The sequence below is a fragment of the Alcanivorax sp. 24 genome (assembly GCF_004360225.1).
GTDB classification, from domain to species: Bacteria; Pseudomonadota; Gammaproteobacteria; order Pseudomonadales; family Alcanivoracaceae; genus Alloalcanivorax; species Alloalcanivorax xiamenensis.
On the sequence record NZ_SNUA01000009.1, the window covers coordinates 57,672 to 171,462 of the forward strand.

Here is a 113,791-nt window from a genome sequence, read left to right on the forward strand (position 1 = left end):
CCTACGGCAACCCCGTGCCCGCCTACTGGATCGCGTTGCAATGGGCCTCCACCGGTTTCCTGTGGAGCCAGTGGCTGATCCAGGATCTGGCCAACATCTACGCCTACCTGCCGCGGGAGCTGGATGGTCAGCAGTTCTTTTTATCACTCCTGGTGCTGCTGGTTCTGCACGCCTGGATCTTCAAAACCGCCGGCGGCGCCATCCAGCGCATCGTCACCACCAAGACCGGCACCGTGGATATCCGGGCCGCCACCATCATCGATTTCATCTACGCCATCATTCTGTTCGTATTCAAGGAGATGAGCAGCATTCCCATGTCCACCACCTGGGTGTTCCTGGGGCTGCTGGCCGGACGGGAATTCGCCATCTCCATGCACATGTTCACCCCCTCGACGCGGGAAACCGCGCGCGTGGTGATGTCGGATGCGATGAAAGCGATGCTGGGTCTGGCGGTGAGTCTGCTGTTGGCGTTCGGTTTGCCGCCGCTGTTCCGGATGCTCGGTGGCTAGGGCTCGCCGACAACGGGATTCAGCGCGCCTCGCCAACCCGGGCGCTCAACGCCTTGATCAGAAGCGCCGGGTCGAATCCGGGCCCGGTCGCCGCCTTGGGCACGATGTAGTACAAGCGCGGCATCGGATAGATCAGAATATAGCGGTCGTTATGGCGCCATTTCCGTATCTTGTCCCAGCTGACCATGGCGGTGCCGCTCTCCGCCTCGAAGCGGATCCCGGCGTCCATCAGGGCCATCGTGGTGGGTTCCTGAATCGCTTTGTAGCTCCGATAATGGCGCCGTGAAAGCCAGGGCGCGACCAATAACCGCAGCAGCAGGAAAGTCACACCGCCACCGATCAGGCCGCCCATCGCCCCGGCCCGCACCACCGGCGGCCCAAACAGCGCCAGCACCACCAGAACCGCCAGTACCAATGCGTAGACCACCTTCGCCCTGGGCGTCGGCCGGGCAAACAATCCGGCGGCACGGACATAATCGTCTTCGCTTATGGTGTACCGCGCTTCCATGGCGGCGCCTCCCTCACATTGATGAACACAGAGTGTACCGGATTCACGATGCGAATCCGCACCCGGCGCGGTGAAATCGCGACGCGATCGTCACCATCAGGGCATTGGCTTTTCTCATCAATGCCATAAACAAAATCTTTTCTTTTGTTTAGGAATAATTCCGTCACAATAGCGTCCTTCCTTACCTCATTCCCGGCCGCCGGCTTCTCCGGCGGCTTTTTGTTTTTTCCGCACGGCGGCAAGGAGCGTCCATGTCCACCCAAACCGGCAAGGCCGCCATGGCCAGGCACCCCCGCATCGCCGAGCTGGCCCTGGCGCTGGGCGGCTTTGGCATCGGCACCGGGGAATTCGTCATCATGGGCCTGCTCAGCCGGATCGCCCTGGATCTGCAGGTGGACCCGCAGGACGTGGGCTATGCCATCAGCAGCTATGCCCTGGGCGTGGTGGTGGGTGCGCCGATCATTTCCACTCTGGCGGCCCGGGTGCCACGGCGGGCCCTACTGATCATTCTGATGCTGGTGTTCGCGCTGGGGAATCTCGCCAGTGCCCTGGCGCCGGGATTCTGGTCCTTCATCGCGCTCCGTTTCATCGCCGGCCTGCCCCATGGCGCCTATTTCGGCGTCGCCGCCCTGGTGGCGGCATCGGCGGTGCCGTTCCATCAACGGGCACGGGCGGTGGCCCGGGTGATGACCGGCCTGACCGTGGCAATCCTGTTGGGCGCGCCCCTGGGCACCTGGGCCGGGAATCAGTTCGGTTGGCCAGTGGCGTTCGCCGGGGTCGGCGCCATTGCCCTGCTCACCGCTCTGATGGTGAGGCTGTTCGTGCCGGCGCAACCGGTGGACCCGCACGCCAGTCCGCTACGTGAGCTGTCCGCGCTGCTCAAACATCGGGTGTTGTTCACCCTGGGCATCGCCAGCATCGGTTTCGGCGGCATGTTCGCGGTGTTCAGTTATGTGATGCCGACCCTCACCGAGCAAGCCGGCATGGACGAATCTCTGGGTCCGCTGGTGTTGGCGATCTTCGGTATCGGCACCATTCTCGGCACCCTGGCCGGCGCCCGGGCCGCCGATGGCAACCTGATGAAATCCATCCCCGGCATTCTGATCTGGTGCGCGGTGATTCAGGGGTTGTTCTTCGTGGCCGCCAATTCAATGTGGTGGGGGCTGCTGTTCGTGGGTCTGGTGGGCACCAGCATGGCGCTCGGGCCGGCATTGCAGACGCGGCTGATGGATGTGGCCGGAGACGGCCAGACCATGGCCGCGTCCCTCAACCACGCCGCCTTCAACCTGGCCAACGCCCTCGGCGCCTGGCTGGCCGGCGTCGCCACCCGTGGCGACCTGCCCTGGTCCACCACCGGACTGGTGGGCACCGCTCTGGCTCTGGGCGGCCTGCTGGTGTTCTGCGCCGGCCAGGCGGTGGAGCGGGCCACCGACCATTAACCGCCCGACCGCTTCACACAGACCGAACCACGAAGCCGCTGTGGGAAGCTTGCTTGCAAGCGAATGGTCAACGGCCCGGAGGCATTCGCGGCCAAGGCCGCTTCCCACAGCGGCTTCGTAGCCCAATCCGTGGGAAGCCCGTTGCCTTGGCAGTAGCCGTGTTGCGTGCAAGCCGGCTCTTCAACGGCGGTGGCCCATGGATGGCGCTTGACGTCACCAGCTCCGGTTCACCGCACCCCGGCGGAGAGCGTCTCCGGCTGCACCAGTTGGCCGGTGACCGGGAAGCGAATACGCACCTGCAAGCCGCCTTCCGGGTGATTGTCCAGCGCCATCTGGCCATGGTGCATGTCGACGATGCGCTTGACGATGGCCAGGCCCAGGCCGCTGCCGCTGAGCGTGCGTGCCTTCTCGCCACGAGAGAACGGCTGCAACAGCATGGGGATGTCTTCCTCGCGCACCCCTCGACCATGATCGCGGACGATCAGCAACACTGCGTTGTCATCCATTATGGTGTGGATCTCCACCGGCGCGGCACCGTATTTGAGCGCGTTGGTGATCAGATTGGTGAGCATGCGCTTGGCGGTGAGCCGCTTGAGCATCAGGCGCGGCACCTCGGCCAGAGTGATACGGAGCTGCTCCGCCGGGTATTTGCCGCACACTTCCTCGATCAACGCGTTGAGGCTTTCATAGGAAGGCTGCTCGTCGGCGCCGTCGCGAATGAAAGCGATGAACTGCTCGAGAATCGCGTCCATGTCCTCAATGTCGGCGATGATGCCCTGGGACAGCTCTTCGTCGTCGAGGAACTCGGCGGACAGACGCAGCCGGGTCAGCGGCGTGCGCAAATCATGGGACACCCCCGCCAGCAGCAAAGCCCGGTCCCGCTGCGCCTGTTGCAGATCCCGGGTCATGCGGTTGAAGGCGCGGTTCACCGCCTGGATCTCGGTGGGACCGATGGTATCGTCCAGCACCGGCACCGCTTCCCCCCGGCCGACTTTGAGGGCGACCCGGGCCAGCCGGCGCAGCGGCCGGTTCAGGCTACGGGCAATCAGCAAGCCACCGATCACCGCCAGCAGCGGCACGGTGACCCCCCAACCCAGCAACAGATAGCGGTCATAGTCGCGGAAGAACACCATCGGCACGCGCAGCCAGGCGCCTTCGAACGACGGTGCGTTGACCCACAACACTGGTTGGCGGGCGTCTTCCAGCCGAACCGTCACCGGCTCGTCCAGCAACCCCGCCAGTTCGTCACCGAACTGATTCACCACCGGCCGCGTGAGCAACAGGCTGTCCGGCTCTCGCAAACTCGGTGGCGTTCCCACGCCAATACCGGTGGTGGCTCCCAGGCGCTCTTCCAGAAAGTCGCTGTCGGCGCCCTCCTCGAAGATCAGTTCCGCTTGCAGGGCGGTAAGACGGGCGTACTCACGAATACCCGGAAGATAGGCGTTACGGGCAAAAAACCACAGGGTGATGGCCTGGCTCAGGCCGATTACCAGCCCGACGATCAGGGCCGCGCGGAAAAAGGCGGTGCGGGGGTAAAGTTTGGGCATAGGGTCTCATTCCAATCACAGCTCGCGAGCCGCTCCCACGGCCGCTTCGTAGTGCCCATTGTGGGAACGGGAACAGACCGCTAACACGCAAGACTCCATTGGCTGCTAAAGCAGCTTCCCACAGCGGCCTGGTAGCGCTCTCCGTGGGAAGCGAACCGGGCGCCCAAGCCGCGAAAATTGATCCGCCAGCCGTGATTCACGAGCCGCCCATACCGGCCTGAATTCATATCTCCAAGGGCTCGTAAACCGGATTTGAGTTTAGCGCGCCGACGTGATGCGTGTAAGCGAATGATGTCAGTCCGGCACGAACACATAACCCACGCCCCATACGGTCTGGATGTAGCGGGGCTTGGAGGGATCCTCCTCCAGCAGGCGGCGCAGCCGCGACACCTGCACATCAATGGAACGCTCCATGGCGGACCATTCCCGCCCCCGGGCCAGGCTCATCAACTTATCCCGGGTCAGCGGCTCCCGCTGATGCTGGATCAGCGCTTTGAGCACGGCGAACTCACCGGTGGTCAACGCCTGCGGCTCACCATCACGGCTCAGCGTGCGGCTGGACAGGTCCAGCGTCCAGGGCCCGAAGTCCACACTGCCTTCCGCTTTGCTTGGCGCCCCCGGTACTTCGCGTACGTGACGGCGCAGTACCGCGCGGATACGCGCGCTCAGCTCCTTCGGATTGAATGGCTTGGGCAGGTAATCGTCGGCGCCGGCATCCAGCCCTTCGATGCGCTCGGCGTCATCCCCCTTGGCCGTGAGCATGATGATCGGCAGGTCGTTCTCACTCTCGCGCAGGCGCCGGCAGATCGACAGGCCGTCCTCGCCAGGCAGCATCAGGTCCAGAACCATCAGCGAATAGATCTCCCGGGACAGGGCCCGGTCCATCTGCTCGGCGTCCGCCACCGCTTTCACCGCGTAGCCCTGCTCCTCGAGGAACCGTTGCAGCAGGCCGCGCAGGCGGGCGTCGTCGTCCACCACCAGAATCTTGTCCACTTGTTCGCTCATGAGGCTTCCCGAATCGTTTTGACTGCCGAATGACCCGTCTCATACCCGTCACTGTGACGGCGGGCAAGTTTTACGATGATTAAGATTGTATATAAAGATTACTGTCGACACCCGATGTGCCGATCCGCGGCCTGCCCGGAAACGGCACCCGGCTGACGTTTTTCATCAGCTTACCTTTGTCGGACGGACTGCTATCATTTTCACGACGTGCTGTTTTTAGGGGGGATAACACGCATGGCCAAGATACTGGTGGTGGACGATTCACCCACCCAGCTCACCAACCTGGCGAGGATCGTCGAGGGACAGGGGCATCAGGTGATCACCGCCGTGAACGGCGTGGAAGGCATAGAACGGGCGCGCAGCGAACGGCCGGACCTGATTCTGATGGATGTGGTGATGCCGGAACTGAATGGTTTCCAGGCCACCCGCAAGATCACCCGGGATGCGGATCTGGGAGGCATTCCCGTGATCCTGGTGACCACCAAGGACCAGGAGACCGACAAGGTCTGGGGGGAACGCCAGGGCGCCTCCGGCTACATCGTCAAGCCTCCCAGGGAAGCGGAGCTACTGGCGGAAATCGACCGGGTATTGCGCTGATCTTCGGCGATAACCACAGCCATCCGGGCAAGTCAATCTATGAACGACCGGAGTCATTCCCTATGATTCCGGTCGTTTCTTATATACGTGCCGGAAACGCCGGCGTGATGCGGATCAGCGTGCAATCCAGGAATACCCATGCAGAGCATCGAACAGATCATCGCCCAGGAACTCAACGCCCAGCCGCAACAGGTGACCGCCGCCGTGGCCCTGCTGGACGAAGGGGCCACCGTGCCGTTTATCGCCCGCTACCGGAAAGAAGCCACCGGCGGACTGGATGATACCCAGCTGCGGAACCTGGAAGAGCGGCTGCGCTACCTGCGCGAGCTGGAGGAGCGCCGCGAGGCAATCCTCAAGAGCATCGACGAGCAGGAGAAGCTGACTCCGGAATTGGAGAAGGCGATCCGCGAGGCGGACACCAAGACCCGGCTCGAGGATCTGTATCTGCCGTACAAGCCCAAGCGCCGCACCCGCGCTCAGATGGCCCGCGAGGCCGGCCTGGAGCCGTTGGCGGATGCTCTGCTGAACGATCCTGGCCTGGACCCGGAGGGCGAAGCCGCCGGTTATCTCAACGAAGAGCACAAGATCGCTTCCGCCAAGGATGCCCTGGATGGCGCCAAGCAGATCCTGATGGAACGCTTCGCCGAAAACGCCGAACTGCTCACCCGCATGCGCACCTTCCTTTGGGAACGGGCCCAGATCCAGTCCCGGGTGGCGGAGGGCAAGGAAGAGGAAGGCGCCAAGTTCCGTGACTACTTCGAACACCAGGAAGCCCTCAAGAGCATTCCCAGCCACCGTGCTCTGGCGCTGTTTCGCGGCCGTAACGAAGGCGTGCTGCATGTCGCCATGGTGCTGCCGGAAGAATTGGAAAGCGCCGAACCCCATCCCTGCGTGGCCATGGTTCGTGAAGTGGCCGGCTGGCGTGATCAGGGCCGTGCCGCCGATAACTGGCTCGGCGAGGTAATGCGCTGGACCTGGAAAATCAAACTCAACACCCATCTGGAAACCGAACTGCTCGGCCGCGTGCGCGAACTGGCCGAGGAAGAGGCCATCCAGGTGTTCGCCCGCAACCTCAAGAGCCTGCTGATGGCCTCGCCGGCGGGTCCGAAAGCCACCATGGGCCTGGACCCGGGATTGCGTACCGGAGTCAAGGTGGTGGTGGTGGACGCCACCGGCAAACTGCTGGAACACACCACGGTTTTCCCGCACCAGCCCAAAAACCAATGGGCGCAGTCCCTGGCGGCGTTGACCAAACTGAGCGTCAAGCATCAGGTGGATCTGGTGGCGATCGGCAATGGCACCGCCAGCCGTGAAACCGACAAGCTGGCCGGCGAGCTGGTCAAGGCACTCAAGGACAAGCAACCGATCCAGAAGATCATGGTGTCCGAGGCCGGCGCTTCGGTGTACTCCGCTTCCGAACTGGCGGCGCGGGAATTCCCGGAACTGGATGTGTCCTTCCGTGGCGCCGTGTCCATCGCCCGCCGTCTGCAGGACCCGCTGGCGGAGCTGGTCAAGATCGACCCGAAATCCATCGGCGTCGGCCAGTACCAGCATGATGTCAGCCAGGTGAAACTGTCACGCTCCCTGGACGCGGTGGTGGAAGACTGCGTGAACGCCGTCGGCGTGGACGTGAACACCGCCAGCGCGCCGTTGCTGGCGCGCATCGCCGGCCTCAACAGCACCATAGCCGGCAACATCGTCAGCTTCCGCGAGAAGAACGGTGCCTTCAACAATCGTGATGCTCTTAAGCAGGTGCCACGTCTGGGGGAAAAGACCTTCGAGCAGGCCGCCGGCTTCCTGCGGGTGATGAACGGCGAGAACCCGCTGGACGGTTCCGCCGTGCACCCGGAGGCTTATCCGGTGGTGGAGCGGATCGCCAAACAGCACGACCGCCCGATCAAGGACCTGATCGGCGACATCCCGTTCCTGAAGAGCGTCAAACCGGTCGAGTTCACCGACGAGCATTTCGGTCTGCCCACCGTCACCGACATCCTCGGCGAGTTGGAAAAGCCGGGCCGCGACCCGCGTCCGGAATTCAAGGCGGCGGAGTTCAAGGAAGGGGTGGAAACCCTGGCCGATCTGAAGCCGGGCATGATTCTGGAAGGCGCGGTGACCAACGTCACCAACTTTGGTGCCTTCGTCGACATCGGCGTGCATCAGGATGGTCTGGTGCACGTGTCGGCGCTGGCCGATAAATTCGTCGAGGATCCTCACGATGTGGTCAACCCCGGCGATATCGTCAAGGTGAAGGTGCTGGAAGTGGATCAGGCGCGCAAGCGCATCAGCCTGACCATGCGTATGGACGATCGCCATCAGGAGCGTCAGGCTGGTCAAAGTCCGGGCGCACCGGCGGGCAAAGGCCGGCGTGGCGGCGGGGGCCAACGTCAGCGTGGCGGCGGCAACAAACCGGCGGCGGCACCGCAAGGCGCGCTGGGCGCGGCTTTCGCCAAAGCACTGGAGCAACAGAAGAAGCGCGGCTAGTCTTCAGTGAGTCAGCCCGCGGGCGGTGTGCCGGCCAGACCGGCGGCACACCGCCGGTAACAAAACATCAACACGGGCGGCGGCCCGATACCGCCTGATCGCCGCCCAGATCATCGCCCCAAGAATGGGACAGCCCCATGACCGACCTGCTCAGTCAACGCATTCAGGCCCTTCTGGACTCCGACGCCGCCAGCACCCTGGCGGGCATTCGAAGGGGCATCGAGAAAGAGAGCCTGCGCATCAGCACCGATGGCAACCTGGCGCAAACCAACCATCCCGAAGCGCTCGGCTCGGCCCTGACTCACCCTTACATCACCACGGACTATTCCGAAGCGTTGCTGGAGTTCATCACGCCCGCCAGCAGCGACCTGCACAGCCCGCTGGAATTCCTCGATCAATTGCACCGCTACACTTACCGCCACATCGGCGATGAGCTGTTGTGGGTCAATTCCATGCCCTGCCGGGTGACGGAGGACAGCGAGGTGCCGGTGGCCCACTACGGCAGTTCCAACGTGGGCCGCATGAAGCATATTTACCGGATCGGCCTGGGCCATCGCTACGGCCGCAAGATGCAAACCATCGCCGGCATTCACTACAACTTCTCCTTCCCGGAATCGTTCTGGCAGTTGCACCAGGCCCAGGAAGGCAGTGACGAGCCGCTGCAGGATTTCATTTCCCGGCGTTACTTTGACCTGACCCGTAATTTCCAGCGTTACTCCTGGTTGCTGGTGTACCTGTTCGGCGCTTCGCCGGCATTGTGCGCGTCGTTCCTGGCCGGCCGCGAGCACCATCTGCTGGAGCGCTTCGACCACAGCCTCTACCGCCCCCATGCCACCAGCCTGCGGATGAGTGATCTGGGCTACCAGAACAACGCTCAGTCCTCCCTGGCGATCAGCTACAACAATCTCGATGAATACGTGGAGACGCTGACCCACGCCATCAAAACACCGGAACCGGCCTACGACGCCATCGGCGTACTGAATGCCAAAGGCGACTATCAACAACTCAACGCCAACATCCTGCAAATCGAAAACGAGTACTACTCCTCGATCCGGCCCAAACGGACCATCAACAAAGGCGAGCGCCCCACCCTGGCGCTCAAGCGGCGCGGCGTCGAGTACATCGAGATCCGCGCTCTGGATCTCAACCCGTTCGAACCGGTGGGCATCAACCAGCAGGAAATCCGCTTCCTCGACCTGTTCGCCACCTATTGCCTGTTGCGCACCTCTCCGCAATTGGAAAGCTGCGATCTCAACGCCAGCAAGGACAATCTGCGTCAGGTGGTCTACAACGGCCGGGATACCTCCGTGGCTCTGAATAACTGGGGTGAGAGCGTGACCCTGAAACAGTGGGCGCTGGAGAAGCTGGACCAGATGGTGCCGATCGCCGAGTTGTTCGACCGCTGTCACGGTGGCAACAACTATTGCGACGCCTTGCAGCGTCAGCGTTTGAAGGTGGAAGAACCGGACGCCACGCCATCCGGGCAGATCATGGACAAGCTGGAAAGCCGCGACCAGACCTTCTTCCAGTTCGCTATGAACCAGGCCCTGGCCCACAGGGACCACTTCCGCTCCCGGCCGCTGGACGCCGACCGCGAGGCGCAACTGGCCACGCTGGCCCGGCACAGCCTGACCGAACAAGCCGCCTGGGAGACCGCCGACGACATGGATTTCGAAAGCTATCTGGCCACCTATTTCAAGGACTGACGGCGGCGCGGGAACCATTGTGTCCGCCCCGCACTCCATACCATCATGTCCCTGAAGTTGAGGGGGGATCGCGATCCGTGGACAGTATTCGCTACCTAGGCAGCTTCCCACAGGGAGGGGCTACAGAGCCGCTGTGGGAGCGAGCTTGCTCGCGAATCAGCCTGCCAGCGATTCGAAAAAATAAACCAGGCCCAGCCTGAGCCAGAAAGGAATCAAATCGATGTGGTCCAAACTGCCTTCGCCCCGGGCCCTCAACGGGCTCGCCCTGCTGGCCTGTGTTATCGCCATGGCCAGCGCCCTGTATTTACAGCACGTGGATGGCCTGGAGCCCTGCCCGCTGTGTATCTTCCAGCGCGTCGCCGTGTTCGCGGCAATGGCCATTCTGCTGGTGGCGTTCCTGCACGGCCCGCGAAGTATCGGTGTGCGTATCTATGCCGTGCTCACGGCTCTCGCCGCCCTGGTGGGGGGCGGCATCGCCATCCGCCATCTGTGGCTGCAAAGCCTGCCGCCGGATCAAGTGCCCGGTTGCGGTCCCGGTCTGGACTATATGCTCGACGTGTTTCCGCTCCATGATGTTCTGGCGCAGGTGCTCTCCGGCTCCGGCGAATGCGCCGAGATCAGCTGGACCTTTCTTGGCCTGAGCATCCCCGGCTGGTCGCTGGTGGTGTTTACCGGACTGTTGCTGTTCGCCCTGGTACAATTGTTCCGTCCGTTACGCGCCTGACCGGTTCCCGCCGGCGGCCCTTTTCGCTGGCCGCCGGCTTCATGCCTCCGGGCCAGGCGCCGCGACGCTGCAGGGAGGCACTCGACGCGGGCCTTTCAGGCCTGATTCAGGTCATTCCCGCCGATCCCTCCGTTTCACACCCCAGGTTCGCAGCGCCGTGATTCCGGGCTTTGTCCAGAGGTAGGGACTTCCGGGAGATCCTGATGATTGATGGCCTGCTGATTCTGTTGTTGTTTCAATTTCTTGGCGAGGTGCTGATCCACCTCACCGGCCTGCCACTGCCGGCACCCGTGGTGGGTATGGTCTTGCTGTTGTTCGCGCTGATGCTGGGCGTGCCGGGGATGGGTAAGGTCTCCGAGGCCGCCGGTGCGTTGATCCGCCATATCACCTTGCTGATCTTCCCTCTCGGTGTCGGCATCGTGCTGCAATGGCACCGCTACCAGGACAATGCCCTGGCCCTGGCGGTGTCGGTGGTGTTCGGCACCCTGATCGCCCTGCTGCTGGTGACGTTGCTGTTGAAGGTTCTGCTGCGCCGTTCTTCTCACGGCGGTGGAGGAGACTCGCGCCATGGCTGAACTTCCTCCCTCTTCCCTGTCCGGTGAGCTATTACACACTCCTCTGCTAGGTGAGCTCCTGCACACCCCCCTGTTCGGATTGTTGCTGACACTGGCCAGCTACCGTTTCGCCCAGTGGGCCTACGCCAAATCCAACAGCATGGCGCTGTTTCACCCGTTCATCGTTGCCGCCATTCCGGTGATCATCGTGCTGCCGCTGGTCGGCGTGCCTTACGAGGAATACCGTGACCAGACCGCGCTGATTTCCTTCCTGCTCGGTCCCGCCACCGTGGCCCTGGCCTGGCCACTGTATCGCCAGCTGCACACCGTGCGCAGCGTCTGGCGGCCATTGCTGATCACGGTGGTGATTGGCGCGGCGCTGGCTTCCGGGCTGGCGGTGGGCCTGGCCTGGTGGCTGGGCGCGCCGGAAACCGTGGTCGGCTCCCTGGCCCCCAAATCCATCACCACGCCCATCGCCATCGAGGTAGCGAGAGTCACCAATGGCGATGTTTCCCTGGCCGCCGGCGCGGTGGCGATCACCGGCATCGTCGGCGCCCTGGCCGCCGGCCCGGTGTTCCGGCTGCTGCGGGTGGAGGACGACCGCGTCCGCGGCTTCGCCCTCGGGCTGGTGGCCCACGCCATCGGCACCGCCCGCGCCTTCGAGTTCAGTGAAAAGGCCGGGGCCTTCGGCGGCCTGGCGCTGGGCCTGACCGGCCTGCTAACCGCCCTGGCCCTGCCCTGGATCTGGCCGTGGGTGTCTTCATTGATGGGCTGAGTATCGCGGCCCTCTTCTGTATGAAGAGGGCCACTGCTGTCCCACCATTCGCAGGCAGACTCACACGCAACACGCCGGCACGCCAAATCCGGGCTCGGAAAAACGTTATGCCGCGACACTTATAAGAACGCGAGAAGGTTATGAAGAAATCATCTTTTACGGCAACCCACTGATACCCCGCGCTTTTTCCCCTTCACCCGGATCCTGTCCCATTCTCACCCATTGCCAGCCGCTATTCGCCGGTTCTAGTCTCGACTTCCCCAAGGAAAAAAATCTGTCAGCCATGCCCGAATAAAGGAGAGCGAACAATGGCAAGTTCCAGTTCCACAGCATTGGCCCAATGGCAGCAAATTGAGGCACTGGTACAGGCCTGGCTGGAGGAGCGGCGGCAATTGATCGTGCTCCTTTGCCAGGTACAGGGCGTCGACCACACGCCGTCACGGGAAGAACCGGATCCCCCCATCCATCAACGCATCCAGGACCTCTGTCAGGTTCTGATGGACTATCTCAGCGCGGGTTATTTCGAGGTCTATAACGCCCTGGTGCGAGCGGCGCGCCATTACGGCAGCGGGCCACCACAGTGGGCGGAACAATTGATTCAGAGGCTGGATGCCTCCACCGAGGAAGCACTGGCGTTCAATGAGGATTACGACAATCCGACCCACTGCATGACGCGGCTGACCGAGTTACCGGAACGGGTGGCGCGCTTGATGGTGGCGCTGGAGGAGCGGTTCGCCCTGGAAGATCAACTGATAGTGAGCCTTTACCAGCAGCCAGTGGCGCGAGCCGGGCAAGGGTAGCTGGCGGTTTCCGGCCGACCCATCAGGGCCGGCCGGAATGGCGGTGTTATTCGCCTTGGTCCGCCGCGGGCTCTTCCGCGGCCTGGTCATCGGCATCATCGCCCTGACCCTGGATACCCAGCAGTTCCACTTCGAAGATCAGCACTTCGTTAGGACCGATGTCACCACCGGCGCCCTGCTTGCCGTAGCCCAGTTCCGCCGGCAGATAGAGCTTCCACTTATCACCGACTTTCATCATTGGCAGCGCTTCCTGCCAACCCGGGATAATGTGGGCCAGACCGAAAGTAGCCGGCTGGTCCCGCTCGATGGAGCTGTCGAACACCTCACCATCGGTGGTGCTGCCTTCATAATGGACAGTAACGGTATCTTCCACGGTGGGAGACGGCGCGCCTTCCTCGCCGGACTTCAGCACTTCGTACTGCAGGCCGCTGTCGGTGGTGGTAACACCATCACGCTTGCCGTTTTCGGCCAGGAATTCCTCGCCTTTCTTCAGGTTATCCTCGGCTTCCTGTTCCAGTTTGGCCTGGCGTTTTTCCACCAGACGCATCTGGAAGTCCTGGATCAGCTGGTTCAGATCCTCATCCCCAAGGCGGGAATCCGTGCCAGTGTGACCGTCGCGGATACCGGCAATCATCGCTTCGGTATCCAGTCCCTCCATGGCACTCATCTGCTCGGCGCTGCGATAACCCAGTGCGTAGGACGCTTTCTGGTCGTCCGTTTTGATCTCCACCTTGGCGGCATCCTCACCGCCGTCCTGTTGACCGCAAGCCGCCACCAGGACGGTACCGGCCAGCACGATTCCCAACTTTTTCATTCTGCCTCCATTGGCCTGTGGTTATTTCCCGCTCGCCCGCCGAAGTAACGGCCGCGCCCCAGCACCCGGCGGCGGAATCTGGCCATACTGCCAGTTTCCCGCCCCCTCGCGCCAGCGCTAAACCGTGAACGCCGACAAGGGTCGGGGATCGCCATGGTCCAACGGAACCGAAAACACCCCGACCAACAGGAGAAACAAAGATGTAACGTCTGAAGCTGACCGGCATTTCCCCCAAGAGTTCCAGTCAGCCTTCATTCTGCCCGTGGCAAAACGGCTGTCAAAACCCTGGCGCGGAAAACCGTGTCAATGTCGTGCAATAACAAGCATTTGGAGGGAAATAACGAGGTTTGGCGGCGCGTAAGCACAAATCGGCCAGGGATTAGAGGCTTACACGCCGATTCGCTGCCAAGACAGCCCACAGAGGAGCGGCTTCGCGGTCCATCGCTGTGGGAAGCGGCCTTGGCCGCGAATACTCCCCAGGGCAGTTGCCCATTCGCTTGCAAGCAAGCTTCCCACAGTGGCTTCGTAGTCAGGTTGTAAGGAATAGGGTCAACCAGCGTCAGCCCGGCTGGTAATACGCCTCGTGCTCGGAGCGAATCATGTGCTTTTGCACTTTGCCGGTTCCAGTGCGTGGAAATTCTTCCGTGAACAGCACCGCCTTGGGCACCTTGAAGCCCGCCAGCCGCTCCCGGCAATGCTCCAGCACCCGCTCTTCGTCCGCCCGCGCACCAGGTTTGAGAATCACCACCGCGGTGATCGCTTCCCCCCAGTGTTCATGGGGTAGCCCCACCACCGCCGCTTCCGCCACGGTTTCATGCTCCATCAGGCAGCGCTCCACCTCGATCGATGCCACGTTTTCACCGCCGGTCTTGATCACATCCTTCTTGCGGTCGGTGAACCAGATGGCGCCGTCCTCATCCATCCAGGCAATGTCGCCGCTGTGAAACCAGCCATGCTGAAAACTCTCGCGGGTCTTGTCCGGCTGGTTCAGATAGCCGTTCATGGTCTGCGGGCCGCGATAGACGATTTCCCCCGGCTCGCCACGGGGCAACAGGCGGCCGTGATCGTCCATGATCGCCACCCGCGTCATGGCGGTGGCGGTGCCCCAGGTGGCGGCCTTGCTCCACTGATGCTCCGGACGTTGCATGCAGGTGGCCGGAGTGAACTCCGTCTGGCCGGAACCGAGCACCACATCGGCATTGGGAAACAGTTCGTGCAGAGCACGCAGCCGTTCATCCGGCATCGGCGCCATGGCATAGACCGCCCGGGTCACCGACGTCAGATCGTGGTTGCCGTGCGCCGCGACGTCCAGCAACTGGCCGTACATCATCGGCAGAAACATGATCACATTGGCCTGGTGCTTTTCGATCAGAGCCAGCATGTTTTCCGGTGTATCGAACCCCGGCGCCAGAATCACCCGAGCGCCCACGGTGAACATGGGCACGGTCATGGAATTGAGCATGGCGCAATGAAACAGCGGCAGCACCACTAGCGCCCGGGTATTGTGATCGGCCTGATGGGCAAGCGCCCCGGACAGCCCGGCCATGGTCACCGCCAGATGACTGGTGAGCACGCCCTTGGGCAAAGCAGTGGTGCCGCTGGTGTAGAGCAGTTGCACCGCGTCACGATCAAACACCGGCACTTGCAGTTCGGCATCGTCCCCTTGTTCCAGCAAGGCATCGAACGAACCGGCGTCCCTGGGCAGAGCCTCCGGCGCCCGCGCCCCGGTCCAATACACCCCCTGAAGCTCCGACAACGATGGCACCAGTTCCTTCGCCGCCGCCAACAACTGATCCTGCACGATCAGCACCTTCGCCGCGGAATCCTGGAAACAATAGGCGATTTCCGAGGGGCGCAGCCCCAGATTGGCCGGTGCGCAGATCAACCCGGCCTTGGCGCAGGCCAGATAAGTAATGAGGATTTCCAGGCAGTTGCCGGCCATCACTCCGACCACGTCCTGATGCTTCAAACCGAGGCCCAGCAAAGCGCTGCCCAGGCGATTCGCGCGCCGATCCAGTTCACCGTAAGTAAGACTTTGCTCGCCACAAACCAGCGCCACTCTGTCCGGAAACAGATCCGCGGCCCGGGTGCTCATGTCACCGACACAGACCCGGTCCACCATATGCCGGCCGAAAGCGTCCTCGTCGAGATTCACTGTCATGGTGCGGCTCTCCTGTTGTTGTGCTTATGGGAATATGGATAGGATCGCTAGCGCCCGGGCCAATCCGGCGCACGCTTCTCATTGAACGCGGCCAGGCCTTCCTTGGCGTCCTCGGTCAGCGCAAGAGTGGCAATCTGCGTTTCGGTGTAGGCGATGGCCTGATCGAAGGACATCGCTTCGATAGCCCGCAACGCATACTTGCCCCGGCGAATCGCGGTGGGGGATTTGTCCACCAGGCGGTCAATCAACCATTCGACCTTGGCGTCCAGTTCCGCCGCCGGCGCCAGATGATTGACCAGCCCCGCCTGCAACGCTTCGTCGGCGGTGAAGGGCTCACCGGTGAAGCACCACTCTCGCAGCACCCGTTGCGGCACCAGACGCTGCAGCAGACTCAACACCTGCATCGGGAAAACCCCGACCTTCACTTCCGGCAATCCGAAGCGCACCGTGTCCACCGCCACCGCCATGTCGGTCATGCACAGCAACCCCATGCCACCGGCCATGCAGACTCCGTTCACCCGGGCAATGCTCGGTACCGTGCTGTTACTGGCGAGGCGCATCAGATCGGCGTAGTCGGCATTGGGCTTGGCGTAATCGAAGACGAAACCCTCTCCGGGACGCAGATCGGCGCCCGCGCAAAAGGCTTTGTCACCGCTGCCGGTGAGCACGATCACACGCACTTGCGGATCCGCCTGGGCCTGCTCATAACCCTGACGAATACCGTCGATCACCGCCTGATTGATGGCGTTGCGTTTCTCCGGCCGGTTCACCGTGATCCACAGCGCCCGGCCACGTTGTTCCAGTAATACCGCTTGCTCCGTACTCATTCCGGTTTGCTCTCCTCACTGGCATCCACTTCGATTTCCACCAGTACCCGACCGGCGGTCACCTGATCTCCTTCCGCGGCGCTGATCACCGAGACCACACCGCCGACGCCGGCCCGGTGCACGTGCTCCATCTTCATCGCTTCCAGCGTCAGCACCGCTTCGCCGGCTTCCACCCGCTGGCCTTCGTGTACCGCCACCGACACCAGGCGACCGTTCATCGACGCCCGCACCCGGCCATCGCCACCATCAACGGCGCCCCGGGCAGCGGCGGCGTAGGTACAGTCCGTTACCGCGTAGCCTTCGCCGTCATGGAGGAAGTACAACACGTCTCCACGACGCTCCAGCGCTACCGTCTCCACCACGCCGTCGCGTTCCAGCCGCACTCCTTCAGCGGTGAAACCGAGCAGCCCGAATGCCGTGACGACGTCGTCGATGACCACCTGCAAACGATCCGACTGCAAACGGGTCAGGGTAGCGGCGCCGTCTTCATCACGCAGTTGATAGCGGACGATAAGCGGCAATCGGGAAGACAAAACAGCCCGGGTGTTGCCGGCCCCGCTATCAGTGAGATACAACAAAGCGGCGGCCAGCGCCCGCAGTTGCTGTCCGTGCTCCTCGTCCTCGCGCAACAAGTCGCCCTGGCGCTGCTCCACGAACGCGGTGGTGGCCTCACCAGCGGCGAACACCGGATCGCGCAGGCAACGCGCCAGAAAGCCCTGGTTGGTTTCCACCCCCAGCGCCACCAGTTCTTCCAGCCCCGTGGCCAGACGGCGGCGGGCCTCGTCCCGGTTCTCGCCCCAGGCAATCAACTTGGCCACCATCGAGTCATAGAACGGCGGCACCTCGGCGCCATCCTGCAACGCACTGTCCACCCGCAGGGTTCGCGGCGCGCGCCAGCGCACCAGGGTGCCGCTCTGCGGCATGAAGCCCTGGCGCGGACTTTCCGCGCAGAGACGCACTTCGATGGCATGTCCGCGGAAGCGGATGTCATCCTGTTCCGGGGCCAGAGGTTCCCCGGCGGCCACTCGCAATTGCAGAGCCACCAGATCCACACCGGTGATCGCCTCGGTGACCGGGTGTTCCACCTGCAGGCGCGTGTTCATCTCCATGAAGTAGAACCGTCCCTCGCTATCCAACAGGAACTCCAAGGTACCGGCGCCTTCATAGCCGATGGCCCGCACCGCTTTCACGGCGGTCTCACCCATCTGCTCACGCAGAGCCTGATCCACGGCCGGAGAGGGCGCTTCTTCCACCACCTTCTGGTGACGGCGCTGTACCGAACAATCCCGCTCACCGAAATGCAGCGCCTTGCCGTAACGGTCCGCCATCACCTGAATCTCCACGTGACGCGGTTCGACGATGGCTTTCTCCAGAATCACTTCCGGATCACCAAAAGCGCTTTGCGCCTCCGAACGGGCGCTGGCCAACGCCTCCAGGAAGGTGTCAGTGCTTTCCACCAGACGCATGCCGCGCCCGCCGCCACCAGCGGTAGCTTTGATCATCACCGGGTAACCGATCTCATCCGCCTCCCGGTGCAGCCGTTGCTCGCTTTGATCCTGGCCTTGATAGCCGGGCACGCAAGGCACGCCGGCCTGCTCCATCAGCAGCTTGGCACGGGCCTTGTGGCCCATGGCCTCGATGGCCTCGGCGGAGGGGCCGATGAACACCAGTCCGGCGTCGGCGCACGCTCTCGCCAGCGCCGGATTCTCCGCCAGAAAGCCATAGCCCGGGTGCACCGCGTCGGCTCCGGCACGTTTGGCCGCGTCGATGATGTTGTCGATATTCAGATAGGACTGCGCCGGCAATGCCTCGCCGATACAAACCGCCTGATCCGCCTCCAGGGCGTGGCGGGCATCGCGGTCGGCGCTGGAATAAACCGCCACCGTGCGGTAACCCAGTTCCCGGGCGCTGCGCTGAATGCGCAGGGCAATTTCGCCACGATTGGCGATCAGTATCTTGCTGAAAGGGGTCGCTTTACTCATATCGTTACCGCTCGAATCAGGGACGGGCCACGGAGAACTGCATCGGCTGGGTTTGCCGCAGCTCCGCCTCGCGGCAGATGGATAGCACATAGGCGATCACGCCGCGGGTATCGCGCGGGTCGATGACACCATCGTCCAGCAGGCGGCCGCTGGTGGCGAATACGTCCATTTGCTTTTCAAAGGTCTCGATAATGCGCCCCTCCAGATCCTCCAGGGCGGCGCGATCCACTTCCTGGCCACGGCGTTTGGCCGCCGATTCGGTGACGATACTCATGGTGCGGGCGGCCTGTTCACCGCCCATTACCGCGGTCTTGGCGTTGGGCCAGGAGAAACAGAAACGCGGATGAAAGCCCCGGCCGCACATGCCGTAATTGCCGGCGCCAAAGGACGCGCCGCAGTACAAAGTGATCTGCGGCACGGTGGCGTTGGTCACCGCCTGAATCATCTTGGAACCGTGTTTAATGATGCCGGCCTGTTCATAGTCCTTGCCGACGATGAAGCCGGTGGTGTTGTTCAGATACAGGATCGGCGTGCGCGACTGGCAACAGGCCTGAATGAAATGGGTAGCCTTGGTCGCCCCGGCGGGATCGATCGGCCCGTTATTGGTGATGATGCCCAACGCCATGCCTTCGATGCGCGCCTGCCCGCAAACGGTGGCGGAGCCATAGTTGGCGCCGAACTCGAGGAAGTCGGAGTCGTCGACGATGCGCGCGATCACTTCCTTCATGTCCACCGGTCTTTTGTGATCCATGGGCATGATGCCGAGCAGCTCCTCGCGATCGTACCGGGGCGGCGGTGCCGTTTCGGCGGCGGCCGCCGGGATATCCCGGTTCCAATCCAGCTTGCCCATGATGTCACGTACCAGACGCAGGGCATCGCGATCATCCTCGGCGAGATAATCACCCAGGCCCGACAAGGTGGTGTGCATCTCGGCGCCGCCCAGTTCCTCATCGGTGGCTTCTTCACCGGTGGCCGCTTTCAGCAGAGGCGGACCGGCCAGGAAGGCCTTGGAGCGGCCGCGCACCATGATGATGTAATCCGACAGCCCGGTCTGGTAGGCGCCGCCGGCGGTGGAGGAACCGTGCGTAACGGTGACCACCGGCAGACCGGCGGCGGACAGACGCGCCAGGTTACGGAACGAGGAGCCACCCAGAATGAACTCCTCGACCCGGTACTTGAGCAGGTTGGCGCCGGCGCTTTCCACCAGTTGCACGTAGGGCAGCTTGTTTTCCAGTGCCAACTCCTGCACCCGCAGTACCTTGTCCAGCCCCATGGGCTGGGCGGCACCGGCGTCGATGCCGGAATCGGTGGCGAGGATCATGCAGCGCACGCCGCGGACATAACCAATGCCCGCGATATTGCCGCCGCCGGGGATGGTTTTCTCCGGATCCGCGTTGTCCATGCCATAACCGGCCAGGGTAGCCAGCTCCAGAAAAGGGGCGCCGGGGTCCAGCACCAGCGCCACACGCTCACGCGGCAGCAATTGGCCGCGCTTTTCAAAGCGCCCCTTGGCGGCGGCGGACTTGTCCCGGGTCCGTTGCTCCACCGAGCGCAAACGCGTCAGCAGCGCCTCCATACCGGCCCGGTTTTCCCGGAAAGTGGCGTCCGCGGAGGACACTTGGGTTTCGAGTACTGCCATGAAAAGGGCTTCCCAGTCTGTCGGCACCGGGGCTCACCGGCGCCTTGGTGTTAAAACAGTTCTGGTAGCCTACGCAGTGGCAAAGCGGCGGGTCTTGCGAAAAATAGCTATGGGGGGAAGGAAAGTTGATCGTGGATAGTTGACAGCGAAAAGAAAAAACGAAAAGAAAAAACTGGGGAACCTTAACTGCTGTGGGAAGCTTGCTTGCAAGCGAATAGGATTCGTTCAAGGGTATGCAATATTCGCTTGCAAGCAAGCTTCCCACAGTGGCCAAAGATCAGGAGGTTTGCTCTTTGCGCAATCAACTATCCACTGTCAATTGTCAACTCTCTAATTGACTTACCACCCTCATGGCGTGAGTCAGTTGTCTCAGTTGCTCCGGCTCGATGATGAACGGGGGCATGATGTAAAGCAGTTTGCCGAACGGCCTGATCCAGACGCCCAGTTCGACCAGTTGTTTCTGCACCTGGCCCACGTCGCAAGGCTGCTTGAGTTCCACCACGCCGATGGCGCCGAGCACGCGCACATCCGCTACCTTGTCGGATTCCAGGCAGGGTGTCAGTTCAGTCCGTAGCTGCATTTCGATGGCCTGCACCCGCTGCTGCCAGGGGCTTTCCAGCAGCAGGTCGATACTGGCGTTGGCCACCGCGCAGGCGAGCGGGTTGCCCATGAAAGTGGGCCCATGCATCAGGACGCCGGCCTGGCCGTCGCAAATGCCGGCGGCCACGCGATCATTGCAGAGCGTGGCGGCGAGGGTCATGTAACCCCCGGTGATGGCCTTGCCGAGGCAGAGGATATCCGGCACCACATCGGCGTGTTCCAGGGCGAACAGTTTGCCGCTGCGGCCGAAGCCGGTGGCGATCTCGTCGAAAATCAACAGCACGCCGTGCTGGTCGCACAGACGGCGGCAGCCTTTCAGGAATTCCGGGTGGTACAGCCGCATGCCACCGGCCCCCTGCACCACCGGCTCCAGTATCAGCGCGGCGATCTCGTCCGCGTGTTGCTCCAATTGCGCGCGCACGGAGTCCAGAGCACTATCGTCCCAAACGCCGTCGAACCGCACCGAGGGCGCCTCGGCGAAGTAGTGGCGCGGCAGAATACCGCTGAACAGATCATGCATGCCGTTGACCGGATCGCACACCGCCATGGCGCCAAAGGTGTCACCGTGATAGCCGTTGCGCAGCGCCAGCAATCGGTGTTTGCCGGTCTTGCCCTGGCTCATCCAGTACTGCAGCGCCATCTTGATCGCCACTTCCACCGACACCGAACCGCTGTCCGCCAGGAATACCTTGGTCAGTTCAGCAGGGGTCAGGGCCACCAGCCGCTTGCCCAGCTCCACCGCCGGTTCATGGGTGATGCCGCCGAACATCACGTGAGCCATGCGCTCGGCCTGGTCGCGCAGGGCCTGATTCAGGCGTGGGTGGTTATAGCCATGGATGGCCGCCCACCAGGACGACATGCCATCCACCAGCCGGCGCCCGTCTTCCAGCTCCAGGTGGACGCCCTCGGCGGCGCGCACCGGGTACACCGGCAGGGGCCGGGAGGTGGAGGTGTAGGGGTGCCAGAGATGGTCGCGGTCGAAATCGAGGTCGATGGAGGCCATGGGACTACCTGTTTAAGAGGACGGCTGTTACGGGGACAGCGGTTTATGGGGAAAGCCCGAGCACCATGCCAAGACCGGCGCCAATGCTCAAGCGTCGTCGTCCACCGGCTTCCAATCCAGGGTTTCCTGATCCAGTAGCCAGGCGTGCCAGCGGCCGTCGCTGTCCTGCACCCGGTAGTGATAGTCCCCGTCCCGGGTGACCGTGCGCTCGGAGATCTGATTCTTCAGACAGCTGTCCAGCGTCAGCGTGCGCCAGTCCAGCAACCGCCATTGCGTATCCAACCGCAGTCGCACCAGACCGCTCTCATCACCGGCGCCGCACATGCCCAACGCATAGGGACGGGATGGATGCTGGTAACCCAGCAGCACCACCAGACCCTGCCCATCCTCGCGCCATTCCAGGACCTCGTTACCCGCCGCCGGCATATCGAACGCGGTCAGGTCCAGTTCTCTCTCCCGCTCACCGTCTTGCAGATGCAGGAACGAGTAGCGCCGGTAGACCGACAAATCAGGGTTGTACAGACGCAAGGCGGCAGTGCCCTCCTCATCGCGCCAGCTCCCCGTACCTTCGTGATTGATCTCGAACCGTTCGGTCCAGCCGGTCAGCGCGCGGTAGTAGGCAATACTGTCCCAGAAGCGGCTGCCTTCGTAGGCGAAGTCCAGCAGCTCCCGCCCCGGCGTCGGGTTGTCAAAGCGATAAAGCGCCCAGCCATCGGTGTCACGCAGTCCCACCAGGGGCACCCAGGCACGGGAATCGCCACGACGGTAAGCTCCGCTGAGGGAATAAATATCGCGGTGGCCGGGGGAAAACTCATGCACGCGCAGCATCAGGGTCAGCGGCATATCGCCCAACTCCCCACGGTAAAGCCGCTCCCGGGTATCCCATTCCCGCACCTGTATCCGTGGCTGCGCCACCGACACCGCCGTCAGCAACAACATCAGCAGGGCGATGACGCTTCGTCCTCGGGTATTCACTTTTCGCGCTCCGCCGGCAATCCGATCGATGAGAAAAGAAACGTATTTTAAACGGGTCGGAACGCTGGCGGGGACGCTTTGTCGGACATTAAGGTGAACTTTTGTGAATGACGGGATATCGGGATCAACCGTCCGGGATTCCCTCCGCCTCTTTCCTCAGCAATGCCTTCTGAATCTTCCCCGCCGGTGTCAACGGCAGGCTGTCACGAAAAACCAGGCGACGGGGAATTTTATAATCCGCCAACGCCCGGCAATGCGCCAGCACCGCGGCCTCGTCCAGATCGGTGCCGGGGCGCGAGACGATGTAGTAGCAACCGATTTCACCAAGCACCGCGTCAGGCACACCGATACCGGCCACCATCATCACCTGCTCCAGACGGGCAATGTGATTCTCCACCTCGGCGGGATAGACATTGAAGCCGCCCTGAATAAACATGTCCTTCTTGCGGCCACGCAAGGTAATCATGCCCTTGTCATCGCGCTCACCGAGATCGCCGGTGTGCAGCCAACCTTCCTCATCGAAGGCACCGCCGCTATCGGCGGCGCCAATGTATCCCGGCACCACGCCCACGCCACGAAACAACAGCTCACCGACCTCGCCGACGGGCAGGTCGGCGCCCGTTTCGTCCACCACCCGCAAGCCGGCATCGGCCAACGGCTGGCCGATACAGCGTTTCAAGCTATCGTCATCGCATTTCCAAGGCGTCATGACGATGGCTCCGGACGTCTCCGACAAGCCGTACAGATTCATCAGCGTGGCCCTCGGCACCACCTCCTGCAAGCGTGCCAGCAGGGTATCGTCCACATTGCTGCCCCCTGTGATGACCATCCGCACCCGCGACAGGTCCACCTGCTCCAGCGCCGGGTTCATCAACAGCAACGTCAGCATGGTGGGGACACCCTGCAGCAAGGTAGGGGGATGTTCGGCCATCATCGCCAACACCTGATCCGCTTTGAAATCCGCCACCAGCTCACAGGTCGCCCCACCAAGCAGGCTGGTCAGAATGCCGCAGGTGATCCCTCCCACATGATTGAACGGCAGCGCCAGTTGGGTGTGATCCTCCGGGGAGATGCGGGTATGCGCTGCCTGGGCAGCGGCGGAAGCGAGCATGCTGGCATGGGTCAGCGCCGTACCTTTGGGGCGGCCCGTGGTGCCGGAGGTATAGATCACCATGGCGAGGTCGTCGGCGCTCAATTCCGGATCCAGGGCCGCCGGCTCCGCTCGCAGCAGTTGCTGAAAGCGCTCTCCATCCAGATCCACCACCTGCTCCAGGGCCGGAGTCTCCGGTGCGAGCCGATCGAACAGGGCGAGAAAATCGCACTTGTCATGATCCGCCACGGTGAATACCGCTCTTATGCCGCTGTCCTTGACCATATAGCGCAGCTCCGCATCGCGGTAACGCACCGACAATCCCACCACCGCCACCCCCAAACGGGCACAGGCGAAAAACAACCACAACCAATCCACACGATTGGGGGCGATCACCCCAATACGATCACCACGACGCAGGCCCAATTCCCGCAGGCCGCCAGCCAGACTGGCGCTGATGGTTTGTGCGTCGTCGAAAGAATAGCGAACGCCGTTATCGATCCATCCGGTCCGTTGGGCGTACTCTTGAGCAACCAGGTCGAGCTGGTCGGGAATACGTCTGACGCTCATGATCAGGTCTCCATGGTGGTGTTCATGGGCCGGCGTTGACCAAGGCGTCCGGCGCGCCGACCCGGCTCTGCAGCAGGATTGCCAGTTTGCGTGACCCGACCAGGATGTCCTTGGGGGTCAGACCATAGAACTGCCGGATGGAATGGCTGAAGTGGGTGGAATCCGGATAGCCCACGTCCAGGGCGATATCGGTGAGGGTATCGCGGCGATTAACGTGATAGAGCAGGCTGCGGGCACGTTTCCAGGCGCGGAACTTGCGATAGGTAACCCCCAGATCCTCCTTGAACAGGTGGAGAAAACGGGAAAACGACAGCCCGCTGAGCAGCGCGGCTTCTTCCGCCGGACAATGACGGGAGGGGTCGTCTCTCAGATAGGCCAACACTCTCGCTACCCGCGGATCCAGCTCACGGCGCGGCAACGTCTGCCCGAGAAACAGGGGGTCCACCTCCACGCGGGGATCGGTCCCATCTTCCGCCAGGGCCTGGATACGGGCAAAGCCACGTCTGAGCGTCTGCAGCAGCTCATCGCGATCACCGCCACCCTCGCTCCGCAGCAGGGGCGGCAGTTTGCCCATGTTCACGGTTTCCGGTTCCACCATCACCGAACCGAGCAGCCGCTCACCGGTTTCCACCCAATGCGGCTGGTAAGGGGGCACCACCGCCACCGCGGTTTGCCGCCAATTGCGACCATCGAAACTGATGCGGAATGGCTGGTCCGGACCACAGTAGACGGTCAGCGAACCAAAGCTGCGCAGACGCGGGCGCCCCAGCAGGCCCAAATAGCAGACCCGCTCAGGCCCAAGCAGCATGACCCGTCCGCGGCGCCGACGGGAACTTGTCGTTGTTGTCATCATTGCCTCCTCCGGTGACAACGTCACCGCAGGGCCCGTATCCACACAGGCCTGCGAGGAATATAAGAAAAAGGGTCCACCCTTATTCCCACACGACCGATTGGCAAAAAAGATCAAAACCCGTCGGCCAAAAATATAATCCCGAGCCATGAAGGCGTGTTTGAACTTAAACCAAACAATTGACCCAATGCAACGGTCTCCCGAGCTTCGCTTCGAAAGGTGGCATTACCTCACGATCACACTCGTACACACTGCCCCCACGGGGCTTCCACCCCCCTTGCCCGGGGGCTCTCCGATACGTTGCAAACCTTCAGCTTAGTCACTGTCGAAACCCTGGACTTGTGCCAACTGGCTAATCCTATTTTTATTTCTCTTTTTTTGTTTTTCGCTTTTTTCGTGCTTGATTCCCGCCTTTTTTATAGCCATACCATCATGTCGTCCCCCTCCGGGGCAACGTCACATCGGCAGCCGTGCCGTGAATCCAAACAACAGGAGGTTTTAGAATGCTGTTCACCAACGAGCACCGGGCGCTGTCGGAATCGGTCAAGAAATTTGTCGCCACACAGATCAACCCCTACGTGGATGAATGGGAAAAGGACGGTATTTTTCCCGCCCATGAGCTGTTCAGAAAAATGGGAGAAAAGGGCTTTCTCGGCATCGCCAAACCGGAGCAGTTTGGCGGCATGGGCCTGGACTGGAGCTACAACCTGGCCTTCTGCGAAGCCATGGGTGAGGTGAACGGCGGTTCCATTCCAATGGCGGTGGGCGTGCAAACCGACATGGCCACCCCCGCTCTGGCCAAACAGGGTTCCGACGCTCTGCGTGAGGAATTTCTCGCGCCGGCCATCGCCGGCGAGTACGTGGCCTGTATCGGTGTATCCGAACCCGGCGCCGGTTCCGACGTCGCGTCCATCCGCACCCATGCCCGCAAGGATGGCGACGACTACGTCATAAACGGCGGCAAGATGTGGATTACCAACGGCACCCAGGCGGACTTTATGTGTCTGCTGGCCAACACCGGCGACGGCCCGGCACACAAAAACAAATCCCTGATCGTTCTGCCACTGAAAAGCAAAGGCGTCACCATCGCCCGTAAGCTCGACAAACTCGGCATGCGTGCTTCCGACACCGCCGAAATCTGGTTCGAGGATGTGCGTGTGCCGCAACGCCATCGTATTGGCGAAGAAGGCATGGGCTTCATTTACCAGATGCAGCAGTTCCAGGAAGAGCGACTGTGGGGAGCGGCCTGCAATCTGCGTTACATGGATATCGCGGTGCAAAACGTCATCGACTATACCCGTGAACGCCAGGCCTTCGGCAAGTCCCTGCTGGACAACCAGGTGGTGCATTTCCGGCTGGCGGAACTGCAGACGGAAATCGAGGCGTTGCGTTCACTGGTGTATCGCGCGGTGGAAGAAATGATCAACGGCACGGACGTCACCTACCTGGCGTCCATGGCGAAGCTGAAAACCGGCCGTCTGTGCCGCGAGGTCGCCGACAGCTGTCTTCAATATTACGGCGGCATGGGCTTCATGAACGAGACACCGATTACACGCATGTACCGGGATACCCGCCTGACCTCCATCGGCGGCGGTGCCGACGAGGTGATGCTCGGCATCATCGCCAAATTCATGGGCACCCTGCCGGGCAAACGCTAAGGCTCGACAATGGCCACCGGGATCACCGGACAGCCAACCGATAAGGAGAATAAGATGAAACGATTGACCACGCTTCTGACCGGCGCCGTGCTGGCCGGCGTCACCGCGCTGCCAACAACGGCCCAGGCCGAGTCCCTGCGCTTAGCGGTGGGCTTCCCTTCCGCTTCCGCCAACGTGGATGCCGCCAAGGCCTACGCCAAGGCGGTGGCGGACTATTCCGGCGGCGATCTGGAAGTAAAAATCTACGAGCTATCGCTGCTCAACCTGGCCGAGATGAGCGGTGGGCTCAAGCAGGGCATCGCCGACGTAGGCTACCTGCTGACCCCCTACTTTCCGGCCGAATACCCCAACATCAACATGGCGGCGGAACTGTCCATGCTGCTGGCGCTGAATGACCCCACCGGAAACGAAGGCCTGGCCTACGCCGGCGCCATGAGCGAGTACATAATGCTGCACTGCGGCGACTGCGTGGCGGAGTTGAAGCAGCAAAACCAGGTCTTTACCGGTGGCGGCGCCAGCCCTCAATACGGTCTTCTTTGCACCACGCCAGTCACCACCGTCGCCGATCTTAAAGGCAAGCGTCTGCGCGCCGGGGGCGCACAATGGGCACGTTGGGCCAAGCATTTCGAGGCCTCTCCCGTGTCCCTGCCCGGTAATGAGATTTTCGAGGCGCTGAATCAGGGCGTGGTGGACTGCACCATTCAATCCGCGGCGGAACTGAGCGGCCTGGGACTGATGGACGCGGTCAGCGACATCACCATGGCGGTGCCCGGTGGTGTGTTCGGCGGCTCCGGCCCCAGCAACGTCAACCGCGACGTCTGGCAAGGCCTCGATGCCGATCAGCGCAAGGCGTTGCTGCATGCCGGCACGGTCATGTCCGCCACCGCCGCCGTGCTCTACCGGGACTATGGTGAGCGGGATCTGAAAACCGCCATGGAGAAGGGCGCCAGACAGCACGATGCCAGCCCGGAACTGGTCGCCGCCTCCCGCGATTTCATTCGCGAGGATGCCAAGAATATCGCTCAGTATTATCAACAAAAACATAACGTCCGTGACACGGCGGACAAGATTGAAGTCATGCGGCCACTGGTGGAGAAATGGCTTAAGCTCACCGCCGATATCGATAGCGCGGAGGCCCTTGCCGACCTGTACTGGCGGGAGGTGAACTCCAAGGTCGATGTCGACCGTTACGGGCTTTAGCGGGGAGCCCACTTATACGTCATTCGCTGGCAAGTTCGCTTCCATAGTAAGCACTACGAAGCCGCTGTGGGAGCGAGCTTGCTCGCGAATCTTTTCGCTCCATGAGCCCATTCCCCGCAGTGCGGAAAGCCCCCCCTCAAGGGTCAGCCAGTTAACACAAGACCGGCCCGGCGGCCGTTGCTAGCGTTCCTCTCTACAAAGGCGCCTTCCCGGGCGCCGTCCCATACCGATAACAACACTCGCTCAGGAGACACCAAGGTGACCCAGCCCTCCTCCTTATCAACCCACCAGGATGTGCATTATCTGGGTGGGATTGGCGACTGGATAACCCATCACGCCACCCAGGATCCGCAGCGCATGGCACTGGTATTCGGTGATCTGCGCCTGACCTATTCAGCGCTGAACCAGCGCATAAATCGCCTCGCCAATGCCCTCACCGGTCTCGGCGTCGGCAAGGGCGATCGAGTCGCCTTGCTGATGCTCAACGGCAACCACTTCATCGAGAGTTTTTTTGCCTGTGCCAAGCTGGGCGCCATCGCTCTCCCCCTGAACTATCGCCTCAGCGCCGAGGAAATCGGTTTCATCCTCGGCGACGCCAGCGCCACCGTGTTGCTCTATCAGCCGGCCCTGGCGGACCTGTTCCGGCCGATTCGCCGGAACACCGCTCTGCGTCACGCCATAGCCACAGAAGGCGAGGCGGAGCCGGGCGATCACCGCTATGACACCCTGCTCGAAGCGGCGCCCGCCACCGAACCCGAGGTACCCCTGAGTCAGAATGATCCGTTGATGATGATGTATACCTCCGGCACCACCGGAAAACCCAAGGGCGCCCTGCTCAGCCACGGCAACCCGACCTGGCTCACCGCCGACATGATCGCCAGCGACGCGGCGATCAGCCGTGACAGCGTGATTCTCACCATCGCTCCGCTGTTTCATATCGGCGGGCTTGCCGTACATACCCTGCCGGCTTTCAACATTGGTGCCCAGGTGGTGCTGCACGCCCAGTTCGATCCGCGACACACTCTGGCCACGGTGCAAGAGGAACACATCACGGAACTGTTTCTGTTGCCCGCCATGTGGCAAGCGCTGAGTCAGTTTCCCCACATTGACGATTACGATCTGTCCTCCTTGCGCAGCCTGCTTTCCGGGGGCGCGCCCTGCCCGATACCGGTGATCGAATTCTTTCAGAAGCGCGGTCTGGCGTTCCAGGAAGGGTTCGGCATGACCGAAACCTGTGCCGGCGCCTGCATCCTTGGCAGCGCCGACGCGGTGCGCAAGAACGGGTCAGTGGGCAAGCCCCTGGTGTACGTGCAGATGCGCATCGTCGATGAAAACGACGAGGACGTGGCGACCGGCGAGGTGGGCGAGCTGGTACTGCGTGGCCCGACCATGTTCCTGGGCTATTGGGGACGGCCGGACGCCACCGAGGAGGCCTGCCGTAACGGCTGGTTCCATTCCGGTGATCTGGCCCGCCGTGACGAGGAAGGCTTCTATTACATCGTCGACCGGAAGAAGGACATGCTGATTTCCGGCGGCGAGAATGTCTATCCCACCGAAGTGGAACAGGTGCTCTACAAACATCAGCAGGTGTTGGAAGTGGCGGTGATCGGCGTCCCCGACGACAAATGGGGCGAAGTGCCGATGGCGGTGGTGGTACCCAGGGGCGACCAGACACCGACCCTGGAATCCCTGCGTGAGTTCTGCGACGGCAAACTGGGCCGCTTCAAGATTCCCAAACACCTGGCTCTGGTGGACGAGCTGCCCCGCAACGCCACTGGAAAAATACTTAAACGCACCCTGCGCGACCGGTTCACCGGCGCCTGATCCTGGACACCGCCTCGCGCCGTCCCTAGCCTGGAGTAAACGATGAACACAGTCAGCAGTCCGTTCTATACCGAGGAGCACGAAGCCTACCGCGACACGCTGCGCGCCTTCGTCGGCAAGGAACTGGAACCCCACGCGGCGCAATGGGACGAGGAAGGCACCTTTCCACGCGAGTTGTACCGCAAAGCCGCCGGGGTCGGACTGTTCGCGGCGGGCTATCCGGAGCAGTACGGCGGTCTGGATCTGGACTTGTTCTACATGCTGATCAACGCGCAGGAACTGGCCCGGGCCGGCGTCGGCGGCCTGCACGCCAGCCTCATGAGCCACCACATAGGCCTGCCGCCGATCATCCGCGCCGGCCTTCCGGCATTAAAGGACAAATGGGTACCGGCGGTGATCCGCGGCGACAAGATCAGCGCGCTGGCGATTACCGAACCCGGCGGCGGTTCGGACGTGGCGGCACTGACCACCACCGCTCGCCGCGACGGCGATCACTATGTCGTCAACGGCAGCAAGACCTTCATTACCTCGGGGATGCGCGCCGACATTTATACCGTGGCGGTGCGCACTGGCGAACCCGGCCACAAGGGTATTTCCCTGCTCGCCATCGAGCGCGACACCCCCGGATTCACACGCACTCAGCTGGAGAAAAAAATGGGCTGGTGGTGTTCCGACACCGCCACTCTGTATTTCGATAACTGCCGGGTACCGGTGGAAAACCTTCTCGGCGAGGAGAACCAGGGTTCCAAACTGATCATGCGGAATTTCAACAGCGAACGGCTGTTCATGGCCGCCGCCTGCACCGCCTACGCGAGGGTTTGTCTGGAGGAAATGATTGAGTATGGCCAGCAGAGGAAAACTTTCGGCAAGGCCTTGATGGAACACCAGGTGATTCGTCACAAGGTGGCGGACATGGCCATGCGCATCAACGCCACCCAGGCCTATCTGGAACAACTGACCTGGCGGGTGCAGAACGGTCAGAACCCGGTGGCGGACGTCTGCCTGCTGAAAAATCAGGCCACCCAGACGATGGAACACTGCGCCCGCGAAGCGGTGCAAACCCTCGGCGGCGCCGGTTATCTGCGCGGCTGCAAATCGGAACGAATCTACCGGGAGGTCCGCGTCAACGCCATCGGCGGCGGCGCCGAGGAAATCATGCGCGACCTCGCGGTAAGGCAAATGGGACTGTAGTGATGAGCAAAAGACTATGAGCAAAACAATCCGCATCGGCGGCGCTTCCGGCTACTGGGGCGACACCGCCATTGGCCCCATGCAACTGATTCGCCAGGGACAAGTGGACTACCTGATCTTCGACTATCTGGCGGAAATCACCATGTCGATCCTGGCCAAGGCCCAGTCCCGCGATCCCGCCCTGGGCTACGCCACCGATTTCATTGAACGGGTCATGGCGCCTCTGCTGCCGGAGATCCATCGCCAGGGCATCAAGGTCATCGCCAACGCCGGCGGCGTGAACCTGACCGCTTGCCGGCAGGCTCTGGAGAAGGTGGCCGCCGATGCCGGCCTCACTCTGCGCATCGGCACCGTGGAAGGCGACAACCTGCTCCCTCAGGCCGAGGCGGTGCGTGCCCTGGGCCCCACCGAACTGGACACCGGCGCTTCCCTGCCCGCCAAGCTGATGAGCATGAACGCTTACCTGGGCGCCTTCCCGGTTGCCGCCGCCCTCGACGCCGGCGCCGACATCGTGCTCACCGGGCGCTGCGTGGACAGCGCTCTGGCGGTGGGCCCGCTGATCCATGAATTCGGCTGGCAGCCGGACCAGTATGACCGGCTCGCCGCCGGCGCCCTGGTGGGTCATGTGATCGAGTGCGGCGCCCAGGCCACCGGTGGCAACTACAGTGACTGGCCGGATACCGTGGACAGCTGGGACGACACCGGCTTCCCCATCGCCGAGGTCTCCGCCAACGGGGCTTTCGTGCTGACCAAACCCCGCGACACCGGCGGTGCCGTCACCCCGCTCACCGCCGGCGAGCAAATGCTCTATGAAATCGGCGACCCCGGCGCCTATATGCTGCCGGACGTGATCGCGGATTTCCGCCAGGTAACCCTGGAACAGGACGGCCCGGACCGGGTCCGTATCGAAGGCGCCCGGGGGCATGCCCCCACCGACACCTACAAAGTCAGCGCCACCTACGCCGACGGCTTTGGTTGCGTCGGCACCTTCGTGATCGCCGGACGCGACGCCGCCACCAAGGCCCGCCGCCAAGGAGAGGCGGTGCTGAAGAAAGTCCGGCGCCTGCTGGAACAGTCGAACCTCGGCGACTTCAGTAAAACCGCGCTGCAACTGGTTGGCGCGGAAAGCAGCTACGGCGATCATGCCAGCGACAGTGCCCGGCGGGTGCGGGAAGTGGTACTGCGCCTGGGCGTGCACCATCCACGCCGGGAAGGGGTGGAGCTGTTCTCCAAGGAATTCGTCGGCGCCGGCCTGTCCATGGCGCCAGGCATCACCGGCTTAAGCCCCGGCCGGCCACGCCCCACGCCTATCGTGCGGTTGTTCTCGTTTCTGATCGACAAGGAGCGGGTGCCGGTGCGGGTGGCGGTGGACGGAGAACCGGTACCGCTGGCATTGGCGGCGAAGCGCGGCGGCGGGCGGCCGATGGCCAGCCGGTCCGATCCGGCGCCGGCACTGGAAGATAGCGGGATCAAGGTCCCCCTGTACCGCCTGGCCGTGGCGCGTAGTGGTGATAAAGGCGACCACGCCAATATCGGCGTCATCGCCCGGCGACCGGAGTATCTGCCGGCATTGCGCGCCGCGCTCACCGAAGAGCGGGTCGCCGAATGTTTCTCCCATACCGTCAAAGGCAAGGTGGAGCGCTTCGATCTGCCCGGCAGCCACGCCATGAACTTTCTGTTGCGTCACGCGCTGGACGGTGGCGGCGTCGCCTCCCTGCACCTGGATGCCCAGGCCAAGACCTATGCCCAGGTACTGCTGGATATGGACATCCCGGTGCCCGAAGGGCTGCTGCCCGACAGCTGAGAGGCCGTGCCGGCACGCCATTCGCCGCCAACGCCGCCTCCCACGGAAAGCGCCACGAAGCCGCTGTGTGAGACGGCCTTGGCAGGGAAAAGGTCCCGGGATCAAACTTACGCCGGATTTGCTGGCGGGCCAGCTTCCCACAGGGAGCCACGACACCGTCGTGGGAAACCGCCTCAGGCCGGCCGCGGCCCCAGCAGAATGATGCCGGCGCCGGCCAGACACACACCGCCACCGATCAGATCCCAGCGATCCGGCGCGCGCTGCTCCACCACCCACAGCCATAGCAACGACGTCACGATATAGACACCGCCATAGGCGGCGTAGGCCCGTCCGGCGTAGTCCGCCTCCACCAAACTCAGCAACCAGGCAAACGCGGCCAGACTGAGCATCCCCGGCACCAGCCAGAGCACCGAACGGTCCAGCCGCCACCAGGCCCAGAACGAGAAGCAGCCGGCGATCTCCGCCAGGGCCGCCAGCAGATATAGCAGCGGTGTCATTGCGACTCCTCAACCGCCTCGCACAACGCTTCCAGAGTCGCCTGCAGCCCCTGGCAAACACCGGCTTCCGGCGCCACCATCAGCAGCCAGGACAACATCGATACCGGCTGGTCCGTCGGCGGCGCCCCCTGGGTCAGATCCGCCAACTGGTTCAATAGCAGACGCTCCGCCTCCAGTTCCGCTTCCTGGATCTGCCGTTTCAGTTCCCGCGCCCAACTCTCGGCGGCGGCCCGGCGCCGTACCTCCCGCAGCGGCCGCAGATAATCCTTCTCCATGGTCTCCGCCCGCGCCAGCAAGCGCCGGCCCAGAGCCGCGTCCGCCGGGCTGGGGCGGCGGCTCAGCCACAGTGCCGCCAGCACCGCCGCCACCGGTACCTGATACTCATCCTGCAGGCGCAGGCACTGGCGTTCCACATCCGCTCGTCGCCACAAACGCAGCGCGAAAGTCCAAAGCGTGTCTTCGCTCATCGGCAGTCCTTCAGTTGCGCGCGGCCATACCCTACACTGCGCCGGTTTCCACCCCATTATCGTTGAGTCAAGAGCCTGTGTATGATCTTTAGGCCGCCGCGCCGGAGCTCATTTTTTTGTCAGGTCGTGATTCCGATTGTGCGGTGTGGTCCTTCCACATAAACAAGCGTAATCGCGGCCTGGCGGACTCTTCACCTGAAGAAAGTGAGCCCGGCCCTTCGGGTTGCGCAGGAAAAGACGCCATGCTGCGTTGTGGTCTTTGCCCTTGGCCCGCCAAGGCCTTCAGCCCACGCCTTGCCTGGCGTCTTTTCCTGCGGCAACGCGGTGGCGTAAAGATCATACACAGGCTCTTATACCATGTTGTCCCTGGAACACATCAACCTGCGCCGTGGCGCTAGTCTGCTGCTGGAAGACGCCAACTTCACTCTGCATCAGGGTCAGAGAGTCGGATTGGTGGGCAAGAACGGCAGCGGCAAGAGCTCCCTGTTCAAGTTGATCAGTGGCGAGCTGGATACCGATGCCGGGCAATTATTCCGCCCCGCCGACTGGCGCCTGGCGATGATGGCCCAGGAGGTCCCGGCTCTGCCGCAGCCGGCCATCGACTACGTTCTGGACGGTCATCAGGAACTGCGCGCCGCAGAACGGGAACTGGCCCGGGCCCAGGATAACGACGACAGCGACGCCATGGCCCACGCCCATGCCCGCCTGGACACCCTGCGTGCCTGGGAACAACCGGCCCGCGCCGCCACCCTGTTGGCCGGTCTCGGCTTCAACGAAGCGCAACAGCAACAGCCGGTCAGCGCTTTCTCCGGTGGCTGGCGCATGCGTCTGAATCTGGCCCAGGTGCTGCTCGCCAACGCCGATCTGGTACTTCTGGATGAGCCCACCAACCATTTGGATCTGGACGCCATCCTCTGGTTGCAGCAGTGGCTGGTTCAGCAGCCCGGCGCCTTGATGGTGATTTCCCACGACCGCGCGTTTCTCGACGCCACCGTCGACGAGATCCTGCATATCGACCAGGGGCGGCTCAAACGCTATACCGGCACCTATTCGGACTTCGAACGGCAACGGGCGGAGCAACTCTCGCAACAGCAAAAGCTGTATGAGAAGCAGCAAACCCAGATCGCTCATTTGCAGAAGTTCGTGGACCGGTTCAAGGCCAAGGCATCCAAGGCCAAGCAGGCACAGAGCCGGGTAAAAGCGCTGGAGAAACTGGAGCGCATCGCTCCGGCCCATGTGGATTCCGCGTTCCGTTTTTCATTCCACACGCCCAAGCGGCTGCCGGATCCGATGATCGACCTGGAAGGGGTCGGCTGCGGCTACCACGGCCAGCCGGTGCTCACCAACGTCACCCTGAATCTGCGCCCGGAATCCCGGCTTGGTCTGCTCGGTCAGAACGGCGCCGGCAAGTCCACCCTGATCCGCACCCTGGTGGGCGAACTGCCGGCCATCGGCGGACATCTACTGCACGGCCCGGATCTGGTGATCGGCTACTTCCACCAGCAGCAGGTGGATCGTCTCGACGCCAAGGACACCCCCTACCAGTTACTCAACCGGGAGTACCCGCAATGGAGCGAGCAGCAGATTCGCAATGAGCTGGGTGGCTTCGGCTTTCATGGCGACGACGTGTTCGCCCCGATCGGCCGCTTTTCCGGCGGCGAGAAGGCGCGCCTGGCGCTGTCACTGATCGTGCAGCAGCAACCTTCGCTGTTGTTGCTCGATGAGCCGGCCAACCACCTGGATCTGGACATGCGCGAAGCGCTGACCATGGCGCTGCAGGATTTCGCCGGCGCCGTGGTCCTGGTTTCCCACGACCGCCATCTGCTGGAAACCACCGTGGACGAATTTCTACTGGTGGCGGACGGCGGTGTGCGCCCCTTCGATGGCGACCTGGACGACTATGCGCGCTGGCTGCAGCAGACCCGCCGCGAGCAGCAGGCGGAAGCGAAAGCGGACGAGAGCCGCGCACCGCTGCGCGATGACGCCAAACAGCGTCGCCAGGACGCGGCCCGCCGCCGCGAGCAGCTACGGCCATTGAAGAAAACCGTGGAGAAATGCGAGCAGCGTCTGGAGTTGGCCGGCCGGGAGTTAGCCGGGGTGGAGATGCTGCTGGGCGACGAGGGCCTGTACACCGACAGCACGCGCAAGCAGGAGCTGGCCGATCTGCTCACCCGCCAGGGACAACTGCGTAACGACAAGGAACAACAGGAAATGGCGCTGCTGGAGGCGATGGAAGCCTTGGAAGAGGCGGAAAAGGCAGTGAATAGTTAACAAGGAACAGTGACTGGGGAGCGCTCTGGAACCGCCGGCTTACATACCGATTCGCTGCCAAGGCAACTGCCCACGACAGAAACAACGAAGCCGCTGTGGGAAGCTTGCTTGCAAGCGAATGGGCTCTCCCCTAAAAAGATTCGCTTGCAAGCAAGCTTCCCACGGCGGCGGCCGCCTCAGGCGAACAAAGCACCGGGGCGGCCTTCCTGTATCAGGGCTTCACCGAGCAGGGCCAACCAGGCATCCTCATTCCCTCCGGAGGACAGGGTCCACAGCCAGCGCCCCTCCGAATCGAGCGCTTCCAGCGCGGTCAGCACACGGCCAGGTCCCGGACGGCGCAGACGCCATATCGACGCCACCCGCCCCATATCGAGACTGATCAGGGTGCCGTTATGGGCCAGATGACATTGCCCCTGCTGCCAACGTGGCGGCGACCAAGGCGCGCTCAAACACAATTTGACCCCCCGATTACCGGTGCACACCGTCAGCGGCATGGCGCGGTCGGCGGCAAGAGACAACACTGACGGCACCGTCTCGCTACGTATCGGGCAGGCAAATTTGTCCCGCACCGCCTGATACAACACCTGCCGGCGATCCCCCACCTGGCGCAGTAATTCCTCGAACGCGTCCTCGTCGCTTTGCGACCAGCGTCGCTCCCAATCCATAAGCGAGCCCGCCGGGCGGTGCGTCGCCCGCACGGCGAGCGGATAGCCCAGTTGCTGTTGATCCGGATGCAGCATGGCACAGACCAGTTCCTCGAAGGCCAGGCCACCGCTTTCCGGCGCAACCGCCATTTGCTGTACCGGTTCGCCGTAGTCATCGAAAAACAGCAGGCTGCGTGCCGGCAGATCCGCCACCGGTGCCAATATCGCCAGCACCGAGCGCCATTGGCGAACGTCCAGTTCCTGACGCATGCGGCACTGCTCACCGCGGCAGTCCAGCCCGGGGCTGGAGCCGGTCAGAGCCGGATAGCGTATTGACTGGGAGACCCGGCCGCCGCTGGCAAAAGTGGTTACCACCAGGGAACCGAGCCGATAGAGTCCTTTGAGAATCGCCATGGGCTCTTCCTGGAGCCTCAGTACGCGATCACCCAGGGCGGCGCGACAATGTCGCAGGGTCGCCGACTGGGCAGTGCCGCCTATGGCCATTACCGTCACGATCCTACCTCCAAGGTACGCGAAGAAATTAGGGTGTGGGCAGCTGGCGGCGGCTTGCTTTCCACAGTCAGGGAGAACTGTCGGGGCCACGAGCGTGGCCGGCATTCTGGTTGGTCGGAACCAGGCTACTTGGTCAGAATCAAGCGGTCGTTGGCGGTGCGCCGTAACAGGTAACGCTCGCCGCCGTGCTCGATCCAGAGTTTGCCATCGGCGTTGAGCAAGGCACGGCTGGCGACGCTGTCTTCTTGTACGGCGATGCGTCGGCCACTGCGAGTGGCGATCGTCACCGGTTTCTTCCATTGCGACATGGCGGGCTCCTGTTCGCTCATCCTTAACTGAGAATGATTATCATCACAGGTCGGCGGTGCCGTCAACCTTTGTTTACAAGAAATCCGACCCCGATCATCTCGCCGCGCCGTTCGATCCTGGTTACACTCAAAATCATGATGACATCGATAGCCGCTTCCGCCATTCGTACGCCGCAAGAAAAACTGGCTGCCATCCTCGACAGCCACCAACCCCGCCGCCTGCTCACCGTCAGCCTCAACCCGGTTCCGGTCGCCGAGCACTGGTGCGATGACCATGGCTGTGAGTTGATCCGCATAGAGGAGCAAAACCCGTTCGATGCCCTGGAGCACATCGACCGGGTGGACATGGCGATTGTCGCCGATCAACTGGAGTACATGAGCCAACGCGACGGCGAATCCTTGATCGGCCTGCTGCGCAACCTGCACACGGACTCCCTGGTGGCGGTCTACCAACCGCACCTGGCACCGGAGAAACTGCGCTGGCCCAACAACGGCTTCCTCGCTCTGGGTTGCCGGGAGGAAGGTCACTTCGCGCAGGATCAGAGGGAACTGCTGCTCTACAGCTACGATCTCGATTCGTACAATTTCAAACGCGCCTGGAATAATCCGCGCTTCTGGGCCAATCCGGAGAACTGGGGCAAGTATTGGTGGTGAGGTAACATCGCGGTCCACGGACCCTTGCTGTCCCACAATTCGCTGGCACGCTGGCACGCTGACACGCAACACGCCGGCACGCCAAACCCAAGGCCCGCTTGCCGGCCTTGGGAACGTGAATTCAGAAGAACCCCGTCATGCCGGACTTGATCCGGCATCTCCCTCTACGAAGCCATGCGCCCTACAGAGGGGAGCCCGGGTCACACAACGGTGCTTAGAGCACCGTTTGGACGCCCTTGAGGGCGCCCCAAAGGGTGCTTTCAAAGCGTGTAAGCGGGTCGCCCCAAAACCATGGGACACCAGTGGCTCACGAGCCGCGATTGATTCCTGGCCTAGCCAAGACCGCGCGCCTCAAGTAAGGTGACGCGCGACCCGTCCAGACATGCAGACCAATGATCTTCGAACGCCTCAAGGAAGCCCTTTATTTCTGGCGACGCCACCTTGCCGCCCTGTTTCTGATCAGTGCCCCTTTCGCCTTGCTCGGTGAAGCCGCGCAGTGGGCGATGGGCCCGCTTCTGATGTTCGACGGGGATCAACTGACCGGCATCAATCTGAGCGTGGGCCTGGTCATGCTGCTGATCCGGCCGCTGGCGGAAGGCGCGCTGATCATGCAGCTGGCGTCGATACATCAGGGCCGCGCCCAGGGTGTGATCGCTTGCACTCTGCCCGCGCTGATGCTGTACCCGGCGCTGCTGCTGACCTATTTTCTGATCGGTATCGGCGTCACCCTTGGCTGGATGCTGCTGTTCTTCCCGGCACTTTGGGTTTATACCCGCCTGTGCTTCGCCCCTTTCCGGGTCGCACTCCACCGGCAGTCACCGATCGCCGCCTTGCGCGGTGCTTTTCAGTACAGTGGCCCGTGCCAGTGGCAACTGCTGGCCGCCATCGCCCTCACCGGGCTGATCATGTTCGGCCTGATCGGCCTGACCAATACTCTGTTCACCAGCCTGCTGGGTGAGAACGCCGGGGTTGGTCTGGTGGTCAACGTTCTGGCTTCCCTGATCACCACCCTGATCAACGTGGTGGTATTCCGATTCTGGCTCCTGAACGATCCCGGCACCGAACAGAACTGACCGTCAGCGGCCCCGCGGCACCCAGCGCAGGGCCCGGAATCCCTGGTTCACCAGGGCCTCCCGTTTCAATACTCGCCGAACCCGCTCGCGGGTCAGTTCGGCGATGGTGGGCCAACGCTCGTCACCCGTGGGTTCGCTGCCCTGCACCAGGACAAAGCGGCGCCGGCTGCGCTGATCCCGGTTCAATTCCAATACCGCCTGCCCGGTGGTGCCGCTGCCGGCAAAGAAATCCAGCACCAGGTCCCTGGGGCCGGTGGCGATCTCCAGCAGAAAGCGAATCAAGCGGGTGGGCTTGGGATAGGAGAACGGCGCCTGACCGCCGAACAACGCCTGCAACTCCTGGGTCCCTGAGCGGGCGGTACCGTACCGGTGCCCATCCAGCCAGGTCACGGGGACCTCGCCGAAAGGTGCCTTCTCGCGCAGAAACACTTTCAATTGCGGCCGCCCGCGTCCACGTCGTCCGAACAGGATGCGCCCCTGTCCATTCAGTTCATTGAAGCGTTCCTCGCCAGTGCGCCAACAACGCCCCTCGGGCGGCCAGAAGGTCTCACCCGTGTTCGGGTTGGTGATCGCGTAGGTCAGCCCCGGGCGACGGTTGGGCGCGTCGAAGGGATCCAGCTTCCAGGGGCCGCGCGGGTCATCATCCGGATTGCTGTAACGGTCATCGATCAACGGGCCGGGACGCACAGCGAACCCCGGCAAACGATCCCAGATATCCTGATTGCCAGCGGTCAGACGGCGCTGCTGACGGCGCCGCACCCGGGCGTAGGCCAACACGTATTCATGCTGCACACTGAGGTCGGTGTCGTTTTGCCGTGAGGTGCGCGACTGCCAGGGAAAAGTGGCGACGAAATTGTCCGGGCCGAAGATCTCGTCAAGAATCAGACGCAGAGTATGCACTTCATGATCGTCGATGCTGACGAACAATACCCCGTCATCGCGCAACAGCTCCCGCGCCAGCAGCAAACGCGGGTACATCATGTTCAGCCAGCGGGCATGCAGGCGGCCACTGTCACCGTTTTCGCCGGCGTCACCGGCCACCGCCAGATAAGTGGCCACGGAATGGCGATAATTGTCCGGATACAGAAACCCCCGGCCGGTATTATAGGGCGGGTCGATGTAGATCATTTTCACCTGGCCGCGCAGTTCCGGCTGAAGATGATGCAGCACCGCCAGGTTGTCGCCCTCGATGATACGGTGAGGGGCCGCTCCGGTGGCCAGCGGCGGCCGTCCCAGGCGTTCCAGGTGGCCACGGGGCACCCGGGTCAACTCGGCAAGCATGGCCTCCTTGCCCGGCCAGTACAGGCCGAAACCGCCATTGTCACGGGGGTCGTTAAGGGAAAACCTTGTTTGCGAATTTGCAAAATCATTCTTGGCGGAAGGTCTATAACAAAAATCGAGAACAGCAGCCCCATCCATATCCATAAATGCCCGCTTCGCTCTTTGAATACCGATTTTTTTCCACGGCCCTCCATGGAGTTACCGTAGCACGAGGCAGAGCATTTTGGTTTGCATAAACGCAATATGGAAATAAATTAGAGCGACCCGCAAGTCATCGCCTTGCAATTCAACAAATGTGACACACCTCACTTTGCTCAACTGCAAATGTCGCTCTTTGCGATGTTGCAATTATGTCATTGCGCCCCGAACGACGACCTATGAAACTTTCATCATGGATATCGGGGCCTTACTCAAGGAACGGCGTGAGCGCCGCAAAGAAACTCTGGAAGAGGTGGCGTTTCGCGCGGACACCGACCCGGGCAATTTGTCCCGTATCGAACGCAACCGTCAGGACCTTTCCGTCAATCGCCTGATCAAATTGTGCGAAGCCCTGGAAATAAGCCTTTCCGAGTTCTTCGCGGAGCTGGAGAAGCGTGCCGGCGGTAATCGGCTCAGTGATCCCGCCGCGGCTTTCGACAAGGAAACCCGCTGGTTGCTGAAGACGCTCAACACGGTCCCGCCGACCCGGCGCCGCCTGATTCTGGAAGTCACCGAAACCATCGTCAAAAGCGGCCGGCTGGCCTGAGCATGTTGCACCTTGCGCAATGGCAAGAGCATCTTTCCTATTATTGCGTAATTGCAAATGCGCTCTTTTGCGTTTTTGCAAATAGACCATGGCGGGCAAAAGAGCGCTTACCGACACTTATTCCATGGACACGGACATCGGCGGCATCTTGAAAAGGCGGCGGCTAAGCCGCAACGAAACTCTCGAGGACGTGGCGTTCCGGGCGGACACCGACGCGGGCAATTTGTCCCGCATCGAGCGCAACAAGCAGGAGCTCACGGTACAACGGCTGGGGCGGCTTTGTGATGCCTTGGAAATGACGCTGGCGGATTTCTTTCAAGAACTGGAAGGACGCGCCTTGAGCGACCCGGCCGCCGCTTTCGACAAACCTACCCGGGAACTACTGTCGGTAGTCAGCGAAATGAATCCCGCCGGCCGCGCTCAATTGGTGGAAGTGGCTCAGGCAATGGCCCGGTATTCAGTGTCGGCCCGCCGCCGTCAGCGGCGGTCGAAAACCACGAAATCGTAATCGTACGGGTTCGGGCCTTCCGCCTTGAAGGATTCCCGGCCCCGCTCCACCCATTCCGACCGGTCCCACCGCGGAAACCAGGCATCCCCCTCCACATCCGCCTGCACTTCGGTGATATAGAGCCGGTCCGCCCGGGGCAGTGCCAGGGCATAGATCTGCGCGCCACCCAGGATCATCACTTCATCCTGGCCATCGATGAACGCCACGCTTTCCGCCAGCTCCAAGGCCTGATCCAGATCCGCCACCACCCTGCCGCCCTCGGCCTGGTAGTCCGGGTCCCGGCTGATGACGATGTTGGTGCGGCCCGGCAATGGCCGCCCCAGGGATTCCCAGGTCAGCCGCCCCATCACCACCGGTTTGCCCAAAGTGGTGCGCTTGAAGTATTTCAGATCGTTGGGCAGATACCAGGGCAGTTTGTTGTCGCGGCCGATCACCCGATTGCGGGCCATGGCCACGATCATCGCCACCCGCACGCCTTGCTCGTTGCTTTCCTTCATACCGCGATCGGCGCCTTGATCAGAGGATGGGGGTCATAGCCTTCCAGGGTGAAATCCTCATAACGGAAGGCGAACAGGTCACGGACCTCCGGATTGAGATGCATGGTGGGCAGAGCGCGGGGCTCCCGCGCCAGTTGAGTATCCGCCTGCTCCAGGTGATTGCTGTAGAGATGGGCATCGCCCAGGGTATGCACGAACACCCCCGGCCGCAGATCGCAGACCTGAGCCATCATCAACGTCAGCAGCGCATAGGAGGCGATATTGAAAGGCACGCCCAGGAACACATCCCCACTGCGCTGATAAAGCTGGCAGCTGAGCCGGCCGTCGGACACGTAGAACTGGAACAGGCAATGACAGGGCGGTAACGCCTGCCGGCCTTGCGCCGCGTTCTGATCCGGCGACACCGACGGATCCGGCAGCACCGCTGGATTCCAGGCGCTGACGATCAGCCGCCGGGAGTCCGGGTTACGGCGGATCTCTTCCAGCACCTCACTGATCTGATCGATCACACGGCCGTCCGGGGTCGCCCAGGAGCGCCACTGCGCCCCGTACACCGGCCCCAGGTCACCGGCTTCGGTGGCCCACTCGTCCCAGATCGAAACGCCGTTGTCCTTCAAGTAGCCGATGTTGGTATCACCGGCCAGGAACCACAGCAACTCATGGACAATGGACTTGAGATGCACCTTCTTGGTGGTCAGCAACGGGAAGCCGTCGCGCAGATCGAAGCGCATCTGATAACCGAACAGGGACAAGGTACCAGTACCGGTACGATCCCCTTTCTGAATGCCGTGCTCACGCACTTCCCGCAACAGATCGAGATATTGCTTCATACCGCCGCTCTCCGCTGATCATGTCGATACGCCCAGACCACCATGGCGGCGCCGATCAGCACCATGGGGAGGCTCAACAGCATACCCATGGTCAGCCAGCCCCCGGCCAGGTAACCGATGTGCGCATCCGGCTCGCGGAAGAATTCCACCAGTATCCGCGAAAGCCCGTAGCCAATGCCAAACAGGCCGGTGACCGAACCCGCCGGCCGCGGTTTGGCGGAGTAGATCCACAGCACCAGGAACAGCACCACGCCTTCCAGGAAAAACTCATAGAGCTGGGAAGGGTGGCGTGGCACGCCCATGGGGTCGGAGGGGAAGACCATGGCCCAGGGCATGTCCGAGGCGCGCCCCCACAGTTCACCGTTGATGAAATTACCGAAGCGGCCGGCCCCCAGACCGATGGGTACCACCGGCACGGCGAAATCCGCCACCTGGAAATAGCGCTTGCCGGTGCGACGGGCGAACAGCCAGAACGCGAAGAGCACGCCCAGAGCGCCACCATGGAAGCTCATGCCGCCGGTCCAGATCTGGAACAACCACAGCGGGTTGTCGAGAAACCGGTCGAAACCATAGAACAGAACGTAGCCCACGCGGCCGCCGAGGATCACCCCCAGCGCCGCGTAGAACAGCAGGTCACTGACCTGCTGCCGGGTCCAGCCGCTGCCGGGCCGGTCCGCTCGCGTCTTCGCCAGCCACCAGCCGCCGGCGAAGCCGATCATGTACATCACCCCGTACCAGTGAATCTGCAACGGCCCCAGGGAGACCAGCACGGGATCGATTTGCGGGAAGGTCATCAAAGGCTCCCTAACCAAGCATCAGTTCGGTGCCGATCACGATCAGCACCACGGCGAAAATACGCTTCAGGGTGGCGGAAGGCAGGCGGTGGCTGAGCCGCGCGCCCACCCGCGCCATCGGAAAACTGGTGACGACGATGGCCAGCGCCGCGGGGAAGTACACATAGCCCAGCGCCCATTGCGGCAGCCCCGGCTTGCCCCAACCGGTGATGATGAAACCCAACGTGCCGGCCAGCGCGATCGGCAAGCCACAGGCGGCGGAGATCGCCACCGCATTTTGCATCGGCAACCGGCACCAGGACAAAAACGGGACGGTCAGCGAACCACCACCGATACCAAACAGACTGGAGATGGTGCCGATCACACCGCCGGCCCCGGCGAGGCCGGCGCTTCCAGGCACCCGCTCCTCGCCCTGCTGCTGCTTGCGGCGGCCGCTGAGCAGCATCTGCAATGCCACCAGTACCGCGAACACGCCGAACAATCGGGTCAGCATCGGTCCGGACAGCCGGTCGGCGATGACCGCGCCGATCAGCGCCCCCACCACGATACCAACACCGAGCCGGAACGCCACCGGCCAACGTACGAAGCCGGCCCGATGGTGGGTGTGCACGGAACTGATCGAGGTGACGATGATGGTACACAGCGAGGTTCCCACCGCCAGTTGGGCCACCACCTGGGGGTCGATGCCCATGGCGTGATAAAGGTAAATCAGCGGCGGCACGATCACCACACCACCGCCGAGCCCCAGAGCGCCGCCCAGCAGTCCGGCGAACACACCGATCAGGGCGCAGATCAAAAACAGGGTCATGGCGGGCCCATTCCTCTGACAAAGTAAGTCGGACAAACAGATAAAGCGCCGCGCCACCGACCGCTTTCGCCAGGTACGCGCCGAGCCGGTATGCTAGCAGCTAGGGCCTGTTCACACTATTTCCATAGCGCCTGCTGGATGCCCTTTTTGCCTCCAGCCAAGCGGAGGGCGCGCGGTTTGGTCATTCCAAATGAGCGACGAGTAACGCAGAGTAGTGACGTTTTAGCCGCAACAGGCGCGATGGAAATAGTGCGAACAGACCCTAAGCGGACCGTTTTCCCGATTCCGTTTTCCGATCCAGAAAGAGACGCCCATGTGTATTGTTTTGTTCCGCTGGCAGCCCGGTGATGCCTACCCTCTGGCGGTTTCCGCCAATCGTGACGAATTCCATCAACGGCCGGCGGAACCGGCCCGCTGGCGCGGCGATGTGTTCTGCGGCCTGGATCGGCGGGCTGGCGGCACCTGGCTGGGCATCCATCGCGACGGCCGCTTCGCGGTGGTCACCAATTACCGGGAACCAGTGGCCGAACGCACCGTCGGTGAGCTGTCCCGGGGGCTGCTGCCACAGGCCTTTCTGGAGAGCCATCAGAGCCCCGAACTGTTTTGCCGGTCGCTGGAAGCGGACGAGCATCTTTATTCCGGTTTCAATTTGCTGGTCGGGGACCGCGAGAGCCTGTGGTACCTGAGCAACCGCGGGCCGGCGGCGCAGCCGGTGAAACCGGGCCTGCACGGTCTTTCCAACGGCATACTGGACGATCCCTGGCCCAAGGTGGAGCGTGGCAAGCAGCGGCTGGCCCGGGTGCTGGAGGGAGAGGGCGCTCTTGGCGCATCCTCTCTCCACGATCTGCTCGGCGTGGTAGTGGACCCTTACCAACCGCCGGAAGAAGAACTTCCGGATACCGGCGTGGACCGGGAACTGGAACGGCTGGTAGCGCCGATCTTCATTCAGTCGCGACAGTACGGCACCCGCGCCAGTTCGGCGGTGCTGCTGCCCCGGGAAGGGGCTCCGATGATGCGCGAGCAGTGCTGGCGGGCGGATGGCGAGGCGGATGGGGCGCCGACGGACAGTTGAGCGGGGCATCCCGCCGATCCAGGGGAAGGATCATTCGCGAGCAAGCACGCTTCCCACAAGTCGATACGAAGCCGCTGTGGTAAGCGTGCTTGCACGCGAACTACGCCGCCGCGGGGGCACGGTGGCGGATCAGATCGCCCAGGCCGACCTTGGTCAGTTGCAGATCCATGTAGGCGGTGATCACCTCGCCGTTGTCCATGGCCAGCACCTCGTTGAGCAGGCGACGCAGAAAGCCCATGTTGACCTGCCGCACCGCCGCCTTGACCCGTAACAGGTTGGAGGCATTCATGGACAAGGCGTCGAACCCCATCGCCATCAGCAGCAGAGCGGACGCCGGATCACCGGCCATTTCCCCGCACACCGATACCGGTTTGCCCTCGGCATGGGCCTGCTCCACCACATGCAGCAGCGCATGCAGCACCGACGGATGGAAAGAGTTATACAGGTCCGACACCTGGCGGTTATTGCGATCCACCGCCAGCAGATACTGGGTCAGATCGTTGGTGCCCACGGACAGGAAATCCACCCGCTGGGCCAGGGCCCGGGCCTGGTAAATGGTGGCCGGCACCTCGATCATCACCCCCACCGGAGGCATGTCCACGTCCACCCCTTCCTCGCGCACTTCCAGCCAGGCGCGATGGATAAGATGCTGGGCCTCCTCCGCCTCGAACACATTGGTGACCATCGGCAGCATGATCCGCAGGTTGTTGAGCCCAGCGGCGGCCTTGAGCATGGCCCGTACCTGGACGATGAAAATTTCCGGGTGATCCAGAGTGACCCGGATACCCCGCCAGCCGAGGAACGGGTTGTCCTCCTCGATGGGGAAATAGCTCAATGACTTGTCGCCCCCCACGTCCAGTGTGCGCATGGTCACCGGCAACGGCGCGAACGCCTGCAATTGCTCCCGGTACAACACACGCTGCTCTTCCTCGGAGGGAAAGCGGTCACGGATCATGAACGGAATTTCGCTGCGGTACAGGCCCACGCCCTGGGCGCCGCGCTCCAGGGAGCGGTTGATGTCGGTCATCAGTCCTGTGTTCACCTGCAGCTGGACACTGATCCCGTCCTCGGTTTCCGCCGGCAGATCACGCAGTTTCTCCAGACCTTCCAACAAGCTCTGCTCTTCGGCGATCAGCTCCTCGAACTGATGCCTCAGTTCCGGGGTGGCATTGGCCACCACCCGGCCCCGGAAACCGTCGACGATCAGTTCCTTGCCATCCAGCTTCTTCAGCGGCAGATTCATCGCCCCCACCACGGTGGGAATACCCATGGCCCGGGCCACGATGGCCATGTGCGAATTACGTGACCCACGAGTAGTGACGATACCGGCAATACGTTCCTGCGGCAGTTCCATCAGCATCGGCGCGGAAATATCCTCGCCGATGAGAATACAGTCGTGGGGAAATTCCAGCTCACGCCGGTTGTGGCTCTGCAACTGGGCCAGCACCCGCCGCCCCAGATCACGGACGTCCGCCGCCCGCTCACGCAGGTAGGGGTCATCCATCATCTCGAAATTATGCACGTGGGCATCCACCACGATGCGCAAGGCGCCCTGGGCCCAGTGCCCTTCGCGGATCTTGGCCACCACTTCCGCCGGCAGCGCATGACGGTCCAGCATGCGCAGGTACACATCAAACAGCGCCTGCTCTTCCGCCCCCAGGCTGGCCTTGGCGCGTTCCGCCAGATCGCGGATTTCCTTGCGCACCCGCACCAGCGCGTGGTCCAGCAGGGCGATTTCGCCGCTGATATCCTCGGCTTCACGATCCGGCACCGCGGACAGGTCGGTTTGTGGAAACAGTAATTTGGCCAGGCCGATGGCGGCGCCGGAAGATCCGGGCTGGCCGTCGTACATGCTGGCCTGGCGCTCGCGGGTTTCCAATTGCTCGAACAGAATGCCGGACGCATGGGCATGGGCGATCACCGCCGACAGCTGGGCGGAGATGGTGACCAGGAACGCCTCTTCACTTTGGTCAAAGCGGCGGGCGTCACGTTGCTGCACCACCAGCACGCCCAGCACCTCGCCATGGTGCATCACCGGAACACCGAGAAAAGCGTGGAATGGATCCTCACCGGTTTCCGCCAGATAGTGGAATTTCGGGTGGGCGAAGGCATCTTCCAGGTTGATCGGCTCCTCGCGCTGTCCCACCTGGCCCACCAGCCCCTCGGACAGCCCCAGGCTGACCCGGCCCACCGCCTCGCGCTTGAGCCCCTCGGAGGCCATCAGCACATAACGTTCCCGATCGTTGTCCCGCAAGTAAATGGAGCACACTTCGGTGCCCATGGCATCGCGCACCCGCTGGGCCATAAGATCCAGGGCCGAGCGAATGTCCGGCGCGTTATTCACTTCCTGCACAATGCGGCGCAGGGTATCAAGCATGTTTGCTCCTCTTGGGCAGGGCTGGGGCCAGTTCTCTCAGAGCTCGCGCATAGACCGCGCGCTTGAAATGCACCACTTTGCGGATCGGATACCAGTAGTTTACCCAACGCCAGTCCTGAAACTCCGGCTCCGGCCCCAGAGTCAGGTCGATGGCCGCCTCTGCCGCGTTAAGCCGCAGCAGAAACCATTTTTGCCGTTGCCCGATACAGCGGGGCCGGTTGCGTGGAGGGCGCAGGAAGCGGCGCGGCAAACGGTAGGTCAGCCAGCCTTCGGTATGGGCGAGAATGCTGACGTGTTCCTGGCGCAGCCCGACCTCTTCTTCCAATTCCCGGAACAGGGTCTCCTCCGGCGTCTCCCCGGGCATCATGCCACCCTGGGGAAACTGCCAGGCATCCCGGTTGCCAACGCGACGCCCCCAGAATACCCGGCCATCGGGCCCCGCGATCACGATACCGACATTCAGCCGATACCCCTGTTCATCAATAATGCCAGTCATGGTCTTCCAAACCCGGGGGAGCCGGCAACATCCGGCCCGCCGGGGCCGGAGGGGCACACACAAGGCGTGCCGCGCCATGGCCATCATGGCGGCTCCGATACTCACTCATTAAACCTTGTCCCGGTAGCCTCGATCAATCGGCTGCCGAACGGATCGGCCTTTGCTATGCTCCTGGCGCCAACCTTTCTCTCTATTTCATGGGATCCAGCATGACTCTGGCCATCTTTGACCTGGACAACACCCTTATTGCCGGCGATTCCGACCATCAATGGGGGGAGTGGCTGATCAGCCAGTCCCTGGTGGACGCCGCCGCCTACCAGACCGCCAATGACCGCTTTTACCAGGACTACCTGGACGGCACCCTGGATATCATCGCCTACCAGGAATTCGTACTCGGCGAACTGGTGGGGCGCCCTCTGGAGCAACTCCACGCCTGGCGCGAACAGTACATGAAGGACGTGATCCAGGGCCTGTGGCTGCCGGCGGCCGAAACGTTGCTGCAAGAACACCGCGATCAGGGCCATACCCTGATGATCATTACCGCCACCAACGATTTCATCACCGCCCCCATCGCCGAACGGCTGGGCGTGCCGCATCTGCTGGCCACCCGGGCGGAAAAGACCAGTCAGGGTTACACCGGCAGGGTGGCGGGCATCCCCTGCTATCAGGGCGGCAAGGTCAAACGTCTGCGGCAATGGCTGGAGGAGCACGGCGAATCCCTGGACGGCAGTTGGTTCTACAGCGATTCCCACAATGATCTGCCGCTGCTGGGCGAAGTCACCCATCCAGTGGCCGTGGACCCGGATGACAAGCTGGCCGCGGCCGCCCGGGAGCGGGACTGGCCGATCATTTCGCTGCGGCGGGGCCAATGAGAAAAGCAGCTCTGCTGGTACTGACGGCACTGTCACTGGCCGGCTGCAACGAACCCGCGCAACAACAGGCCCCGCCAGCGCGGACCCCACTGGTGGAAACGCTGGACAGCCAAGCGGACCAGGCACTGACACCGGCTCTCGAGACCTGGCGTCAGGCACTGGAAGCCTTTGCCGCCGGCACCGACGAACACGCCGTTACCACGCTGATCGAACAATGGCGGGAACTGTACCGCACCACCAACCGGTTCTGGCTGGTGCTGGCTACCCGCGCCTGCGGCCGGGATCGGGTGTCGTCGCTGGAGCGCGTGGACGACTGGCCGCTCTATCCGGCCTATGTGGATGCCACTCCGAGCTGGCCAGAGTCCGGCATCGTCAACGATCAGGCCCTGCCAATCCGCCGCGACACCCTGTTGGAACAGCAACGGGTGGCCGCGTCCGGCGAGGTGAGCCTGGGGTTTCAGCCGCTATGGTTGTTGCTGCATAACGATGATGGCTCGCCCCGGGCGGTCTCGAAGTTCAGCACCGGCACCCCGATCACTCAGCGCCGCCACGACTATGTGCGGGTGGCCGGCACTCTGCTCATGGACGATCTGGCACCTCTGCTGGGTGCCGACGGCGTCAGCGCCGCGGAGTTGCGCTGTGGTCTGAAGCTGCTGGACCGGCGACTGCGTCGGGCTCGCCGCTGGACGGAGGACTCGGAGAGCGGAACAGCGAAAGGAGAACGGATGGTCCCCGGGGACAGCCTGATGATAGTGCACGAGATATTACCGGAAGCCGCCCTGGCACAACTGAACGGCGACGATCTCGCCCCCTTGCGGGCGGCGCTGGAAAAACAGAAAGCGGGTTTCAGCAAGGCCCTGCAACAGGCCGGTGAAAGCGGGCAGTGGGCGCCGATCAGTAACTGGCTGAACGGCGATCAGGGCGAGCCCTAGGGATTTTCTCGAACAGGGAGGGACCGCGGTTGCGGATCAACATCCGGCCGTGTCCCTTCGATCTGATTACGAAGCCGCTGTGGGAAGCGGCCCGGGCGGCGCTCCGCTTGGCCGCGAATGTCCCCGGGCGTTTTGGCCATTCGCTTGCAAGCAAGCTTCCCACAGCGGCTTCGCAGCCCCCTCGGAGAGCAGGCGATCAGCGTGCTGCTTAGAAGTTATAGCGGCCAAAAACGCCGAAGGTATCCACGTCATCGGCAAGGGTGATGCGGGCGCCCACATCCACCGCCGGGGTCAGATTCAGCAGGCCCTGACCATAGACACCGAATTGGTCGTCATAGATATCCTCGTAGACCACGCCACCGGACAACTCCACCATGTCCAGGGTACGATGACGCAGACCCGCGCGCAGGGCATAGCCCATTTCATCGTCGAAGTCGTTGTCGTCGTAGATCACGTCACCCATCAGTTCCAGATCCAGGCCCCGATTCAGCGGGGTATGCATGCCTGCCCCGATGTACATGCGGTGGCCGTCCACATCGTCGTCCCAGCGGGAGCGCTTGTAGTCACCGTCGTAGAAGCTCACGCCACCACGCAGGAAGATGTGCTCATCCAGAGCGAAGGCCCCTTCCGCGGTCAGTGCGTCAACGTCCAGGCCATTGTCGTAATCCCAGCGGTCATAGCCGAGTTGGCCATAGGTATAGGAGAATCCGTTATCGCGCACCGGCGCGTTCTGAGCCAGGGCATTGCCGGTCAGAGTGGCAGCGGCAAGCGCGGAAAACATCAACGTCTTTTTCATCATTCAGGTCCTCATTAACCGGTCGAACAACACGGGCACCGCCTGTTGACAGGTTGGCCCGTCACCCAGCCTAAAACAGTGCGCCCATGGTGCACCCGAGGCGACTGCCCCGCCATGGGGCAGTCGTTGTTTTATGACGCTTTTATAAAAGTTTGCGATTTAAATCCGGCGTACTATGCCGTTATCGGAAAATGGCCCGATGACGGATGGTTTTGTTCTTGACCCTGGGGTTACCCCAGGCTTGGATAGTGCTCTCCATGGAGGACCATCCCATGAACGAACAGACTTTGCCGATTCAGGGCGCGACCTGCCAGGGCTGCGCCCGCAAGATCCGCACGGCCCTGCTGGCGGTACCCGGGGTCTCCAGCGCGGAGGTCGATCTGGAGCAGCAAACCGTCACCGTCAGCGGCAGCGCCGACCGGGCCGCGCTGCGTGACGCCTTGACCGAAAGCGGCTACGCGGCCGATGACACTGAAGACGCCGAGGCCGACGCTGCCGCCTGCCACCCTGCTCCCCAGGAGACTCGGACCGGTGGCGCCGGGCCCACCCAGAAGGAAAGCGAACATTTGCTGGCGATCACTGGCGCCACCTGCGCCTCCTGTGTGCGCACCATCGAGTCCGCGCTCAGCGGGGTGGCCCGCGTCCACGACGCCAGTATGAATCTGGCCGACCGCACCGCGCGGGTGGCCGGCAACGCCCGCCCCCAGGCCCTGATAGACGCGGTGCAAGCGGCCGGCTATGGCGCCAGCGTCATCGACGATGAGCAACAGGCCGATCAGCAGCGTGAGGAACAGGAACACGCGCATTACCGCGAGTTGATCCGCCATACCGTGATCGGCCTGGCGGTGGGTATCCCACTGATGGCATGGGGGCTGGCCGGCGGCACCATGATGGTGACGGCGGGCACCGCCAGTCAGTGGAGCTGGCTGGCGATGGGCCTGATCACCCTTGGGGTGCTGGCCTGGTCCGGGCGGCATTTCTTCATTGGCGCCTGGAAGGCGGGCCGCCACCATAATGCCAACATGGACACCCTCATCGCCCTGGGCACCGGCGCGGCCTGGGCCTATTCCATGGTGGTGGTGCTGTTCCCGGACTGGCTGCCGGAAGCGGCGCGCCATGTGTACTTCGAGGCCAGCGCCATGATCATCGGCCTGATCAACCTGGGCCAGGCCCTGGAGATGCGCGCCCGCGGCAAGACCAGCGAAGCGGTGCGCCGGCTGCTGGATCTGGGCGCCCGCACCGCCCGGGTCATCCGTGACGGCGAGGAACGGGACATACCGGTGGAATCGGTACAGGCCGGCGATCTGTTGCGCGTCCGCCCCGGCGAAAAAATCGCCGTGGACGGCGAAGTGGAGGAAGGCGAAAGCCGCCTGGACGAGTCCATGCTCACTGGCGAGCCGATGCCGGTGAGCAAAACCCCCGGCGACACGGTCTCCGCCGGCACCGTCAACGACAGCGGCACGCTGATCTATCGCGCCACCCGGGTGGGACGGGATACCGCCCTGGCGCAGATCATCGCTCTGGTGAAAAAAGCCCAGGGCGCCAAACCGCCCATCGGACGTCTGGCGGACCGCATCTCGGCGGTGTTCGTGCCCACCATCCTGCTGATCGCGGTGGCTGCGGCGCTGGCCTGGTACAACCTTGGGCCGGACCCGCGCATCGTGCATATGATGGTGGCCGCCACAACCGTGTTGATCATTGCCTGCCCCTGCGCGCTGGGACTGGCCACGCCGATGTCGGTGATGGTCGGCGTCGGCAAGGCGGCGGAGGCCGGCATCCTGATCCGCCAGGGCGAGGCACTGCAAACCGCCGGGGATCTGGACACCATCGTGTTGGATAAAACCGGCACCATTACCGAGGGCCATCCGGCGGTGACCGGCGTACACACCATCGACAGTGAAAGCGAGAGCACCGTACTGACGCTGGCGGCGTCGCTGGAAACAGGCTCGGAACACCCGCTGGCGCGGGCTATTCTCGCCGCCGCCGAAGAACGCGGGCTGCGAACCGAAACCGTCACCGATTTCCAGGCCCACAACGGCAAGGGCGTCAGCGCCCGTCTGGACGGCACCTTGCTCCGGCTCGGCAACCGCCGCTGGCTGGACCAGGAAGGCGTGGCCGGCGGCCTGGAAGAACAGGCGGAAGCCCTCGGCCGGGACGGTGCCACCCCGTTGTTCCTGGCGCGGGATCAGCAACTGCTGGGCGTGATCGGCGTCGCCGATCCGATCAAGCAGGACTCCCGCGCCGCCATCCAACGCCTGCACGATCTGGGCCTCACCGTGGTGATGATCACCGGGGATGTGCGCACCAGCGCCGAGGCCATCGCCCGCCAGGCCGGGGTGGATAAGGTGCTGGCCGAAGTTCTCCCCGAGGACAAGACCCGCGAGATCCAGCGCCTGCAGGGTGAAGGCCGCAAGGTGGCAATGGTCGGCGACGGCATCAACGATGCGCCGGCACTGGCCCAGGCCGATGTGGGCTTCGCTATCGGCACCGGTACCGATGTGGCCATCGAATCCGCCGCCATCACCCTGATGGGGGGGTCGCTGCACGGCGTGGCCGACGCCATGGCGATTTCCCGGGCCACCGTGCGCAACATCAAGCAGAATCTGTTTGGCGCCTTTGCCTACAACACCCTCGGGGTCCCGGTGGCGGCGGGTATTCTATACCCCTTCACCGGTTGGCTGCTGAGCCCGGTGATCGCCGGTGCCGCCATGTCGCTGAGCTCGGTGACGGTGGTCACCAACGCCAACCGGCTGCGTCTGTTCCGGCCACGCGATCCATCCCGCGACAATGAGGAGAGCCGTGGTGAATCCTGAGCAACTGGCGGCGCAGCTGCGCTGCCCCCACGACGACGACGGGCTCAAGGTGGCCACCAACATGGACCGGCGCAACGCCGAGGTAATCGAGGCGGCCTACGCCGCCCTGGATTGCCGCCCCGGCCAGCGGGTATTGGAGATCGGCCCCGGTGGCGGCGGTCATGTGGCCACCTTGCTGCGGGACCGGCCGGGGCTCGATTACACCGGCCTGGACCTGTCCCCGCTGATGGTCCGTGAAGCACGGGCCGCCAATCACGACTGGGTGGAGAAAGGCCGCGCCCGTTTCCTGCTCGGCGATCTGCTGGCGCCGCCGTTGGCGGATGGCGGCATGGACCGGGTGGTAGCGGTGAATGTGGTTTATTTCTGGCAGCCGCTGGCGCCGGCACTTGAGCGCATCCATGCACTGCTTGCTCCCGGCGGGCGCTGTGCCCTGGGTCTGCGCAGCCGCGCCAGCATGCGGGAACTGCCGGTATTTGAACACGGTTTCGCCTTGTATGACGGCCCCGATCTGGTCGCCGCCCTGGAAGCGGCGGGGTTCCGCTCCGTGCGCTTGGAGCAGGCCCGGGAAGAAACCGTCAACGTACTCGGTCAGATGATGGACAAGGAACGTCTGGTGGTGGTGGGCGACAAAGCGGAGGCAAGGGTATGACAACCTGGCTAATCAATCTCGGCGGGCTGCTGTTAATGGCCCTGATCGTCTGGTGGTTCTGGCTATCCGGCCGTGGCCCGGCCAAGCGCGCCGGTGACACGCCGCTGGATATCGTGGTGGACAATGGTGTTTACGAACCTTCGGTAATTCAGGCCCGGGCCGGGCAACCGCTGACGCTGCGCTTCTTGCGCCGTGATCCGAGCCCGTGCGCGGAGCAGGTGATTTTCCACGATCTCGGCGTCTCCGAATTTCTCGACACCGGTAAAGCCACCACCATAACGCTGACACCACGGCAGCCGGGAAAATACCGTTTCACCTGTCAGATGCAGATGTACCAAGGTACTTTGATCGTCAACGACTGATTTTTTATGAAAAAAGGAACCGCATCATGAAAAAACTACTGCTGGGCGCCGCCCTCACCCTGGTCAGCATGGCCGCCTCCGCCGCCAGTCTGGAGGTGTACAAGTCCCCTACCTGTGGCTGTTGCATCAAGTGGGTGGAGCACATGCGCGAAAACGGTTTCGACGTGAAGGTACACGAAACCCAAAACCTGCAACCGATCAAGGAAAAAGCCGGGCTGCGGGCGGGACTGGGTTCCTGCCACACCGCCTTCATCGACGGCTATACCATCGAGGGCCATGTGCCGGCCAAGGAAGTAAAACGCCTGCTGGAAGAGCGCCCCGAGGCCGTCGGCCTGACCGTACCGGCCATGCCGATCGGCTCTCCCGGCATGGAAATGGGCGACCGCCAGGATCCCTATCAGGTGCTGCTGTTCGATGAAAAGGGTACCGAGGTCTACGCGCAATACTGACGCCGGACGCCGATAATGCAAAACCAGACCCAACGCCCTGGCAAGCACTAAAGCGCCTTTTTTTTATGGTTCCTCGCGGTTTAGCGGGAAGGGTCGCTCCGGCGGGGCTTCGTGCGGCCCCGATTCGAGTGAACCGCCGCGTTGCGGACGCCAACAACGACAAACCTTTCCAGGAGAGCAAAGGAGCCCCCTATTGCTCGGTTACCTCGAAGACCTCCATTCAGATCATGCCACGACGCCGCTGTGGGAAGCTTGCTGGCAAGCGAATCGCCAACGGCTCAGGGTATTCACGGCCAAGGCCGTTTCCCACAGCGGCTTCGTGGCAGGTCTGTGGGAGACCAGCATGCTGGCGAATTCCGGCCCTCTGCTGTTGGGATATTCGCTTGCCAGCAAGCTTCCCACAGCGGCTTCGTAGCAGGTCTGTGGGAGACCCGCTTGCTGGCGAATAGAGCGGCTTGGTAGCCCCTTCCGTTACAGACCCGTGCCCATGATTGAGGCGCCGCGGCCCCGGGTTTTGACTTTAGCGTCTGGCGTCCAGCGTCTGTCGCTCGGCCCTTTGCCTTAACCTCGCCCTTGACGGCAAGGTCCCCGCGCACTGAAATGCCCTCTTTGCCATCGGGGCCGACAGCATGCTGGATCTTCATTCCTGGCTGATTCTCACGGCGGTGTGTCTGCTCGGCGCGATGACGCCGGGCGCCAGTCTGGCGGTAGTGACCCGCCACACCGTGCTAAGCGGCGCGCGCGGCGGTGTCACCGCCGGCCTGGCCCATGCCGGTGGCATCGCCGTCTATGCCGCGGCCTCGGTGGCGGGGCTGGCGGCATTGCTGCACCGCTTTCCCTGGCTGGAAACCCTGATCTCGGCGGCCGGAGCGCTGTTCCTGCTGTGGTTGGCCTGGAAAAGCGGGCGCGCCGCCGCCGGACCCGCCCCCGAAGCCGAGGCACACACCACCCACGGTGCCGCCCGCGACGGTTTCCTCATCGCCTTGCTGAACCCCAAGGTGGCACTGTTCTTTCTGGCGTTGTTCAGCCAGTTCATCGAAGCGGATATGGGCACTCCGGCGCGACTCCAGATGGCCACCACCGCCGTGGTCATCGACGGCGCCTGGTACAGCCTGTTCGCCTTGGTCCTGGCGCGGGGACCGGCACCGGCCTGGCTGGCGCGTCACCACGATTGGCTGGAAAGAGGCACCGCGCTGATTCTGGCCGGGCTGGCCTTGGCGGTGCTGGCGCGAATTGTTTTATGACGTCGGAGGCCAGCCAATCGCGGCTCACGAGCCCGTGATAACCCACAATCCGCTGGCACGCTTACACGCAACACGCCAAACCCGTGGCCCGCTTGCACAGCCTTGCGGATATGAATTCGCGCCGTCTTCGCTGGCAAGCCAGCTTCCCACAGAAGGGCTACGAAGCCGCTGCGGGAAGATGTCCGGGCGGCGCTCCGCTTGGCAGCGAAGAACGTGTTGGCGTGCCAGCATGTTGCGTGTAAGCAGGCTCTTCCAATCTCAAACCTTGAACAGCACCCGGCTGAACCAGCTCTTCAGGTACGCGGTTTCCGGTATCGACGGGTGGATCGGATGGTCCGCCCCCTGTCCTTCGTAGCCGATCACCTGTAGACGCCGATCGATGTGGCGGGCGCTGGCGCGCACCACATCCAGCAGCTTCTCCGCCGGCAGCAGCATGGAACAGGACGCTGAGACAAAGTAACCGCCAGGTTTCACCAACCGCACCGCCAGCTCATTGATGGCATGATAACCGGCCAGACCGTTCTTGAAATCCTTGCGACGCTTGATGAAAGCGGGCGGATCCAGCACCACCAGATCGAACTTTTCGCCGTCGCTCACCAGTTGCTTCATGGCCATGGTGGCATCGCCTTCCAGAGTGCGCATTTTTTCCGCCACGCCGTTGCGCTCCGCGTTGGCGTGCACGAAGTCCAGCGCCGTGGTGGAGCTGTCCACGCAAGTCACTTCCTCGGCTCCGGCCACCGCCGCCTGCACGCCCCAGCCACCACAATAGGAAAACACATCCAGTACCCGGGCTCCCTTCGCCAGCGGCGCCATCCGTGCCCGGGCGGCACGGTGATCGAAAAACCAGCCGGTTTTCTGCCCTTCTTCCAGCGGCGCCTGAAAGTCCACGCCATTCTCCCGCAGTGATAAGACCGCCGGCAATTGACCCTTCTCCGCCCGCACATGAATAGGCAGGTCCTCCAGCGCGCGCACGCTGGCGTCGTTTTTGACAACGATACAGGCCGGATCCAGCACCGCGTCCAGGGCTTCCACCACACGTTTCAGATACGCTTCCATGCCGGCGGTGCCGCATTGCACCACCAGAGTGTCGCCGAAACGGTCCACCACCAGGCCGGGCAGACCATCAGCCTCGCCGTAAATCAATCGATAAAAGGGCTCATCGAACAGGGTCTCGCGCATCGCCAGGGCTTCAGCAATGCGCTTCTTGAAGAAACTCTTACTGGGTTCCTGACGGGCATCACGGCTGTACAAGCGCGCGGCGATCAGGGAATTGGGACTCAGCAACGCCCTGCCCAACACCTTGCCACGATGGTCTTCCACCATGCAGGCGCCACCGGCGGGCAGACTTTTCAGCGGTTGCTCGCGGGTATCGATTTCATTGGCGTAAATCCATTCGTGCCCGGCCTTGAGCCGGCGTTCCTCGTTTTTCTTCAACCGGATCACCGGGGTCGATTCACTCATGACAGCACCTTACAGACAATGGACCGGAAATCAGTCTTGCGAACGGGGTTTGCGCTTGAGGGTGGCGTGGCCGCCCTTGAGTTCCTGGGCAGCGGGTTTTACCGTACGGCGAGCATCGGCGCTTTTCTTCGCGCCTTTCGCCGCTTTCGCTCCTTTCACGCCGCTTTTGGCGGCGGCCTTGCGCTTCAGCTTTTTGCTTTTGCTGCCCACCGCACGACCATCGGCGCGCCGTTTCTTCGGCCCCTGATAGTGCGCCCTGAGGGGCTCGATGATACGAAACTCGAACTGCTGGCCGAGATAACGCTGGATGCTCGCCATCAGATTCCATTCGCTGGCGCTCACCAACGACACCGCCAGCCCCTCGCCACCAAGCCGGCCGGTGCGGCCAATACGATGGACATAATCGTCACCGCTGCGCGGCATGTCGAAGTTGATCACCAGATCGAGACCGGACACATCCAGGCCCCGGGCGGCCACATCGGTGGCCACCAGGATATCCACATCGCCATTGCGTAACCGGTCCATGGCCTGCTTGCGTTCTTTCTGCGCTTTTTCGCCGTGCAACACATAAACCTTGTTGCGTGCGGTGGCGCGCAACACCCCGCCAAGGCGATCCGCCTGCACCCGGGTATTGGTGAACACCATGGCCTTGGCATAGGTTTCATGGGCCAGCAGCCATTGTGTCAGGCGCTCCTTGTGCGCCGCGTCGTCGGCGGTAATCACCTGCTGGCGAATGCCGTGGTGGATTTCACGGACGGTGTGCAACGCCAGAACCCGGGATTCACGCAGCACGCCGCGCACCAGGCGCTCCATGTTGGCGTCCCCCGGGGTGGCGGAGAACAGCCAGGTATGACGCTGTTCCGGACAGGCCGCGGCCAGACGGCTGACATCCTCGCCAAAGCCCAGATCAAGCATGCGGTCGGCTTCGTCGATCACCAGCACCGCCAGATCCGCCAAAGCCAGATTGCCCGCTTCCAGATGTTCCAACAGGCGCCCTGGCGTACCCACCAGAATTTCCGGGTTCTTGCGAATGCGGGCCGCCTGGACTTTGAAATCCTCACCGCCGGTAACCACCTCGGACTGGATGAAGGTGAACCCCGCCAGCGCCTGCACCTGTTTCCGCAACTGGCTGGCCAGTTCCCGGGTGGGGGATAGAATCAGGGCCCGAGTACCGGACAGCGGCTTGGGTTCCAGCAGCAGATGCTGCAGCAAAGGCAGCGCGAAGGCCGCGGTCTTGCCACTACCGGTGCGGGCGGTGACACGCAGGTCGTGTCCGGCCAGCGCCTGCGGAATCGCCTCGCGCTGCACTTCCGTGGGCGTCTCCATAGAGCACGCCTCTATCCCTTTAAGCAGGCGCTCATGCAGCCCTAATTCGGCGAACCCCGTCATGCCATTCTCTCCTCGTATCGTTACCCGCCCGCGAGCGGTCGGGCCAAGAGGCGTAGTGTAACGGATTTGCGCCCGCTTTAAGGGGGTTTTGCCGCGTCCGGGAGTACACCTCCCGCCAACGCCGGATTTTCCCGGTGGTCGGCGCTACAATGAGCGGGATTGGCGAGCCCCGACCCCCTCGGGGCATGACGAAGGCTTGTGTATAGAGGGAACCGGCATAGCCATGAGGTGGTGGGTCAAAAGCGCTCCGGAGCAGACCGGTTTTGATGGTCTGGACGCGGTGTTTCAACTCCAGGGGCAAGTGGTCTCCGACGGCCCCATGGGAGATGTGGTGCGCCTGCGCCGTGGGGAGCGAACCTTCTTCGTCAAACGGTACCGCAACGGCGGCGGCCATCTGCACAACTGGGTGGGCACACCGCGAGTACAACGGGAATGGCGCAACCTGGACCTGTTCCGCCAGTGGGGGCTACCGGTACCGGACGTGGTTGGCGCCGGTTTCCGCCGCCGGCGGGGTCGTTTTCATCAGGGGGCCCTGATCACCGTGGGTATCCCCGACAGCACCGATCTGGCCACCCTGGCCCGTTCAGGCGCCGGCTGCCTGAGGGACCCGGCCTGGGTGGCCACGGTGTCCGATCAGGTCGCCGACGGCCTGCGTGTCATGCACGACCACGGCTTCTGTCACGGCGACATGAAGTGGCGCAACATACTGGTCAGCGGTAACCCACCCAGGGTGTTCTTCATCGATTGCCCCGCCGGTCGCTTCTGGTCCGGCCCGTTTCTGCGTTACCGCGTGATCAAGGATCTCGCCTGCCTGGACAAAGTCGCCAAGCACACCCTCAGCCGGACACAACGCCTGCGCTTTTATCTGCGCTACAGCGGCCGCCCCCGGCTCAATGACGCGGACCGCCGCCGAATCCGCAAGGTGCTACGGTTCTTCCAGGGGCGGGAATAAGCGCCATTCGCAGCGAAAAAGACAGCTTCCCACAGACAGAACCACGGAGTCACCGTGGGAAGCGGCCTTGGCCACGAATGCCCCGGGCGGTTGGCCATTCGCTTGCAAGCAAGCTTCCCACAGCGGCCTCGTAGCAACCTCCGGTTTCATGTCTCCAAGGGCCGATGGTCCGTGGCCGGCGCCCCTTTTCGCCCCTCGATTCATCGACCATCAAACCAACCAGTATGCCCGCCACCGCCAGTTGGGCTACACTCAAAGACCATCAATATGGCAAGCACCTTGATCCGTTCGCCCTGGCCGCGGACGACGACCGGGGTGCTGATCGAGCACGAATAACAACATCAGACCATTCCGAGGCCACCATGCCGTTTTTCCGCCGCCGCCCGCCCTTCGCCTTGATGGTGATTAACGGGGCTTTATGCACTATCGCCATCCTGGTATTCGCGCGCCTCAGCTATGGCCTGGTGCTGCCAGCCATGCGCGACGGGCTGGGCCTGAGCAACGCTCAGGCGGCGAACCTGAGCACGGTGAACGCCCTCGGTTATCTGCTGCTGGTGATGGTGGCCGGCGTGTTCGCCGCGCGTTTCGGCGGCAAGACTTCGGTGGTACTCGGACTCATGCTGGTGACCGGCGGCTTCTTCGGCCTCGCCCACGCCAGTGACTTCGTGCCGATCCTGCTGTTGATGCTGGTATTGGGCATGGGCACGGCCTTCGGCTACACCCCTTTGATCTCGCTGCTGGCCAACACTTTCCCGCACCGACGTGGCGCGGTGATCGGCTTCGCCAACAGCGGCGTGGGATTGGGCATGCTGCTGGTTGGCCTGATCGTACCGGCCATGACCGAACGCAGCGCCGAACAGGGGTGGCGCGATGTCTGGCTGCTGTTCGCCTCCGGCGGGCTGGCGGTGCTGGTCATGTCAGTGCTGATTCTGCGTAATCCACTGGACCATGCGAGTACGGCCAGACCCAAGCTTCGCGCCAAGGATCTGCCGGTGTTCCGCAATCCCCATGTGATCACGGTGGGGCTGGTGTACGGCGTACAGGGCCTTACTTATATCGTGCAGACCACGTTCATGTACAGCTACGCCCTGGAGTCGGGCGTGCCGGCGCTGACCACCGGTCATCTGGTGTCGATGATGGGCATCATGTCGGTGTTCACCGGTCCGCTGTGGGGTGGCCTGGCCGACCGGCTGGGCTATTCCAACAGTCTGGTGCTGGCGATGACATTGTCGCTGGTGGGTACCGCCCTGCCGGTACTGTGGCCGATACAACCCATGTTCGTTGCCCATTTCCTGATTCTGGGCCTGTGCATCTCCGGCCTGTTCACCTCCATCCTGGCCGCTTCCACGGAAACCGTGGCGCCCCATCAGGCCGCCGTGGCGGTGAGTTTCGTCACCCTGTTCTATGCCGTCGGCCAGTTGATCGGCCCCGCCGCCGCCTCGCTGATCATTGAATGGAGCGGCGGCTTTCGAGCCACTTTCGCCGCCACCTCGGTGGTGTTGGCCCTTGGTGTCTACCTGGGCCACCGCAGCCGCCGTTACCAGCGGCCCGCCCGGGAAACCTGTGCCGGACTGGCCGACTGACTCCGGTCACCTGGATCCGGTTATTCGCCGGGGATCGCCGACGGGTCCATCCAGAACGCTTCCCAGACATGGCCGTCCGGGTCCGCCAGGTTGCGGTTGTACATGAACCCCAGGTCCTGGACCGGATTGATATCGGCGGTGCCGCCATGGGCGGCGGCGGCGTCGTTCATCGCGTCCACTTCCTCATGACTATCAAGGCTGAGCGCCAGCATCACTTCACTGGCGGTGGCGGGCGGAATCGGCCGTTGAGTGAAAGTGCGCCACTTGTCATGGGTGAGCAACATGACGTGAATCGACTCACTCCAGACCATGCATGCGGCGGTGTCGTCGGTGAAGTGCGGATTGTTCTCGAAACCAAGCGCGGTATAAAACGCCATGGACGCCTGCGGATCCGTGACGGGCAGATTGACAAAAATCATCCTGGACATAATCGGAACCTCTCAAGGTGGTGATCGAAAAGACGGCCAGCGCCGCCGTTTCCCGCTAGTCGTACCACGTCCCCGGATTTCGACAAAAGAGTCCAATCGTTACCCAAGCGGTTCTTCACGATGCTTTCGTGGTCCACCACGAGCGCTGTATTCGCGAGCAAGCTCGGCTCCCACAAAGCGGGCCACGAAGCCGCTGTGGGAGCCGAGCTTGCTCGCGAATCAACCTGCAGCCGTGGTCAATCGAACAGGGTGCCGTTATCCGGTCCGCCGCCTTCCAGTGCCAACAGTCGGGCTTTGCGGTCGACACCGCCGGCATAGCCGGTCAGGCTGCCGTTCGCACCCAGCACCCGGTGGCAGGGAATGATCACCGAGCAGGGGTTGCGACCCACGGCGGCCCCCACCGCCCGTACCGCCCGGGGCCGCCCGAGCCGGTGCGCCAATTCGCCATAGGTGGTGGTGTCACCGCAGCGGATTTCCCCCAGGGCCCGCCAGACCTGGCACTGAAACTCGGTCCCGCGCGGCGCCAGCGGCAAATCGAAATCGCGGCGCTCCCCGCCGAAGTAGGCGCGCACCTGCTCGGCGGCGGTCAACAGCAGGGGATGCGCCGGATTGTGCCGCCAGGGTCGCGGGTCGGGATGGTATTTCTGTCCTTCGAACCAGGCGCCCACCAGCGCGTCGTCTTCCGCCGCCAGCAACAGCGCGCCCAGGGACGTGGGTAAAGCGTGATATTCAATCATGGGGTCTCGTTCTCCCTGCCACCGAGCCAAAGATGCATCACCGCATAAGCGCGCCACGGACGCCAGGCCTCCGCCCGCCGTCTCACTGTCACCGCTGAAGTTTCCCCCAACGCCTTGAGCACGCCAAGGTCGGCGGCGGGAAAGGCATCCGGCCAGGACAGCGCCCGCATCGCCAGATACTGGGCGGTCCAGTCACCGATGCCAGGCAGGGCCTTGAGCTGGGTCAGGGTGCGCTCCACATCCGCCGCCGGCGACAGCAGCATGGGATCCTCGGCGCAGGCAGTGGCCAGCGCCTGGATCGCTTTCACCCGGGCCCGGATGATGCCCAGCAACCCCAGCGTCTCCGCCTCGGCGGCGGCCACCACGGCGGCTTCCGGGAAGGTAGTGGTGAGATCCTCGAACGGCGTGTCCAGCGGCTCTCCCAGTGATGCCGCCACCCGGCCGGCCAGGGTGCGCGCCGCCTTGACCGTGATCTGCTGCCCCAGCACCGCGCGCACCGCTGCTTCGAAGCCATCAAAAGCGCCGGGCACCCGCAGCCCCGGCCGTGCCGCCGCCAACAGCCCCAGCCGTTCCGCCACCAGCGACGGTTGGGCATCCAGATCGAACAGTCGGCGCAAGCGCACCAACACTTCCGGCACCACCGGTGCCAGGGATTCGGAAAGGGTCACCGTGAGCCCGTTACGCGGCCCCGGCGCCACGGTCAGCCAGCCACGATGCACCCGGTCGCCGCGCCGGACCAGTGCGGTGCGCCGGTATTGCCCCTGCTCCATGCCTTCCACTCCGGGGATCGCCCGGGCGGCAAGAAAATCGCGCAACGCTTCCCAATCAAAAGGCGGCCGATAGCTCAAATGAAAGACCAATTCACCGTCGCCGGGGCGGCGTCTCGACGCGGCCCGTCGCCATGCGGAGGGCGGCTGGCCATAGCGTCCCCGGAACAGAGTGTTGAAACGCCGCAGACTGTTGAAGCCGGCGGCCAGCGCCACTTCGGTGATGGTCAGACCGGTGTCGCGCAACAGGCGCCGGGCCAGCAGCAGGCGCCGGGTTTGCGCGTATTCCACCGGTGCCACGCCGAATTCGGCGTGGAACACCCGGCGCAAATGGCGATCGGTGACGCCGAGCCGTTCGGCCAGAGCCGCCAGCGATTCCGTATCGCCCGCGCCGAGGTCCAGATATTCCGCCGCCTGTCTGGCCAGGCGCCTGTTCGCGTCGACACTGGCATCGCCCGGGGCCAACTCCGGCCGGCAACGAAGACAAGGACGATAGCCCTCGGATTCCGCCGCCGCCGCACTGGCGAAAAAGCGACAGTTCTCTCGCTTGGGCAGACGCGCCGGACACACCGGCCGACAGTACACGCCGGTGGAGGACACCGCCACGAAAAAGCGCCCGTCGAAACGAACATCGCGGGTACGCAGAGCCTGATAACACTGATCATCGTCAATCCACATGGCATCGATCATACCCCGCCGCAGCGTCCGCTACTCGCCCTTTTCGGACCTCGAGATTTTTGTTTTTTATTCAGAAAAACTAAATTCCAAAATGACACCAAAAGAAAGAAACTCTCTTTTTTGAAAGAACAGCAATCCAATTTTTCTCAAGCATTCCACATAGGCAAACTAAATCATGAGTGCGGTTCTGCCGTTACTGGCCCTACGCGCCTTTACTGAAATTGGACGCCATGGCAGCGTCAAGCGCGCCGCCGGGGTGATGGGTTAGAGCCTGTTCACGATCTTTACGCCGCCGCGCCGGAGTTCATTTTATCGTCAGGTCGTGATTCCGATTGTGCGGTGTAGTCATTCTACATAAACAAGCGTAATCGCGGCCTGGCGGTAAAAGGGGCCCGGCCCTTCGGGTTGCGCTGGAAAAGCCGCCAGACGACGCCCCGGCCTTTGACTTTGGAACCACCAAAGCCTGCAGTCCGCGACGCCGCCTGGCGGCTTTTCCAGCAGCAACGCGGTGGCGTAAAGATCGTGAACAGGCTCTTACACCCGGCGCGGTCAGTCAGCAACTGAAACAGCTCGAAGAGCGGATCGGGGCCCCTCTGTTTATCCGAACCCGCCAGGGCATGCAGCTCACCGAAGCCGGCGAACAGGTTTATCCCGCCCTGCTCCAGGCCTTCGAACAGATCGAACGCAGCCTGGGCAGCCTGGGCAGCCTGGAAGCCCGGAACGCCCGGCAAACACTGACCGTGAGCACCACGCCGTCCTTTGCCGCCTCCTGGCTGGTGCCCCGTCTCGGCCGCTTCACCGAGCGTCACCCGGATATCGATGTTCGCGTGGAGGCCTCATCCGATCTGATCCACTTTCAGCGCGACCGGGTGGACGTGGCGATCCGTCACGGCCTGGGCGATTACCCCGGGCTGGCATGCCAGCGCCTGATGGCGTCGGTGCTGGTGCCGGTGGCCAGCCCCGCCCTGTTGGCCCGGGGACCACTGATCCAGGAACCCGCCGACTGTCTGGCCTTCCCATTACTGCAAAACAGCAACCGGGCGGACTGGGTGCTGTGGCTGAAAGCACTGGGGGTGAGCGAACCGACCCACGCCGACCGGGGGCCCGCATTCAATGACGAGCTGCTGCTGATCCGGGCGGCGGAGGCCGGGCAGGGTCTCGCTTTGATCCGGGATGTGCATGCCCGGGCGGAAATCGATGCCGGCCGGCTGGTGCTGGCTCTGGATCAGCCCTGGCCATCGGACTTCGCCTATTATCTGGTGTGGCCTGCTTCCGTGCAGGAAAAACCGGCCATGACACTCTTCAGAGAATGGCTGGAGCAGGAGGCGTCGTACGGTGAGGTTTGATCACAACAAGCTCCGCTGTGGCAACGCTCGCTCCAGCTCAAGCAAAGCCAACTTGCGTTCGATTCCGCCAGCGTAGCCGGTAAGACTGCCGTCGGCTCCAATCACCCGATGACAAGGGACGATAATGGCGATCGGATTGACGGCATTGGCACGGCCAATAGCCCGCGCCGAAGTGGGCCGGGACAACCGCGTTGCCAGCTCGCCATAAGAGATGGTGGTGCCATAGGGCACCCGCCGCAAATGACGCCAGGCCTCTTGCAGAAAAGCGTTGCCGTGGGGCGCCAGTGGCAGGTCGAAATCCGTCAGTTGCTCAGCGAAATAAGCGTCCAGCTGCTCCGCCACGTGACGGACGGCCGCCGCGTCCTGAACATAGGACAGGCCGCGCCAGTGCACGCTGGCCGGATGGTGTTGCCCATCAACGAACTCCAGGCGCACCAGAGCACCCTGCTCATCAACCAGGGCGATCATCGACCCCAGCGGCGTGGTTAGCACATCAGCCCTGTACGTCATACCTGGTCACCCTGGAGCCTGTTCTTGATATTGAATAAGGGGCACGGCCCGGTGGCCGGCGCGGGCAACATCACGCCACGCCGCACCGCCGGCCGCCGCGCCACGGCATCATGCCAGCGTGTTAAATGACGATGGCGCTCAAATCCAAACCCGCAAATCACGGCGATGTGCGTCCAACCCAAAGTGACGATATCGGCGATGGAGTAGTTGTCGCCAGCAAGGAAGGCCCGGCTGCTCAAATGCCGGTCCAGTGTGGCGAAAGCTTCCTCGCTCAAGCTTCGGTAACGATCAACAACATCGCGCGACAGGGTCGGCGCGAACAACTCGAAATACACACGCTGCCCCAGTATCCGCCCCATGCTGGCGGAATGAAACTGCAACCACTTGATCGCTTCCCAACGCGCCGTCAACGGCTCCCACGGCAGGCGCCCGGCTTTTTCGCCAGATACAACAGGATCGCCGAAGACTCGAAAAGCGTCACCCCGGTCTGATCATCGCGCAGGACGGGAATCCGGCCATGAGGGTTCATCAACAGAAAAGGCGATGGGGGAGGAATCCGTGAACACAGTGATCATGGGCCAACCTCGCTTATCTGTCAGGAAAGTCAGAGTCGCAAGGTAGCCAGGACACGGGCCCGGGAAAAACGATATGTGCTGAGCTCAGGATATAGAAAGGCTAAAGCGGTCCGTAGGCCACGGATATCCCACCGTTGCGCCGATTCACTGCCAAAGCAGCTTCCCACAGAGAGAATGCTACGGGGCCGCTGTGGGAAGCTGCCTTGGCAGCGAATCGTGTCTCAGCGGGGTGCACGGAAATGGCGCCACAGCCACATCAGCACACCGATCAGCAACAGCGCCCCCAACACATAAAATTCATAACGCTTCAGATGGCCAAGCAACCCTTCCAGCAAGGTACCGAAATGGAAGGCGGCGCCGCCCAGCGCCGTTGCCCAGATCGCGGCGCCCAGGGCGTTGAAAAACAGATAGCGGCGCGGCGGATAACCAGACAGGCCAATCACCACCGGCATCACCGTACGCAGACCATAGACGAAACGGAAACCGAGCACCCACAGATCCGGATGGCGCCGCACCAGCCCCAGGGCTTTTTCCCCCGCTGCTTCCCAGCGCGCCTTACGTCGCAACAACCGCCGGCCATGATGGCGCCCGAGCAGAAACCAGAGCTGATCGCCGCAAAAAGCACCGGCGAAAGCAGTGAATATCACCAGATCCAGACGCAGATAGTCATGGAACGCCAGGAACCCCGCCAGCACCAGTATTGTCTCGCCTTCCAGGAAGGTCCCCACGAACAGGGCGGGATAGCCGAAGTGTTCCAGGAATTGTTGAAGCATGGCGAAGACCGGCGGGAGGAAGCCGGCAGCCTAACCCGATTGCCCACATCGCACAATGAATGACATGCCTTCCGGAAAAGCACCAAAACGGACCGAACCTGACGCACCACAATGGCGCCATACTTTCGGACCGGACCTGGGGCACCACTACCATCAAAACAACAAATCCCTTTTACATCAAATAGTTAACAATTTCCCCGCTCTCCTGGTGCGGTTCTTGCTGATCCTTTCCATAGCAATAGAACGACGCTTTTAAAGGCTTTCCGCAAACATCGATGATCCAGAGAGTGCGACCATGTCTTACCTAGTACCTTCCGAGTTCGTGACAAAAATGGTGGATGCCGGTGAATCGAAGATTTACATGGCGACCCGCGACACTTTGATCCGTGCCTACATGGCCGGCGCCATCCTCGCCCTGGCGGCGGCCATGGCGGTAACCATCACGGTACAAACCGGCAACCCCCTGATCGGGGCCCTGCTGTTTCCCGTCGGCTTCTGCATGCTCTATCTGATGGGATTCGACCTTCTCACCGGTGTCTTCATGCTGACGCCGCTGGCGTTGCTGGATCGGCGGCCGGGGGTGACCACCAACCGCGTGCTGAAGAACTGGGGGCTGGTATTCCTCGGCAATTTCGCCGGCGCGCTGACGGTGGCGTTCATGATGTCGTTCATTCTGACCTACGGTTTCAACACCGAGCCGGGGGCGGTGGGCGAAAAGCTGGCGGCCATTGGTGAGTCCCGTACTCTGGGCTATGCCGAATATGGCCTGGCCGGCTGGATCACCATTTTCATTCGCGGCATGCTGTGCAACTGGATGGTGTCCATGGGCGTGGTCGGCGCCATGGTTTCCACCACCGTATCCGGCAAGGTGATCGCCATGTGGATGCCGATTTTCCTGTTCTTCTACATGGGCTTCGAGCACTCGGTGGTGAACATGTTCCTGTTCCCCTGTGCCATGCTGATGGGCGGTGATTTCTCGGTGGCGGACTATTTTATCTGGAATGAGATCCCCACCGCGCTGGGCAACCTGGTGGGTGGTCTCGCCTTCACCGGTCTGACTCTCTACACCACCCACGTGCGCACCGCGCCGAAACGGTCCCTGTAATCCAGGGAACAACAACCGACAGGACCGCGCCCCGGCATCGGACGGGGCGCTCATCGCCATGCCTTCCTCTCTCAAGGTGTCCCTGGGACAGTATTCCGACAAGGGCCGCAAACCGGCCAATCAGGATTTCCACGGCGCCCTGATCCCCGAGGGGCCACCGCTGGTCAACAAGGGACTGGCCCTGGCGCTGGCCGATGGCATTGGCAGCAGCAACGTCAGTCATATCGCCGCGGAAACCGCGGTCAGCGGCTTCCTAGAAGACTACTTCAGCACTCCGGAAACCTGGTCGGTACGGCAATCCGCGCAACGGGTGATCAACGCCACCAACGCCTGGCTGCACGCGCAGACCCGCCAAAGCCAGTACCGCTATGATCTGGACCGGGGCTATGTGTGCACCTTCACCGCCCTGGTGATCAAAGGCGACAGCGCCCATTGCTTCCATCTGGGCGATGCCCGCCTGTATCGGCTGAGTAACGGAGTCCTGGAACAGCTGACCGAAGATCACCGGTTATGGGTGTCACGGGAGCAGAGCTACCTGAGCCGGGCCTTGGGCATGAACGCCCGCGCGGAAATCGATCATCTCAGCGTACCGGTGACGGAAGGGGACTGGTTCGTGCTGGCCACCGACGGCGTCCACGAACACCTGGATGCCGACACCCTGACCCGCACTCTGGCCTCGCAAACCGATCCACAACAGGCGGCGAAAACCCTGGTGGCGCTGGCTTACGAGCATGGCAGCGAGGACAATCTGACGGTGCAGGTGCTGCGTATCGACCGGTTGCCGCAAGCAGAGCCCTCCGCCGTATCCGGCCGTCTGGATGATCTGCCGCTCCCGCCGGAGCTGCGTGTCCGCATGGAATTCGACGGCTACCGCATCCTGCGGGAGTTGCACGCGAGCAGCCGCAGCCACGTCTATCTGGCGGAGGATCTGGACAGTGGCGCCACCGTGGTACTGAAAACCCCGGCCATCGACCGCGCCAATGATCGTGCCTTTCTGGAGCGGTTCATGATGGAGGAATGGATCGCCCACCGCATCGACCATCCCCATGTTCTCAAGGCGCCGCCACGGCAACGGCAACGTCGTTACCTGTATACGGTGACGGACTATGTGGAGGGGGAAACCCTGACGCAGTGGATGCGTGACCACCCCAACCCGGCTCTGGAAACGGTTCGGGAGTTGGTGGAACAGATCGCCCGCGCACTGTACGCCTTCCATCGGCGCGAGATTCTGCACCAGGACCTGCGCCCCGAAAACGTGATGATCGACGCCAACGGCACCGTCACCCTGATCGACTTCGGCGCCGCCCGCGTGGCCGGGCTGGCCGAGCTGGCCCCGCCCCGGGACCGGGAAGCGCCGCAAGGTACCCTGCCCTACATGGCGCCGGAATACTTTCTCGGAGAACCGGGCGATACCGCCTCCGATCTGTTTTCCCTCGGTGTCATCACCTATCAACTGCTGACCGGAGATTTGCCCTACGGTACCGCCGTGTCCCAGTGCCGGACCCGGTCCGCACAGAACCGGCTCCGCTATCGCAGCGCCTTACGCGATGATCGCGATCTGCCATCCTGGGTGGACGGAGCACTGCGCAAGGCGGTGCATCCGCATCCGGACAAACGTTACCGGGAGCTATCGGAATTTATCCACGACTTGCGCCACCCCAATCCGGGGCTCACGCACCCAATCCGACCGCCGTTGATGGACCGCCATCCGGTGCGTTTCTGGCAAAGTGTCAGTGCCGTGCTGGCACTGCTGGTGGCGCTGCTCGCCGTGCGTCTCTATGGCGCGTAAGCGCGCAGGAACATGGCCACCGCCTCGGAGATATGGGCTTCGGCGTCCTCCGCCGTCAGCGGTACGCCACAACCGATCAATACCTTCATTTCATGGCAGCCCTTGATCAGGGAAAAGAAGTGATCGGCGGCACGATCCGGCGCCGCCACCCGCAATAAGCCGCGCCGATCCAGCTCCGCCAGCAGCCGCTCCATGTCCAGCAAGGTTCGTTGCGGGCCCACCTCGAAGAACAGCCGGGCCATGGTCTGGTCCTGGCCGGCCTGAGCCGCCATCAGGCGCATCAGATTGACCGCGTCCTCCTGGGTCACCAGCTCATGGAAGGAGCGGGCGATGCGCAGCAACACCTGTTCCACCGACTGGCTCTGATCGAAATGAAAGATCGGCAAGGGCATCTGCCCCTGGCATTTGATCTCCACCGCGGCGGCGAACAGCGCTTCCTTGTCCTTGAAGTGGCTGTAGACGGTGAGCTTGGACACACCGGCGGCGGCGGCGATGGCATCCATGCTGGTGCCGGAGTAGCCCTGTCCCAGGAACAAGGTAGTGGCGGCGGACAGGATGGCGTCGCGTTTGGCGGGGTCTTTGGGGCGGCCCGGGCCGCTGCGAGTCGGATTGTTCGACATGATCTCAACAAATGATGGACTGGCGAGTTCACTAATTTTACTATACCGGCGAGTTTACCATTCAACCGACAAAATAACGACGTTGTTGTTGCTGCTATCCGCAGGCGCTCTTTCCCGCCCGGGGGTACCAACAAGGGATAAGGTGTTCCATGACTTGCCGCAACCGATCCACATCGCACTTACCCACTCATCGCGTGGGCGCTTCCGGCCTGCCCCTGCTGTTTCTCGTCGCCCTGTTCGCCAGCGCGCTCAGCGGCTGCAGCGGTGATGCCGCCACCACCGAGCACACCATCAGCACCGCTCTGGTGGTCCAGCCGAACAGCACTCATACCGGCCATGACAGCTTCGCCGGCGAGGTCCGCGCCCGCTACGAGCCTGATCTGGCGTTCCAGGTCGGCGGCAAGGTGATCGAGCGTCTGGTGGAAGTCGGGGACCGGGTGGAGAAGGGTCAGTCACTGGCCCGCATCGACCCCCGTGACGTGCGCCTGCAACTGGATGCCGCCCGCGCCCGGGTGGCCGCCGCCAAGGCCGACCATGATCTGGCGCGCAGTGAGCAGAAACGGTATCAGACCCTGCTGGAACGCAAGGTGATCAGCCAGTCGCAGTACGATTCAGTCAGCAGCCAGCTCGAAGCCGCCGCGGCACAATTGCGCCAGGCCCGCGCCGATCTGGAAGTAGCCCGCAATCAGGCCGGTTACGCCGAACTGCGTGCGCCCCGGAACGGGGTCATCATGAGCCGTCAGGTCGAGGTCGGGCAGGTGGTGGCGGCCGGCCAGACCGTGTTCACGCTGGCCGCCGATGGCGACCGCGAGGTGCTGATCCATCTGCCGGAAAACCGCGTCAATCAGGTTTCTCTCCAGCAGGACGTGAAGGTGGAGCTGTGGTCGCGACCCGGTGAGCACTATGACGGCCGGGTCCGCGAGATCGCCCCGTCCGCCGACCCGCAATTGCGCACCTACGCGGCGCGCGTGGCTTTCACCAGCGACGACGTGCCCGCCGATCTGGGGCAAAGCGCCCGGGCCTTCTTCCCTCAGGGCGACACTCGCATGAGCATCCCGTTGAGCGCACTCACCGCCGAAGCGGACGCCCCTTATGTCTGGAAGGTGAACCCGGCGGACCAGACTCTGGTGAAAGCGCCGGTTCGCATCGGACCCTACCAGGAAGACCAAGTGCCGGTGCTTGCTGGCCTGGAAACCGATGATTGGATCGTCGCCGCCGGCACCCAGCTGTTTCGCGAAGGCCAGACCGTGAAACCGGTGGACCGTCGCAATCGCCAGGTGAACTTTGGCGACGGGGGACACTGAGGATGCGTTTCAATCTGTCCGAATGGGCGCTGCAAAACCGCGCCCTGGTGCTCTACGCGATGATCATTCTCGGGGCCCTCGGCGCACTGTCCTACAGCCAGCTAGGACAAAGCGAGGACCCGCCGTTCACCTTCAAGGTCATGGTGGTGAATACGCTGTGGCCCGGCGCCAGCGCCGAGGACGTCTCCCGCCAGGTCACCGAGCGCATCGAAAAGAAGCTGATGGAAACCGGGGATTACGACCGCATCACGTCCTTTTCCCGCCCCGGACAGTCCCAGGTCATGTTCATGGCGCGGGACGACATGCATTCCGACGACATCCCCGATCTCTGGTATCAGGTGCGCAAAAAGGTGGGCGATATCCGCCACACCCTGCCCCAGGGGATCCAGGGACCATTCTTCAATGACGAGTTCGGCACCACCTACGGCAACATCTACGCGCTCACCGGCGACGGCTTCGACTACGCCCTGAAGAAAGACTACGCCGACCGCCTGCAACTGGCCCTGCAGCGGGTCCCGGATGTGGGCAAGGTGGAACTGATCGGCCTTCAGGACGAGAAAATCTGGGTGGAGCTGTCCAATACCAAGCTGGCCGCTCTGGGGATTCCGCTTGGCGCGGTACAGCAAGCCCTGCAGCAACAAAACGCGGTTTCCGACGCCGGCTACTTTGAAACACCCACCGACCGGGTGCGCCTGCGTGCTTCCGGTAATTTCCAAAGCGTGGAGGAGATCCGCCGCTTCCCGATCCGGTTCGAGGGGCGCACCCTGCGCCTGGAGGACATCGCCCGGGTTTATCGCGGCTTTGACGATCCGCCGGCACCACGCATGCGCTTCATGGGCGAGGACGCCGTTGGCCTGGCGGTCTCCATGAAGGCCGGCGGCGACATTCTCGCCCTCGGTGAAAACCTGGAAAAAGAATTCACCCACCTGCAGGACACCCTGCCCGCCGGCCTGTCGCTGCATAAGGTCTCCGACCAGCCGGCGGCGGTGCGCGCCAGTGTCGGCGACTTTGTGCGGGTGCTGGTGGAGGCCCTGGTGATCGTGCTGCTGGTGAGTTTTTTCTCGCTGGGGCTGCGCACTGGCCTGGTGGTGGCGTTGTCCATTCCCCTGGTCCTGGCGATGACGTTCGCGTCGATGAACTACTTCGACATCGGCCTGCACAAGATTTCGCTGGGGGCGCTGGTACTGGCACTGGGATTGATGGTGGACGACGCCATCATCGCGGTGGAGATGATGGCGATCAAAATGGAGCAGGGCCTGAGCCGGATCAAGGCGGCCAGTTTCGCCTGGACCAGCACCGCTTTCCCGATGCTCACCGGCACGCTGATCACCGCGGCCGGGTTTTTGCCGATCGCCACGGCCCAGTCCGGCACCGGTGAATATACCCGCTCCATCTTCCAGGTGGTGACCTTGTCGTTGCTGGTGTCCTGGATCACCGCGGTGGTGTTCGTGCCTTATCTGGGTGACAAACTGCTGCCGAACCTGGCGCGCCGCGATGATACCGGCGAAGTGCACGATCCCTATCAGAAGCCGTTTTACCGTCGTTTCCGCGCGCTGGTGAGCTGGTGCGTTTACCACCGCAAAACCGTGATCGTGATGACGGTGGCGATCTTCATTGGCGCGGTGGCGCTGTTCCGTTTCGTGCCGCAACAGTTCTTCCCGGCTTCCGCGCGGCTGGAACTGATGGTGGACCTGAAGCTGAGCGAAGGCAGCTCACTGGAAGCCAGCCAGGCCCAGGCGGAGCGGCTGGAGGCGTTGCTGGCGGAAAATGACCAGGTGGAGAACTACGTGGCGTATGTCGGCACCGGCTCTCCCCGCTTCTATCTGCCTCTGGACCAGCAACTGCCGGCGGCGAGCTTCGCCCAGTTCGTTGTACTGACCCGCAATATCGAGGAGCGGGAAGAAGTACGCTCCTGGCTGATCGACACACTGGCGGCGGACTTCCCCACCGTGCGGTCGCGGGTGTCGCGGCTGGAGAACGGCCCACCGGTGGGCTATCCGATCCAGTTCCGGGTCTCCGGAGAACACATCAGCGAAGTTCGTGACCTGGCCCGGCAAGTGGCACAGCGGATACGCGAACAACCGCAAGTCAGCAACGTGCATCTGGACTGGGAAGAACCCAGCAAGGTGGTACGCCTGAACATCGACCAGGACCGCGCCCGGGCCCTCGGCGTCAATACCGCCGATCTGTCCCAGGCCCTGCAAAGCTCGTTGTCCGGGGTGGCGGTCAGCCAGTACCGGGAAGACAACGAGTTGATCGATGTGGAAGTCCGTGGTGATGCCCGCGAGCGCGAGGCGCTGGGGCTGTTGCCGAGCCTGGCGGTGCAGAACGAGGACGGCCGCAGCGTGCCGCTGTCCCAGATCGCCACCCTGGAATACGGCTTCGAGGAAGGCGTCATCTGGCACCGCAATCGACTGCCCACGGTGACCGTCCGCGCGGACATTTACGGCGACGAACAACCCGCCACCCTGGTCAACAAGATCCAGCCCACGTTGCAGGACATCCGTGACGCCCTGCCACCGGGCTACTTACTGGAAGTGGGTGGCACCGTGGAAGAATCCGCCCGCGGCCAGAAATCGGTGAACGCCGGCATGCCACTGTTCGTGCTGGTGGTGTTGACGCTGCTGATGCTGCAACTGCGCAGCTTCTCGCTGACGGTGATGGTGTTCCTGACCGCGCCTCTGGGACTGATCGGCGTCACTCTGTTCCTGCTGCTCTTCGGCCAACCGTTCGGTTTCGTCGCCATGCTCGGCACCATTGCTCTGGCCGGCATGATCATGCGCAACTCGGTGATCCTGGTGGACCAGATCGGCCAGGACCTGGCCCAGGGCCGAGGCCAGTATGAAGCCATTATCGAATCCACGGTGCGACGCTTCCGGCCCATCGCGCTTACCGCGCTCACCGCGGTGCTGGCGATGATTCCATTGTCCCGCAGTGATTTCTTCGGCCCGATGGCCGTGGCGATCATGGGCGGCCTGATCGTCGCCACCGCTTTGACCCTGCTGTTTCTGCCCGCGCTGTACGCCGCCTGGTTCCGGGTTCCTCGTCCGGCCCGCTGATCCAGGCATAAGGGTGGTGCATATGGGGGCGAAAGCCCCCCTTTTTTTGGTTCAGGCAATGGGCGTCTCCATCAAGGGCACGGGTCTGCATGGAGGCCTTCCGGGATCGCTGTAAATACATCCCTGTAAGCTCCCGGTGTGATGGTTTGCTCGCGGTGGACAGGAACATCCTTTCCCTTTTCATAAACGGCCGTCGGTTACCTCGAAGCGGAGCCGTGTTACGCCTTTGCGGAACCTGCTTCACGACGTTCCCGCAAAGGCGTAACACGGCTCCGCTGTCCCTGATGGAGGGTAATCCTGTTTCCCTCTAAACCGCGACGAACCCTTTTGCTTCAACGCGCGAACGTATCGCAGGCGCTGATATCGCCGCTGTCGAATCCGCGCCGGAACCATTCTACCCGCTGGGCCGAGCTGCCATGGGTGAAGCTGTCCGGCACCACGGCGCGTCCCGCCTGTTCCTGCAAAGTATCGTCACCGATGGCATTGGCGGCGGCCAGGGCTTCTTCCAGATCCCCTTCCTCCAACAATTGCTTTTGCCCGGCTTCATGTCCCCACACCCCGGCAAAGCAGTCCGCCTGTAATTCCTGCCGCACCGACAGAGCATTGGCGTCGGCTTGGGAAAGGCCGGACCGGGCCTGGCGCACCCGCTGGCTGATGCCCAGCAAGGTCTGTACATGATGTCCCACCTCGTGGGCAATCACATAGGCCTGGGCAAAATCACCGGGCGCGCCATGGCGGCGGCGCAGCTCATTGAAGAAGGTCAGATCCAGGTATAATTGCTGGTCACCGGGGCAATAAAAAGGGCCCACCGCGGAGCTGGCGGTGCCGCAGGCGGAGCGCACGCCATTGCTGAACAACACCAGGGTCGGTTCACGGTACTGTTTCCCCATACCGGAGAAGATGCGCCGCCAGGTGTCCTCCGTTTCCGCCAGCACCACGGCGGAAAATTCAGCCAGTTCCTGCTGTTCATCGGACAGAGGCCGCGATTGCTCCGCCATCGGATTTCCCTGCCCCATCGACAGCACGTCGATTCCCAGCAACCGGGTACCGACATAACCCACCACGCCCACCACAAGCAGCACCCGGCCACTCTTGCTGCGCAACAGCCAGGGCACCACCCGCAGCAGCAGTAGCGCCGCGCCCCCACCGCCACTGCCGGCACTCAGCGGCTGGCCCCGGCGATCCTCCACATTGCTGCTTTGTCGTCTTCCTCGCCAACGCATGATGGCACCAGTATCGTCTCTGAATAAGTATGACGACGTCTCTCGAAACCAGGGACATCGTCATACTTATTCAGAGGCCGCCAAATCGCGCTTCCGCTCAATTACGCTGGTAGGGCTTGCCTTCCAGCCACAGGGTATGGCCGTCAAAACGGCACGGCAACGCCACCTCGCTGATACCGGTGCGGTGCAAAACCTGCCCGCTCTCCACGTGCGTGTAGCTGCCTTCGCCGTACTTCACATCCAGCCGTTCGGGCTGCGCCTGATACTTGAACTCGGTGTAGAAACGGAACCGGCCGGCACCGGAATACTGTTCAAACTCACCCTTGCCATCGGCCCCCAGTATCAACCGGCTGCGACCCAGCCCACGGCTGAAATGCCCCTGGGCCAGTTGGCAGCCGGTGGCGGAACCGGTGGAAGGAGTCTGGCGACCGGTCAGGCGCCGTTTCAAATCCACCGCTGAAGACAGACGCTGGCCGTCCAGATAATGGCACTGACCACTGTCACCGCTACTCCGGCCACAGGGCACGGTGCCGGTAAGAGTCAGCAGATCACTGCCCGCCGGCAGTTCCAGCCAGGAACCGTCGCGTCGCTTGAGCACTCCCGGCCCTCTCGGCATCAGCAATTCCACCGAACCGTGCCACAGATCGCCGTCGGCTAACCGCAGTTCGCCCTGATCCGGTTGCAGCCCCCGGTAAGCCCCGTCAAAACGGCGGCCGTCGGACCATTTGGAAACCGTGCCATCGGGAAACGAGAAACCACCGTTCAACGCCTGGTCCACTTTGCGCTCATCCTTGAAGCGCAATTCACCGATGATCTCATTGGCGGCGATACGCGCCTGCGCCATGGTGGCCAGCGTGGCGCCATTCTGAATGAACTCGAGCCGCCCCGGACCGGCCAGTTCGCCCCGGTATTGAGGCCCATCGAAAATCACCCGCAAACCATCACCGGCGTGCACCGTAAACGGCTGATAGTTACTGGACAGGTCACGTATCCGGGAAGGCGTGCCGTACAGGCGGCGGTGGGCTTCCTCGCCCACATGAGGCGTCACGGTACTGCGCAAGAAGCTCAGCTTCACCGATATCAGGGTGTCGCCGCCGGCGGAAACCGGTACCCATTCCTGAAACCGAACCCGTCCCAAATGCAACACCCGCACCTGATACCGGTCCGCCCAGAGGCGAGTGTCCAGACGCTGGCCCGCTTCCATTGGCCTTGAGGTAAACGAAATGAAGCCCTTGTTGTGCTCGGCGGCGGCCACCTCCACCTGCCAACCGTAGTAGGACCCGGTATGTCCGGGAGATATCTGAAAATGCAGGGTACCGGGCTGATCCCGGCCGGCACCGGCGACCACCCCCGGTTCAGGCAGCGGCTCCCGCGGCAACAGCTGGCAGCCGCTCAGGGTCAACGACCACAACGCCAGCAGCGCCGTGAGCCAGCCCTCCAGCTTTCCTTGTCCCGACACCACCATCAAAATATCCTCAGTCGTCCACGCCGGAAGCCCCGGCGGCGCCGTTCCATCCCTTCCGTTTCCGCGATGGTAACGCAGATCATGCTGCAACATAGTGACGGCCATCGCCAGCCCCCCATCAGCCGGGGTAAAGTAGGCCCTCGCCTGGAAGGGATATCGTGGAACTAGACCTCTCCATATTGCTGGTATTGGCGCTCGTGTCACTGCTTGCCGGCTTCATCGACACCCTGGCCGGTGGCGGCGGTCTGCTGACGCTGCCCGCTCTGATGCTGGCCGGTTTGTCGCCGGTGCAGGCGCTGGCCACCAACAAGCTGCAGGGCACTTTCGGTTCGGGCATGGCGGCGTTCACGTTGTGGCGCCGGCGACGCTTCCGCATTGCCGATGTGCGCGGGGCCTTCCTCGCTTCCCTGGTCGGCAGTGCCCTCGGCACTATTCTGGTGCAAGTGATGCACACCGACATTCTGGAGCTCCTGGTTCCGGTGGTGTTGGTGGTTATCGCCCTCTATTTCCTGTTTTCAAAGGGCGCCGGTCAAGTGGAACGGGCGCCCCGGATCAGCGATACCACCTATGAGCGCACTCTGGTTCCTGGCATCGGCTTTTATGATGGCTTTTTCGGTCCCGGCACCGGCTCCTTCTTCGCCCTGGTGGAAGTGGCCCTGCGTGGCCGCGACCTGATTACCGCCACCGCCCGCGCCAAGGCGCTCAACTTCGCCAGCAACATCGCCTCGCTCACCCTGTTCATCGCTGGCGGCAAGGTGCTCTGGGCCACCGGCGCGGTGATGGTGGCCGGCCAGTTGCTGGGCGCGCGCCTCGGCGCTCACGCCGTGATCGGCGGCGGCGCCCGCTTGATCCGGCCTTTGATCGTGGTGGTCTGCATCGCCATGCTGGCTCGCTACCTGGCCACCACTCTGGGCGGCGGCGCTTGACCCGGGAGGGCGGCGGCCCAGGGCCTGTTCACCCTATTTGCATCCAGCAGGCGGGATGCAAATAGGGTGAACAGGCCCTAAACTGACCTCCTGTCATTCCCACCAGTAGGTACGGCCCTCACTATGCGTGACTACCGACGTCCGGACGGCGAAACTCTCTATTGGCCCGTCGGCCCGTTCAAGCTGCGGCTGCCTTTTATTCACTATCGTTTTGAGTGGCCCGATTATCTGCAAGGGCTGTTGATGTGCGCGGTGGATTTGGCGGCCATTCCTCTGATGACCGAACTGCTTGGCATGCCCTTTGAAGCAGCCCTTGCCGTGGTATTGCTCAATGGCATTCTGTATCTGACTCACCACCTGCTGGGCGACCCGGTGGTACCGGGTTGGATCACTCCGGCGATCCCGTTGCTGATGGCCTATTGCAGCGGCTTCCCGGAAGGCCCGGAGCGTGTGCACGCGCTGATCGCTTTCCAGTTGTTACTGGGAGGATTTTGTATTTTCCTGGGACTCACCGGCCTGTCCCGCAAGGTGGTCAATGTGGTGCCGCCAGCCATCAAGGCCGGCATCATCATGGGCGCCGGCATCGCCGCGGTCATCACCGTATTCAAGGTCGGCGGCCGTTTCGAGAGTTTCCCCTGGACCATTTCCATCGCCATCGGCATCGCCTTCTATTTGATCTTTTCCCGTCACTTCAACGCCCTGAAAAACCGCAATGCGTTCTGGGCCACGCTGGGCAAACTGGGCATTTTTCCGATCATCGCTTTGGCCATCGTGGTGGCGCCGATCTTTGGTGAAGCGCCCTGGCCGACCATAGAATGGGGCTTCACCAAGCCGGATTTCGCCACGCTCTGGAATGAATACACCCTGTTCGGTCTGGGGCTGCCCTCGGCGGGCATGTTCCTGCAGGCGATCCCGACCATGCTGGCGGCCTATATCGTGCTGTTCGGCGATGTGCTGCAGGGCAAGGCGCTGCTAACCGAGGCGGACGAGGCCCGCAAGGACGAGAAAATCGACTACGATCCCAACCGGGCGCATATGATTTTTGGCGGCCGCAATGCCACCATGAGCATCATCGGCCCCGACGTGGCCATGTGCGGCCCGCTGTGGGCAGCCATGCATGTAGTCATTACCGAGCGCTTCAAGGAAGGCCGCAAGGCCATGGACTCCATTTTCGGCGGCGCCGGTTCGTTCCGTTGGGGCACCAACACCGGTCTGCTGTTGATGCCCATCGTCAGTCTGGTGGAACCGATCCTTGGCGTGGCGCTGGCGTTGACCCTGCTGATCCAGGGTTACGTCAGCGTGCGCATCGGCATTCTGGAGGCCCGCAGCCAGCGGGACCTGGGTATCGCCGGCGTCACCGCCGCGGTCCTTGCCACCCAAGGCGCCACCTGGGCCTTCGCCGTCGGCGTGGCCCTTTGTATTTTGATTTACGGCCGCCAGTTCTTCACTGGTGAGAATGATCAGACCTTCACGAAGGATCTGGAGCAAAAGGCTCCGGAAGAGTAAGGGGAGAGCGATGAAAACACGTGCCGCGGTATTGCGCGAAATGGGCGCCCAGCGCCCCTATAAAACATCCCAGCCGCTGAAGATCGAAGAGCTGGAATTGGATGCCCCCGGGCACGGCGAGATTCTGGTGCGGGTACGCGCCGCTGGCCTGTGCCATTCGGATCTGTCGGTGATCGACGGCAACCGTCCGCGCCCTCTGCCCATGGCCCTGGGCCACGAAGCCGCTGGTGAGGTAATGGAAGTGGGTGACGGCGTCACCGATCTGGAAGTCGGTGATCACGTAGTGTTTTCCTTCGTCCCCAGTTGCGGCACCTGCGACTACTGTCTCGATGGCCGTGCCGCTCTGTGCGCGCCGGGAGCCGCCGCCAACAACGAAGGCACGCTGCTCGGCGGCGGCATGCGTCTGCATCAGAACGAGCATACCGTGAATCACCACCTGGGCGTCTCCGGCTTCGCCGAGTACGCGGTGACGTCACGGCGCTCCGCGGTGAAGGTCAGCAAGGACCTGCCGTTCGATATCGCCGCGGTATTCGGCTGCGCCGTGCTCACCGGGGTCGGTGCGGTGGTGCACACCGCCGGTTTGCGCGCCGGCCAGTCGGTGCTGGTGGTGGGCCTCGGTGGTGTCGGATTGTCAGCGGTACTGGGCGCGGTGGCCGGTGGCGCCCGCCAGATCATCGCCGCCGATATTGCCCAGGACAAACTGGACATGGCCAAGTCCCTGGGCGCCACTCATGTGGTGAACTCCAAGGACGAGGATGCGGTGGAACAGGTCAAGGCGATCAGCGGCGGCGGCGTGGACATTGCCGCGGAATTCGCCGGTGTTGGCCCGGCGCTGGAGTTCGCCTTCGCCGCCACCGGCAAGGGCGGCAAAACGGTGACCGCCGGCTTACCTCACCCCAGCACCCGCATGGCGGTGAGCCCGGTGCAGTTGGTAGCGGAAGAGCGCAGCCTGCTGGGTTCCTATCTGGGCGGCCATGTGCCGGCCCTGGATATTCCCGAGTACGTGGCCCTGTACCTGGCCGGCCGTCTGCCAGTGGACAAGCTGCTCACCCATCGGCTGAAACTGGAAGATATCAACGAAGGCTTCGACCGCCTGGCTGATGGCGAAGCGATTCGCCAGGTGATTCTGTTCGACTAACGCTGGCACGCGACACGCGACGCGCTTACACGCAACACGCTGGCACGCTAAACCCCAAGCAACAGCGTGCCAGCGATGACGGACTTCCCAAGCCATCAAGCCTTTCCGTCTATCCCAAGGCCAGCAAGCATGGCGTGCAAGCGTGTTGCGTGTAAGCGCGTCGCGTGTCGCGTGTCGCGTGTCGCGTGCCAGCGCTATTATTTCAACTTCTCCAGCATCGCCGCCATCATCTGGTGGATCTTGTTCACCGCTTTCAACGGGCGGACCATCACCTTGAAGTCGTCAATACGGCCCTGATCATCACAGTGGATCATGTCGATGCCGTTGATATGAATCCCTTCCAGATTGGTGGAAAACTCCAGCACCGCGTTATTGCCGTCCAGAATCTCCCGCTCATAACGGAAGTGCTCGTTATTCAGAGTGCGCAGGGCGGCGGTCAGGTAAAGGGTGGTGATCGCCTTGCCTTCCTGGGGGGTATGCACCACCGGCGAGTGAAACACCACATTGTCGGCCAGAATCGCATTCAGCCCGGCGGCATCCCGGGCGTCCACCAGCTTGTGCCATTCGGCGATGGTTTTTTCTATCACGGCCAGTTCCTCTCGTTGGATTTTATCGTCAGGGATTGTCTTAGCGCCTTATTGTTTACGGTGTAAACATAACAGAGGCCAACGATAGCACACTGGCGTGGGCTGTCACCATCAAAGAAGGAATGTTGTGAATTCGCTGGCACGCTTACACGCAACACGCTTGCACGCCAAAGCCCGAGCCTGTTTGCGTGTTGCGTGTTGCGTGTAAGCGACTTACTAGCCGCCAGCGCTGTCGAATTCCGCCTTCCCCGGACGATTACTCAAGGACAGCCAGGCGGGAAACGGGAGCGCCGATGAAGTATCTGTGTCTGATTTACGTGAACGAAGACGCTCTGGAACGACTGCCGGCGGATGAGCGGCGGGCACTGCACGACAGCGCCCGGGTATTACGCCAACAATTGCGTCAACACCAAAGACTGCACGCCAGCGGCACGGTGGCGTGCACGCTCACCGCCACCACTCTGCGATACCGCGATGAACGGCGGCGGATCGAACCGGGGCCGGCCACCGAAGGCCCGGTGCAATTGGCCGGCTGGCTGGTGCTGGAGGCCGCCCATTTGGATGAAGCCCTGGCCCTGGCCGCCCATCTGCCCGCCTGCCGGCTTGGCGCCGTGGAAGTGCGGCCGGTCACCACAGCGGAGGAAACCCCATGATGCGATCCGCGGTTGTTGTTAGCATGAACAGGCTCTCCACCTCCCAACCGATCCGGCAAGCCCAGGAGCGACGCATGGACAGCCCCGCCTCACCGGCGCTGCAACGTCAGGTGGCCTCTCTGTACCAGGCGGAGTCCCGCCGGGTACTGGCCACGCTCATCCGTCTGCTGGGCGACTTCGACCTGGCCGAGGAGGCTCTGCAGGACGCCTTCATCGCCGCCATGGAGCAATGGCCAAGGGATGGCATTCCCGAGCAGCCCCGAGCCTGGCTGGTCTCCACCGGCCGCTTCAAGGCCATCGACACCCTGCGCCGGCGCGCCCGCTTTGACGCTTCCCAGGAAGAGATCGCCCGGCGCCTGGAAAAGGATGTGCCGCCCCCCGGCGAGGAAGAGGAATTGGAAGATGACCGTTTGCGGCTGATCTTCACCTGCTGCCACCCGGCCCTGCCCGCCGACGCCCGGGTAGCGCTGACCCTGCGAGAGGTGTGCGACCTCACCACCGAGGAAATCGCCAGCGCCTACCTGGTGGCCACACCGACCATGGCGCAACGCATCGTGCGTGCCAAGAACAAAATCCGGCAGGCCGGCATCCCTTACCAGGTACCGGAACGGCAGGAGCTCAACGAACGGCTCGACTCCGTGCTGCAGGTGATTTATCTGGTCTTCAACGAGGGTTATTTCGCCTCTTCCGGCGAGAACCTGACACGTCCGGATCTGTCCCGCGAGGCCATCCGGCTCGGCGCCTTGCTGGTGGAATTGCTGCCCGAGTCCGAAGCGCGCGGCCTGCTGGCGCTGATGTTGCTGATCGAGGCCCGGCGTCCGGCCCGCCTGGATCACCAGGGCGACGTGGTTTTATTGGAGGATCAGGACCGCTCGTTATGGGATCAGGACTTGATCCGGCAGGGCACCGCCCTGGTGGAGCGCGCCCTCGGCGAGGGCCGGTTCGGAGCCTATACCTTGCAGGCCGCCATTGCCGCCGTGCATGGCGAAGCCACCAGTGCCGACCAGACCGACTGGCCGCAGATCGTCGGCCTCTACGACGTTTTGTTGCGCACCAGCCCGTCACCGGTGATCGAATTGAACCGGGCGGTGGCGGTGGCCATGCGGGATGGCTGGGAAGCGGGCCTGAAACTGGTGGATGCGCTGCTGGACGACGGTCAATTGGACGGCTATCTGCCAGCCCGGGCCGCCCGTGCCGATCTGCTGCGTCGGCTGGGCCGCCACCAGGATGCGCTGCGGGTCTACCAGGAGGCTCTGACGCTGAGCCACCAGGGGGCGGAGCGGCGCTTGTTGGAAAAACGGGTGACGGAGCTGTCCTCCGTTATCCCATCTTCGTTATAACGCCCCCGTTGAGGATCCATCGATGAAATACCTGTGTCTGGTCTACTGCGAAGAAGAAAAACTGCACGGCTTGCCGGAGAGTCCGGAAGACGCCGAATGCGAGGCCTACTGCGAGACCGTGGAGGCCAGCGGCCAACTGGTGGCCGCCGAGGCCCTGGAGCCGGTCAATACCGCCGTCACCGTGCGTCTGCACCAGGGCACTACTTCGGTCACCGACGGCCCCTTCGCCGAAACCAAGGAACAACTGGCGGGGTTCTATCTGATCGATGCCCGCGACCTGAACCAGGCGATCCAGCTCGCGGCACGAATTCCGGCGGCGCGGGTGGGCTGCGTGGAAGTGCGGCCGGTGCGGGAGTTGCAGCCCTGACCGTTGTTACGCTGACTAAAGCCGCAGCCGGCTCAGGCCGCGTTCAATGCCGCGCTGCAACCCGGCCTTGATGAGTGGCCCCACCAGCGGCAATTTGCCCTGGAAGGTGATGACGTAGTGCAGCCGGCTGCCACCGTCCGGTTGCGCGGAGAAACTCATCACGCCCTGGTGATTCTTCAGCGGACTGCCCTTGCTGATGCGATACTCGATCCGTTCGTTGGGCACCACTTCGGTCACGGTTTCCTCGAACGGCGGCGCCAGCAGGATACGCATGCGGCGCACCGAACCGACGCCATTGGGGGCGTCCACGCCTTCCTTGATTCGCTGAATTTTCGCCGGCGCGAAAATCAGTTCCAGGTTTTCGTGATCACTGAGGAAATCGAACAGTTTCTCCACCGGAAACGGAAAGCTCCGGTTGATCTCAATACGCTGCATGGTATCCACCCACTATCCTGAAGAAGTCCCCCCAAGGACGACGGCGCGGTGGTCGTCGCCCCGGTTCAAAGCGTTCTATTGTTGTGCCCCCGCGACGGTGGGCACAGGTCCGCTCGGGCCATTGCGGGCGCCGTTTCAGGCCGCGTCGGCTTTTACCTGAAAGTATTGGTAGATGCCGTCCAGCAGGTTACGCAAGGCGTTGCCCTGCAAACTGATGCGCGCCATCAGCTCCGCCACGGCATCGTCCGCCTCCATGCCGTCCAGGTTCTCCTGGAACTGATCCAGCGCCTTGATGCGTTTCAGGTCCAGGCCGTCGGTCAGGTCGAACTCCAACTGGTCATTCCAGGACAGGTTCACCCGTACCGGCACCATGTCGGTGTCCAGGTGGGCCAGGATTTCCTCGCGGCCGAGATCCACCGCGGTAAATCGCACACTGGCGCCCTCGCCTTTCACATCCTTCAACTCGCAGCGATCACCAAGACCGAAGTCCTCCGGCAATTGCCGGTGATCCCGCAGCCAGCCGGCGAACGCGGTGGTGGGCGCGCTTTCACCGCCGGCATGGGTCACCGGCAACGAGCCCAGCGCCTCGCGCAGCACCGACACCACCTGCTCGGCACGGGTGGAGGAAGAACTGTCCACCAGAATCCGGCCGCGCTCCAGATCGATCAATACACCGGTGCGGCGGGAGCGGGTGAATGCCCTCGGCAGCAACTCAAAGGTAATCTGCTCCTTGAGTTCCGCCCTTTCCTTACGGCCCACACGGCGGTCATCACGCTCCTGGATCTGCTCCACCCGCTCATCCAGTTCCTCCTTGATCACCGGACCGGGCAACAAGCGGGTGATCTCCTGATGCACGCAGTAGACGAACCCTTCCACCGCGAACACCATGCGCTCCTCACCCTTGAGCGGCGGCACGAAACCCTCGCTGCTGGGAGCCTGGCTGCCGCAGGGCTGACAACGGGCGCCTTCCAGTTGGGCTTCCAGTTCCGACACCGGCCAGGTAAAGGGGTCCTTGGCGCTAAACACCGTCAGATTCTTGATCCACATAACGTTCTACTCTCGGGGCGATCTTTGGGGGAAACCGGCAACACTAACCAAGGGACGCCGCGGCCTCAAGCACCGATGATCCACCGCGAGACATCAACCCGCCCCGGCCGCCAGCAAGTCCGCCACCCGCCGCTCCAAGGCCGGGTGATCCGGGAGTCTCAGCCCGATTTCCTGTTCCAGCACCGCCAGCACTTCCGCCACGCTGCTCAGCGTCCGCCGCTGACGCTCCTGTCCTGGCGGATAGATCGACAGGCGCTGGTTATTCAGGTTCCGGCGGCCATCGGCATCCGCCCGGCAAGCCACCAGGTTGGTGACAAAGTGGGATTGCGGGTGGTGCGACAGATACCAGCTGGCCATTTCGTAATCCGCCTGCCACAACTCGCGCAGATCGAACCGGTACAGGGTTTTCCAGCCCGTCCCCGCGTAAGCCTCGAGCAGGAAATGATCGTTCAGATGCAGCACGCGATAGGGCTCATGGACGGTCTCCTGCGGGCCCACACGATCCAGCCGCAGGGGCGCGGTGGGGGTCAGGGCGCCGAATCCGGTGTCCACCAGATAATCCACCTCATCCAGGGTGGCCCGCAGCAGCATGTGGGACACCGCCGGCCGCGCCGTGTAAGGCTGCTCCCACAGTACCCGGGCGCCCAGACCACTGACCTGAAATCCCAGTTGTTCGAGGATGTTCTTGAACAGCAGGTTATGCTCATAGCAATAACCGCCCCTTTTCTGGTGAATCAGCTTACGTTCCAGCCCCTGTGGAGACAGCTCGACCTCCAGACCGAGAAACGGCGACAGGTTCTCGAAGGGAATGGTCGCGATGTGCCGTCGTTGCAGTTCCGCCAGCAGTGACAGCCCCGGCGTGCGCGGGCCGCGATAGTCGATTCGCTCCAGATAGGCATTGAGATCCACCCGATTGGTCATTGCGTCCTCTCCTTCCTCTTGGTCTGATAGGGCATCAAGCTATGGAGGGGTCAAGGCTAGGACCTCAACCATGCTTAAGGTAAAGCGGCGGTCATACGGTTTTTGCCTATCGCCGCAAAAGGTCAACCCGGCTTATTCAAATAACAGGCCGAATCACGCCTAAATGCCTGCGCCCTGACACGACTGATCACCCAAGAACCAACAAACCGTAAAAACAACAAGCCAGCTCCGGGAGAACAACAATGCTTGGCCAAATGATGCAACAGCCGCTGCTGATCAGCAGCCAGATCACCCACGCCGCCCGTTACCACGGCGACGCCGAGATCGTCTCGGTGGAAACCACCGGCGGCGTGCACCGCACCACCTGGGGCGAGGTGGAACAACGTTCACGTCAGCTGGCTTCCGCGCTGCTGCAACTGGGTTTGGAGCAGTGCGACCGGGCCGCCACTCTGGCCTGGAACAACTATCGGCACCTGGAAGTCTATTTCGGCGTCTCCGGCGCCGGCCTGGTCTGCCACACCATCAATCCCCGGCTGTTCCCGGAACAACTGGTGTACATTTTCAATCACGCCGAGGACAAGGTCCTGTTCATCGACAGAACCTTCCTCCCGCTGATCGCCGCCATCCGTGACAAGCTGGATCATCTGAAACACATCGTGTTGATGGGACCGGTGGACGAGGAAGCGGAAAAGCAGATTCCCGGCATCGTCGGCTATGACGATCTGGTGGCCAAGGGCGTCCCGGACTTCCGCTGGCCGGAGTTTGACGAGAACACCGCCTCCAGCCTGTGCTACACCTCCGGCACCACCGGCAACCCCAAGGGCGCGCTCTATTCCCACCGCTCCACGGTGCTGCATTCCTACGCGGTGGTGATGCCCGACAGCCTGGGGCTCAGCGGGCGGGACTGCATCATGCCGGTGGTCCCGATGTTCCATGTGAACGCCTGGGGGATCCCCTACGCCGCCGCCATGGTCGGTGCCAAGTTGGTGCTGCCCGGACCGAACCTGGACGGCGACAGCCTGAAAAACCTGATCAACGAACATCAGGTCACCCTGGCCGCCGGCGTACCGACCCTGTGGCAGGGTCTGATCGGCTCCCTGAAGAAGAGCGGCGAGAAGGTACCCAGCCTGAACCGCACGGTGATCGGCGGCTCCGCCTGCCCGCCATCGATGATCGCCACCTTCCGTGACGACTACGATGTCGACACTCTGCACGCCTGGGGCATGACCGAAATGAGCCCGATCGGCTCGGTCAGCACCCTGCTGCACAAGCACCTGAGTCTGTCAGCGGATGAGCAGGCGGCGGTGCGCGCCAAGCAGGGCCGGCCGCCGTTCGGCGTGGCATTGAAAATCATGGATGACGATGGCCGCGACCTGCCCAACGATGGCGAGGCGCAAGGCAACCTCTACGCTCAGGGCCACTGGGTGATCGACGCCTACTTCAATGTGGACACCCCGGCACCGCACCGCGACGGCTGGTTCCCCACCGGAGACATCGCCACCCTCGACGCCAACGGCATCCTCACCATCAAGGACCGCTCCAAGGATGTGATCAAATCCGGCGGCGAGTGGATCAGTTCGGTGGAACTGGAAAACCTGGCCATGGGCATGGACGAGTTGGCCGACGCCGCGGTGATCGCCGCCCGTCACGCCAAGTGGGATGAGCGTCCGTTGCTAATCGCCGTCAAGGCGGAAGGTCAGACTCCCTCGGAACAGGACATCCTGGCCGGTTTCGAAGGCAAGGTAGCCTCCTGGCAGATTCCCGACGCCGTGGTGTTCGTGGAACAACTGCCCCGCAATGCCACCGGCAAGGTGCTGAAAAACAAACTGCGCGAGGAATTCGGCGATACCCTGCTGAACCAGGGCTGAACCGCCTCTCACGGGAACGACAAAGCCGCCGTGAGAGCCAGCCCTGCTGGCGAATGAAGTACTCTCGAAGGGTGAAGAATTCGCTTGCAAGCAAGCTTCCCACAGCGGCTTCGTCGCCCATTGCGGTGGGAAGCGGCCTTGGCCGCGAATGCCCTCGGGCCGTTGGCTATTCGCTTGTACGCAAGCACCCACAGCGGCTTCGTGGTAGCCTCCGATTGTCTCCGCTACTTCTGTTCTAATCCCGCCGGGGCGGCAGCACCTGCCACTCCGGCTCCTCGAACTCACCGATCACGGTGATCTCGCAAGTCCGGGCGTGTTTTTCCAGGATACCGCGCACGATCTCGCTGCGGCGGTCATCCTTGGCGTCCCGGCGGGCCTTGGATTCCCAATGCGCGATGGCCAGCAGGGTATCCGGTTCACCGATCTTGCGGTGCAAGTAGGTGCCCCGGGCTCCCGGCGCCTGCTGAATGATCTCACTGGCCTCGATCCAGGCCTCGGCGTACTCCGCCACCGTGTAGCCCGGCTTCATTTTCACTTCGAAAATAAACTTCATGGCTGTGCCCTCTCTTTCCGCACTTTTTACCTTCCGTTCAAGCTCCGTTCAGGAAGACGACAGGCCCGGTTCAGGGTGCCCTCTCTATGCTGGCCGCATCGTTAAACCGTGTCAGCAACAAAGGATCAAAGCCATGAAAACATTCGGCAAACTGGTATTGGGCAGCACTCTGATCGGGGCTATCGGGCTGGCCCAGGCCGCCGATCATTTCGGCGGCATCACCTGGGGTGAAACCAGTAACAACATGCGGAAATCCCACTCGGTGAACGCGCAGTTGAACGACCCCGATCTGGACGGGGCCATCAACAACAGCGGTACCTGGGGTGCGCGTTTCGGCACCGTGGAAGACAACGCCCGCGTCTACGTCACGTACGACTATGCCTCCGATACCCGGCACCAGTACAAATTCCGCCAGCAGAATCTGCTTGGCAGCTATGACGCCCTGCTACCGGTAGGCGATCAAGGGACTCAACTGTTCGGTGGCGTCAGCGCCGGCCTGGTCAGCCTGGAGCAGGAAAGCCGCGGTTTCCACCGGGATCGTGACGTGGGCCTGGCCGGCGGTGTACAGGCCGGCATCATTCAGGATCTCGGCCATAACGTGGCGCTGGAAGGCGGCTACCGCTACCTGCGCACCAGCGCCGACGCGCGGCTGAAGGAACGCGGCGTGGGCAATGCCGGCCGCGCTGATCTGCACAGCAGCGAGCAGTTCTATGTCGGCGTAAACTATCGGTTCTGATCGGCGCCGTCAGGTGCCATGCTACTTGAAACCTCTCCTCGCCGGCTCCACGCCGGCGAGGCATTATCGGAGGCCCCATGAAACTGCTGGTGGTGGAAGACGAGGCGTTACTGCGCCACCATCTGTACAGCCGTCTGGGCGAGCAGGGTCACGTGGTGGATGCGGTGGCCGATGCCGAGGAGGCGCTGTACCGGGCCAGGGAATACCATCATGACCTGGCCATCGTCGATCTCGGATTACCCGGCATGAGTGGTCTGGACCTGATTCGCGAGATTCGCAATCAGGGCCGGGATTTTCCCATCTTGATTCTTACTGCCCGCGGCAACTGGCAGGACAAAGTGGAAGGGCTGGCCGCCGGCGCCGACGACTACGTGGTCAAACCGTTCCAGTTCGAGGAGTTGGAAGCGCGCTTGAACGCCCTGCTGCGGCGCGCCTCCGGGTTCGTTCAATCGACTATCGAGGCCGGCCCCCTGGTGCTGGATCTGAATCGGCGGCAGGCCCGTGTCGGCGGGCACGGCCTCGGGCTGACCGCCTATGAATACCGGATTCTCGAGTACCTGATGCGCCACCATCAGCAGGTGGTGAGCAAGGACCGGCTGATGGAACAGCTCTACCCCGATGACCAGGACCGCGATCCCAATGTGATCGAGGTGCTGGTCGGGCGCCTGCGTCGCAAACTGGATCAACCGGGTGGCTTCCGGCCGATCGAGACGGTACGCGGGCAAGGCTATCTGTTTACCGAGCGTTGCCGGTGAAACGCTCCCTGCGCCTGCGACTGATGCTCGGCGCCGCCACTCTGGCGGTGCTGTTCATCATTGCCCTGCAACAGGCCCTGCAGCAGGCGTTCAGCCTGGCACTGGAAGACACCATCGAACAGCGGCTGGCGGCGGATGTGAGCACTCTGATTTCCGCCGCCCGGGTGGAAGATGGCCGCTTGCACATGCCCGATCATTTGCCCGACGAGGAATTCTCCCTCCTCGACAACAAGCTGTTCGGCTATATCTATGACCGCGATGGCCATCTGCTCTGGCGCTCCGCCTCCACCCACGATCTGAACATCGATTACCTGCCCCGTTATGACGGCGACAAGAACCGCGAGTTGCACCGCATTCGCGACGCCAACGGCGTCAGATTGTTCGTCTACGACATGGAAATTGATTTGCTGCGGGGCGAGAACGCCGCCTACAGCATCGTCACCGTACAGCCGTCCCGGGACTATGACGCCATGCTGTCCGGCCTGCGCAAGCAGCTTTATGTCTGGCTCGGCGGCGGTCTTCTGGTGTTGTTGTTACTGCTGTGGCTGGGGCTGACCTGGGGTTTGCGCACCCTGCGCGGCATGAAAGAAGAATTGGACCAGGTGGAAAGCGGCGAGCGGGAGCGTCTCAGCGAAGACCATCCCCGGGAACTGCTGCGTCTGACCCGCTCACTGAACCGTTTGCTCGACGGTGAACGGCTGCAGCGGGAGCGCTATCGGGATTCCCTGGCGGATCTGGCCCACGGTCTGAAGACCCCTCTGAGCCTGCTTCAGGCGGTGGGCGAGACGCTGTCTTCCCGTCGGGAAAATCACGAGCAGGTGGAAATCATGGGCGATCAAATCGAGCGCATGAACCAACAGATCGGTTTTCAACTGCAACGGGCTTCGCTGCGTCGTAGCGGCTTGATCCGTCACCAGGTGGCACTGGCGCCCTTGCTGGACACACTGGAAACCGCCCTGGACAAAGTCCACCATGGGAAGCGGGTCACTCTGGAGCGGGCTGTTCCCAAGCACTTCATGGTACCGCTGGAACAAGGCGCGCTGCTGGAGGTACTCGGCAATCTTCTGGAAAACGCCTATCGCCTCTGTCTCAGCCGGGTACGCGTCAGCGCCCGACGGCTCAGCGACGGTGACATCCTGGTGGTGGAAGACGACGGCCCCGGCATCGCCGGGGATCAGCGCGAACGCATCCTCCGAAGGGGCGAGCGGCTGGATACCCGCCATCCCGGCCAGGGGCTGGGGCTGGCGGTGGTCAAGGACATTCTCGACAGCTATTCGGCGACCCTGACCCTGGACGATTCCCCCCTCGGCGGCGCCCGCTTCATGTTGTTCTTTCCTCGCTAGGAGGCAGTTGGGAACCACCCGCGCACGGCCTCCGCGATTCTGTGCGCGCACTGCTCCGGTCTCGCCTGAAGGATAAAATGCGGCCCCTCGAGTTCGACGATATTCAGATCGGCAAAGGCAGCCTGGAACTCCTCGGTGGCGTTCCTTACCAGAACATCATCGCGGGGCCGAAGATACAGCGCCGGCACAGTGAACTGGTGGCCTTCAAAACGCATACCCGCTATTTGTCTGAGCCGTTCCCCAAGCACCTTTCCCGGCACCGTGCTTACTGTCTGTTTGAACCGGGCAATCGCATCATCGGAAGCGTCCCGCCCCATGAGAAACCATCGAATTCCCAACGATGAGGCGGGCAGCGCCAGCAATGATTTGACCGGCAAGGCCGCCGCCAGCCCGGGAAGCAACCTACCGGGTCTGGAAAGAAAAGACGCCACGAAAATAACCGCCTTGAGGTTCGGGTCCTCCCGCAGCAGGAGCCGCTCCGCGATCTTCCCGGAAAAGGACTCCGCCAGCAGCATATAGTCGCTATCCGGCAACTGGCCGGCGATGTGATCGGAGAGGCGCTCGATGTCCTGCCGCCCACTGTCCGGAAGCGGAATCACTTCGCATTCCAGCGACGTCAGATGCGTCAGCAGGTCGCGAAAAAGCAGCCCCGTTCCATCCATCCCCGGCAGCAGCATCAGTTTCATGCGCGTTTTACCGCTCGCTTTCCGTTACTTCCTGAACCAATCGCTGAAACAGCGCCATGTCTTCCCAGGCGCGATGGTCGCCTTCGGCGTAGGCGCGGGCATTGCGATGGTAAGCCAGGGCGTTGACCCGGTTGGCGACGCGGTTATCGCGTTGGCGGCGCACTTCGCCGGGCGACCCCATGACGATGGAATTATCGGGAATCACCGTGCCTTCCTTGAGGAAGGTATGGCCGGCAATGATGCAGTTATCACCGATCACGCAACCGTCCATGATGGTACTGTTGATGCCGATCAGGCAGTTGTTACCAATGGTGCAGCCATGCAGCGTCACATGGTGGGTAATGGAACAGTACTCGCCCACCCGGGTACCACAGCCGCTGCCGATGTGAATCATGACGAAATCCTGAATGTTGCTGTAACGGCCGATGTGGATGTCATAGGCTTCCGCCCGCGCCGCCGCGTTGATCCACACGGATGCCCCTTCCTCGATGGTGATATCGCCATACAGGTAAGCGGATTCGTGAACGTAGGCACTGTCGTGAATGTTGGCGCGGGAATCGATGAACCCCATGGCTTGTTCTCCTTATGCTGATTGCGGTTTCATACCATTCGGAATTTCGTAGCGTACATTTAGGGCCTGTTCACCCCAGCATTATCAAAGAGACCGGACAGGCCGGTCCGACAGGGAGCATAGCATGGGACAGTTCATTGATATCGAGGCCCGCGACGGCGGTCATTTCCGCGCCTATCTGGCCGTGCCGGAAGGGGGCCGGGGGCCCGGGCTGGTGCTGGGTCAGGAGATTTTCGGTGTCAACGGCACCATGCGCGAGCTGGCGGAGTATTACGCCGAGGAAGGCTACGTCACCCTGGTTCCGGATTTGTTCTGGCGCATCGAACCCGGTATCGAACTGGGCTACACCGAGCAGGATTTCGGTCGCGCTTTCGAACTGTTCCAAACCATTGATCTGGATCTGGCCATCGACGACATCGCCGCCACGCTGGATGCCCTGCGGCAACGGCCGGAGGTGAGCGGAGACGATTTGGGCTTCGTCGGCTATTGCCTGGGCGGCAAGCTGGCCTATCTGACCGCCTGCCGCACCGATGTGGCGTGCAGCGTCGGCTACTACGGAGTCGGTATCGAGAACCATCTGCAAGAGGCCGGGTCGATCCGGGGGCGGCTGGTGCTGCATTTCGCCGAATTGGACGGCTTCTGCGACGACGCGGCCCGCAACCGCATCATCACCACCCTGGGCGGCACCGTGTCACGCCTGGAAACCTTCGTCTATCCCGGAGTGGATCATGCCTTTGCCCGGCCCAAAGGCGACCACTATCACAAACCCTCCGCGCAGATGGCGCATGAACGCACCATCGCCGCCCTGAAAAGGGAGATCGGCCCCGAATACGATCTGTCCGCCCTGTGGGAGGAACACGTGCGCTACGAATTCGACGCGCGCGATGTCCCGGCGACCATGGCCACCATGGTGTCCGAACCCTATGTGAACCACATTCCCACCATGACCGGCGGCGTCGGTTATCCGCAGCTGAGCCGCTTCTATCAGCACCATTTCGTCCACGGCAATCCCGAGGACATGATGCTGACGCCGATCTCCCGCACCATTGGCGCCTGCCAGATCGTCGACGAGTTCGTGCTCAGCTTCACCCACGACCGGGAAATCGACTGGCTGCTGCCCGGCGTCGCCGCCACCGGCAGGAAAGTGGAAATCCCCATGCTCGGCGTGGTGCGCTTCCGCGGCGACAAGCTGTGCCACGAACACATCTACTGGGACCAGGCCAGTGTGCTGGTGCAAATCGGCCTGCTGGACCCGGCAGGCCTGCCGGTAACCGGCGTGGACAGCGCCCGCAAGCTGCTGGACGAATCCCTGCCTTCCAATACGCTGATGGCACGCTGGAAGGAGAGCGCGGGCCGGGACTGAGCCACCGACCGATCGTGGCCCGTGAACCACTGCCTCCCCGCCATTGGCGATAGCAGTGGTTACACGCCCGTTCGCTGCCAAGGCAGCTTCCCACAGCGGCCTCGTAGTTTCTTTGCGGGAAGCGAGCTCGCTCGCGAAATCATGTCCGCAAGACCGACTATTCCGGGCAGCCGGCCTCCGGGCTCGGGCAGTTCACCATCCAGGGGATACCGAAACGGTCGGTGGCCATGCCGAAACGCAGCGCCCAGAACGTCGCTTCCATAGGCATGATCACGCTGCCGCCGCTACACAGCGCCGCGAAGACGTGCTCGGCCCGCTCCGGGTCATTTACCTCCAGCGACACCGACAGCCCCGTCGGCACCTGATACCGGTCCGAAGGGCTGTCCGAGCCCATCAGCACGGTGTCGTCCAGTTTTACGCAGCCGTGCATGATCCAGTCCTGTTTCGCCTCGGGCATGTCCTTACAGCCTTCAGGCCCGTACGGCAGCAGCGCCAGAATTTCGCCGTCCAGCAGATCAGCGTAGAACCGCAGCGCTTCCTCGCACTGTCCCTGGAAGAAAAGATAGGGATTTACGTTCACGGATGACTCTCCTTATGGGTTAACGTCACCAGAGAGTCGATCAGGAAGATGCGGATTCGACAAGCTCCCGGCTTTTCCTTGAAACGGATGCCGGGAGCTTGCCGGGAGCCCCCTAGAACAGGGCTTGGGGCAGGTAGGTGGCAATTTCCGGGAACATCATGATCAGGGCCAGGCCGATGATCTCCACGATCACGAACGGAATCACCGAGGAGTAGATATCACGCATACTGACATCCGGTGGCGCCACCCCTTTCAAATAGAAGAGGTTGAAGCCGAACGGCGGGGTCATATAGCCGATCTCCATGTTGATCACGAACAGGATGCCGAACCAGATCGGATCAAAACCCAGACTCTGTACGATTGGCATGAACACCGGCAGCGTGATCAGCATGATACCCACGGGATCCAGCACCATCGCCAGCAGGAACACGATCACCATCATGGAAATAATGATCGCCCAGGGACCGCCGGGGATCGACGTCATCAGCCCTTCGATCAACGCCTGGGCGCCCATGCTCTGGTAAGCGGCACTGAAGGCGTGGGCGGCGAACAGGATCCACATGATCATACCGGTAAGCTTGAAGGTGCGCAGAGCCGCTTCCCGCATCAAGCCCAGGGTCAGCTTACGGTAGACGATGGCGGAAAGCAGGGAACCAAACACGCCTACGGCGGCCGCTTCGGTAGGGGTGGTGATACCCTTGATGATGGAGCCCAGCACCATCACCACGATCAGGATCGGCAGGATCACCGCCCGCAGCGCGCGCATCTTCTCCGCCATGTTGCCCCGTTCTTCCTTGGGCAAGGCCGGTGCCAGATTCGGCTGGAAGGCGCACCGCACGACGATGTACAGCACCGTCAGCACCATCAACAACAGGCCCGGCAACACCCCGGCGGCGAACATCTGACCCACGGAAACCCCGGTGATCAACGAATACAGGATCATCAGGATGCTGGGCGGAATCAGAATTCCCCAGCCGCCGCCAGTGTTGATCACCCCCAGCGCCAGCTTCTTGTCGTAACCGCGCTCCAGCATCGACGGCAGAGCAATGGTACCCATGGCCACCACCGCGGCGCCGCTGATACCACACATGGCCGCGAACAAGGCACAGATGCCGAGGGTACCGATGGCCAGACCGCCGCGCAGGCCACCCCACCACAGGTGCATCATATGATAGAGGTCCTTGGCCACCCCGGTTCGCTCCAGCACCATGGCCATGAACACGAATAGCGGGATCGCCACCAGGGTCGAACTTTCCATCGTGCCCCAGATCTGCGAGGCCACCATATAGAAAGCGTCGGCACCCCAGGTGAAATACAGGAACACCACCGAGACACCGCCCAGTACGAAAGTCAGCGGCACGCCCAGAAAGACGAAAAGCAGCAGAGTGCCGAAGAACAGCAAGGTGAGCATTTCGATACTCATAGGTGGTCTTCCTCCTCGTCACCCAGAGTCTTGATCTCCGACGGATCGATCAGATTGAAGGCCACGCCCAGGTCCTGCAGCAACTTGGCCAGGCCTTGCAACAGCAGCAGCAGGGCCCCCAGGGGAATGCAGGCCTTGATCGGCCAGACCGGCGGGTTCCAGGCGGAGTAGGAGGTCTCCAGACTCTCGATCGATTCCAGCGCCATGGAGCTGCCGAAATACAGCAACGCCCCGACGAAAATAAAGAACACCGCCGAGGTGATCACATCCAGGCCCGCGCGCACCCGCACCGGTAACGCGGAGTGGAACAAGTCCACGTTGACATGGCCTTTATGCGCCATGACGTAACCACCGGCGAGCACACCGTAAACACCAAACAGCATTTGCGTCAGCTCGTTGGTCCATACGGTGGGCGCACCGAACACGTAACGGAGGAACACCTCCAGTATCAGGAACGCGAACATCGCGAACACCAGATAGGACACCCAGCGGCCGACATGGTCGTTCAGCCAGGTGATCCCATTAATAAACGCTCGAACCGCGGACATGGGGCTCCTCCAATAGGTCGAGTGAAGGGCGGGAACGAGAAAAGGGCGCCACGGTGGGCGCCCTCATCATCCTGACGGTCACCGGTTACAGGTAACCGAGGTCCTTCAGGAAACCACGCAGTTCTTCCACGATGGCTTTCGCCTCGGGGCTGCGCTCGGCTTCTTTGTCCCAAGTCTTCTGGGCGGTGGCGGTCAGACGTTTCTGCACATCGTCGGGCAGAGTGTTGACCTGCACGCCTTCATCACGCATCGCCGTGGCCAGGGAAACCCGTTCCTGGTACAGATACTCATTGGTGCGCAGCCAGAACTGCTCTTCCAAGGCATCCTTGACGATCTTGGCCATGCCTTCCGGCAGCTTGTCCAGGGCTTTCTGGCTGACGATGAAGACGTCGGTGCCGGCGATGTTCAGAGCCGGTTTGACGTGGTATTTGGCCACTTCGTACAGGCCCATGCTCTTCGCGCCCTGGGAGGCGCCCCAGTGGGCACCGTCGACCACGCCGGTGGACAACGCCTGATACAGTTCGCCACCGGGGATATAGGAGGCAGCGGCACCGGCTTCGGTGAGGAATTTCTGCAACGCGCCGGAAGAACGGATCTTCAGCTTGGTGAAGTCATCCCAGCTTTCCACCGGCTTCTTGATCACCATTTCCGTGGGGTAGATCTTGTCGGTGGAATAGTACACACCGTACTTGGCGGCTTCCGCCCGCAGCTTGTCCTCGAACCCCATGTTCTTATGGAAGTACACCGCTTCCCACACATTGTGGAACGCGAAAGGCAGGCCAGAGGCGATGCCGCCCAGGCTCAGTTTGTCCTGAGCGTAGCCCGGGGAGATGGTGCCCATCTGAATGATGCCCCGGCTGACCGCATTGAAGGTCTCATTGGGCTTGAACAGGGCACCAGATTCAAACAATTGCAGTTGCAGACGGCCGCCGGTGCGTTCTTCCAGTACCCGCTTGATGCGCTCCAGGCTGTCCTTGTAGGAACTGCTGGCACCGGGCCAGTGGGATTGAACCTTCCACTTGATGACATCATCGGCGGAGGCCAGGGAGGGCAAAACAGCGCTGGTTGCCACCGCCACCGCGGCGGCGGCCGTGACCAGATGCTTACGGAGTTGTGCTAACAGAACCATTCTAGTTCTCCTGCTTTTTCTTCTCGGGTGGTGAGCGCCACCGGTTTGGGTCAAAACGATAGCCATTCCGCATAGCGAAACAGACGATCAAAATAATGAGAATCCGCGCAAATTTAACACAGGATCCCTCATCACCATACCCACTTTTGTCTTATTTCATTTCCGCGACTAAGAGCCCATCTGGGATCTTTACGCCACCGCGTTGCTGCTGGAAAAGCCGCCAGAGGGCGTTGGGGACTGAAGGCTTTGGTGGGTCCAAAGTCAAAGGCCGCAGCGTCCTCTGGCGGCTTTTCCAGCGCAACCCGAAGGGCCGGGTCCACTTTCTTTAGGTGGAGAGTGCCGCCGGACCGCGATTACGCTTGTTTATGTAGAATGACTACACCGCACAATCGAAATCACGACCTGACGACAAAATGAACTCCGGCGCGGAGGCGTAAAGATCCCAGATGGGCTCTGGGTCACATTTCTTCCGCTGCGAGCCCGGTCAGCCGCCCAAGGGCGGTTCCGGCAAGGCTTCCAGCCGATCCTGCAGCAAACGGGCGAAACGCAGCACGGTGCGGTCCTCCAGGTAAGGGCCGATGATCTGCACGGCCAGCGGCAGCCCCTCCGCGGAAACGCCGATGGGCAACGTCGCCGCCGGCAAGTAGACCGCCCCGGCCAGCCCCACCCAGACCAGGATATCCATATAAGGCTGGTCCACTCCGTTCACGGTCAGCGTACGCTGATCCGGGCCCGGCGTCTGCCGGTGGCTGAACGGCAGCGTCTGTACCACCGGGCACAGCAACACGTCGTGGTCCTGGAAGAACCGGCGCCATTGACGTCGCATCACCGTCCGCCGCTCATTGGCGCGCAGCCAGTCCGCATGACTCTGCGTGGTGCCGCGAGCGAAACGGGCCCGGTAGCCCTGATCATCCGGAGCGGCCTCGGCGGCCCCTTCTTCCATCTGCTGGTACAGCGACGGCGGCAACCCCACCCCCATGGTGCCAGCAAGTAACTGATAGTAAACATCGTATGCCTCGGAGAGGCCGATCCCCTCGGGCCGCGCATCGCGGTCCACCATCACACCCCATTGCTCCAATTGTCCGGTCAATTGCTCCAGGGCCTCGACGATACGCCGATCCACCGGGCAGCGGGGGTCATCCAGCCAGGCCGCCACCCGGAATGCCTCCAGCCGGTCATGGCGTGGTTCCGGCAACGCCAGACGCCAGCCGACACCTTCGTCCTGGTCCGGTCCGGCCAGAATGTCCATGGCCAGTTCCAGATCCTCCACATGCCGTGACATCGGACCGGCCACGGAGATATCCCGGGTGGACAGGGAACCCGGTGGCCCAGGGATATGACCTCGAGTGGGAATCAATCGCCAGCTCGGCTTCAGACCGGCCACACCGCAGAACGCCGCCGGAGTACGAATGGAGCCGCCGATATCACTGCCCAGTTCCAGCGGCGTCATGCCGGCGGCCAGCGCGGCGGCGGCACCGCCGGAGGACCCGCCCGGGGTCAATTCCGGATTCCACGGATTGTTGGTGGTGCCATGGATCTCGTTGAAGCTCTGCAGATCACCGGCGTAGGCCGGCACGTTGGTCTTGCCGAACAGCACCGCGCCGGCGGCGCGCAACCGCTCAATGGCATCGGCATCCTGTCGCGGGATATGGCCGGACAGATCCGTCACCCCGGCGGTGGTGGGCCAGCCGGCCACCTCGAACGTTTCCTTCACCGTCATCGGCACCCCGTGCAGCAGGCCCCAGTGTTCGCCCCGGGCCAGCGCCTCATCCGCCTCCCGTGCCCGCTGCCGCGCCTCGTCAAAACGCCGCACCACCACCGCATTAAGCGGCGGATCCAGCTTCTCCACACGAGCGATAAAGTATTCCAGCGCCTCGCTGGCGGTCAGTTCGCCCTCACGGATACGCCGGGCCAGTTCGGTGGTGCTCAGACGATGCAACGCCATCACAGCTTCTCCTTACCTTTGTTGTGGAATTTGGTTTCATTTTCATAATCGAACCCCCTTCATGCCGCCGGGTCAAGCGATGCCCCCCGTGCTCTTTCCTGGAGCCCGCGAGACCGCCGTGACAAAATGGGCCGCCCGCCAAAGTGTCCTGATCCACGGAGACCACCCAATGAAATACCTGCACACCATGGTCCGCGTCACTGACCTGGATGCTTCCCTGCGTTTCTATTGCGAGGGACTGGGACTGAAGGAAGTCCGCCGCAAGGACGTGCCCGCCGGGCGTTTCACCCTGGTGTTCCTGGCCGCGCCGGAAAGCCCGGAAGCGGAAGTCGAATTGACCTGGAACTGGGACCCGGAAGAGAACATGGGCTCGGCGCGCAACTTCGGCCACCTGGCCTTCCGGGTGGATGACATTTATGCGTTATGCCAACACCTCCAGGACATGGGCTACACCATCAACCGCCCGCCCCGGGACGGCCACATGGCGTTCGTCCGTTCACCGGATCTGATTTCCGTGGAATTGCTGCAGAAGGGCGATGCCCTGCCCGCGCGGGAGCCCTGGGCCTCCATGGAGAACACCGGCAGCTGGTAAGGACCGCGGGACACTGGTGATCCAAAGCAAGGTCACATCTTCAGTGTCGAAGGGTTGCCCTCCACGGTGGTTGAGGTCGAGAGCCTGTTCATAGTTTTTACACCACCGCGTTGCCGCTGGAAAAGCCGCCAGACGCCACTGCGGACTGAAGGCTCTGGTGGGTCCAAAGTCAAAGGCCGCGGTGGCGTCTGGCGGTTTTTCCAGCGCAACCCGAAGGGCCGGGTCCACCTTCTTTAGGTGGAGAGTGCCGTCAGGCCGCGATTACGCTTGTTTATGTAGAATGACTACACCGCACAATCGAAATCACGACCTGACGACAAAATAAACTCCGGCGCGGTGGTGTAAAAACCACGAACAGGCTCTAGCATGGGCACCCATGCCAACTCCTGGAGCGCCACCATGAAACAAGTCGCCAAGGACCTGTGGGAGACCGAACCGGAATACCCGGCTCCCGGCTTGCAAACCCACGCCTATTTCTACGCCCATCCGGCGGGGAATGTGTTGTTCTACAACACCAGTCATGATGATGAGTTATCCGCGTTCGCCGATCACGGCGGCGTGCATCGCCAGTATCTGAGCCACCGCGACGAAGTCGGCGCCAGCCTGGCGGTGATCCGGACCCGTTTCAACAGTCAGTTGTGCGGGCACCGGAGCGAGCTGGAGGACATTGAAAAATACTGCCCGGTGGATGTGGTGCTGGCACAACGGGAGCACCATCCGCGCGATATCGAAATCCTGCCCACCCCCGGGCACACTCCCGGCAGTACTTGTTTCCTGGTGCAATCCCCCACTGGCGACCGCTACCTGTTCACCGGCGATACGTTGTACTTCGACGAAGGTGGCCAGGGCCGCAATGGTTTCCTGCCGTCGATGAGCGACCGGGAGGCGCTGATCGAGAGTCTGCATTTCCTGCGCACCTTGTCTCCGGATCTGGTGATCTCCAGCGCTTTCGGCGCCGGTGGCGGCTATCGCCGCTTCGAGGACGCGACAAGCTGGCAAGGCTGCGTGGACGAGGCGCTGGCCCCATTAAAGGACGGCGCGGTGGATTAGAGCCCCGCCGTGAGATCACGCCGGCTATCCCCCCGGCATCACCGCGAAATGCAGCATGACATGCACCTGGGCTTCCCCCACCAGGAAGCCCAGCAGGGCTCCGACCGCGATCAGAATCCATTCGTCCTGCTGGAAAGCGGGGCGTAACAGTCCTTCGAACTCATCTTCGGTCAATTCCTGCATCTTGGTGACCAGCAGATTCTTCAGGTCCATGGCCTCCTGGGCGTATTCTTCCACATGGCCAAGCGCCTCCGGCAAGGCCGCCATCACTTTCTCCGACACCGCCTTTTTCATCTGCTGGTAGCGGCTGGTCCCCACCGCGAAGACCACCAGCGGCTTGGCCAGCCCGGCCTGTTCATCCAGGGTGCGTTGCACCTGCCGCTGAACCAGCGCGAACAGGCGGTCCGACAACGGCCCCTTGAGGATTTCCTCGATGATCGCCTGCGGGGTGACGATTTCCTGAGCCACCAGTTCACCATAACGGGCCGCCACCTGCTTGCGCCGGCGTAGAAACAGCCCCTGCCATTCGAAAATACCGAAGTAACGCACTGGCTGTTTCGGGTTGAAGATCATCTTCAATGCCAGCCAGTCGGTGAACCAGCCGGTGAACAAACCGAACAGGGGAATCACCCAGACATTATGAGTCAGGGCCCAGACCACCGCCTGAACGCAACCGATGGCGAATCCGAAATAGATGCCGGACCGGGCAATGAATTTGAACTCCACATGCCCCGCTTCCAGGAACACCCGGTTAAGCAGCTCCTTGTCCCGCACCAGCGCGTTCACCACCATGTGTTTGAGGTCGAACACCCGATGGATATTGGATTTGATGTCCTCCATGATCTGCTCGACCATGTGTGGCGCTTCTTTTTGGATGCGCTGGATGACTCTTCGCTTGATCCCTTCGGGCAGGGTCTCCCACAGACCGGGCTGGTACTCCGAAGCCACCTCGCGGGTAATGTCCTCCACCACGTCGATGAGCGGATCGCGGATTTCCGCCGCCACCCGTTGCGGGTCCAGACGGTCGAACACATCCTCCGGTTTCAGCAGCCGCTCCATCATCAGATCACAGGCAATGCTGGCCATGGTGGCGGCCCGGCGCGGCACGATCCCCTGCCAGCCCAGCAACGGCGGTTTGCCAACAAATTCCAGTGGCTGGAACATCATGCGGATCGCCACCAGCTTGGTGACATAGCCAATCAAGGCCGCCACCACCGGCATGGAAAGGTAGAGAATCCAATTGGCGCGCACATCGGCGAGAATCAAAGACCAGTCCATCTCACCGTTCCTCCTCACCCAGTTGCATCACCGTGTCCCAGAGGCGCTGACCAGCGGGACTGATCACCAAGGTTTCCCGGCGGACCTTCAATGGCGGCCGCTCCCCGCCCCAGCGGCGCTGGGCCTCGCGGAACGTGGCATCGCCCTCGCACAACTCATAATCCATGCGCAGCGCCGCCCGTTCCGGCAACGCCGCCGCCAGACCGTTATTGATCAGCCGGGCCAGATACAACGGCACGTATTCCTGGGCATACACGCCGGCGCTGCGGCCGATACTGGAATAGCGGTGCAGCGCTTCCCCGCTGTCACGCCAGCGGGCACGACGCAGAGTCAGCAACGGATAACCGGAGCCGTCGGACAGCGCCGCCAACAGGCGCCATTCATCGGAAACCAAATGACCGGCAAGGCCCTGGACGATCTCCATCTCCAGGGTGTCGGTATCCTGTTCCAGGCTGATGGTCAGACGATTCTGGAAGGCTTCGGCATGATGGGAGGCAGCCGGATCCAGAGCATCCATACGTTCCCTGAGACCACGGAGCACCTCTTCTTCCACGTGCTGAAAGCGGGCTTCGGCGCGGCGTATCGGCGGCAGACGCCGCAGTATCGCCAATACGCGGCCCCCCACCGGGGGCTGAGGCTCGGACCGGTTCGGCAAGTTGCTGCATCCTTATTCTTGTCGTGATTCTTCGGGTTCCCCGGCGCCCGTGGCTGACGGTGACCCGACTCGGTTATGGATTCAGCAATACCCAATTCATCGGAAACTGTCCACAGCAGACAGGTGACAGCACGTTGCGTTTTTTATGCGGCCAGGTTCCAGGGCGGAAGGAGCCCGGCCGCGACAGTCCCCGGGATACTATCCGGCATTGCCCGCCGAGATCACCTTCCGTTCCAGGAGCGCCTGGCATTGTTCTGGCGTGAAACCGGCCTGCGCCAGAACCTCAAGAGTATGCTCCCCCAGTTCCGGCAACGTATACGGTTTCTCCACCTCACCGGTGCCGGCGAAAGTGAAAGGCAGTCCGGGGATCTCCACCTCACCACCCCGGCCGTCGTGCACACGTTTGAAGATGCCGGTCGCCTCCACATCGGCACTGGCCCGGACCTGGCGGTAGTCCCTCACCACCCCGCACACCACGCCGGAATTTTCCAGTTGGGCACGCGCTTCTTCGCCCGTGTAGCCGCCCAGGGCGGTGCTCAGAATGTCAATCATCGCCGGCCGGTTTCTGACACGGTCGTTGCTGGTGGCGAAGCGCTCATCCTTTGCCAGATCCGGCAGTTCCACGGCGCGGCAGAGTCGTTGCCAGTGATCCTCCATATAGGCGGAGATAACGATGTAACCGTCCTGCACGGTGATCAAATCCGCCGCCGGCGCCACCAGCGGCTGAGCATTGCCGACCCGTTGCGGCAAGGCGCCGGAGCAGGCGTATTCCGCCCAGATCTGTGACTGCAATCCGATTGCCGTGGCCAGCAGAGAGGCCTCGATGGTTTCCCCCGCGCCGGTCCGGGCACAGCGGAACAAAGCGGCGAGAACGGCGTTGGCGGTGGCCGTGGCGGTGGCCGCGTCAACCACGGCAAACCCGGTTTTCAGTGGTGTGCCTCCCGGCTCACCGGTGAGCGACATCATGCCGCTTTCCGCTTGCGCGGCGATATCCAGACCGGGGCGTTCCCGGGAAGGACCGCCAGTGCCGAATCCGGAAATAGAAGCATGGATCAGTCCAGGTTTTTCGGCGCGTAGCGTGGCCGCGTCCAGACCAATGCTTTCCATCACACCCACGCGGGTGTTTTGCACCACCACATCGGCCCGCAGGGCCAGCTTGCGGGCAATCTCCACGCCTTCGGGGTTGCGCAGATCCAGCGTTATGGATTTCTTGCCACGGTTATAGGCCATGAACATGCCACTGCGATAACCGCTCTTTTCACTGACACCGAACTTCCGGCTGTTATCGCCGTTGAAACTTTCAATCTTGATCACGTCGGCACCCAGATCCGCCAAAATCTGCGTGGCACCGGGGCCGGCGATGAACTGGCCGAATTCCACTACCCGGACGCCATCCAGAGCCTTTTTACTCTCCGCCATAACCTTCATCTCCCTGCACTTCCTGATGAGTTCGAATTTAATGTTGATGCCAATCCCGCGGTAACCCGCGGATCAGTAATCGGAGGATGGCCGGCGCCGCCGCTCTGGTCGCAGCCGTCGCTGAACAAGCCGGATCACCGGCCACAGCAAAAACAGCGCGGTCAGCGCAAACAGCACCGCGGCGATTGGACTGGTGGCGAACGCGATGAAGCTGCCCTGATTCAGAATCAGGCCCTGCCTCAGGCTTTGTTCGATCATGGGGCTCAGCACGAAACCAATCACCATGGGCGCCAGAGGGAAACCGTTGTAGCGCAACAGGAAACCGGCGATCCCGGCGATCAACACCACCAGCAAATCAAAAGGGTTGGCATTGATGCTGTAGGTACCGGTGGCGACCAGCACCACCACGCAGGCCATCAGCAACGGCTCGGGGAGGCGCAGGATCCTGGAAAACAAAGGCGACATCAGCATCCCGCCGAGGAACATGCAGATATTCGCCACGAACAGCATCATGAAGATGAACAGCACCAGCGACTGGTTTTCCAGAAACAGCCGGGGTCCCGGCGTGACACCCTGCAGCACGAGCGCACCGAGCATCACCGCGGTAATCGGGTCACCAGGCACGCCGAGGGACAAGGTCGGCACCATGGCGCCCGAGCTGACCGCGTTATTGGCCGCCTCGGAGGCAATCAGGCCATCCGGTTCCCCGGTACCGAACTTGTCGTTGTTCGGTGAACTTCGCTTGGCTTCGGCGTAGCTGACCATGGAAGCGGAAGCCGCTCCCACGCCCGGCAGCGTCCCGATCCAGGTACCGATCAACGAGGATTTGACCAGCACCATGGCCCGGCGCCGTAGCTCCGCCAGCCCGGGCAACTGGAAGGCGGAGCGGATGACAGGCCCTATCTCGTCCTTTTTCTCCGCGGCGCGCCAGAACACCTCGGACAGGGCGAAAAGGCCAACCAGAAACGGCACCAGACCGATGCCGGCGGAAAGGTCGAAAACACCGAAATCGTAACGCAGGTAACCGGTCACCGGGTCCTGGCCAACCACCGCCACGAACAAACCCAGCAGACCGGCGAGCAGCCCTTTCACCAGGTTGTCCCGCGACACCGTAACGATACAGGTCAACGCGAACAGCCCCAGCGCGAAGTATTCAACCGGGCCGAAACGAATCCCGATCTTGGCCAGCAACGGCGAAGCCACCGCCAGAATGATCGTGGCCAGGATGCCACCAAAAGCGGACGCCGTGGTCGACCAGCCCAGCGCCAGACCGGCGTCACCGCGCCGGGCCATGGGAAAACCATCCAGCACCGTCGCCGCGGACTGTGGCGTGCCGGGTGTATTGATGAGAATCGCCGACAGCGAACCGCCGTAGATTGATCCACAATAAATGCCGAGCAACAAGGCAATGCTTGCCCCTTGCCCGAGAACAAACGTCAGCGGCAAAGCCATGGTGATCGCGAGTAACGACCCCAGGCCTGGCAAGGCGCCGATGATGATACCAACCAGCGTGCCGGCCACCACGGCCAGCAGGGCATCCACCGCTGTGAGCATACTGAGGGCGCTTAAAAAGGCATCCATCTCGATAGCCTCCGGTTATCCGGTATGTATTTTTTGGAAGAATTATTGGAACAGTGAGAGAACTGAAGGCAGCGCCGGTCCCGGAGGCGTCCGATTCAGAAAATCGGCGAAGCCGTACCAGATCACCGCGGTAAACAACACCGATATCGCCACCAGCCATAGTGGGTGCCGGAATCCCAGCACCCCGCTCATTACCAGCATCAGGACCAAGGTGCTGGGCACGAAGCCCAGCGCCTCATAGGCCAGCAGGTAAGCACCACTGATCACCACCGTTGCCGCCAGGGCCCGCCACTGGAGACTGGAGGGCGGCGCCCCTGATCGACCGAGCGCGCTTTTCACCAGCAACCATAGCGAGCACACGCCGATCAATATCAGCAGCACCTTCGGATACCAGAACGGATCATTGGCGACGTGGTGCACGGTGTCGTCACCGCCACCGGCGAAATACACCGTCAGCGCCGCGACCAGTACGGCAACGCCATAGCCGGCGTCCAGAACGCGCGCTTTCATGATTACCGGCTCCCGTCTTTCTTGATCACTTCCTTGATCAGGCGGCCATTCACCTCGGACGTCTGCTCCACCAGTTGGCGGAACTCGTCCGGGCCCAGATAACGGGCCTCGAAACCGACACGCCCCAATACCGTTTTCAGTTCCTCGGACTTGGTGGCCTGCTCGCAGCCCTCCACCAGTTTCTGTTTGATAGCGGACGGCAGCCCTTTGGGGGCCACCAGGCCGCCGGAAACGGAAGCGGTCATATCGTAGCCCTGCGCCTTCACCGTTTTGATTCCCGGCAGAGAGGCCATCGGCTCCTCACTGAATATCGCCACCGCATCAAGGTTCCGATCGGTAACCGTGTTTGGCAACGCCATGTACAAATCCACATGCCCACCCATCAGAGCAGTCAGCCCCGGACCGTCACCGGCAAAGGGAACATGGGTCAGTTCAATCCCCGTGATCTGCTGTAATCTGAGCATGTCCAGGTGTGGCAAGGTTCCCGGCCCAGGTGTTCCGAAAGACAGTTTTCCCGGATGAGCTTTGGCGTAGTCGATCACCTCCTCCAGGGTGCTGAATGGCGAGTCCGGTTTCACGACCAGGACTTCGGAGCCATAGTAAAACTGACACAGGTAATCGAAAGATTCGGCGCTGTAAGGCGTGCGGTGCATGTGTGGCTGATTGGCGATGGTGCCCACCGGGGCCACACCGATGGTGTAGCCGTCCGACCGAGCGCGGGCGAGAGCGCTGATACCGACGCTGCCGCCGCCACCGGAGCGGTTATCGGCAACCACGTTGACGCCGAAATAATCCGACAAAGCCTCCGCGAAAGCCCGGCCCGATAGGTCGGTGCTACCACCAGCGGGATAAGGAACGATTTCCGTTATCGGCCGGACAGGAAAGTCCTCCGCCAATGACAACGAAGAAGCCAGCAGCGCCGGCAAGGCGACCGTCATGGCAAGAGACAGAGATTTTGTTATCTTCATGTTGTTCTCCCGAATATCAGATAAGCACTGTGTGGTTCCGATAGCCGACGCCATCGGACTACTGTGACTTTTTAAGCACTTTTTCGATCAACCGTCCGTTGGTTTCCGAGATACGATTTACTTGCTTGAGGAAATCATCCGAGCCGAGGTAAGCAGCCTGGGTTCCCAGTCGTCCCAGGACCTCATCAAGGCGTTCGGATTCGGTGGCGGTTTTACAGGCTTGTTCCAGGATGTTCCGGGCCTCATCGGGGATGCCCTTGGGCGCGATCACACCTCCCCACCAGGAAGCCGTCAGGTCGTAGCCCTGGTTGATCGCCGTTTTCACGCCGGGCAAGGTATCCAGTGCCGCCTCGCTGAAAATACCAATGGCCTTCAATTCCCGATCGGCGATCACGTTGGACATGGTCATATACATATCCACATGTCCGCCGATCAAAGCGGTGACGCCCGGCCCGTCTCCGGCGAACGGCACATGCGTGACCTGTACGCCTGCTTTTTCCAGGAATTGCTCCATGGACAGATTAGGCAGGGACCCCGGCCCCGGACTTCCGTAGGTCAACTCCCCGGGGTGTGCCTTGGCATAGGCCACCATCTCGTCAAGATTGGAGAATGGAGACTGGGGCTTTACCGCCAACGCCTGCGGGCTGAGGAAGAACTGACAAATGTAGTCAAAGGACTCGAGGCTATAAGGGGTTCGACGCATATGAGGCTGGTTCACCAGGGGCGCGGCCGGCACCACACCGATGGTGTAGCCGTCCTTGCGAGCGCGGGCCAGGGCGGCCATGCCCACCGTGCCGGCTCCGCCGGCGCGGTTATCCACCACCACATTGGTTCCAAGAGAGTCAGTCAGTTCCCTGGCAATGGCGCGAGCCATCAGATCGGTACTGCCGCCAGCGGGAAACGGCACCATGGCGGTCAGGGGACGTTCGGGATAATTCGCGGCCTGGGATGCTGTCGCTGCCGCCACGATCAGTACCGGCAACATCAATCTCAGGATTCGACGCATGATTGTTGTAAGCATATCGTCTTTCCTTTCGGGTCAATGAATGTCAAAGGTTTTCAAGAAGCGGCACTCAACGTCAGCTTGGCGATATTCAGCTGATGAATCTGACTGGTGCCTTCGTACAGGCGGAACAGCCGCGCATCGCGGTAAAGTCTTTCGATGCAGCTGTAATCGGCCACATAACCGGCGCCGCCGAAGATCTGTACGGCCTTGTCCGCTACCCGGCCACACATTTCCGACGCGAAGTATTTACACATGGATGCCTCCAGCTTCACGTCCTCTCCCTTATCCCGCTTGCGAGCGGTTTCCAGGATCAAAGCACGGGCCGCGTGAATCTCCGTCTGAATGTCGGCGATCATCGCCTGCACCAACTGGAACTCCGCAATCGGCTGGCCGAACTGCTGGCGTTGCAATGCGTGGGCCAGGGCTTCATCACGCATGCGCATGGCCGGCCCGGTACACAAAGCGCTCAAATGCAGGCGTTGTTTGTTCAACACTTTCATGGCGGTAACGAAACCTTTACCTTCCACCCCGCCGATCAGATTGGCCGCGGGTACCCGGCAATCCTGGAAATACACTTCCGACACCGGCGATCCGGCCTGGCCCATTTTTTTGTACGGCCTACCCACGCTCAGGCCCGGTGTGTCGCCCTCGACGATAAAAGCGCTGATGCCCTTGGCGGACAGGTCTTCCGGATCGGTTCGCGCCATCACCGTGAACAATCCGGCGATAGGCGCATTGGTAATGAAACACTTCGAGCCGTTAACAACGTACTCGTCGCCGTCGCGCACCGCGCGGGTCCGCAAGGCCGTGGCCTGGGATCCGGCTTCCGGCTCGGTCAGCGCGAAGCACCCGGTTACCTCACCGCTGGCCAGCAATGGCAGATAACGGGCCTTTTGCTCTTCGGTGCCATCGGCCACCAGAGCCTCCGAGCCAATTCCGGTGTTGGTCCCGACCCGGGCCCGAAAGGCGGTGGCGCACTGGGATAACTCCATCGCCGCCAGAACCAACTCCTCGGTGGTCAGGCCGGCACCACCAAACTGTTCTGGAATACTCCAGCCAAAAAAACCCAGCTCACGCATCTGCCCGACCAGGTCCTCGGGGATCTGGTCGTCGGCTTCCACACAGTCCTCCGCCGGTATCGCCACTTCCTTCACCCAGCGACGCGTTTCGTTCAGGAAGACCTGGAAGCTCTCCGGATCACGAATCATGTTGTTCTCCTCATGCCGGTTACCCGGCCAATTACTTTGAATCTGGTCAGGCGTTGGAGTACGAGCTCCGCGGCCGGACCGGAGGAATCCGCAGCCGGCTGAGTTCCTCCACCAGCCGCTCACCGAGGGCATGCAGTGCGCCATCCGAAGTACGGAAACTGGGCATCATCAAACCCAGCACGGCGACCGGATAACCGTCCCCGCGCAGCACCGGCACGGCCACCGCGCTGGCGCCTTCCACCCGTTCGCCGTTGGAAATGGCATAACCTCTCTGGTGAATGGACTTGAGTTCCTTACGTAAAACACCGGTCTTGGGGACATAGCGGGTCAACGCGGTGATCTGGTGATTCCTGATCAGCGCTTCCACTTCGGGCTCGGGCAGGAAGGCCATCATCGCCTTGCCCCCGGCGCCCAGGTACAACGGAAAGGTGCTTCCCATATCCAACGCATAGCGGACCGGGTGGGGGCTGGGCAGGACAGAAGTGACCACCTGGCTGTCACCGGCCCGGTGAAACAGCGACACGGTTTCCCCGGTGTCGGCATGGAGCCGCTCCATCAGGGGGCGGATGCGTACCAGCACATCGTCGCTATTCAGGAAAGGGCGGCTCAATGCCATCACCGAATGGGACAAGCGCCACTGATCACCGCCGTTCTCCTGCTGGATCCAGCCTTTTTCTCTCAGCGGAATCAAAATCTCTTCAGCCACTCTCGGGTCCAGTCCCACTCGCCCGGCCAGTTGCTCCGCCGAAGCCCCTCCGGGCACGTTTTCAGCCGCCGCCAGCAGCAAATCCACCGCCCGGGACACCGCCCCGGCTCCGGTGGAACGGCCGGTATAGCTGTACCGCTTGTCCTCCGGGCGACGGTAGAGATACCCCCTGTTTTCGAGGGTGTGCAGGATCCGATAGACAATGGCGGTTGCTTCCCCCAGGAGCTCGGCGATCTCCGTCAGAGACATCGGCTTGGAGGTCCTTTCCAATAGTTCCAGGACATCCAGAGCACGGGCCAGTGTTTGTAGTTGGTAGCTCTTCGCCATTTTTTCTTTCTCCGAAAGTCTTTTCTATTTAAGAAAAAGACAAAGCCGACGTCAAGCTCCGTGACCCGCCGGTCTGAAACCATGGGGAAAGAAATGAAATCAGGTGCATATTGGCGAAACGCCGGCTTTCAGAGGCTCACCAACGACGGCAAGGGAAAGCACAGAGGAAGGATCACCGGGCCGGACGGCCCGGTGACAGGGACGATCACGCCCCGTGAGGGCGCGCCCGCTGGTCGCCGCGGACCAGGAGCCAGGCGACGAACAGCGCCGGCAGAGTGAGGGCAAGACTGAGCATGAACAGTTCACCATGATCCAGCGGCATGGCGCCGCCGCCAGGGATGGCGAAGGCCAGACCACCGATCACCAGCATCCCCCGAATCGGCCATTGCAACACCCGGTGCACGGTCAGGTCCCCAATGCCGATCAGGTAGCCCTGCATGGCTCCGGCGATCAACACCACGCCCACCAGCGCCTGGCACAGCACGATCACGATATCCTGCCACTGGCCCTGCAGAATCAGCGCCGGATTCAGCACGAACAGGAACGGAATGAAGTAAATCACGCTACCCAGCCGCATCGCCTTCAAGCCGGTTTCCATCGGCCGGGAGCCGGCCACGGTGGCCGCCGCGAAAGCCCCCAGAGCCACCGGTGGCGTAATGAAACTGAGCATGCCCCAGTAGAGGATGAACAGGTGCACCGCCAGTGGATTCATACCGCCGCCCTGCACCAAAGCCGGGGCCAGTGCCACCGCCAGGAAGATGTAAGCGGCGGTCACGGTCATGCCGATACCAAGAATGAAGCTGGTCACCGCTCCCATGATCAGCAACACCAGCGGATTACCGCCGGCGATGTAGATCAGATCGTTGGCGATGGTGCCGGACAGACCGGTTACCGACAAAGCGCCCACCAGCAACCCGACCCCGGCCAGGATCGTGATCAGCTCGGCGAACAGCTTGCCCGCGCTGAAAAAGAAGTCCTTGCACTCGGCCCAGCCCCAGCGGTGATACGGCAGGATCTGGTTGATGACCAGCAACAGCGCGGTGGCATAGAACGGTGCGACAGCCTCACGGCGCAAGTAGAACAGCATCCAAATCAGCAGTACGAAGACAAAGATGAAATACCATCCTTCCTTCAAGGTCTGGCGCAAAGACGGCAGCTCTTCCTGGGGCAATCCCTTCAACTGATATTTCGCGGCGTAGGCGTCGATCTGCACGAACAGGCCCAGATAAAACAGCAGCGACGGCACCACCGCCGCCAGCGCGATGGTGGCATAGGGAATATTCAGGAAGCTGGCCATCACGAACGCCGTGGCCCCCATCACCGGTGGCATCAACACCCCACCAGTCGATGCGCACGCCTCAACGCCCGCCGCATAGGACCGGCCAATGCCAACCCGGCGCATGGCCGGGATGGTCAGCACGCCGGTGGTGAGCACATTGGTGATCACACTGCCGCTCATCGATCCCATCAGACCACTGGAAAAAATCGACACCTTGGCCGGACCACCACGAACATGGCCAAG

The 113,791-nt window shown here is 62.4% G+C and carries 106 protein-coding genes (2 of these 106 only partly in view); 47 read left to right on the forward strand and 59 right to left on the reverse strand.

Annotation, left to right across the window (positions count from 1 at the left end; genetic code table 11):
- Positions 1-509, forward strand: partial view of a hypothetical protein gene (locus E0L37_RS13255; RefSeq protein ID WP_133492202.1) — the 3' portion only. The gene continues 451 nt to the left of window position 1, outside the view; only the last 509 of its 960 coding nucleotides appear in the window; its start codon lies beyond the left edge, outside the window; the stop codon is at positions 507-509.
- Positions 510-528: 19 nt separating this feature from the next.
- Here the strand turns inward: E0L37_RS13255 and E0L37_RS13260 are convergent, their stop codons facing one another.
- Positions 529-1,017 carry a YcxB family protein gene (locus tag E0L37_RS13260; RefSeq protein WP_133492204.1) on the reverse strand — a complete coding sequence of 163 codons (489 nt, stop codon included), beginning with the start codon at positions 1,015-1,017 and terminating at the stop codon, positions 529-531.
- On the reverse strand, positions 996-1,184 hold the full coding sequence (locus E0L37_RS21690; protein ID WP_159661200.1) for a hypothetical protein: 189 nt from the start codon (positions 1,182-1,184) through the stop codon (positions 996-998). The genes E0L37_RS13260 and E0L37_RS21690 overlap by 22 nt, the downstream gene beginning before the upstream one ends.
- Before the next feature lie 84 nt (positions 1,185-1,268).
- Here E0L37_RS21690 and E0L37_RS13265 point away from each other — a divergent pair, with 84 nt between their 5' ends.
- Positions 1,269-2,456 carry an MFS transporter gene (locus E0L37_RS13265; protein WP_133492205.1) on the forward strand — a complete coding sequence of 396 codons (1,188 nt, stop codon included), beginning with the start codon at positions 1,269-1,271 and terminating at the stop codon, positions 2,454-2,456.
- A 227-nt stretch (positions 2,457-2,683) separates the two neighbouring features.
- Here the strand turns inward: E0L37_RS13265 and E0L37_RS13270 are convergent, their stop codons facing one another.
- Positions 2,684-4,003 (reverse strand): ATP-binding protein, encoded by a 1,320-nt coding sequence (locus E0L37_RS13270; RefSeq protein ID WP_133492206.1) that lies wholly within the window; start codon positions 4,001-4,003, stop codon positions 2,684-2,686.
- Positions 4,004-4,297: 294 nt separating this feature from the next.
- A complete protein-coding gene (gene ompR, locus E0L37_RS13275) occupies positions 4,298-5,008 on the reverse strand; it encodes a two-component system response regulator OmpR (RefSeq protein ID WP_022996843.1) in 711 nt (236 codons plus the stop codon).
- Between the two features lie 234 nt (positions 5,009-5,242).
- On the opposite strand from ompR, the gene E0L37_RS13280 reads away from it, so the two are divergent.
- The 7 genes from E0L37_RS13280 (at position 5,243) to rsd (ending at position 12,645) form a co-directional block, all read left to right on the forward strand.
- Entirely contained in the window at positions 5,243-5,605 is a 363-nt protein-coding gene (locus E0L37_RS13280) for a PleD family two-component system response regulator (RefSeq protein ID WP_133492207.1), read from the forward strand.
- A 138-nt stretch (positions 5,606-5,743) separates the two neighbouring features.
- The gene (locus E0L37_RS13285) at positions 5,744-8,086 is read left to right on the forward strand and encodes a Tex family protein (protein ID WP_133492208.1); all 2,343 of its coding nucleotides are present in this window, start codon (positions 5,744-5,746) and stop codon (positions 8,084-8,086) included.
- Positions 8,087-8,223: 137 nt separating this feature from the next.
- Complete coding sequence (gshA, locus tag E0L37_RS13290) at positions 8,224-9,792, forward strand: glutamate--cysteine ligase (RefSeq protein WP_133492210.1); 1,569 nt, start codon at positions 8,224-8,226, stop codon at positions 9,790-9,792.
- 220 nt (positions 9,793-10,012) lie between these two features.
- The gene (locus tag E0L37_RS13295) at positions 10,013-10,516 is read left to right on the forward strand and encodes a disulfide bond formation protein B (protein WP_133492211.1); all 504 of its coding nucleotides are present in this window, start codon (positions 10,013-10,015) and stop codon (positions 10,514-10,516) included.
- A gap of 203 nt (positions 10,517-10,719) precedes the next feature.
- Positions 10,720-11,091, forward strand: coding sequence for a CidA/LrgA family protein (locus E0L37_RS13300; RefSeq protein ID WP_133492212.1), 372 nt, complete (start codon positions 10,720-10,722; stop codon positions 11,089-11,091).
- Entirely contained in the window at positions 11,084-11,845 is a 762-nt protein-coding gene (locus E0L37_RS13305; protein ID WP_133492213.1) for an LrgB family protein, read from the forward strand. Before E0L37_RS13300 ends, E0L37_RS13305 begins: the two co-directional genes overlap by 8 nt.
- A 308-nt stretch (positions 11,846-12,153) precedes the next feature.
- Entirely contained in the window at positions 12,154-12,645 is a 492-nt protein-coding gene (rsd, locus tag E0L37_RS13310; protein WP_014992861.1) for a sigma D regulator, read from the forward strand.
- Positions 12,646-12,691: 46 nt separating this feature from the next.
- On the opposite strand, the gene E0L37_RS13315 is transcribed toward rsd, so the two are convergent.
- The 9 genes from E0L37_RS13315 to E0L37_RS13355 form a co-directional block, all read right to left on the reverse strand.
- Positions 12,692-13,459 carry an FKBP-type peptidyl-prolyl cis-trans isomerase gene (locus E0L37_RS13315; RefSeq protein ID WP_133492214.1) on the reverse strand — a complete coding sequence of 256 codons (768 nt, stop codon included), beginning with the start codon at positions 13,457-13,459 and terminating at the stop codon, positions 12,692-12,694.
- 559 nt (positions 13,460-14,018) lie between these two features.
- Positions 14,019-15,620: an AMP-binding protein gene (locus tag E0L37_RS13320; protein ID WP_133492215.1), complete on the reverse strand. Its 1,602-nt coding sequence runs from the start codon at positions 15,618-15,620 to the stop codon at positions 14,019-14,021.
- A 47-nt stretch (positions 15,621-15,667) separates the two neighbouring features.
- Entirely contained in the window at positions 15,668-16,447 is a 780-nt protein-coding gene (locus E0L37_RS13325; protein WP_133492216.1) for an enoyl-CoA hydratase/isomerase family protein, read from the reverse strand.
- Entirely contained in the window at positions 16,444-18,429 is a 1,986-nt protein-coding gene (locus E0L37_RS13330) for an acetyl-CoA carboxylase biotin carboxylase subunit (RefSeq protein WP_133492217.1), read from the reverse strand. Before E0L37_RS13330 ends, E0L37_RS13325 begins: the two co-directional genes overlap by 4 nt.
- Positions 18,430-18,445: 16 nt before the next feature.
- On the reverse strand, positions 18,446-20,068 hold the full coding sequence (locus E0L37_RS13335) for an acyl-CoA carboxylase subunit beta (RefSeq protein WP_133492218.1): 1,623 nt from the start codon (positions 20,066-20,068) through the stop codon (positions 18,446-18,448).
- A 322-nt stretch (positions 20,069-20,390) separates the two neighbouring features.
- Complete coding sequence (gene bioA, locus E0L37_RS13340) at positions 20,391-21,671, reverse strand: adenosylmethionine--8-amino-7-oxononanoate transaminase (protein ID WP_133492219.1); 1,281 nt, start codon at positions 21,669-21,671, stop codon at positions 20,391-20,393.
- Positions 21,672-21,758: 87 nt separating this feature from the next.
- The gene (locus tag E0L37_RS13345; protein ID WP_133492220.1) at positions 21,759-22,646 is read right to left on the reverse strand and encodes a hypothetical protein; all 888 of its coding nucleotides are present in this window, start codon (positions 22,644-22,646) and stop codon (positions 21,759-21,761) included.
- Between the two features lie 124 nt (positions 22,647-22,770).
- Positions 22,771-24,306: a class I adenylate-forming enzyme family protein gene (locus E0L37_RS13350; protein ID WP_133492221.1), complete on the reverse strand. Its 1,536-nt coding sequence runs from the start codon at positions 24,304-24,306 to the stop codon at positions 22,771-22,773.
- Between the two features lie 22 nt (positions 24,307-24,328).
- On the reverse strand, positions 24,329-25,114 hold the full coding sequence (locus tag E0L37_RS13355; protein ID WP_159661207.1) for a helix-turn-helix domain-containing protein: 786 nt from the start codon (positions 25,112-25,114) through the stop codon (positions 24,329-24,331).
- A 545-nt stretch (positions 25,115-25,659) separates the two neighbouring features.
- On the opposite strand from E0L37_RS13355, the gene E0L37_RS13360 reads away from it, so the two are divergent.
- The 5 genes from E0L37_RS13360 (at position 25,660) to E0L37_RS13380 (ending at position 32,833) form a co-directional block, all read left to right on the forward strand.
- Entirely contained in the window at positions 25,660-26,814 is a 1,155-nt protein-coding gene (locus E0L37_RS13360) for an acyl-CoA dehydrogenase family protein (protein WP_133492223.1), read from the forward strand.
- Positions 26,815-26,868: 54 nt separating this feature from the next.
- Positions 26,869-28,014: a C4-dicarboxylate TRAP transporter substrate-binding protein gene (locus E0L37_RS13365; protein WP_133492224.1), complete on the forward strand. Its 1,146-nt coding sequence runs from the start codon at positions 26,869-26,871 to the stop codon at positions 28,012-28,014.
- Between the two features lie 258 nt (positions 28,015-28,272).
- Entirely contained in the window at positions 28,273-29,838 is a 1,566-nt protein-coding gene (locus tag E0L37_RS13370) for a long-chain fatty acid--CoA ligase (RefSeq protein WP_205655619.1), read from the forward strand.
- Between the two features lie 42 nt (positions 29,839-29,880).
- Positions 29,881-31,029, forward strand: a complete 1,149-nt coding sequence (locus E0L37_RS13375; RefSeq protein WP_133492225.1) for an acyl-CoA dehydrogenase family protein — start codon at positions 29,881-29,883, stop codon at positions 31,027-31,029.
- A gap of 16 nt (positions 31,030-31,045) precedes the next feature.
- Positions 31,046-32,833, forward strand: coding sequence for an acyclic terpene utilization AtuA family protein (locus E0L37_RS13380; protein ID WP_133492226.1), 1,788 nt, complete (start codon positions 31,046-31,048; stop codon positions 32,831-32,833).
- A gap of 173 nt (positions 32,834-33,006) precedes the next feature.
- On the opposite strand, the gene E0L37_RS13385 is transcribed toward E0L37_RS13380, so the two are convergent.
- Both E0L37_RS13385 and E0L37_RS13390 read right to left on the reverse strand, forming a co-directional pair.
- Positions 33,007-33,330 carry a YnfA family protein gene (locus tag E0L37_RS13385; RefSeq protein ID WP_133492227.1) on the reverse strand — a complete coding sequence of 108 codons (324 nt, stop codon included), beginning with the start codon at positions 33,328-33,330 and terminating at the stop codon, positions 33,007-33,009.
- A complete protein-coding gene (locus E0L37_RS13390; RefSeq protein ID WP_133492228.1) occupies positions 33,327-33,797 on the reverse strand; it encodes a TIGR02444 family protein in 471 nt (156 codons plus the stop codon). Before E0L37_RS13390 ends, E0L37_RS13385 begins: the two co-directional genes overlap by 4 nt.
- A gap of 357 nt (positions 33,798-34,154) precedes the next feature.
- On the opposite strand from E0L37_RS13390, the gene E0L37_RS13395 reads away from it, so the two are divergent.
- Positions 34,155-36,068: an ATP-binding cassette domain-containing protein gene (locus E0L37_RS13395; protein WP_133492229.1), complete on the forward strand. Its 1,914-nt coding sequence runs from the start codon at positions 34,155-34,157 to the stop codon at positions 36,066-36,068.
- Positions 36,069-36,244: 176 nt separating this feature from the next.
- On the opposite strand, the gene E0L37_RS13400 is transcribed toward E0L37_RS13395, so the two are convergent.
- Together E0L37_RS13400 and hemP are read right to left on the reverse strand one after the other, a co-directional pair.
- Positions 36,245-37,216, reverse strand: coding sequence for a hypothetical protein (locus E0L37_RS13400; RefSeq protein WP_133492308.1), 972 nt, complete (start codon positions 37,214-37,216; stop codon positions 36,245-36,247).
- 134 nt (positions 37,217-37,350) lie between these two features.
- A complete protein-coding gene (gene hemP / locus E0L37_RS13405) occupies positions 37,351-37,533 on the reverse strand; it encodes a hemin uptake protein HemP (protein WP_014992841.1) in 183 nt (60 codons plus the stop codon).
- A gap of 135 nt (positions 37,534-37,668) precedes the next feature.
- Between hemP and E0L37_RS13410 the strand changes: the two genes are divergently transcribed.
- Positions 37,669-38,187, forward strand: a complete 519-nt coding sequence (locus E0L37_RS13410) for a DUF6231 family protein (RefSeq protein ID WP_133492230.1) — start codon at positions 37,669-37,671, stop codon at positions 38,185-38,187.
- A 392-nt stretch (positions 38,188-38,579) separates the two neighbouring features.
- The gene (locus tag E0L37_RS13415; protein ID WP_133492231.1) at positions 38,580-39,260 is read left to right on the forward strand and encodes a hypothetical protein; all 681 of its coding nucleotides are present in this window, start codon (positions 38,580-38,582) and stop codon (positions 39,258-39,260) included.
- 3 nt (positions 39,261-39,263) lie between these two features.
- Here E0L37_RS13415 and E0L37_RS13420 read toward each other — a convergent pair whose 3' ends face one another.
- On the reverse strand, positions 39,264-40,541 hold the full coding sequence (locus E0L37_RS13420; RefSeq protein ID WP_159661212.1) for a site-specific DNA-methyltransferase: 1,278 nt from the start codon (positions 40,539-40,541) through the stop codon (positions 39,264-39,266).
- A gap of 391 nt (positions 40,542-40,932) precedes the next feature.
- Between E0L37_RS13420 and E0L37_RS13425 the strand changes: the two genes are divergently transcribed.
- Positions 40,933-41,286, forward strand: a complete 354-nt coding sequence (locus E0L37_RS13425; RefSeq protein ID WP_133492233.1) for a helix-turn-helix domain-containing protein — start codon at positions 40,933-40,935, stop codon at positions 41,284-41,286.
- 88 nt (positions 41,287-41,374) lie between these two features.
- Positions 41,375-41,794: a helix-turn-helix domain-containing protein gene (locus tag E0L37_RS13430; RefSeq protein ID WP_240687472.1), complete on the forward strand. Its 420-nt coding sequence runs from the start codon at positions 41,375-41,377 to the stop codon at positions 41,792-41,794.
- Here the strand turns inward: E0L37_RS13430 and E0L37_RS13435 are convergent.
- Genes E0L37_RS13435 through E0L37_RS13450 form a run of 4 tightly spaced genes read right to left on the reverse strand, consistent with a single transcriptional unit; the run spans position 41,764 to position 44,723 of the window.
- Positions 41,764-42,291, reverse strand: a complete 528-nt coding sequence (locus E0L37_RS13435; RefSeq protein WP_205655620.1) for a dihydrofolate reductase — start codon at positions 42,289-42,291, stop codon at positions 41,764-41,766. The two genes, E0L37_RS13430 and E0L37_RS13435, sit on opposite strands and share 31 nt — an antisense overlap.
- Positions 42,288-43,121 (reverse strand): thymidylate synthase, encoded by an 834-nt coding sequence (locus tag E0L37_RS13440; RefSeq protein WP_133492234.1) that lies wholly within the window; start codon positions 43,119-43,121, stop codon positions 42,288-42,290. Before E0L37_RS13440 ends, E0L37_RS13435 begins: the two co-directional genes overlap by 4 nt.
- Positions 43,118-43,915: a prolipoprotein diacylglyceryl transferase gene (gene lgt / locus E0L37_RS13445; protein ID WP_199466592.1), complete on the reverse strand. Its 798-nt coding sequence runs from the start codon at positions 43,913-43,915 to the stop codon at positions 43,118-43,120. Before lgt ends, E0L37_RS13440 begins: the two co-directional genes overlap by 4 nt.
- 10 nt (positions 43,916-43,925) lie before the next feature.
- A complete protein-coding gene (locus E0L37_RS13450; protein ID WP_133492235.1) occupies positions 43,926-44,723 on the reverse strand; it encodes a sulfite exporter TauE/SafE family protein in 798 nt (265 codons plus the stop codon).
- Positions 44,724-45,036: 313 nt separating this feature from the next.
- On the opposite strand from E0L37_RS13450, the gene E0L37_RS13455 reads away from it, so the two are divergent.
- Positions 45,037-45,795: an NRDE family protein gene (locus tag E0L37_RS13455; RefSeq protein ID WP_133492236.1), complete on the forward strand. Its 759-nt coding sequence runs from the start codon at positions 45,037-45,039 to the stop codon at positions 45,793-45,795.
- A 100-nt stretch (positions 45,796-45,895) separates the two neighbouring features.
- Here E0L37_RS13455 and ptsP read toward each other — a convergent pair whose 3' ends face one another.
- Both ptsP and E0L37_RS13465 read right to left on the reverse strand, forming a co-directional pair.
- The gene (gene ptsP, locus E0L37_RS13460) at positions 45,896-48,172 is read right to left on the reverse strand and encodes a phosphoenolpyruvate--protein phosphotransferase (protein WP_133492237.1); all 2,277 of its coding nucleotides are present in this window, start codon (positions 48,170-48,172) and stop codon (positions 45,896-45,898) included.
- Positions 48,165-48,659 (reverse strand): RNA pyrophosphohydrolase, encoded by a 495-nt coding sequence (locus E0L37_RS13465; RefSeq protein WP_201303868.1) that lies wholly within the window; start codon positions 48,657-48,659, stop codon positions 48,165-48,167. The genes ptsP and E0L37_RS13465 overlap by 8 nt, the downstream gene beginning before the upstream one ends.
- 218 nt (positions 48,660-48,877) lie before the next feature.
- Between E0L37_RS13465 and E0L37_RS13470 the strand changes: the two genes are divergently transcribed.
- A complete protein-coding gene (locus E0L37_RS13470; protein WP_133492239.1) occupies positions 48,878-49,540 on the forward strand; it encodes an HAD family phosphatase in 663 nt (220 codons plus the stop codon).
- On the forward strand, positions 49,537-50,472 hold the full coding sequence (locus tag E0L37_RS13475; protein WP_133492240.1) for a hypothetical protein: 936 nt from the start codon (positions 49,537-49,539) through the stop codon (positions 50,470-50,472). Before E0L37_RS13470 ends, E0L37_RS13475 begins: the two co-directional genes overlap by 4 nt.
- A gap of 208 nt (positions 50,473-50,680) precedes the next feature.
- Here E0L37_RS13475 and E0L37_RS13480 read toward each other — a convergent pair whose 3' ends face one another.
- Positions 50,681-51,271 (reverse strand): hypothetical protein, encoded by a 591-nt coding sequence (locus tag E0L37_RS13480; RefSeq protein ID WP_133492241.1) that lies wholly within the window; start codon positions 51,269-51,271, stop codon positions 50,681-50,683.
- A 269-nt stretch (positions 51,272-51,540) separates the two neighbouring features.
- Between E0L37_RS13480 and E0L37_RS13485 the strand changes: the two genes are divergently transcribed.
- The 5 genes from E0L37_RS13485 (at position 51,541) to E0L37_RS13505 (ending at position 56,785) form a co-directional block, all read left to right on the forward strand.
- On the forward strand, positions 51,541-54,081 hold the full coding sequence (locus E0L37_RS13485; RefSeq protein ID WP_205655621.1) for a heavy metal translocating P-type ATPase: 2,541 nt from the start codon (positions 51,541-51,543) through the stop codon (positions 54,079-54,081).
- On the forward strand, positions 54,071-54,730 hold the full coding sequence (locus tag E0L37_RS13490; RefSeq protein WP_133492243.1) for a class I SAM-dependent methyltransferase: 660 nt from the start codon (positions 54,071-54,073) through the stop codon (positions 54,728-54,730). The genes E0L37_RS13485 and E0L37_RS13490 overlap by 11 nt, the downstream gene beginning before the upstream one ends.
- The gene (locus tag E0L37_RS13495; protein ID WP_133492244.1) at positions 54,727-55,092 is read left to right on the forward strand and encodes a cupredoxin domain-containing protein; all 366 of its coding nucleotides are present in this window, start codon (positions 54,727-54,729) and stop codon (positions 55,090-55,092) included. The genes E0L37_RS13490 and E0L37_RS13495 overlap by 4 nt, the downstream gene beginning before the upstream one ends.
- A gap of 26 nt (positions 55,093-55,118) precedes the next feature.
- Positions 55,119-55,541 carry a DUF411 domain-containing protein gene (locus E0L37_RS13500; protein WP_133492245.1) on the forward strand — a complete coding sequence of 141 codons (423 nt, stop codon included), beginning with the start codon at positions 55,119-55,121 and terminating at the stop codon, positions 55,539-55,541.
- 629 nt (positions 55,542-56,170) lie between these two features.
- Complete coding sequence (locus E0L37_RS13505; RefSeq protein ID WP_133492246.1) at positions 56,171-56,785, forward strand: LysE family translocator; 615 nt, start codon at positions 56,171-56,173, stop codon at positions 56,783-56,785.
- A 258-nt stretch (positions 56,786-57,043) separates the two neighbouring features.
- Here E0L37_RS13505 and E0L37_RS13510 read toward each other — a convergent pair whose 3' ends face one another.
- Together E0L37_RS13510 and E0L37_RS13515 are read right to left on the reverse strand one after the other, a co-directional pair.
- Positions 57,044-58,246 (reverse strand): class I SAM-dependent rRNA methyltransferase, encoded by a 1,203-nt coding sequence (locus E0L37_RS13510; RefSeq protein WP_133492247.1) that lies wholly within the window; start codon positions 58,244-58,246, stop codon positions 57,044-57,046.
- A gap of 30 nt (positions 58,247-58,276) precedes the next feature.
- Entirely contained in the window at positions 58,277-59,635 is a 1,359-nt protein-coding gene (locus E0L37_RS13515) for a DEAD/DEAH box helicase (RefSeq protein ID WP_133492248.1), read from the reverse strand.
- A 223-nt stretch (positions 59,636-59,858) separates the two neighbouring features.
- On the opposite strand from E0L37_RS13515, the gene E0L37_RS13520 reads away from it, so the two are divergent.
- Both E0L37_RS13520 and E0L37_RS13525 read left to right on the forward strand, forming a co-directional pair.
- Positions 59,859-60,587, forward strand: coding sequence for a lipopolysaccharide kinase InaA family protein (locus tag E0L37_RS13520; protein ID WP_133492249.1), 729 nt, complete (start codon positions 59,859-59,861; stop codon positions 60,585-60,587).
- Between the two features lie 362 nt (positions 60,588-60,949).
- Positions 60,950-62,170, forward strand: a complete 1,221-nt coding sequence (locus E0L37_RS13525; protein WP_240687473.1) for an MFS transporter — start codon at positions 60,950-60,952, stop codon at positions 62,168-62,170.
- Between the two features lie 20 nt (positions 62,171-62,190).
- Here the strand turns inward: E0L37_RS13525 and E0L37_RS13530 are convergent, their stop codons facing one another.
- From E0L37_RS13530 to alkA, 3 genes are all read right to left on the reverse strand, one after another.
- Entirely contained in the window at positions 62,191-62,598 is a 408-nt protein-coding gene (locus E0L37_RS13530) for a VOC family protein (protein ID WP_133492251.1), read from the reverse strand.
- 236 nt (positions 62,599-62,834) lie between these two features.
- Entirely contained in the window at positions 62,835-63,335 is a 501-nt protein-coding gene (locus tag E0L37_RS13535; protein ID WP_133492252.1) for a methylated-DNA--[protein]-cysteine S-methyltransferase, read from the reverse strand.
- Positions 63,332-64,780 carry a DNA-3-methyladenine glycosylase 2 gene (alkA, locus tag E0L37_RS13540; protein WP_240687474.1) on the reverse strand — a complete coding sequence of 483 codons (1,449 nt, stop codon included), beginning with the start codon at positions 64,778-64,780 and terminating at the stop codon, positions 63,332-63,334. Before alkA ends, E0L37_RS13535 begins: the two co-directional genes overlap by 4 nt.
- 482 nt (positions 64,781-65,262) lie before the next feature.
- On the opposite strand from alkA, the gene E0L37_RS13550 reads away from it, so the two are divergent.
- A complete protein-coding gene (locus E0L37_RS13550; RefSeq protein WP_255433154.1) occupies positions 65,263-66,126 on the forward strand; it encodes a LysR substrate-binding domain-containing protein in 864 nt (287 codons plus the stop codon).
- Here the strand turns inward: E0L37_RS13550 and E0L37_RS13555 are convergent, their stop codons facing one another.
- The 4 genes from E0L37_RS13555 to E0L37_RS13565 all read right to left on the reverse strand — a co-directional run bounded on the left by E0L37_RS13555 (position 66,127) and on the right by E0L37_RS13565 (position 67,984).
- Entirely contained in the window at positions 66,127-66,636 is a 510-nt protein-coding gene (locus E0L37_RS13555) for a methylated-DNA--[protein]-cysteine S-methyltransferase (protein ID WP_133492254.1), read from the reverse strand. It abuts the gene before it with no gap.
- Positions 66,633-67,046, reverse strand: a complete 414-nt coding sequence (locus E0L37_RS13560; protein WP_201303817.1) for a glutathione binding-like protein — start codon at positions 67,044-67,046, stop codon at positions 66,633-66,635. The genes E0L37_RS13555 and E0L37_RS13560 overlap by 4 nt, the downstream gene beginning before the upstream one ends.
- Complete coding sequence (locus tag E0L37_RS21920) at positions 67,043-67,165, reverse strand: glutathione S-transferase N-terminal domain-containing protein (protein WP_370450540.1); 123 nt, start codon at positions 67,163-67,165, stop codon at positions 67,043-67,045. Before E0L37_RS21920 ends, E0L37_RS13560 begins: the two co-directional genes overlap by 4 nt.
- A 267-nt stretch (positions 67,166-67,432) precedes the next feature.
- Positions 67,433-67,984: a DedA family protein gene (locus E0L37_RS13565; protein WP_133492255.1), complete on the reverse strand. Its 552-nt coding sequence runs from the start codon at positions 67,982-67,984 to the stop codon at positions 67,433-67,435.
- Positions 67,985-68,279: 295 nt separating this feature from the next.
- Between E0L37_RS13565 and E0L37_RS13570 the strand changes: the two genes are divergently transcribed.
- Together E0L37_RS13570 and E0L37_RS13575 are read left to right on the forward strand one after the other, a co-directional pair.
- On the forward strand, positions 68,280-69,089 hold the full coding sequence (locus E0L37_RS13570) for a formate/nitrite transporter family protein (protein WP_133492256.1): 810 nt from the start codon (positions 68,280-68,282) through the stop codon (positions 69,087-69,089).
- A 58-nt stretch (positions 69,090-69,147) separates the two neighbouring features.
- The gene (locus E0L37_RS13575; RefSeq protein WP_133492257.1) at positions 69,148-70,878 is read left to right on the forward strand and encodes a bifunctional protein-serine/threonine kinase/phosphatase; all 1,731 of its coding nucleotides are present in this window, start codon (positions 69,148-69,150) and stop codon (positions 70,876-70,878) included.
- Here the strand turns inward: E0L37_RS13575 and E0L37_RS13580 are convergent.
- Entirely contained in the window at positions 70,866-71,498 is a 633-nt protein-coding gene (locus tag E0L37_RS13580) for a TetR/AcrR family transcriptional regulator (protein ID WP_133492258.1), read from the reverse strand. The genes E0L37_RS13575 and E0L37_RS13580 overlap by 13 nt on opposite strands.
- Positions 71,499-71,647: 149 nt before the next feature.
- Between E0L37_RS13580 and E0L37_RS13585 the strand changes: the two genes are divergently transcribed.
- Together E0L37_RS13585 and E0L37_RS13590 are read left to right on the forward strand one after the other, a co-directional pair.
- Entirely contained in the window at positions 71,648-72,802 is a 1,155-nt protein-coding gene (locus E0L37_RS13585; RefSeq protein ID WP_133492259.1) for an efflux RND transporter periplasmic adaptor subunit, read from the forward strand.
- Between the two features lie 2 nt (positions 72,803-72,804).
- Positions 72,805-75,861 (forward strand): efflux RND transporter permease subunit, encoded by a 3,057-nt coding sequence (locus E0L37_RS13590; RefSeq protein WP_133492260.1) that lies wholly within the window; start codon positions 72,805-72,807, stop codon positions 75,859-75,861.
- 332 nt (positions 75,862-76,193) lie between these two features.
- On the opposite strand, the gene E0L37_RS13595 is transcribed toward E0L37_RS13590, so the two are convergent.
- Both E0L37_RS13595 and E0L37_RS13600 read right to left on the reverse strand, forming a co-directional pair.
- Entirely contained in the window at positions 76,194-77,084 is an 891-nt protein-coding gene (locus E0L37_RS13595; RefSeq protein ID WP_133492261.1) for a neutral zinc metallopeptidase, read from the reverse strand.
- 97 nt (positions 77,085-77,181) lie between these two features.
- Complete coding sequence (locus tag E0L37_RS13600) at positions 77,182-78,549, reverse strand: hypothetical protein (protein ID WP_133492262.1); 1,368 nt, start codon at positions 78,547-78,549, stop codon at positions 77,182-77,184.
- Between the two features lie 158 nt (positions 78,550-78,707).
- On the opposite strand from E0L37_RS13600, the gene E0L37_RS13605 reads away from it, so the two are divergent.
- The 3 genes from E0L37_RS13605 to E0L37_RS13615 all read left to right on the forward strand — a co-directional run bounded on the left by E0L37_RS13605 (position 78,708) and on the right by E0L37_RS13615 (position 82,119).
- Complete coding sequence (locus E0L37_RS13605; protein WP_133492263.1) at positions 78,708-79,475, forward strand: TSUP family transporter; 768 nt, start codon at positions 78,708-78,710, stop codon at positions 79,473-79,475.
- 123 nt (positions 79,476-79,598) lie between these two features.
- A complete protein-coding gene (locus tag E0L37_RS13610) occupies positions 79,599-80,981 on the forward strand; it encodes a hypothetical protein (protein ID WP_133492264.1) in 1,383 nt (460 codons plus the stop codon).
- Positions 80,982-80,991: 10 nt separating this feature from the next.
- Positions 80,992-82,119 (forward strand): zinc-dependent alcohol dehydrogenase family protein, encoded by a 1,128-nt coding sequence (locus E0L37_RS13615; RefSeq protein ID WP_133492265.1) that lies wholly within the window; start codon positions 80,992-80,994, stop codon positions 82,117-82,119.
- Positions 82,120-82,316: 197 nt separating this feature from the next.
- Here E0L37_RS13615 and E0L37_RS13620 read toward each other — a convergent pair whose 3' ends face one another.
- Positions 82,317-82,706, reverse strand: a complete 390-nt coding sequence (locus E0L37_RS13620) for a nuclear transport factor 2 family protein (RefSeq protein ID WP_133492266.1) — start codon at positions 82,704-82,706, stop codon at positions 82,317-82,319.
- Between the two features lie 293 nt (positions 82,707-82,999).
- Here E0L37_RS13620 and E0L37_RS13625 point away from each other — a divergent pair, with 293 nt between their 5' ends.
- The 3 genes from E0L37_RS13625 (at position 83,000) to E0L37_RS13635 (ending at position 85,066) form a co-directional block, all read left to right on the forward strand.
- Complete coding sequence (locus E0L37_RS13625) at positions 83,000-83,359, forward strand: YciI family protein (RefSeq protein ID WP_133492267.1); 360 nt, start codon at positions 83,000-83,002, stop codon at positions 83,357-83,359.
- A gap of 74 nt (positions 83,360-83,433) precedes the next feature.
- The gene (locus tag E0L37_RS13630; RefSeq protein WP_133492268.1) at positions 83,434-84,699 is read left to right on the forward strand and encodes an RNA polymerase sigma factor; all 1,266 of its coding nucleotides are present in this window, start codon (positions 83,434-83,436) and stop codon (positions 84,697-84,699) included.
- Positions 84,700-84,721: 22 nt separating this feature from the next.
- Complete coding sequence (locus E0L37_RS13635) at positions 84,722-85,066, forward strand: YciI family protein (RefSeq protein WP_133492269.1); 345 nt, start codon at positions 84,722-84,724, stop codon at positions 85,064-85,066.
- A 15-nt stretch (positions 85,067-85,081) separates the two neighbouring features.
- On the opposite strand, the gene E0L37_RS13640 is transcribed toward E0L37_RS13635, so the two are convergent.
- From E0L37_RS13640 to E0L37_RS13650, 3 genes are all read right to left on the reverse strand, one after another.
- Positions 85,082-85,501 (reverse strand): SRPBCC family protein, encoded by a 420-nt coding sequence (locus tag E0L37_RS13640; RefSeq protein ID WP_133492311.1) that lies wholly within the window; start codon positions 85,499-85,501, stop codon positions 85,082-85,084.
- Positions 85,502-85,636: 135 nt separating this feature from the next.
- Entirely contained in the window at positions 85,637-86,548 is a 912-nt protein-coding gene (locus E0L37_RS13645) for a recombination-associated protein RdgC (protein WP_133492270.1), read from the reverse strand.
- Between the two features lie 93 nt (positions 86,549-86,641).
- Entirely contained in the window at positions 86,642-87,469 is an 828-nt protein-coding gene (locus E0L37_RS13650; RefSeq protein WP_133492271.1) for an arylamine N-acetyltransferase, read from the reverse strand.
- A gap of 242 nt (positions 87,470-87,711) precedes the next feature.
- On the opposite strand from E0L37_RS13650, the gene E0L37_RS13655 reads away from it, so the two are divergent.
- Positions 87,712-89,337 carry a long-chain-fatty-acid--CoA ligase gene (locus E0L37_RS13655; RefSeq protein WP_133492272.1) on the forward strand — a complete coding sequence of 542 codons (1,626 nt, stop codon included), beginning with the start codon at positions 87,712-87,714 and terminating at the stop codon, positions 89,335-89,337.
- A gap of 235 nt (positions 89,338-89,572) precedes the next feature.
- On the opposite strand, the gene E0L37_RS13660 is transcribed toward E0L37_RS13655, so the two are convergent.
- On the reverse strand, positions 89,573-89,890 hold the full coding sequence (locus E0L37_RS13660; protein WP_133492273.1) for an antibiotic biosynthesis monooxygenase: 318 nt from the start codon (positions 89,888-89,890) through the stop codon (positions 89,573-89,575).
- A gap of 133 nt (positions 89,891-90,023) precedes the next feature.
- On the opposite strand from E0L37_RS13660, the gene E0L37_RS13665 reads away from it, so the two are divergent.
- From E0L37_RS13665 to E0L37_RS13675, 3 genes are all read left to right on the forward strand, one after another.
- The gene (locus E0L37_RS13665) at positions 90,024-90,626 is read left to right on the forward strand and encodes an outer membrane beta-barrel protein (protein WP_133492274.1); all 603 of its coding nucleotides are present in this window, start codon (positions 90,024-90,026) and stop codon (positions 90,624-90,626) included.
- A gap of 77 nt (positions 90,627-90,703) precedes the next feature.
- The gene (locus E0L37_RS13670; protein ID WP_133492275.1) at positions 90,704-91,381 is read left to right on the forward strand and encodes a response regulator; all 678 of its coding nucleotides are present in this window, start codon (positions 90,704-90,706) and stop codon (positions 91,379-91,381) included.
- Positions 91,378-92,724 (forward strand): ATP-binding protein, encoded by a 1,347-nt coding sequence (locus tag E0L37_RS13675; protein ID WP_166643067.1) that lies wholly within the window; start codon positions 91,378-91,380, stop codon positions 92,722-92,724. Before E0L37_RS13670 ends, E0L37_RS13675 begins: the two co-directional genes overlap by 4 nt.
- On the opposite strand, the gene E0L37_RS13680 is transcribed toward E0L37_RS13675, so the two are convergent.
- Positions 92,721-93,410, reverse strand: coding sequence for an alpha/beta fold hydrolase (locus tag E0L37_RS13680; RefSeq protein WP_159661287.1), 690 nt, complete (start codon positions 93,408-93,410; stop codon positions 92,721-92,723). The genes E0L37_RS13675 and E0L37_RS13680 overlap by 4 nt on opposite strands.
- A 7-nt stretch (positions 93,411-93,417) precedes the next feature.
- Entirely contained in the window at positions 93,418-93,981 is a 564-nt protein-coding gene (locus E0L37_RS13685; RefSeq protein WP_133492277.1) for a gamma carbonic anhydrase family protein, read from the reverse strand.
- 124 nt (positions 93,982-94,105) lie between these two features.
- Here E0L37_RS13685 and E0L37_RS13690 point away from each other — a divergent pair, with 124 nt between their 5' ends.
- Positions 94,106-95,344, forward strand: a complete 1,239-nt coding sequence (locus tag E0L37_RS13690; protein ID WP_133492278.1) for a dienelactone hydrolase family protein — start codon at positions 94,106-94,108, stop codon at positions 95,342-95,344.
- A gap of 157 nt (positions 95,345-95,501) precedes the next feature.
- Here E0L37_RS13690 and E0L37_RS13695 read toward each other — a convergent pair whose 3' ends face one another.
- The 5 genes from E0L37_RS13695 to E0L37_RS13715 all read right to left on the reverse strand — a co-directional run bounded on the left by E0L37_RS13695 (position 95,502) and on the right by E0L37_RS13715 (position 100,969).
- A complete protein-coding gene (locus E0L37_RS13695) occupies positions 95,502-95,924 on the reverse strand; it encodes a VOC family protein (protein ID WP_133492279.1) in 423 nt (140 codons plus the stop codon).
- 112 nt (positions 95,925-96,036) lie between these two features.
- Positions 96,037-97,347 (reverse strand): TRAP transporter large permease subunit, encoded by a 1,311-nt coding sequence (locus tag E0L37_RS13700; RefSeq protein WP_097058289.1) that lies wholly within the window; start codon positions 97,345-97,347, stop codon positions 96,037-96,039.
- Positions 97,344-97,895 carry a TRAP transporter small permease subunit gene (locus tag E0L37_RS13705; RefSeq protein WP_133492280.1) on the reverse strand — a complete coding sequence of 184 codons (552 nt, stop codon included), beginning with the start codon at positions 97,893-97,895 and terminating at the stop codon, positions 97,344-97,346. The genes E0L37_RS13700 and E0L37_RS13705 overlap by 4 nt, the downstream gene beginning before the upstream one ends.
- 85 nt (positions 97,896-97,980) lie before the next feature.
- A complete protein-coding gene (gene dctP / locus E0L37_RS13710; protein ID WP_133492281.1) occupies positions 97,981-99,024 on the reverse strand; it encodes a TRAP transporter substrate-binding protein DctP in 1,044 nt (347 codons plus the stop codon).
- A 484-nt stretch (positions 99,025-99,508) separates the two neighbouring features.
- Positions 99,509-100,969: an amidase gene (locus tag E0L37_RS13715; protein WP_133492282.1), complete on the reverse strand. Its 1,461-nt coding sequence runs from the start codon at positions 100,967-100,969 to the stop codon at positions 99,509-99,511.
- A gap of 169 nt (positions 100,970-101,138) precedes the next feature.
- Here E0L37_RS13715 and E0L37_RS13720 point away from each other — a divergent pair, with 169 nt between their 5' ends.
- Both E0L37_RS13720 and E0L37_RS13725 read left to right on the forward strand, forming a co-directional pair.
- Positions 101,139-101,561, forward strand: a complete 423-nt coding sequence (locus E0L37_RS13720; RefSeq protein ID WP_133492283.1) for a VOC family protein — start codon at positions 101,139-101,141, stop codon at positions 101,559-101,561.
- Between the two features lie 399 nt (positions 101,562-101,960).
- Entirely contained in the window at positions 101,961-102,611 is a 651-nt protein-coding gene (locus E0L37_RS13725; RefSeq protein ID WP_236564068.1) for an MBL fold metallo-hydrolase, read from the forward strand.
- A gap of 24 nt (positions 102,612-102,635) precedes the next feature.
- Here the strand turns inward: E0L37_RS13725 and E0L37_RS13730 are convergent, their stop codons facing one another.
- From E0L37_RS13730 to E0L37_RS13775, 10 genes are all read right to left on the reverse strand, one after another.
- Entirely contained in the window at positions 102,636-103,889 is a 1,254-nt protein-coding gene (locus tag E0L37_RS13730; RefSeq protein ID WP_133492285.1) for a DUF445 domain-containing protein, read from the reverse strand.
- A gap of 1 nt (position 103,890) precedes the next feature.
- Positions 103,891-104,544, reverse strand: coding sequence for a hypothetical protein (locus E0L37_RS13735; protein WP_133492286.1), 654 nt, complete (start codon positions 104,542-104,544; stop codon positions 103,891-103,893).
- A gap of 198 nt (positions 104,545-104,742) precedes the next feature.
- The gene (locus E0L37_RS13740) at positions 104,743-105,963 is read right to left on the reverse strand and encodes a CaiB/BaiF CoA-transferase family protein (RefSeq protein WP_133492287.1); all 1,221 of its coding nucleotides are present in this window, start codon (positions 105,961-105,963) and stop codon (positions 104,743-104,745) included.
- 72 nt (positions 105,964-106,035) lie between these two features.
- Complete coding sequence (locus tag E0L37_RS13745; protein WP_133492288.1) at positions 106,036-107,544, reverse strand: tripartite tricarboxylate transporter permease; 1,509 nt, start codon at positions 107,542-107,544, stop codon at positions 106,036-106,038.
- A gap of 42 nt (positions 107,545-107,586) precedes the next feature.
- Positions 107,587-108,054, reverse strand: coding sequence for a tripartite tricarboxylate transporter TctB family protein (locus tag E0L37_RS13750; protein WP_133492289.1), 468 nt, complete (start codon positions 108,052-108,054; stop codon positions 107,587-107,589).
- A 2-nt stretch (positions 108,055-108,056) separates the two neighbouring features.
- Positions 108,057-109,022 carry a tripartite tricarboxylate transporter substrate binding protein gene (locus E0L37_RS13755; protein ID WP_133492290.1) on the reverse strand — a complete coding sequence of 322 codons (966 nt, stop codon included), beginning with the start codon at positions 109,020-109,022 and terminating at the stop codon, positions 108,057-108,059.
- A 58-nt stretch (positions 109,023-109,080) separates the two neighbouring features.
- Entirely contained in the window at positions 109,081-110,043 is a 963-nt protein-coding gene (locus E0L37_RS13760; protein WP_133492291.1) for a tripartite tricarboxylate transporter substrate binding protein, read from the reverse strand.
- Between the two features lie 38 nt (positions 110,044-110,081).
- Positions 110,082-111,236 carry an acyl-CoA dehydrogenase family protein gene (locus tag E0L37_RS13765; protein WP_133492292.1) on the reverse strand — a complete coding sequence of 385 codons (1,155 nt, stop codon included), beginning with the start codon at positions 111,234-111,236 and terminating at the stop codon, positions 110,082-110,084.
- 46 nt (positions 111,237-111,282) lie between these two features.
- The gene (locus E0L37_RS13770; RefSeq protein WP_133492293.1) at positions 111,283-112,269 is read right to left on the reverse strand and encodes an IclR family transcriptional regulator; all 987 of its coding nucleotides are present in this window, start codon (positions 112,267-112,269) and stop codon (positions 111,283-111,285) included.
- Between the two features lie 205 nt (positions 112,270-112,474).
- Positions 112,475-113,791, reverse strand: partial view of a TRAP transporter permease gene (locus E0L37_RS13775; RefSeq protein ID WP_133492294.1) — the 3' portion only. It continues 681 nt past the right edge of the window; the window shows 1,317 of its 1,998 coding nt (coding positions 682-1,998); its start codon lies beyond the right edge, outside the window; the stop codon is at positions 112,475-112,477.

Bases quoted from the DNA above. Each gene is read 5' to 3' on its own strand.
- E0L37_RS13410 (WP_133492230.1), top strand. From the start codon at position 37,669: ATGATGACATCGATAGCCGCTTCCGCCATTCGTACGCCGCAAGAAAAA.
- E0L37_RS13450 (WP_133492235.1), bottom strand. From the start codon at position 44,723: ATGACCCTGTTTTTGATCTGCGCCCTGATCGGTGTGTTCGCCGGACTG.
- E0L37_RS13595 (WP_133492261.1), bottom strand. From the start codon at position 77,084: ATGCGTTGGCGAGGAAGACGACAAAGCAGCAATGTGGAGGATCGCCGG.
- E0L37_RS13440 (WP_133492234.1), bottom strand. From the start codon at position 43,121: ATGAAGCAATATCTCGATCTGTTGCGGGAAGTGCGTGAGCACGGCATT.
- E0L37_RS13770 (WP_133492293.1), bottom strand. From the start codon at position 112,269: ATGGCGAAGAGCTACCAACTACAAACACTGGCCCGTGCTCTGGATGTC.
- E0L37_RS13715 (WP_133492282.1), bottom strand. From the start codon at position 100,969: ATGGCGTTGCATCGTCTGAGCACCACCGAACTGGCCCGGCGTATCCGT.
- E0L37_RS13350 (WP_133492221.1), bottom strand. From the start codon at position 24,306: ATGAGCGTCAGACGTATTCCCGACCAGCTCGACCTGGTTGCTCAAGAG.
- E0L37_RS13485 (WP_205655621.1), top strand. From the start codon at position 51,541: ATGAACGAACAGACTTTGCCGATTCAGGGCGCGACCTGCCAGGGCTGC.
- E0L37_RS13305 (WP_133492213.1), top strand. From the start codon at position 11,084: ATGGCTGAACTTCCTCCCTCTTCCCTGTCCGGTGAGCTATTACACACT.
- E0L37_RS13755 (WP_133492290.1), bottom strand. From the start codon at position 109,022: ATGAAGATAACAAAATCTCTGTCTCTTGCCATGACGGTCGCCTTGCCG.
- dctP (WP_133492281.1), bottom strand. From the start codon at position 99,024: ATGGTTCTGTTAGCACAACTCCGTAAGCATCTGGTCACGGCCGCCGCC.
- E0L37_RS13435 (WP_205655620.1), bottom strand. From the start codon at position 42,291: ATGAAGGAAAGCAACGAGCAAGGCGTGCGGGTGGCGATGATCGTGGCC.
- E0L37_RS13725 (WP_236564068.1), top strand. From the start codon at position 101,961: ATGAAACAAGTCGCCAAGGACCTGTGGGAGACCGAACCGGAATACCCG.
- E0L37_RS13270 (WP_133492206.1), bottom strand. From the start codon at position 4,003: ATGCCCAAACTTTACCCCCGCACCGCCTTTTTCCGCGCGGCCCTGATC.
- E0L37_RS13635 (WP_133492269.1), top strand. From the start codon at position 84,722: ATGAAATACCTGTGTCTGGTCTACTGCGAAGAAGAAAAACTGCACGGC.
- E0L37_RS13500 (WP_133492245.1), top strand. From the start codon at position 55,119: ATGAAAAAACTACTGCTGGGCGCCGCCCTCACCCTGGTCAGCATGGCC.
- E0L37_RS13555 (WP_133492254.1), bottom strand. From the start codon at position 66,636: ATGACGTACAGGGCTGATGTGCTAACCACGCCGCTGGGGTCGATGATC.
- E0L37_RS13610 (WP_133492264.1), top strand. From the start codon at position 79,599: ATGCGTGACTACCGACGTCCGGACGGCGAAACTCTCTATTGGCCCGTC.
- E0L37_RS13395 (WP_133492229.1), top strand. From the start codon at position 34,155: ATGTTGTCCCTGGAACACATCAACCTGCGCCGTGGCGCTAGTCTGCTG.
- E0L37_RS13480 (WP_133492241.1), bottom strand. From the start codon at position 51,271: ATGATGAAAAAGACGTTGATGTTTTCCGCGCTTGCCGCTGCCACTCTG.
- E0L37_RS13720 (WP_133492283.1), top strand. From the start codon at position 101,139: ATGAAATACCTGCACACCATGGTCCGCGTCACTGACCTGGATGCTTCC.
- E0L37_RS13665 (WP_133492274.1), top strand. From the start codon at position 90,024: ATGAAAACATTCGGCAAACTGGTATTGGGCAGCACTCTGATCGGGGCT.
- E0L37_RS13330 (WP_133492217.1), bottom strand. From the start codon at position 18,429: ATGAGTAAAGCGACCCCTTTCAGCAAGATACTGATCGCCAATCGTGGC.
- E0L37_RS13570 (WP_133492256.1), top strand. From the start codon at position 68,280: ATGTCTTACCTAGTACCTTCCGAGTTCGTGACAAAAATGGTGGATGCC.
- bioA (WP_133492219.1), bottom strand. From the start codon at position 21,671: ATGGCCTCCATCGACCTCGATTTCGACCGCGACCATCTCTGGCACCCC.
- E0L37_RS13690 (WP_133492278.1), top strand. From the start codon at position 94,106: ATGGGACAGTTCATTGATATCGAGGCCCGCGACGGCGGTCATTTCCGC.
- E0L37_RS13415 (WP_133492231.1), top strand. From the start codon at position 38,580: ATGATCTTCGAACGCCTCAAGGAAGCCCTTTATTTCTGGCGACGCCAC.
- E0L37_RS13705 (WP_133492280.1), bottom strand. From the start codon at position 97,895: ATGTCCGCGGTTCGAGCGTTTATTAATGGGATCACCTGGCTGAACGAC.
- E0L37_RS13625 (WP_133492267.1), top strand. From the start codon at position 83,000: ATGAAGTATCTGTGTCTGATTTACGTGAACGAAGACGCTCTGGAACGA.
- E0L37_RS13520 (WP_133492249.1), top strand. From the start codon at position 59,859: ATGAGGTGGTGGGTCAAAAGCGCTCCGGAGCAGACCGGTTTTGATGGT.
- E0L37_RS13280 (WP_133492207.1), top strand. From the start codon at position 5,243: ATGGCCAAGATACTGGTGGTGGACGATTCACCCACCCAGCTCACCAAC.
- E0L37_RS13765 (WP_133492292.1), bottom strand. From the start codon at position 111,236: ATGATTCGTGATCCGGAGAGCTTCCAGGTCTTCCTGAACGAAACGCGT.
- ptsP (WP_133492237.1), bottom strand. From the start codon at position 48,172: ATGCTTGATACCCTGCGCCGCATTGTGCAGGAAGTGAATAACGCGCCG.
- E0L37_RS13590 (WP_133492260.1), top strand. From the start codon at position 72,805: ATGCGTTTCAATCTGTCCGAATGGGCGCTGCAAAACCGCGCCCTGGTG.
- E0L37_RS13315 (WP_133492214.1), bottom strand. From the start codon at position 13,459: ATGAAAAAGTTGGGAATCGTGCTGGCCGGTACCGTCCTGGTGGCGGCT.
- E0L37_RS13470 (WP_133492239.1), top strand. From the start codon at position 48,878: ATGACTCTGGCCATCTTTGACCTGGACAACACCCTTATTGCCGGCGAT.
- E0L37_RS13510 (WP_133492247.1), bottom strand. From the start codon at position 58,246: ATGAGTGAATCGACCCCGGTGATCCGGTTGAAGAAAAACGAGGAACGC.
- E0L37_RS13565 (WP_133492255.1), bottom strand. From the start codon at position 67,984: ATGCTTCAACAATTCCTGGAACACTTCGGCTATCCCGCCCTGTTCGTG.
- E0L37_RS13325 (WP_133492216.1), bottom strand. From the start codon at position 16,447: ATGAGTACGGAGCAAGCGGTATTACTGGAACAACGTGGCCGGGCGCTG.
- E0L37_RS13455 (WP_133492236.1), top strand. From the start codon at position 45,037: ATGTGTATTGTTTTGTTCCGCTGGCAGCCCGGTGATGCCTACCCTCTG.
- E0L37_RS13645 (WP_133492270.1), bottom strand. From the start codon at position 86,548: ATGTGGATCAAGAATCTGACGGTGTTTAGCGCCAAGGACCCCTTTACC.
- E0L37_RS13285 (WP_133492208.1), top strand. From the start codon at position 5,744: ATGCAGAGCATCGAACAGATCATCGCCCAGGAACTCAACGCCCAGCCG.
- E0L37_RS13420 (WP_159661212.1), bottom strand. From the start codon at position 40,541: ATGCTTGCCGAGTTGACCCGGGTGCCCCGTGGCCACCTGGAACGCCTG.
- lgt (WP_199466592.1), bottom strand. From the start codon at position 43,915: ATGACCTTCCCGCAAATCGATCCCGTGCTGGTCTCCCTGGGGCCGTTG.
- E0L37_RS13260 (WP_133492204.1), bottom strand. From the start codon at position 1,017: ATGGAAGCGCGGTACACCATAAGCGAAGACGATTATGTCCGTGCCGCC.
- E0L37_RS13640 (WP_133492311.1), bottom strand. From the start codon at position 85,501: ATGCAGCGTATTGAGATCAACCGGAGCTTTCCGTTTCCGGTGGAGAAA.
- ompR (WP_022996843.1), bottom strand. From the start codon at position 5,008: ATGAGCGAACAAGTGGACAAGATTCTGGTGGTGGACGACGACGCCCGC.
- E0L37_RS13670 (WP_133492275.1), top strand. From the start codon at position 90,704: ATGAAACTGCTGGTGGTGGAAGACGAGGCGTTACTGCGCCACCATCTG.
- E0L37_RS13505 (WP_133492246.1), top strand. From the start codon at position 56,171: ATGCTGGATCTTCATTCCTGGCTGATTCTCACGGCGGTGTGTCTGCTC.
- E0L37_RS13600 (WP_133492262.1), bottom strand. From the start codon at position 78,549: ATGGTGGTGTCGGGACAAGGAAAGCTGGAGGGCTGGCTCACGGCGCTG.
- E0L37_RS13655 (WP_133492272.1), top strand. From the start codon at position 87,712: ATGCTTGGCCAAATGATGCAACAGCCGCTGCTGATCAGCAGCCAGATC.
- hemP (WP_014992841.1), bottom strand. From the start codon at position 37,533: ATGTCGCAATGGAAGAAACCGGTGACGATCGCCACTCGCAGTGGCCGA.
- E0L37_RS13300 (WP_133492212.1), top strand. From the start codon at position 10,720: ATGATTGATGGCCTGCTGATTCTGTTGTTGTTTCAATTTCTTGGCGAG.
- E0L37_RS13495 (WP_133492244.1), top strand. From the start codon at position 54,727: ATGACAACCTGGCTAATCAATCTCGGCGGGCTGCTGTTAATGGCCCTG.
- E0L37_RS13685 (WP_133492277.1), bottom strand. From the start codon at position 93,981: ATGGGGTTCATCGATTCCCGCGCCAACATTCACGACAGTGCCTACGTT.
- E0L37_RS13700 (WP_097058289.1), bottom strand. From the start codon at position 97,347: ATGAGTATCGAAATGCTCACCTTGCTGTTCTTCGGCACTCTGCTGCTT.
- E0L37_RS13630 (WP_133492268.1), top strand. From the start codon at position 83,434: ATGGACAGCCCCGCCTCACCGGCGCTGCAACGTCAGGTGGCCTCTCTG.
- E0L37_RS13400 (WP_133492308.1), bottom strand. From the start codon at position 37,216: ATGGCCATAGGCGGCACTGCCCAGTCGGCGACCCTGCGACATTGTCGC.
- E0L37_RS13425 (WP_133492233.1), top strand. From the start codon at position 40,933: ATGGATATCGGGGCCTTACTCAAGGAACGGCGTGAGCGCCGCAAAGAA.
- E0L37_RS13515 (WP_133492248.1), bottom strand. From the start codon at position 59,635: ATGACGGGGTTCGCCGAATTAGGGCTGCATGAGCGCCTGCTTAAAGGG.
- alkA (WP_240687474.1), bottom strand. From the start codon at position 64,780: ATGTGGATTGACGATGATCAGTGTTATCAGGCTCTGCGTACCCGCGAT.
- E0L37_RS13430 (WP_240687472.1), top strand. From the start codon at position 41,375: ATGGCGGGCAAAAGAGCGCTTACCGACACTTATTCCATGGACACGGAC.
- E0L37_RS13580 (WP_133492258.1), bottom strand. From the start codon at position 71,498: ATGTCGAACAATCCGACTCGCAGCGGCCCGGGCCGCCCCAAAGACCCC.
- E0L37_RS21920 (WP_370450540.1), bottom strand. From the start codon at position 67,165: ATGAACCCTCATGGCCGGATTCCCGTCCTGCGCGATGATCAGACCGGG.
- E0L37_RS13380 (WP_133492226.1), top strand. From the start codon at position 31,046: ATGAGCAAAACAATCCGCATCGGCGGCGCTTCCGGCTACTGGGGCGAC.
- E0L37_RS13360 (WP_133492223.1), top strand. From the start codon at position 25,660: ATGCTGTTCACCAACGAGCACCGGGCGCTGTCGGAATCGGTCAAGAAA.
- E0L37_RS13525 (WP_240687473.1), top strand. From the start codon at position 60,950: ATGCCGTTTTTCCGCCGCCGCCCGCCCTTCGCCTTGATGGTGATTAAC.
- E0L37_RS13385 (WP_133492227.1), bottom strand. From the start codon at position 33,330: ATGACACCGCTGCTATATCTGCTGGCGGCCCTGGCGGAGATCGCCGGC.
- E0L37_RS13750 (WP_133492289.1), bottom strand. From the start codon at position 108,054: ATGAAAGCGCGCGTTCTGGACGCCGGCTATGGCGTTGCCGTACTGGTC.
- rsd (WP_014992861.1), top strand. From the start codon at position 12,154: ATGGCAAGTTCCAGTTCCACAGCATTGGCCCAATGGCAGCAAATTGAG.
- E0L37_RS13265 (WP_133492205.1), top strand. From the start codon at position 1,269: ATGTCCACCCAAACCGGCAAGGCCGCCATGGCCAGGCACCCCCGCATC.
- E0L37_RS13530 (WP_133492251.1), bottom strand. From the start codon at position 62,598: ATGTCCAGGATGATTTTTGTCAATCTGCCCGTCACGGATCCGCAGGCG.
- E0L37_RS13745 (WP_133492288.1), bottom strand. From the start codon at position 107,544: ATGGATGCCTTTTTAAGCGCCCTCAGTATGCTCACAGCGGTGGATGCC.
- gshA (WP_133492210.1), top strand. From the start codon at position 8,224: ATGACCGACCTGCTCAGTCAACGCATTCAGGCCCTTCTGGACTCCGAC.
- E0L37_RS13535 (WP_133492252.1), bottom strand. From the start codon at position 63,335: ATGATTGAATATCACGCTTTACCCACGTCCCTGGGCGCGCTGTTGCTG.
- E0L37_RS13335 (WP_133492218.1), bottom strand. From the start codon at position 20,068: ATGGCAGTACTCGAAACCCAAGTGTCCTCCGCGGACGCCACTTTCCGG.
- E0L37_RS13355 (WP_159661207.1), bottom strand. From the start codon at position 25,114: ATGCTGCTTGGGCCTGAGCGGGTCTGCTATTTGGGCCTGCTGGGGCGC.
- E0L37_RS13760 (WP_133492291.1), bottom strand. From the start codon at position 110,043: ATGCTTACAACAATCATGCGTCGAATCCTGAGATTGATGTTGCCGGTA.
- E0L37_RS13660 (WP_133492273.1), bottom strand. From the start codon at position 89,890: ATGAAGTTTATTTTCGAAGTGAAAATGAAGCCGGGCTACACGGTGGCG.
- E0L37_RS13615 (WP_133492265.1), top strand. From the start codon at position 80,992: ATGAAAACACGTGCCGCGGTATTGCGCGAAATGGGCGCCCAGCGCCCC.
- E0L37_RS13365 (WP_133492224.1), top strand. From the start codon at position 26,869: ATGAAACGATTGACCACGCTTCTGACCGGCGCCGTGCTGGCCGGCGTC.
- E0L37_RS13475 (WP_133492240.1), top strand. From the start codon at position 49,537: ATGAGAAAAGCAGCTCTGCTGGTACTGACGGCACTGTCACTGGCCGGC.
- E0L37_RS13375 (WP_133492225.1), top strand. From the start codon at position 29,881: ATGAACACAGTCAGCAGTCCGTTCTATACCGAGGAGCACGAAGCCTAC.
- E0L37_RS13730 (WP_133492285.1), bottom strand. From the start codon at position 103,889: ATGGACTGGTCTTTGATTCTCGCCGATGTGCGCGCCAATTGGATTCTC.
- E0L37_RS13740 (WP_133492287.1), bottom strand. From the start codon at position 105,963: ATGGCGGAGAGTAAAAAGGCTCTGGATGGCGTCCGGGTAGTGGAATTC.
- E0L37_RS13585 (WP_133492259.1), top strand. From the start codon at position 71,648: ATGACTTGCCGCAACCGATCCACATCGCACTTACCCACTCATCGCGTG.
- E0L37_RS13680 (WP_159661287.1), bottom strand. From the start codon at position 93,410: ATGAAACTGATGCTGCTGCCGGGGATGGATGGAACGGGGCTGCTTTTT.
- E0L37_RS13295 (WP_133492211.1), top strand. From the start codon at position 10,013: ATGTGGTCCAAACTGCCTTCGCCCCGGGCCCTCAACGGGCTCGCCCTG.
- E0L37_RS13320 (WP_133492215.1), bottom strand. From the start codon at position 15,620: ATGACAGTGAATCTCGACGAGGACGCTTTCGGCCGGCATATGGTGGAC.
- E0L37_RS13390 (WP_133492228.1), bottom strand. From the start codon at position 33,797: ATGAGCGAAGACACGCTTTGGACTTTCGCGCTGCGTTTGTGGCGACGA.
- E0L37_RS13650 (WP_133492271.1), bottom strand. From the start codon at position 87,469: ATGACCAATCGGGTGGATCTCAATGCCTATCTGGAGCGAATCGACTAT.
- E0L37_RS13575 (WP_133492257.1), top strand. From the start codon at position 69,148: ATGCCTTCCTCTCTCAAGGTGTCCCTGGGACAGTATTCCGACAAGGGC.